This window comes from Amycolatopsis sp. NPDC098790 (genome assembly GCF_044759945.1).
In the GTDB taxonomy this organism is placed as follows: domain Bacteria; phylum Actinomycetota; class Actinomycetes; order Mycobacteriales; family Pseudonocardiaceae; genus Amycolatopsis.
This window is the reverse complement of record NZ_JBIWAI010000002.1, coordinates 230,687-346,029: the sequence shown is the minus strand read 5'-3', so window position 1 is coordinate 346,029 and position 115,343 is coordinate 230,687. Positions and strand designations below refer to the sequence as shown.

Here is a 115,343-nt window from a genome sequence, read left to right as displayed (position 1 = left end):
ACAGGGTTTCCTTGTCCTGGTAGGCGTTGTAGAGCGAGCCGCGCAGGACGCCGGAGGCGGTCGCGATGTCCTGGATGGACGTCGCGCCGTACCCCTTCGCCCAGAAGATGTCCCTCGCCAGCTCGAGGGTGCGCCGCTCGTCGAACTGCCGCTTGCCCGCCACGGCATCAGCGTACCCCATCTTTGACAGGTCGATCAAAGATGAGTTACGTTCGAATCATGACAGTTGTGTCAAAGATGAGTTCTCCCCCGCTCGACCTGCGGGAACGCCGCACCCTGATCACCGGAGCCGGCAGCGGCATCGGCCGCGCGCTGGCCCTGGAACTGGCGTCCCGGCGGGGTGTGCTGGCGCTCGCCGGCCGCCGCGCCGGGCCGCTGGCCGAAACGGCGGCGCTGGTCGCCGAGCGCGGCGGCACCGCGTACCCGGTCACCGCCGACCTCACCGCCGACGGAGAGCCGGACCGCGTGGTCGCGGCCGCGGTCGAAGCGCTCGGCGGCCTCGACGTCCTGATCAACAACGCGGGGAACGTCCGCGCGGCGGCCCTCGAGGACATCGACGTGGCGGACATCCGTGCCATGGTCGGCCTCAACCTGCTGGCCCCCGTCCTCACGGCCCGGGCGGCGCTGCCGCACCTCCGCGCCGCGGGCGCGGCGCACGGAAACGCCGCCCTGGTCGGGATTTCCTCGGCCGCGGGATTGGTCGGCACGCCGTTCTACGCGACGTACGCGGCGACCAAGGCCGGTGTCATGCGCTTCGGCGAAGCTTTGCGGCGCGAGCTGTACGGCAGCGGCATCCACGTCGCCTCGGTCTACCCCGGCCCGGTCGACACGCCGATGATGACGACGACCCGGGCGGGCGCGGACCTCGGGTACGGGCTGCGGCCGGTCGGCGAAGTGGTCGCGGAGATCGTGGCCGGGCTCGAGGAACGCCGGATCGACATCAACACCCAGCACCCCGACCGCCGCGCGATGCAGGAGCTGAACGCGCGCGACCCGCTCGCGGTCGACGCCGCACTCGCCCCGAAGCTGGCCGAGCTCCGCGCGGCGGTCAGCACCCATCGGAGCATCTGAGCGACGCCACTCGCGCGAACGGGTCCGACCCCCGTCCCTTCCTTTACGCCGCCGGAGTTCCCGAGCATCATGGGACGACGGGGACGGGGGTGGCCGATGGGGGAAGATCCGCCGGGACACGAGGACGTCGTCCACGGCTTGGAACTGGTGCGGCAGGATCGTGCGCAGGAGGCCGCCGCGCTGTTCGAACGGGCGGCCCGGCTCGGGAACTCCGATGGCGCGCACAACCTCGGCGTCCTGTTGCTGGACGCCGACCGGGTCGCCGAAGCGCGGCACTGGTTCCGCCAGGCGGCCGAGTCCGGGAACGGCGACTCCGCGATGATCCTCGCTTCGCTGCTCCAGCAGGCCGGCCATCCGGAGCACGAGTACTGGCTGGACAAGGCTTTGGCGGCCGGCCGAGGCCCGAAGTTCGAGAAGGCCGTTCCGCCCGAGACCGCACAGGCCCGGGCCTTGAGTGCCTGGGAACGCGCGGTCCGGCTGGTCCAGGCCGGACAGCCGGGCCAGGCCGAGGCGCCGCTGCGGGAAGCGGCCGAGCTCGGTCACCTCGCCGCCATGGCCAACCTCGGCGTCATCCTGCACCGCTCGGGACGCGACGCCGAAGCCGTGACGTGGTGGCGGCGAGCGGCCGAGGACGGGAACACCGACGCCGCGTACAACCTGGGTCTCTTCCACCTCAAGGGCGACCGCACCGCCGAGGCGCAGCGCTGGCTGCGGAAGGCCGTCGACGGCGGGCACACCGAAGCGATGAACGACCTCGGCGTCGCGTTCGGCAACACCGGCGACTGGGAAGAGGCCGAGTCGTGGTGGCGACGGGCGGCGCACGCGGGCAGCGGCGGCGGCGCGACGAACCTCGGCACCCACCTCACCGCCCACGGCCGCGCAGCCGAGGGCGAACGGTGGCTGCGGGTCGCGGTCGACCGCGGCCAGCCGATCGCGGCGAACGCACTGGCGCTGCGGTGCCGGAACACCGGCCGCCCCATCCAGGCCGAGTCGCTGTGGCGGCGCGCCGCCGAGGCCGGCCACGTCGAGTCCGCCTACCACCTGGGCTTGCTGCTGGCGCTCGCCACCCGGGTCGGCGAAGCTCAGCGGTGGCTGGCCCAGGCAGCCGAGGGCGGTCTGCCCGCGGCGATGGTCGATCTCGCCGAGTTGCTGGCCGGGTCAGGCCGTGGCAGCGAAGCGGCTGCGTGGCGGACGCGGGCGAAGCAGCTCGACCCGCACGTGACCGGTCAGCTGACCGTCACCCGCGACGAACCGAGGTGAGGACCGGCTACCGCAGCTTCGTCGGCGGGGTCGTGCCGGTCCGTTCGTCGCCGTAGCCGAGCCACGTCCCGATCGGAGCGCGCTGCCCGACTCCCGGGCGGGTGTAGTCGCACACGCCGCCGGGGAACGCCGCCGTCAGCCGCTTCCGGTCCGCCGCGGTGAAAGTGACCGGGTAGTCCCGGAAGTTCAACGGCTTCAGCCGGCACTTCAGGACGTCGAGCGACAGACCCTCCCCCGCGACCATCCGCGTGTTGGCCGCCACCGGGTACTGCGCGCCGCACTGGCCGCTCGCCGGGTACGTCAGCTTCTCCGTGATCCGCGACGTCGCGGACAGGTAGCAGCCATCGCCCAGGTCGGCCGGCCGGTTCGCCAGCACCTTCTGCTGACGGCTGCGGTGCGAACCGTCGGCGTCGATCGCGGTGAGCCAGCGGTCCATCGCGTCGAGCTCGTAGGCACTGGCGGCCGCGGCTTCGGCCGGGGTGGGGTGGTTTTCGATGATGACCTGGTTGGCCGCCGTGCCGTTGGCGCGCAGAAGCCGTTGCCGCATCACGTAGGACCACTCGGTGGTGTGGATGTCGTTGCCGAACCCGGCGAAGTCGAGGTCGGTCCGCTGGTCGATGATCGGCGTTTCGCGCAGACCCTGCGACCCGGAGTTCAGGATGTCCTCGGCGTAGACCGTCTCGAGCGCCTTCGGATCGGCCGCGATCCGTTGCGGCGCGGGGGCTCCCGTGTAATCGAGGCCGCCGATTTCGGCGTTGAGGTCGACGAACTGCGCCGCGGTGATCGTCCCCGCCTTCAGCGCGGCCAAGCCGTACTGCACGCCCGTGGTGTCCAGCGGGCTGCGCACGAACCCGGTCCTCGGGTCCCGGCCGAGCTGGTTGACCAGCTGCTCGTTCGAGTTGCACTTCACCCCGCGCGGGTTGGTGACCGGATCCCACCGCGCCGGGACCGGGATGGCCGCGTTGCAGCTGCCGGTCGCGGTCGCGCGGCTGGCGAAGGTCTGGTTCCAGGAGACGCAGCTGTCGTAGCTGGCGAAGCCCGCGACGGCCTGCTTCTGCGCCGCGGTGAACGCCGCACCCGGCCCGGCGAAGTACTGCTCGAGCAGGCGGCAGTCCGACACCGGGCCGCCCACGCTCAGCGGGTCCGGGAACGAGACGCCGGGGATGATGCCGTCGACGATGCCGGGGTAGTTCTCGGCGATGTCGTACTGCTGGATCGCGCCGCCCGAGCCACCCCAGCCGATGGTGTGGGCGACCGGGCCGTAGGTTTCGACGAAGTGCTCCTTGACCATCATCGCCGCCTCGGCCGAGATGATCGGGCTGCAGTTGGTGTCGAGCACGTTCAGGGTCGACGACGCGACCGCGTAGCCCCGGGCGAGGAACAGGTCGTTGACGACCCCGCCGGTCGAGGTGCCCTGGTGGTAGCCCGCGTTGCAGCCGCCGCCGAAGGTGTAGACCAGCTTCCCGTTCCAGCCGCGGTCCGGCGCGACGGGCGACGGCGTGCCGTCGTAGAGCGCCGCCAGCTCGTAGACGGCGCGGTCGATCGTGCCGCGCTCGACGCGCACGACGTAGGGCACCGCGTGCCCGTTCACCGTGGCCGTCGCGAGGTCCGCGGGCCGGGTGGCTGGGTCCGCCAGCGGCGCGAACGCCCCGGCGGTGGTCCGGTACTGGTAGCTCACCTGCGTCGGCGCGCTGCAGAGCGGCTGTGACGCGGCGGGCAGGCCGAACGCCTGGGTCTCGCAGTAGAACGGGAGCTGCCGCGAGCCGGAGAAGACGGGCCCGGTGCTCGGGTGGTTGGTGACGCGCAGGGACGTCCGCTGGTCCGGGCCGGGCCCGCTCGCCCGGGCGGTCAGGTCGTTGGCACCGTCGCGCAGGCCGGTCACCAGGCCCAGCAGGCTGCCGTCCGGCTGGGCGCGGAAGCTCGAGGTGACGTCGCGGCCGTTCGCGCGGACCTCGACCCGCGTCCTCGGCGGGGCGGCGACCTCGACCAGGACCTGTCCCCCGCTGACGAGCGACGGCCGCGGGTTGGACACCGTCTCGATCGCCAGGCGCCGCCCGGCCGACGTGTCGGGCGCGGCCACCGCGGTCGCGGTCCCCAGCAGGAGAACCGGCGCGGTCAGCGCGGCCACGACGAAAGCACGGTTTGCCACCGGACACTCCGCTCGCTCGTGGCATCGCGTCGTCGCGACACCGGGCAGCTGCCGGTATAGCACCCGCGGCCAGGCTTGAACAACGTTCGGTTCGAGGTGGCGGGTGGCCCGCGCCCACCTGCCACGGGTTTTCGCCCGGCCGCCGTTGGGCGGTACGCCCCGGCGCACGCGTGCCGCACGATGGGGCGATGGCGGTCCGGCCTCTCCCGTACCCCTTCGGGGACACCGTCGCGCGGCAGCCCCACCCGCGGTTCGCCGAGCTGCGGAGGTCCGGCGCGCCGGTGCGCGTCACGATGCCCTACGGCGGGGACGCCTGGCTGGTGACGCGCTACGAGCAGGCGCGGTTCGTCCTCTCCGACCCCCGGTTCTCCCGCGCCGCCGCGGCCGGGGCGGACGTGCCGCGCGGACGTCCCGGCTTCGAGCCGGCCGGGAACCTGCTGGCCATGGACCCGCCCGCGCACCACCGGATCCGGTCGCTGGTGGCCACGGCGTTCACCGCCCGCCGGGTCGAGCTGCTCCGGCCCCGGATCCGGGAAATCGTCGACGCGCTCCTCGACGGCCTCACCCCGCCCGCCGACTTCGCCTCGGCGGTGGCGTGGGAGCTGCCCGTGCTGGTGATCTGCGAGCTGCTCGGCGTGCCGCCGGACGAGCGCCGGATGGTGCGCGAGTGCACCGAAACGCTCGTCGCCTCGGGCGGCTCGGTCACGCCCGCCGACGTCACCGCGGCACGGGGGAAGCTGGCAGGTGCGCTGACCACGCTGATCGCGCGACGCCGGGCCGAGCCCGCCGACGACCTGCTGACCGCCCTCGTCGCCGCCCGCGACGAGGAAGACCGCCTGACGGACGGCGAACTGCTCATGCTCGGCGTGGCGCTGCTGGCGGGTGGCCACGAAACCACGGCGAGCCTCACCGGCAGCTTCCTGGTGGAGCTGCTGTCCGACCGCGAACGCTGGACGACGCTCGTGGCCCGGCCCGAGCTGATCCCGTCGGCGATCGAGGAGCTGCTGCGGTTCGTGCCGCTGGCGACGGTCGCGGACTTCGCGCGGATCGCCGTGCAGGACCTCGAAATCGGCGGCCAGGCCATCCGGGCCGGCGACGCGGTCCTGGTCCAGCTGGACTCGGCCAACCGCGACGAATCGGTGTTCGCCTCGGCCGGCGTCCTCGACTTCGAGCGCGAGGTCAACCACCACCTCGCGTTCGGCTTCGGCGTGCACCACTGCGTCGGCGCACCGCTGGCCAGGCTGGAGCTGCGCGTCCTGTTCTCGACGCTGGTCCACCGCCTGCCGGACCTGCGCCTCGCGATCCCCGCGGACGACGTCGAGTGGCGCCGCGGCGGACTGCTGCGCGGGGTCGCGAGCCTGCCCGTCACCTGGTAGCTCACACGCGGCAGGCCACCATCGGCGCCCCGGCGGGCACCGGCTCGACCCGCACCTTCCACTCGACGAACACCACCGCCGCGCCCACCCGGGACGCGACCCCGAGCTTGCGGATGATCCGGCTGACGTGCGCCCGCACCGTGCGCTCGCTGATGGCCAGCTTGCTCGCGATCTCCCGGTCGGTCTTGTCCGCCGCGACGATCGCGAGCACCTCCAGTTCCCGGTCGCTCAGCACCCCGGACGGTCCACCCAGCACTCCGATTTCCACGTTCCCTCCCCCTCGACCCGAACCCCCGCCGCGCCCGGCGCACCGGCGGACGCACCCACGGTCCCAGGTCCCGTCGACAATCCGTCGACAGCCGTCAGCCCGGCCAGCGGCGAGCGGCGAGGTCGGCCAGCGAGGTGGTGACCAGCAGGCAGCGGCGTTGCGGGGAGAGCGCTTCGTACTTCGGGAGCATGTCGGTCTCGATCCACTTCCACCGGTCCTCGAACACCGTGATGTCGCCGCCCGGCACCACGGCCCGGAACGGTTTCCCGCCGGGCAGCGGCGAGAGCGCCTCGCGGGACATCTGATCGGGGATCAGGTCGAGGTCCTTCATGTCGCGGATCCGCGCGTAGTACGGCGCCACGACGGTTTTTTGTTCCCGCAGCAGCAGTTCGCGATTCCCCCGCCGGACGCGCACGGCGTCACCGGAGGCGATGTCCCGCCAAGCGTCCACCGGCACACCGCCGATGGCCACCAGTTCCGGCAGGCCCGCCTCCGCGAAGGCCTGGTGCTGCCAGGCGAGGTCCTCGAAGATCGCCCGCTGGGTCGCGAGCAGCACCACCTGCAGGCCGTGCGCGTAGTTCACGATGACACCGGCACTGGGATTGACCCCGATGCCCCACTTGGCGGTGTCGAACTGCTGCTGCGCCACGATCAGCCCGTGGTAGACGGCGCCGCCCGCGAGCTTCGCCATCCCGGCCCAGAGCAGGTTTTCGTTGCGGGTGAACAACCCCGTGTAGTAGGCGTAGACGCGCTCGACGATCGCCCGCTGGCGCTCGAACCCGTCGTCCGGCTTCCACAGGGCCGGATCGATGCCGGCCGCGGCCAAAGCCAGCCGCCGCCATTCGGCCACCGACCGCCGCGGTGCCGCTGTCGGTGCCGGGGGTGCCGGGCGCACCGGGGCCAGCAGCACCGGGCGCACGACCTCCGTCCGGATGGCGGTCCATTCCCGGCTCAGCAAGCGTTCGCCGGACCGGATCGCGCGCCCGCGCAGCTCCGGGTGGCGAGCGTGGAACACGACGTCGGTCAGCCAGGTCTCGTCCCGTTTTCCGCCGGAGACGAGCAGCTGGACGGCCAGGGACGCGTGGCCCGCCTTGAGCGCCGTGCGCACCAGGAGCGGCAGCCGCGCCACGGTTTCCGCCCAGTCCTCCAGCTCCCGCTCCAGGGAAAAGGGACGCTCCACATCGGACAGTTCGGCGACGGCGAACGGGCTGACCAGCCCACCCGGGCCGGCTAGGAAAGATCGGTCAGCCACAGCCAGCCCGTCCTTCCCGCGTGCTTCCCGCCGGTCACGGTCACCTTCGTCCAGAACCACGCCTGCGACGGCACGAGCGACCTCGGGCGGACGTCGATCCGCTGCAGCGGCGTGCCTTTCGGCAGGGTGGCGATCGTGGCGCGGGTGACCGGGTTGTCCCACAGCCGCGCGCTCTTCGCCGTCACCTTGCGGCTCTCGGCGATCGGCACGGCTTCCGGCCGCGTGTCGACGGATGTCTTGCTGTCGTTCCACAGCCGGGCCGCGGCCAGGAAGGTCGGCGACGGCACCCCCGCCGACGCGACCTCGAACTTCAGCAGCTCCGGCGGCCGGCCGTCCGGCCAGCTCCAGCCCCAGCGCACCGAACCGTAGTAGGTGCCCTTCTGGTTCCCGCGGTCGCGACGGCCGCCGTCTCGAACTGCTGGCTCCACACCCCCGTGTGCTCCGCGTCCGCCGACGTGAAGGCGTCGCCGGAAGTCAGGTTCGGCTGGTCGTCCATCGACGCACCGGTCGTCTGCCACCCGCCCTTCGCGTCCTTGCGACGGGACCCGGGGGTCGCCGGGGCGTACCACGGCACCGGGCTCCGCGGGAGCTGGTCGATGTGCGCGCCGTCGCCGGGAACCAGCCGGCTTTCGGCGGTCCGCCGCTCCTTTTCGGTGTCGGTGTACTTGTTGTACGGCACGCCGTTCTTGATCGAGCGCGCGACCTGGACGAACTCGATCCGCTCGGCGTCGACGAACGCGTTGGGCCGGAACGAGAGGGTGATGCCCGCCCCGTGCCCGACGAGCAGTTCGCTGCCGGCCGGGAACACCTCCTGGAGGACGAACCGGTCCGCCGTGAACGAGCCGGCCCACGTCCGCACGGTGGCGACCCGGGCCGGTGCCCGCCCGGACGGGCCTTCCCGGTCCACCGCCGGCTCGGGCATCGGAGCGTGCGTCCACTCCCACTCCCACCGGGGTTCGGGGAGCGTCCAGCCGCGCACCTCCCTCACTCCTTCCGGCCGTTGAGCGACGGGGCGAGCGTCGAGCCGTTCGGCGACGGCGCCGTCCCGACCGCCGGCGGCGAGGCGGGCCGGGGCACCCGCAACGGCTGGGTGCCGGTGACGACGGGCCGCGGGTGGGCGGGCGATTCCTTGACCCGCTCGCCGGTGGCCGACTGCCAGTTGTTGATCACCGAGCGGGCGTCGCTGACGAGGTTGTTCTTGCCGGTGAACAGGCTCGCCGCGGTCTCCTCGGTGTCGAACAGGCCGAGCTCGATGCCGCGCAGCAGGGTCGACATCGGCTCGGCGAGGTCGAACAGCTCCCGCGAGCGCAGGGCCGGGGTGATCCCCACCTTCTGGCCGAGCGCGCCCAGCCGGTCGGCCGCGTTGCTCGCCTGCGCCTGCAGATCGATGATGACCGACGTGTCGGTGTCGATGGTCAGGTGGAACCAGTTCAGCATCGTCACGTAGGCGAACTCTTCGCGGGCGAGCGCGCCGCCGCGGCGGCGGTTGCCGAGGAGGTCCTTGATCGCGGTGGAGAGCAGGGCGATGTAGCCCGGGTCGGTCGGGTTGGGGCCGCTGTTGTTCGCCGTGTTCTCCAGGCCGATCCAGACCTGGCGCAGGAACTCGCTCCACTTCTGCCGGAAGTCGAGGTTCACCGGGCCGGTCATGGCCTTCCAGTCGGTCAGAGGGCCCGAACCGGCCCACACCGGCGGCACCGGGTGGGCGAGGTCCAGGCCGAACATGCGCCAGTACGCGTTGCGCCGGTTGGTCCGGTCGAACGGGCGGACGTCGCTGAGCACGCTGGCCACCGAGAACGTCGGGCTGTCCCGGAAGAACAGCTGCTCGGTCGCGCGCAGCCAGGCGATGCTGTCCGGCGACAGCACGCCCATCGTCTCGCCGACCAGGAGCCGCCGCACGACCTCGGCGAAGATCTCGACGATGCCCGTGCTCTCCAGGACGTACGCGTAGGCCAGGTGGTGCCACAGCAGCGGCGGGCAGAACAGCTGGTTCGGCCGCCCGCTCCACTCGAACGGCCCGCCGGAGTTGATCCCGGACGGGGCCAGGAACGCGTTGAGCCCGTCGGTCGAGGTGAACGGGTCGTCGTCGCCCGGCTGGGTCGGCAGGTCGAGCGCGTCGAGCACCTTGTCGTCGAAGAACGTGGTGAAGAAGACGAGGTCCGCCTGCCCGGTCGGGTCCGGGATCTGCGGTGTCCGGCGGGCGCCGCCCCACACCTCGTCCAGGAAGTACGCGATCTGCCAGGGATGCAGGCGGAACACCCGCTGCGTACCGAGGGTCTTGGCCAGTGGAAAGAACATGACGCTGTCTCCGTTGTCTATTCGAGGATTCCGCCGGGCACCGGTTCGCGGCACGGGCCGATCGCGACCGGCACCCCGCCGAGCGAGGTGAACAGGACGATCGAGTCGATCCGCTGGTCGTCCTGGATCGCCTTCGGGCCCTGGTCGATGGGCACGGCCTGGCCTTCCACCAGCCCCTCCAGCACCTGCACGACGTTGTTCGCCGCACGGACCTTCGCCACCGTCGCGGCGCCGAGGCGCTTGAAGGTGAGCTTGCCGGGTTCCCGGTCGACGTCGACGGTCGTCAGCTGGAAGACGCTCGGCGCGCGCCTGCCGAGCGCGAAGCCGAGGAAGTTGTAGGCGAAGCGGACCCGGTCCTGCTCCGCGGTGTCGGTGTCGTCGGTCGCCGTGACCGCCACCCGGTCGCCGGCGGTGCCGTTGCGCTGCTGGGCCAGTTCGCCGATCGACTTGGTGAGGGAGACCAGCTGCGTCAGCATGGCGTCGCGGTCACCCGCGGGTTCGACCTCCGCGGCGGCCTGTTTCCCGCGCCCGGCGACGGCGCGGGACTCGGTGGTCTTCGGGTTGGTCATGGCGTTCCTCGTTCCGGTCAGGCTGCACGATGGGGGGCGAGCGGTGCGGCGTCCGCACCGACGGAGGTGACCCAGGCCAGCAGGGCCGCCTGGTGGTCCGCCGCGGCTTCGGGAGCGAGCACCGCGCGCGTGGACAAGAGGGCGAGGATCCGCAACGGCTCGCGCCGCCGCAGGTAGGCCGAGGTGAGCAGCGACGGGCCGGCCTGCCGGGCCAGTGCGTCCAGCGCCGCCGGCGAGACCCGGCCGGGGTCGAGCAGCGCCGAAAGGGGCTTCCCGCCGAACGCCGCCATCGGCTGCCGGGTGCACACGTCGACGACGTCCCCCAGCACCGGGAGGCTCGCCCGGGCCAGCTCGCCCGTGTCCCCGGGGGCGCGGTCGACCGGGTGCCGGTGCTGCCACGCCGCCGCGAGGTCGTCCCACGGTCCGGCGCCGAACCAGCGGCGGCACAGCTCGACGTTGAACATCACCCGCAGGAACGGGAACGGGTGCGGATCGCCGAACCGGTCCCGGTACACCGCCGACGTGGGACCGTCGACGACGTTGGCCAGCGCGGCGACCGGTGCCCAGCCCGCCTGCGCGAAGGCGTGGACGTCGCCGGCGATCTCCCCGGCCCAGTCCCGCCAGGTCTGCGCCAGCTCGGCGGACCGCGGCGCGAGCCGGGCGAAGAGCGCGTCCGCGAGCTCGGTGTTCCAGCCGGTCAGGTGCGCGACCTGGTGGCCGGTCTCGTGCAGCAGCGCGGTCGGGTAGGCCAGGTTGTGCCGGGTGAGCTTGATCGCCGCGGCCGGCGAGGGGTGGCTGTGGTCCCACAGCCGGATGCCGGCCCGCAGGATCGACGCGCCCAGCCCGTGGTCCAGGTACACCAGGGCGGGCGGCGGCTCGAGGCCGACGCGGGTCAGGATCGCGGCCATGCTGTCGCCCGCGAGCGTGTCGTAGCCGCGCAGCACCGCCCGCAGCGCCGGGTTGGTCCGGCTGTTCACCGCGTGGCCGTAGAAGTCGAGGATGGTCTCCACCTGCAGGTACCTCGTGCGCAGCTTGAGCACCGCCCGCCGCACCGCACCGGGGTCGCCGCCGTGGCCGAGCATCCGGCGGGCCGCCTTGCCCTCGGCCACCAGCACGGCGACCAGGTCGGACAGCCGGGCGCGGACCCGGCGCTGCAGGTAGTCCTCCAGCGCCTGCCACGCCTCGGGTGCGGCGACCGCGTCGAGATCGGCGAGCGCCTCCACCGCGAGCTGCCAATGGGCCAGCTCCGCTTCCGTCTGCCGGTCCGCCGCCTCAGTCACGGTGGCGCCCCGGTCTGATCGCGACGGCCGGGTCGCTCGCGGGGGTGCCCGCGGCGAGCGCCGCCCGGTCGGCGAACCCGAACGTGAACGTCAGGGTGGCTCCCGGTGCCGGGTCCTGGGCGGCCTTCGCGAGGGTGGCCGCGGCGGCGGGGAGCTGGTCCGACACCGTGCGCAGGACGCCGTCGACGAGCTTCTGGGCGAGCCGGGCCGCGGCACCCGCCTCCGCGGTGATGCCGTGCTTGGTCATCAGCTTGGTCAGCCTGCCTTCGACCGCCCGCACGGCGGCCGGGCCGAGCAGCCGGCGGACGATCGCGACCACCTGGACGAAGTGCCGCCGCTGGAGGTGCGCGGCGAGCTCGTGGGTGTCCCGCTCGCCGAACACGAGGTTCAGCCGGAGCACCGGTTGCGGGGCGGTGAGGTCGAACAGCACCCCGAGGAAGTGCTTGCGGTGCACCGGACGCCCGTGGTGGCGGAAGCGGAAGTAGCGGCTGCCCGGGCGGCGGTGCCGCCCCGGCCGGCCGTGGTGCCCGACGTGCGCCAGACGCGGGTTGCCGGCCAGCACGGTCGCCGCGGACTCGGTGAGCTCCTCGAACTCCTCGGCCGCGGCGACCGGTCCGTCGGTGGATTCGAACGCGGAGACGTGCCCGAGCCCGCCCCCGGGGAGGAGCTCGTACAGCTCCACTTCGCCGTCGACGGGCCAGGCCTCGGCGCCGTCGTCGAGCAGCCGCTGTTCGAGTGAGTCGCCGCCGGAGAGGATCACCGCGCGGGCCATGGGCCGGGTGATCCGCACCGGGATGACCCGGCTGTACTTCTTGTAGCGGAAGCACGGCCTGGTGACGCGCGGCATCATCAGCCACACCCCGTGCTCGCCGTCGGCGCCCGGCTCGGCCAGTTCGGGCCGCAGCACGGTCGCGGGCAGGTGGCGGGCGGCCGCCTCGGCGAACGCGTCCTGGATCTCGGTTTCCAGCAGCAGCTCGTTCTCCAGCGACTCGGGCGGCAGGGTCAGCACCTTGCGCACGGTGTCCTCGGCCGCCGCGGCGAGCGCTTCGCCGCCCAGCGTCGCGTCGCCGCCACCGGCCTCCAGGCCGAGCAGGCCCAGCCCGGCGCTCGCGATGTGCCGGGACAGCAGGTTCGCCGCGTCCTGGCCGACCATGCTCGCGATCAGCTGCGAGAGCGGCTTGGCGATCCCGCCGACGATCCGGTCGCGGCCGATCATCCGGACGCCCATGCGGATCAACGGCATCGCCGCCATCACCACGGGGATGAACTGCTCGAGCTGCGCGACGGGCGGGACGCCGGGGTCGGCCTCGGTCAGCTCGCGGGCCAGCCGGACGCGGGCCGAGTCCAGTTCGTGCGCGGCCGAGGGCGCATACGGGTCCTCGCCCGACGGCTGCAGCTCGGCCAGCAAGTGCGCGGCGGTGGCGTCGTCGGGTGCGGTCACCAGCTCGGCGAGGCTGCGGTCGAACGTGTCCGCGAGCTCCTCCTCGTGGCTGCCGGTCTCGCCGCGCAGCTTGGCGGCGAGCTGCGTGGCCAGCGGGCGCAGCGATTCGGGGAGCTTGCCGATGGCGGTGTCGAGCACCTTGGCCAGCAACGGTTTGACGAGCTGGCGCAGCTTCCCGAACAGCGGCCCGAGTGCGAGGTTCCCGACGACGGAGATGCCCTTCTTCGCGAGCTTGACCGCGCCCTTCGCGAGTTTCTTCGCCTTGTCCAGCAGCTTGCCGAAGAACAGCTGCTGCACGTCCGCCGGGTCGGTGAAGCCGTCGATCCCGGTGGCCGCCTCGATCTCGCCCTCCTGCAGCGAGTCCGCCGGGCGGTCGCCGAAGTACGCCTCCAGCGCGCCCAAGATCCGGTCGGCCTCGCCGGCCAGGTGCTCCAGCCACTGCGTGGTGTCGGCGGTGGCGAGCGTCGGCGCCTCCGAGTCGTTCGACCAGGTGCCGACCGACTTGAGGTGCCGGGCGGCGGCCTCGTCCGCGAGCGCCTCCAGTGCCTCGGTGAAACCGGGGTCTTCGAGCTCGGCGAGCAGGGCGTCGGCCGACTCGGCGGCGCGGTCGCCGTCCCCGGCGGCGACCGCGGCTTCCGCGAACGGGGACCGCAGCACCTGACCCGGCGGCGGCGCCGCCACGGGTTCGGCCATGCCGGCCAGGCTCACCGGCGCGAACGGCGACGTCGCGCCCATCTCGGTGGTCACTTCTTCGCCGTACGGGTTGAGCACGGGCATGCTCATCGGGAACCTCCACAGCTGACGTCCATTCCGGACGGACGATGTGAATTCAGCCTGACACGCCCGCGAAGGTGGTCACCAGTGGCGTTTCCGCCACACGCGAAGAGGGCCCGACCCCGGGGTGGGGTGGGCCCTCTTCGTGGTGCCGGGTCAGGAAAGTTTCAAACCCGGCTTGGTGATGTCCAGCCAGACGGCGACGTCGAGGATCCGCTCGAAGGTGTAGCGGGCCGCGGGATCCACGTCGGCCGGCTTCCGGCCCGCCGCCTCCGCGACCTTCCCCGCGTCGCACATGAACAACGCGTCGGTGTTCGGCTCGGCGAGGACGTCCCGGACCTGCTGCTGGAGCGCCGCCACGTACTGGAGGTCCTGCGTCGAGGGGTAGCCGCTCTTGCGGCGGCCGGCCACCGAGTCCGGGAGCAGGTCCCGCGCCGCCGCGCGGAGCAGGCTCTTCTCGTGGCCGTCGAACGTGTGCATCGACCACGGGACGTTGTACAGGTACTGCACCAGGCGGTGGTCGCAGAACGGGACGCGGGTCTCGACGCCCGCGCGCATCGCCATCCGGTCCAGGCGGTCCTCCAGCGTGCGCATGAAGCGCGTCAGGCCGAGGTAGGCGATCTCGCGTTGCTTGCGCCGTCGGGTGTCCTCGCCGTCCAGGTGGGGGACTTCGGTGAGCGCGTCGTGGTAGCTGTCCTTGGTGAACCCGGGGAGGTCGACCAGGTCGATGAACTCCTGCGTCATGTACGACGACGTGTTCAGCTGCGGCCACGCGACGAACCAGGGGAAGTTGCCGCCCGAGTAGACCGCTTCGGCGTGGTGCCAGAGGTGGCCCATGAAGACCTCGTCGGCGGCCTCCCCGCTCAACGCCACCGTGACGTGTTCCTTGAGTGCCTTGAACAGCAGGAAGATCGAGCTGTTCATGTCCCCCATGCCGTAGGGCGCGTCCCACGCGGCCACGACCTCGCGGCGCACCTCCGGGTCGGACAGGGCGCGGTGGTCCAGGACGAGCTGGTGGTGCTCGGTCCCCACGTGCTCGACGACGTCGGCGATGTAGGGGCCGTCGGCGCTCCCCCGGATGCTGTCGGCCTTGAAGTTCTCGGTCTGGTCGGGGAAGTCGACCGAGAACGTCCGCACGACCTCGCCACGCGGGCGCAGGCTGCGGTCGGCCAGGCCGGTGAGCACGCTGGAGTCGAGGCCGCCGGACAGCAGCACGCCCCGGGGCACGTCGGCCACCAGTTCGTGCGCGACGTTGTCCTCGATCATCTCCTGGACCGTGCGGATCGTGCTTTCGCGGTCTTCGGTGTGCGGCTCGGCGGTCAGCCGCCAGTAGGTGTGCTCGCGCAGGCCGGACCGGTCCACGGTGATGACCGTGCCCGGGCGGGCGATCTTGATGCCGGACCAGACGCCTTCGTCGGTGGTCGGGAACCCCAGCAGCAGCCGGCGGATGCCGTCGGTGTCGACCACCGCCTCCGCCAGCGGGTGCGCCAGGATCGCCTTCGGCTCGGAGCCGAACAGGACGCCGTCCGGGGTCGGGAAGTAGTGCAGCGGCTTGGTGCCCAGGCGGTCGCGGATGAGGACCAGGCGCTCGGTCCGGCCGTCCCACAGCCCGATCGCGCACATGCCGACCATCCGCTCGGCGACCGCCTCGCCCCACTCCAGGTACCCGCGCAGCACCACTTCGGTGTCGCTCGCGGTGCGGAAGCGGTGCCCGCGCCGGCGCAGTTCGTCGCGCAGTTCGACGAAGTTGTACGTCTCGCCGCTGTAGGTGAGCACGACCTCGCCGTCCGGGGTGTCGACCGACATCGGCTGGGTGCCGCCGGGCAGGTCGATGATCGACAGCCGGCGGTGGCCGAAGGCGGCGTGCGTGCCGGTCCAGATCCCCCATTCGTCCGGGCCGCGCTGGCGCATGCTGTGCGTCATGGCCTCGACGGCAGGCCGTTCCCTGGTCAGATCACGGTCGAACGACACCCAGCCGGCAACCCCGCACATGTCTGCTCCCTCCGTTGCGGCGCAGCGTATCCGGGCGCACCGGGCGGCGACAACGAACATAGGGGTTGGGGTCACCGGGCGTGCGTGGTGTCCTTGGGCTGGAGGTGGATCCGTTGACAGCACACGAGTACCGGTCCAGGTTCACCGAGTGGGACCGGCGGTCCTGGGTGCGCTCCAAGCCCCACCGGGACGCCCCGTTCACCGCGCGCGGGCAGTACTTCTCGGCGGATCTGTGCCCGCTGTCGGCGTGCCCGCGGGTCCAGGCGGCACCCGCCGGCGTGCGCGCGGCCATCCTCGTCCACAGCCTCTACCTGCACCTGGAGTTCACGGTGCAGCTGGAGATGGGACCGGTCAACGAGATCTGCGCACTGCTGCACTCGCCGGGCTTCCTGCCGTGGCTGCCCGCCGCCATGAAGGACGACGTGCTGCGGATCTACACCGACGAAGCCGGCCACGCGGAGATGTCCAACACGCTCAAGTCGGCGGTCATGGCCGAGACCGGGGTGGTCCCGATCGAGCACCGGCCGCGGTTCCTCACCGAGCTGGCCGCGTTGTACTCGGCCGAGCTGCCCGCGTACCGGCCACTGGTCAAGCTGTTCTTCGCGATCGTCTCGGAAACCCTGATCACCGGCACGCTCACCAAGCTGCCGAAGGATCCGTCCGTGCAACCGGCCGTGCGCGAGCTCGCGCAGGACCACGCCGCGGACGAGGGCAAGCACCACGCGTTCTTCCGCCAGCTGTTCGAACTGCTGTGGCCGAGGATGCCGCTGCCGTTGCGCCGCAAGATCGGCGGGCTGCTGCCCCGGGTGATCCACGCGTTCCTCTGGCCGGACGAGCCGGCGCTGACCAGCGTGCTGCGGAGCATGCCGGGCGAGTTCGACGACCCGGCGCGGATCGTGGCCGAGATGTCGGCGTCGGCGCGGACGCGCGATGCGGTGCTGCACAACGCGACCCCGACGCTGCGCATGCTCCGGAGCAACGGGGTGTTCGCGGATCCGGTCGTGTCACGGGCATTCGTCGACGCGGGACTGATCGCATGATCCGCGACTACGTGCTGGCGCTGCTGTCGGTACCGCTGGCGGCCGAGTCCGAGCCGGCCCGGTTCGCGTCCGGCTCGCCCACGCAGTGGGGTGAGGCGCTGGCCGGCTGGCTGGCCCGTGCGCGCCAGCTGGACGGCGGGCTGGACTTCGACGTGTCCCCGCACCCGGCGGGCCTGACCCTGCGGACTCGGCTTCCGTTGGCGGCCAACGTGACCTTGGCCTTGGTGACCGAGCCCGACGCCGTGCCGGAAGCCGACGGCGATCTGCTCGTCGTGCTGGCGTGTTGTCCAGAGTGGACTTTCGAGTGCTCCGGTGACGTTCTGGTGGTGGAGCCGCGCTGGGCGGCGGGACTGCTGCTCGACGACGCCACGCCCCTGTTCTGGGGCGTGTCCGCCGCCGAGCAGCAACCGTCAGTCTTGGACGCCCGCTAGCGTCGCGCGTCGCAACTCAGTGAACGACTCGTTGACCTCGTCCGACGACATGGCTCCGGCGAAGTCCGCGGTGGCAGGGCCGGCGGTCCCGCCAAACGTCTTGAATGAGTCATTCAGGACCTCGGAGGTCCTGAATGACTCATTCAAGACACTCGGGCTTCGCTTCGGCGCCCCGGAACGCCGACTTTGCCGGGCCCTGCCGTCGTCAGGGCAAGCGTCGCCCGGCGTCAGTACTGGACGCCCGCTAACCGTTCCAGCTCCGGCACGATCCCCGCGGGCGCCGGGACTTCCGTCACCTGCGCCCGCACCTTCTCCGCCGACACGGCGAACGACGGCTCGTCGAGCAGCCTCACCAGCTGCGCACGCAACTCCTCGGCGGTGACCTGCTCGTGCTCCAGCACCAAACCGGCCCCCTGCTCGGCCAGCAGGTCGGCCAGCCCCGCCTTGTCCCACATGTTGCCCGGGATCACCAGCTGGGGCACCCCGTGCGCCACGGCGTTGCCGGTCGTGCCCGCGCCGCCGTGGTGGAGCACCGCCGCGCACGTCGGGAGCAGCGCGTCCAGCGGGACGAAGTCGAACAGCCGCGCGTTGTCCGGCACCACCGAGGCCGCCGAAGCCTGCTGGGCGGTCAGCGTCGCGACCACCTCGACGTCCAGCCCGGCCACCGCGTCGAACAGGTCCTCGGCCGAGAACCGGTCCGCGCCCCACAAGTCCCGGCGCGACATGCCGAGCGTGACGCACACCCGGCGCCGGGCCGGCGGCTCGGACAGCCACGGCGGCACCACCGACGGCCCGTTGTAGGGCACGTGCCGCACCGGCAGGTAGTCGACGCCGGTCGGGAAGCGGGTCCACGGCGGTAGCGGGTCGAGCGTGCGCTGCCCGAGGACCAGCTCCTCGTCGAACGTGCAGCCGTACCGCGCCAGCTTGCCCGACAGCCACTCCGCCATCGGGTCCGCTCCCCCGGCGCCGCCCAGCTCGGTGAACAGGCCGCGCATCCGGGCCCAGTGGTCGAGCCCGAACAGCATCCGGACGTGCGCCGCCCCGCTGGCTCGCGCGGCGATCGGGCCCATGTACGTCAACGCGTCCCAGACGACCAGGTCCGGCCGCCAGGACCGGGCGAACCCGACGACATCGTCGAGCACGGCATCCTGGGCGAGCCGCTCCAGCCCGTACGAGCACCACGTCGTGAACACGCCCCGGACGTAGTCCAGGGTGAGCCGCTCCGGCCGCGTCTCGGTGACGTCGAACTCCGAGCCGAAGACCGTCTTGCTCGCGGGCCGTTCCTGGGCCTTCCGGCTCAGCCCGGCCAGGTCCAGCGCCGGCCCCACCGGGACCGCCGGCAGTCCGGTGTGGACGATGGCGTCGGTGAGGTCCGGCTGGGCGGCGATCCGGACGTCATGGCCGGCCGCGCGCAGCGCGTGCGCCACCGGCACCAGGTTGTACAGGTGCGCGTTCGCCGCCAACGTCGTGAACAGGACCTTCATCGAACTCTCCCAACCATTCTTCGATCGCGTGTGCGGTGTCGCCGGCGTGCTCCTGCACCATCGTGAAGTGGTCGCCGGGCACGTCCAGCACCGTCGGCCAGCCCGGCCGCAGCCCGGCCGAGCCCTCGGGCCGGACGAAGAGCACGGGTGCGGTGGTTTCCGGTGCCGGGTGCCCGCCGAGCAGCCGGAGGTACTGGCCCATCGCCGACAGCCGGGTGCCGGTGAACGGGCCGAACAACGATTCTCTTTCCGACAGCCCCCGCAGCACGCGCTCGAAGAGCCCGTCGACCTCGCCGACGTGCGTGTCGAGCAGGACGACCCCAGCAGGCCGGACGCCCCGCTGTTCCAACGCGTTCGCGGTGGCCAGCGCGAGCACGCCGCCCCAGGAATAGCCCAGCAGCACCTGTCCGCGGGGATCGCCTGTCAGTGCGGATTCGGCGAGCGCACCGGCCAGAGCGTCCACTGTGGCCGGTAGTGGCTCACCTTCGGCGAAGCCAGGCACCGACATCGCCCGCACCTCGCGGACGTCACGCCAGTGCGCGGCCAAACGGGCGTACTGCTGGACGCCGCCCATCACCATCGGCGACGGGAAGCAGAGCAGGCCGGTCGGATTCGGCCCGGTGACCAGGGGCACCTGCCGCGGGAGCCGCGCCGGCGAGGTGAACGTGGGCCGCAAGCCGCCGGCCGCCTTGATCAGCGCGAGGCCTTCGGGGACGCGGCCGTCCGCGACGGCCCGGCGGAACAGGTCGCCGAGCAGGTCCGTCGCCGCGGGTGCTTCGGTGCCGAGTTCGGCCAGCAGGTGCCGGGCGAGCCCGGCGGGCGTGTGGTGGTCGAACACCGCGCTGGCGGGCAGCCGCAGGCCGGTCGCCGCGTTGAGGCTGTTGCGCAGTTCCATCGCGGTCAGCGAGTCGAACCCGACCTCCAGGAACGCCTGCTCCGGCGCCACCGCCTCGGGCCCGGCGTGGCCGAGCACGGCGGCTGCGTGACCACGCACCAAGTCCACCAGGGTCTTCTCCCGCTCGGCCACGGGCATGGCGGCCAGCCTGCGGTTGAGACCGTCCACATCGGACCGGACGACCGGGCGCGAGACCCGGGCCCGCCGCTCCAGCTTCGCGGGCACCACCATCGGCAGCCCGGTCGCCAGTGCGGCGTCGAACAGCGCCAGCCCTTCCGCGGTGGACAAGCCCTTGAGCCCGGACCGGGACAGCCGCGCGGTGTCCGCGGTGGCGGTCATCCCGCTTTCGTCCGCCCAGAGCCCCCAGGCCAGCGAGACCGCGGGGAGTCCCCGCGCCTGCCGGTGCGCCGCGAGCGCGTCCAGGGCGGTGTTCGCCGCCGCGTAGTTGCCCTGGCCGGCCGAGCCGAGGACGCCCGCGCTGGAGGAGAACAACACGAACGCGGCCAGGTCCAGCTCGCGGGTCAGCTCGTGCAGGTGCCAGGCGGCTTCGGCCTTCGGCCGGGAAACCCGGTCCAGCCGGCTCGGGGTGAGCGACTCGATGACGCCGTCGTCGAGCACCCCGGCCGCGTGCACGACCGCGGTCAGCGGGCGCTCGGCGGGGATCCGCGCGAGCAGTGCCTCGACGTCGGCGCGGTCGCCGACGTCGCAGACGACCACCTCGGCGTCCAGGTCGACCGGCGGGTGGTCCTCGCGGCGCGCGGTCAGCAGCAGGTGCCGCACGCCGTGTTCGGCCACCAGGTGCGCGGCGATCCGGCGGCCGAGCGTGCCGGTGCCGCCGGTGATCAGCACCGTGCCCTTCGGGTCGAGCGGCGGAGGCACGGTCAGCACGACCTTGCCCACGTGCCGGGCCTGCGCCATGAACCGGAACGCCTCCCGCGCCTGGCGGACGTCCCACAGCTTGGTGGGCGACGGATGCAGCTGCCCGGCCTCGAACATCGCGAGCACGTCGGCCAGCATCCGGCCGATCCGCTCGGGGCCGGCTTCGGCCAGGTCGAACGCCTGGTAGCCGACGTCGGCGGGTTCCCGGATGTCGGTCTTGCCCATCTCCAGGAACCGGCCACCCGGGCGCAGCAGCCGCAGCGACGCGTCGACGAACTCACCCGCCAGCGAGTTGAGCACGAGGTCGACCGCGGGGAACTTCCTTTCGAACTCGAGGTCCCGGGACGAGGCGATGTGGTCGTCCGGCAGGCCCAGCGCCCGCAGGGCGTCCCACTTGCCCGGGCTCGCCGTCGCGTACACCTCCGCACCCCGCTGCCGGGCGAGCTGCGCGGCGGCCATGCCGACTCCGCCCGCCGCGGCGTGCACCAGCACCGACTGTCCGGTTTGGACCTCGGCCAGGTCGGTGAGCGCGTACCAGGCCGTCAGGAACGCGACCGGGATCGCGGCGGCGTCGGTCCAGGACCAGCCTTGCGGGATCCGCGCCAGCATCCGGTGGTCGGTGACCGCCACCGGGCCGAACGCGCCGGAGAACAAGCCGAGGACGGCGTCACCCGGAGCCAGGCCAGCCACGTCCGGGCCGATCTCGACGACCACGCCCGCGGCTTCGGCGCCGATCGCCCGGTCGCCCTCGGGTACCAGGCCCAGCGCGACCATGACGTCCCGGAAGTTCACCCCGGCCGCCCGGACCGCGACCCGCACCTCGCCGGCGGCCAGCGGCCGGTCGGCCTCGGGCGCTTCCCCGAGCGAGAGGTCCCGCAGGGCACCCCCGCCGCTGTGCAGCCGCCACGAGCCGGCCGGTGGCCGCAGCTCGTCGGTGAGCCGTTCCAGCCGGGGCGCCAGCAGTTCGCCGTCGCGGACCGCCAGCTGCGTCTCGCCGGCGCCGAAGGCCGCGGCGACGGCGCTTTCCGGCAGCTCCCCGTCCAGGTCCAGCAGGCCGAACCGGTCCGGGTGCTCCGACTGCGCGGACCGGACCAGCCCCCAGACCCCGGCGTTGACCAGGTCGGTGACGTCGTCGCCGGGCCGGGCCGCCACCGCCGCCCGGGTCACGAACACCAGCCGCGCGGCGGTGTCCCGGGTCAGCCAGTCCTGCATCAGGCCGAGTGCATCGGCGGTGCCGGTGAAGTCCTCGGCGAACACGACCTCGGCCGCCGGCCCGGCCGCCCGCACCGGGACCCAGTCGAGCCGGTACAGCGAGTCCGGCCGCACACCGGTCGCGGGCCGGAACGACAGCGACTCCACCGACGCCACCGGCGAACCCGTGGCGTCGGCCAGTTCCAGCGAGAACCCATCGGTGCCGGCCGGTGTCAGCCGCACCCGAAGCTTCGACGCCCCGGTGGCGTGCAACGACACCCCGGCCCACTCGAACGGCAGCAGCATGCCCCGGCTCGCGATGCCCAAGACGTGCAGGGCGGCGTCCAAGGCCGCCGGGTGCAGGCCGTAGCGGGCGGCGTCGCGGATCTCCGCGGGCAGGGACACCTCGGCGAACAGCTCGTCGCCGCGCTGCCAGGCCGCGTCCAAGCCCCGGAACGCTTCGCCGTACGCCAGTCCCGCCCCGGCCAGCCGCTCGTAGAGCCCGTCCAGGTCCAGCGCGACGGCGTCGGCAGGCGGCCACTGGCTCAGCTCGAAGTACCTCGACGGCTCGGCCGTCACCAGGCCGGTCGCGTGCCGGGTCCAGGTGTCGGTGTCCGACCGTCGAGAGTGGACGGTCACCGGCCGGGCGCCGGACGGATCCGGCGCGCTCACCGTGACCTGCACCTGCACGCTTTCCCCGGCTGGCAGGGCGAGGGGCGTGGTCAGGGTCAGCCGGTCGAGCGTGCCGCAGCCGACCTGGTCGCCCGCGTGCCGGACCAGCTCGACGAACCCCGTGCCCGGGAACAGGACCGTGCCGGCCACCACGTGGTCGGCCAGCCAGGGCTGGGTGCCCGGGGACAGCAACCCGGTGCACACCACGCTGTCGGACTCCGCCAGCGTCACGGTCGCGCCGAGCAGCGGGTGGTCCGCGGTGTCCAGGCCGGCCGAGCGCACGTCGGCGGACCGGGCGCCGTCCGGCCAGTACCGCTCACGCTGGAAGGGGTACGTCGGAAGGTCGACAAGGTGCGCGCTCGCAGGGAATTCCCAGCCGACGTCGACGCCGTGGACGTGCGCCTCGGCCAGCGAGGTCAGGAACCGCCGCAGGTGTCCCTCGCCGCGGCGGAGCGAGCCGACCGCGACGGCGCCGATGTCGGCGAGGCTCATCGTGAGCACCGGGTGCGCGCTGGCCTCGACGAACACGGCGTGCCCGTCGGCCATGGCCGCCCGGACCGCGCCCTCGAAGTCGACCGGCTCGCGGACGTTGCGGAACCAGTAGCCGGCGTCCAAGGCCGTCGGGTCGACCAGGGACGCGGTGACCGTGGAGTAGAACGGCACCTCGGCTGCCCGGGGCGTCACCTCGGCCAGTCCGGCCAGCAGCCGGTCGCGGATGCCGTCCACCTGGTGCGAATGGGACGCGATCGTGCCCGGCACCAGCCGGGTACGCACCCCGGCCGCCGTGCATTCCGCGGCGAACTCGGCCAACGCGTCCAGGTCGCCGGCCACGGTCGAGGACGCGGGCCCGTTCCGCCCGGCCACCGACAGCCGGCCGTCCCACCGGCCCAGCGCGACCCGCTCGGCCGGGAGGGCGACGGCGAGCACGGCTCCCTTGCCCGCCATGGTTTCCGCGAACAGCCGGCTGCGCGTCACGACGACCCGGGCGGCGTCGGCCAGCGACAACGCACCGGCGACGCAGGCGGCCGCGACCTCGCCCTGGGAGTGGCCGATCACCGCGGCCGGCGTCACGCCGTAGGACTGCCAAAGCGCGGCCAGCGACACCATGACCGCGAACAGGACGGGCTGCACGACCTCGACCCGCTCCAGCGCCGACTCGTCGCGCAGGGCGGCGAGGACGTCGATGTCCGAAAGGGACGCGATGGCCGCCGCGCACTCCCGCATCCGCTCGGCGAAGACGGGCGCGGACTCCAGCAGTTCGGTCGCCATCCCGGTCCACTGCGAGCCCTGTCCCGGGAACACGAAGACCACCCCGGATGACGTCGGTGCGTCGCCGGTCACCGCGCCGAGGTGCGCGAGCAGCTCCTCGCGGGTTTCGCCGATCGCCACGGACCGGTACCGCATCGCCGACCGGCCGCTCGCCAGGCTGAAGCCGACGTCGGCGGGACTCAGCTCGGGGTGCGCCAGCACGTGTGACCGCAGCTGATCCAGCCGGGCCGTCAGCGCCTGCGGGCCGCGCGCGGAGACCACCCACGGCACCAGCGCGTCCGATGTGGACGGTTCCGGCGGGTCGGCCGGCGCCTGCTCCACCACGAGGTGCGCGTTGGTGCCGCTGATCCCGAAGGACGACACCGCGGCCCGGCGCGGCCGCCCGGTCTCCGGCCAGTCCTCGGCCTCGCTCAGCAGCCGCAGCTCCGCCAGCTCCGGCAGCGGCGTTTCGACGTGCAAGGTCTTCGGCAGCACGCCCGCCCGCAGCGCCTGCACCACCTTGATCAGCCCGGCGACACCCGCGGCCGCCTGGGCGTGCCCGATGTTGGACTTGACCGAGCCCACCCGGACCGGCCCGTACGCGGCCGACAGAGCCTGTGCCTCGATCAGGTCACCGAGGCGGGTACCCGTTCCGTGCGCCTCGACGACGTCCACTTCGGACGGTTGCAGGCCCGCGTTCGCCAGTGCCTGTGCGATCACCCGCTGCTGAGCCGGTCCGCTCGGCGCGGTCAGCCCGTTGGACGCGCCGTCCTGGTTGACGGCGCTTCCCCGCACCAGCGCGAGCACCCGGTGGCCGTGCCGCCGGGCGTCGGAAAGGCGTTCGAGGAGTACCAGGCCGAGGCCGTCGGCCACGCCGAACCCGTCGGCGGCCGCCGAGAACGCCTTGCACCGGCCGTCCGCGGACAGCGCCTGCTGCTTGCCGAACTCGACGAAGATGTCCGGCGTCGCCGAGATGGTCACGCCACCGGCCACAGCCAGCGAACACTCGCCCTGGCGCAGGGCCTGGGCCGCCAGGTGGATCGCGACCAGGGACGACGAGCACGCGGTGTCGACGGTGATCGCCGGGCCTTCGAACCCGTAGGTGTAGGCGAGCCGGCCCGAGGCGACGCTGTTCATCGTGCCGGTCACCAGGTAGCCCTCGACGCTGTCGCGGGCCGCGCCCAGGTTTTCGGCGTAGCTGTTGCTGATCGCGCCGACGTAGACCCCGACCGGCGCCCCGCGCAGCGACGCGGGATCCAGCCCGGCCCGTTCGAAGAGCGTCCACGACCCTTCCAGGAGCAGCCGCTGCTGCGGGTCCATCGCGAGCGCCTCGCGCGGGGAGATTCCGAAGAAGGCGGCGTCGAACTCGGCGGCGTCGTACCGGAACCCACCTCCGCTCGGGCCGAGCGAGCCGATGTCCCAGCCGCGGTCGGCGGGGAACGCCCCGATGGCGTCCCGGCCGGCGGCGACCAGTTCCCACAGGTCCTCGGGAGAGTTCACCTCGCCGGGCAGCCGGCAGCTCATCGCCACGATGGCGATCGGCTCATCGGCGGCCGCGGCCCGGACGACGGGCGCCGCCTCGGCCGGCCCGCCACTCAATTCCATGTGCAGCAGGGCGGCCAGCGCCACCGGGGTCGGCTGGTCGAACACCAGCGTGGACGGCAGCCGCAGGCCGGTGGCCGCGGCGAGCCGGTTGCGCAGCTCGACCGAGGTCAGCGAGTCGAAGCCGAGGTCCCGGAAGGCGCGGCCGCGGTCGATTTCCGCCGCCGAGCCGAACCCGAGCACCACGGCCGCGTGCTCGCAGACGAGGTCCAGCAGCGCGGGCTCCGAGCGATCCACCGATGGTTCGGGCGCGGCTTCGGCCACCCGGCGGATCCGGCCGCGCACCAGGCGCCGCAGCAACGGTGATTCCGAGCGCAGCGCGGCCGGATCGAACCGGACCGGGACCAGTACCGCTTCTTCCGCGCCGAGCGCGGCGTCGAACAGGGCCAGCCCTTCCTCGTCGGACAGAGCCGCGATGCCCGATCCGGTGATGCGGGCGCGATCGCGGTCGTCCAGCTGACCGGCCATGCCGTGTTCCCAGGCACCCCAGGCCAGGGAGACAGCCGGCAGACCTCGGGCGCGGCGGTGCTGGGCGAGGGCGTCGAGGAAAGCGTTGCCCGCCGCGTAGTTGGCCTGGCCCGGCCCGCCGAGGACCCCGGCCGCCGAAGAGAACAGCACGAACGCCGAGAGGTCCGTGGTCAGCTCGTGCAGGTGCCAGGCGGCGTCCAGCTTGGGCCGCAGCACCTCGTCGAGCCGATCCGGCGTCAGTGCGGAAACAGTGGCGTCGGCGACCACCCCGGCGGCGTGCACCGCCGCCGTCAGCCGGCGCGGGATCGCGGCCAGCATGCGGGCGACGGCCGCGCGGTCGGCCAGATCGCAGGCGACCGCGGTGACGTCGGCGCCGAGGGCGGCCAGGTCCGCGCACAGCTCGGGGGCTTCGCCCCGGCGGCTCGCCAGCACCAGGTGCTTGATGCCGTGCTCGGTCACCAGGTGCCGGGCGAGCAGGCCGCCGAGCGCGCCGGTGCCGCCGGTGATCAGGACCGTCCCGTCGGGGTCGAGGGGTTTCGGCACGGTCAGCACGACCTTGCCGACGTGCTTGGCCTGGGCGAGGTGCCGGAACGCCTGTTCGGCCTGGTCGAGCGGCCAGGTGGTCACGGGCAGGTGGCTGAGCACGCCCCGGTCGAACAGAGCGACGATCTCGCCGAGCATCTCGCCGAGCCGGTCGGTGCCCGCTTCGAACAGGTCGAAGGCCTGATAGCCGACGTCGGCGGGTTCGCGGACGTCGGTCTTGCCCATTTCGAGGAACCGGCCGCCGGGTCGCAACATCCGTAGCGACGCGTCCACGAACTCGCGAGCCAGCGAGTTGAGCACGACGTCGACGCTGCCGAACTTCTCCTCGAAGCCCAGTTCCCGCGATGAGGCGAAGTGGTCGTCGTCCAAAGTGGACGCTTCCTGCTTGCCCGGGCTCGCGGTGCCGAACACCTCGGCGCCGAAGTGCCGGGCCAGCTGCACGGCCGCCATCCCGACGCCGCCGGCCGTCGCGTGCACGAGGACGCGTTCCCCCGCCCGGACTCCGCCGAGGTCGTGCAACCCGTAGTAGGCGGTCAGGAAAACCAACGGCACCGCGGCGGCCTGGTCGTCGGTCCAGCCGGCCGGGGTCGGTGCGAGCAGCCGCTGATCGGTCACGGTGAGCGTGCCGAACGCACCCGCGAACAGGCCGAACACGCGGTCGCCGGGCCTGAACCGGGTCACGCCCGGTCCGGCTTCCGTGACCACTCCGGCCCCTTCGCAGCCGACCGCGGCTTTTCCGGGGTACAGGCCGAGGGTGACCATGACATCGCGGAAGTTCACGCCGGCCGCGCGCATCTCGACGCGCACCTCGCCGGGGGCGAGTGGCCGTTCCGCCTCCGGTGCGGGGACCCAGGTGAGGCCGTCGAGGGTGCCGGGGGTGGCCACGTCCAGGCGCTTGCTGCCCGTGGTGAACCGGGTGAGCCTGGGTGCATAGCCGATCCCCGCGCGGACGGCCAATTGGGGTTCACCGGCGCCGAGCAGGTTCGGCAGGACCTTTGTGGACTCCGGGTCGTCGTCGATGTCGATCAGCAGGAACCGGTCCGGGTGCTCGTTCTGCGCGGACCGCAGCAGACCCCACACGGGGGCGGTCGCCAGGTCCGTGACGTCTTCGGTGCCGATGGCCACGGCTCCCCGGGTGACGAACGCGAGCCGTTCCGGTCGCTCTTCGGCGAGCCACCGCTGCACCTCGTCCAAGGCGCGGTGGGCTGTCTGCCCGCCGCCCTCCGGCAGGTCGGCACCGGCGTCGAACCTGGTCAGGACCACGTCGTCGGCGGGCGAGCCGGCCGGCACCGGGACCCACTCGATGCGGTACATGCTGTCGTGCTTCGAGTTCACTGCGGCGGGCCGGAGTGCCAAAGAGCCGATCGAGGCCACCGGCAGCCCGGTGCCGTCGGCGAGTTGCAGTGCGACCGCGCCGGAGCCCGCCGGGGTGATGCGGACCCGGAGCGTCGAGGCACCGGTGGCGTACAACTCGACGTCGTGCCAGGCGAACGGCAGTTGCGCGAGGCCCGAGTCGCCGAGCGGCCCCAACCCGATCGCGTGCAGGGCCGCGTCGAGCACCGCCGGGAGGTGCTCGTCCTGAGGCGGCAACGCTACCTCGGCGAACACTTCGTCATCGCGCCGCCAGGCCGCCCGCAACCCCCGGAACGCCGGCCCGTAGCGGAGTCCGGCGTCGGCGAGCCGGTCGTAGTGGTCGCTCACATCGATAGCCCCAGCCTCAGGCGGCGGCCAGTCGGTGAGCCGCAAGGTCTCGGGCGCGCCCTCGGACAGCACGCCACTCGCGTTGTGCACCCACTCGGCGCCGTCGCGGGAGTGGATGCTGAAGCCATGCTGCTCGTCCACCCGCAGCTGCACCTCGACCTCGCCGGTGGCGGGCAGGACGATCGGGGCGTGCAGGGTGAGTTCGGCGACCCGCCCGCAGCCCACCCGGTCTCCGGCCTGGACCGCCAGCTCCAGCAACGCCGTGCCCGGCAGGATCACCGCTCCCAGCACGGCGTGGTCGGCGAGCCAAGGGTGCGACCGCATCGAGAGCTTCTTGGTCAGCAGCAGGCCGTCGACGCCGGCCAGCTCGACCGAGGTGACGTCGTCCTCGCGGGGCGCGTCGAGCCAGAAACGCTTGCGCTGGAACGCGTAGGTGGGCAGTTCCACCGTACGGGCGCCGGTGTTCGCGAAGTACTTCGTCCAGTCGACCGGGACCCCCCGCCCGTGCAGCCGGGCCACCGCCGTGACGATCGAGTGCGGCTCGGGCCGGTCCCGGCGCAGGGCGGGCACCAGCACCGCGCCGGTCTCCCCCACGCTGTCCTGGCCCATCGCCGACAGCACCCCGTCCGGCCCCAGCTCCACAAAGGACCGGACACCGAGATCGAGCAGGGTCCGCATCCCGTCGGCGAACCGGACCGGCTCGCGCACCTGCCGCACCCAGTGCTCCGGGTCCGTGACGTCCCCGGCGACGACCTGCAGCCCTGGCGAAGAAAAGGAAAGGCCCTCGACGACCCGGCGGAAGTCCGCGAGCATCGGGTCCATCCGCGCCGAGTGGAACGCGTGGCTCACCCGCAGCCGCTTCGACTCCTCGAACCGGGCGGCCGCCGCCAGCACGGCGTCCTCGTCCCCGGAGAGCACCACCGAAGACGGGCCGTTGACCGCCGCGAGGTCGACTCCCTCTCCCAGCAACGGCCGGATCTCGTCTTCGGTGGCGCGGACGGCCACCATCGCCCCGCCCACGGGGAGTGCCTGCATCAGGCGTCCCCGCGCGGACACCAGCGCACAAGCGTCCACAAGGGACAGCACGCCCGCGACGTGCGCCGCCGCGATCTCGCCGACCGAGTGGCCCAGCACCGCGTCCGGGCGCACTCCCCACGACTCCAGCAACCGGAACAGGGCGACCTGCAGCGCGAACAGCGCGGGCTGGGCGAACTCGGTCCGCTCCAGCGCTTCGGCGTCCGTCCGGAGGTCGAGGTGAGCGCCGATCGCGTCCCACGCGCGGGCGAACACCGGGAAGGTCGCGGCCAGCTCGCGTCCCATGCCCGAACGCTGGGAACCCTGGCCGGAGAACAGGAACGCGACTCCGGCCTCGGCCGGTCCGACACCGTCGATCCGGTCGAGGGCGGCTACCAAGGACTCCCGGTCGTCGGCGACCACGAAGGCCCGTTCGCCGAGCATCGCCCGGCCGGCCAGGGTGTGCCCGACGTCGAGCACGTCGACGTCGGTCCTGGCAACGTGGACCGAGAGACGCTCGGCCTGGGCACGCAACGCCGCCGCACTGTGGGCGGACAGCAAGCACGGCACCGGCCCGGCGAACCGTTCACCGGCTGCTTCCGACGGCGGGGCCTGCTCCAGGATCGCGTGCGCGTTGGTCCCGCTGGCGCCGAACGACGAGACCGCGGCCCGGCGGACCGGATCCCCCCACGGACGCTGGGAAGTCAGCAGCTCGACCGCCCCCGCCGACCAGTCGATCTGCGCCGACGGAGAGTCGACGTGCAGCGTCTTCGGCAGCGTCCCGTGCCGCATGGCCAGGACCATCTTGATCACGCCCGCCACCCCGGCGGCGGCCTGGGTGTGCCCGATGTTGGACTTGACCGACCCCAGCCACAGCGGCTCGGCCCGGTCCTGCCCGTAGGTCGCCAGCAGGGCGTGCGCCTCGATGGGGTCGCCGAGGGTGGTGCCGGTCCCGTGCGCTTCGACGGCGTGGACGTCGGCGGGCGTGAGCCGCGCGTCGGCCAGTGCCTGGCGGATCACGCGTTGCTGGGCCGGCCCGCTCGGCGCGGTCAGCCGGCTGCTCGCGCCGTCCTGGTTGACGGCGCTCCCCCGCACCAGTGCGAGCACCGGGTGACCGTGGCGCTGGGCGTCGGAAAGCCGTTCGAGCACCAGGACACCGGCGCCTTCGGCGAACCCGGCGCCGTCGGCCGCGGCGGCGAACGCCTTGCACCGGCCGTCCGGGGCCAGGCCGCCCTGCCGGCTGAAGTCGATGAACGTGCCCGGTGCGGCCATCACCGCGACGCCGCCGGTCAGGGCCAGCGAGCATTCCCGGCGCCGCAGCGACTGGCTCGCCAGGTGCAGCGCGACCAGGGACGACGAGCACGCGGTGTCCACGGTGACCGCCGGCCCTTCGAGGCCGAACGTGTAGGACACCCGGCCGGACACGACGCTGGGCGAGCTGCCGATGCTGAGCTGTCCCTCGAAGCCGTCCGGGATGCGGTGCAGGCGGCTGGCGTAGTCCTGGTACATCACCCCGGTGAAGACGCCGGTGTCGCTGCCCCGCAGGGAAAGCGGGTCGATCCCGGCGGTTTCCAATGCCTCCCAGGTGGTCTCCAGCATCAGCCGCTGCTGCGGGTCCATCGCCAGTGCCTCGCGCGGGGACACGCCGAACAGGCCGGGGTCGAACATCGCGGCGTCGTGCAGGAAACCGCCGTGGCGCGTGTAGCTCGTGCCGGTCCGGCCGGGATCGGCGTCGTAGAGGGCATCGAGGTCCCAGCCGCGGTCGGCGGGGAACTCCGAAACGGCGTCCACGCCGTCGGACACCAGCTGCCACAGGTCCGCCGGGTTCGCCACCCCGCCGGGCAGCCGGCAGCCCATGCCGACGATCGCGATCGGCTCGGCCGCCGCCGACCGGGCCTCGCGCAGCTGACTCCGGGTCTGCTGCAGGTCGGCGATGGTCCGCTTGAGGTAGTCGCGCAGTTTCTGTTCGTTGTCCACTAGAGGATCCCCAGATCGTCGTCGACCAGCTCGAACAGTTCGTCGTCGGTGGCGGAGTCGAGGCTCGCGGTGTCCGCGCCGGCGCCGAGGCCCGCCAGCAGGGAGCGCAGGCGGCCGGCCACCGCCTGCCGCGTGTCGTCGTCGGCCGACTCACGCAACCGGGCTTCCAGCCGGTCGAGTTCGTCGAGCGGCGACCACGGTCCGCCCACCAGTTCGCCGTGCAGGCACCGGGCCAGCGCGACCGGGGTCGGGTAGTCGAACAGCACCGTCGTCGGCAGCCGTACGCCGGTCGCCGCGGCCAGCCGGTTGCGCAGTTCCAGTGCGGTCAGTGAGTCGAAGCCCGCGTCCAGGAACCCCCGGGTGGGCTCGACCAGGTCCGGCGCGGGGTGGCCGAGCACCGCCGCCGCGTGTCCGCGCACCAGGTCCAGCAACGCGCGGTGCTGAGCGGCTTCCGGCAGGGTCGCCAGCCGCTGGGCGAGCCCGGCCTCGACCTGGATCGGTGCCTTGGCGGCGACCAGTCCCCGCAGCAGGCCGGGCACTTCGCCGACCGCGGTGACGTCCAGCCGGACCGGGACCAGCACCGGCTCGTCCCGGGCGCAGGCGGCGTCGAACACCGCGAGCCCTTCGGCCGTGGACAGCGGGCGCACGCCCCACTGGGACATCCGGGCGACGTCGGTTTCGCCCAGCCCGCCGGTCAGCCCGGTGCGCGTTTCCCACATGCCCCACGCCAGGGACACCGCGGGCAGCCCGGCGGCCCGGCGGTGCCGGGCGAGCGCGTCCAGGAACCCGTTCGCCGCAGCGTAGTTGCCCTGTCCCGGGGTTCCGAACACGCCGGCCGCCGAGGAGAACAGCACGAACTGCGTGAGGTCCTTCGTCAGCTCGTGCAGGTGCCACGCCGCGTCGGCCTTCGGCGCCAAGACGGCGTCGAGCCCGTCGGGGGTCAGGGAACCGAGGACCCCGTCGGCGACGACGCCGGCGGCGTGCACCACACCCCGCAGCGGGAACTCGGCCGGTACCCCGGTGAGAACGCGGGCGAGCGCGTCCCGGTCGGAGACGTCACAGGCGGCCACCGTCACCAGCGCACCGGCGGCTTCGAGGTCCGCGACCAGTTCGGGTGCGTGTCCCTGCCGGCTGACCAGGAGCAGGCTGCGGATGCCGTGCTCGGCGACGAGGTGCCGGGCCACCAGTCCGCCCAGCACGCCGGTGCCGCCGGTGATCAGCACCGTGCCCGTGGGGTCCCAGGCCGCGGTCCCGGGTTCGCCGGTCACCCGGGCCAGCCGGGGCACCCGGACGGTCCCGTCGCGGACCTCGCACTCGGTCTCCCCGGCGGCCAGCGCCGCCAGGACCGCGTGCACCGGGAGGTCGCCGTCCGGCAGGTCGACGAGGGCGAACCGGTCCGGGTTCTCCGAGCAGGCCGACCGGACCAGGCCCTGGACCGCCGCGCGAACCAGGTCCGCACCCCGGGTCACGATCGCCAGCCGCGACGCGGCGAACCGGCCGTCGTCGAGCCAATCCTGCAGCACCGCCAGCATCCCGGCCGTGGCTTCCCGCACGGTTTCGCCGGTGTACCGGGCTTCCAGGAAGACGGTCGCGGGGACGTCCCGCAGTGCGGCCAGGTCCGTGACGACCGTGTGCGATCCCTCCGGCGCTCCTTCGGGCGCCGGGCTCCAGTCCACCCGGAACAGCCGGTCGTGCGGGGTGGGCGAACGCAGCGCCAGCGCGTCGACCCGCGCGACCTCGGTGCCGTGGTCGTCGGACAGCTGCATCGACACGACGTCGTTGCCCCGCACCGAAATCTTGACCCGGAGCGCGGACGCGCCGGGCGCGGTGAGCGAGACTCCGCTCCACGAGAACGGCAGGGCCGGCTTGGTCCGGTCGGCGCCGATGACGTGCAAAGCGGCGTCGAGCAGCGCGGGGTGCAGCCGGAACCGGCGTGCTTCCGGACGAAGCCGCTCGGGCAGCGCCACTTCGGCGTAGAGGTCCGTGCCCGCGCGGAACGCCGACTGCAGGCCGCCGAACGCGGGGCCGTAGTGGTAGCCGAGTCCGTTGAGCTTGTCGTAGAGGTCCGCCACTGCAATGGGTTCCGCGTCCGCGGGCGGCCACGGCACCGCTTCGCCGGAGGCGTAGGTCTCGGCGGTGAGGACGCCGGTCGCGTGCCTGGTCCAGGACGTGTCCTCCGCTTGGGAGTACATCCGCACGGGCCGGTGCCCGGACTGGTCCGGGGCGTCGACGGTGAGCTGGATCGTCACGGCATCCGGCAACGCCAGCGGGGACTCGATCGTCAGATCAGCCACCCTCGGGGCGCCGACCTGGTCGCCGGCCCACAACGCGAGGTCGAGGAAGGCCGTGCCGGGCAGCAAGACCGTGTCCCCGACGGCGTGCTCCGCGAGCCACGGCAGCCGGTCCGGGTCGAGCCGGCCGGTGAACACCGTCGTCGCGGAGTCCGCCAGCGCGGTCACCGTGGTGACGAACGGGTGGTCGTGCAGGGTCGCGCCCGTGTCGTCGGCGTTCAGCCAGTACCGCTGCCGCTGGAACGGATAAGTCGGCAGGTCCACCGACCGGCCACCCTCGAGCAGCGGCGTCCAGTCGACGTCGACGCCCTGCACGTGCGCCTCGGCCAGCGACGTCAGGAACCGCTCGAGCCCGCCTTCGCCGCGGCGCAGCGAGCCGATCGCGGTTCCCTCGATGTGCATGGTCAGCACGGGGTGTGGGCTCATCTCCAGGAATACAGCATCGCCCAGCGACTGGACAGCCCGTTCGAACTGCACGGTCCGACGGAGGTTCTCGTACCAGTACTCCGCGTCGAAAGTCGCCGTGTCGAACACGGTGGAGCAGAACGGGATCACCGGCTGGCTCGGCGTGATTTCGCCCAGCGCCGCGAGAAGTTCCTCTCGCACCGATTCCACGTGCACCGAGTGCGACGCGTAGTCCACCGCGATCCGCTTACCGGGAACGGTGAGCAGCAGCTCGTCGATCGCGTCGGGATCTCCGGACACCACCACGGAAGCCGGGCCGTTCACGACCGCGATCGACAGTCGCTCGTCCAGAACGTGGCCGTCGGGCAGCGTCACCGACGCCATCGCACCCCGGCCCGACAGCCGTTCCGCGATGATTCGGCTGCGTTCCACCACGACCTTCGCACCGTCCTCAAGCGACAACGCACCCGCGACGCAGGCCGCGGCGATTTCGCCCTGCGAATGGCCCACCACCGCGTCCGGTTCGACGCCGAGGGACCGCCACAACCCGGCCAGCGACACCATCACCGCCCACAAAGCAGGCTGAACCACGTCAACCCGGTCACTGTCCAGCGCACCCCGCAAATCGAGAGGCGCCAACGCGGCCGCACAGCGATTCATCCAGTCCGCGAACACCGGCGACGATTCCCACAGCTCCGCCGCCATCCCCACCCACTGCGAACCCTGACCGGGGAAGACGAACACCGTCTTCCCCGCAGGCCGGACAACTCCCTCGACGGTCCGATTCCCCAGCACCACCGCACGGTGGTCGAAGGCGGCACGACCAGCCACCAATGAATAGCCGACGTCGAGAGCCGTCCCCGAACTTTCGGACAGCCGTCGGACCTGCTCCTGCAATGCGGTCGCAGAGTGAGCGGACACCACCCACGGCACGAGACGACCGTCCGGCCGGTCGACGACCTCCGTCGCCGGCCCCTGCTCGATGATCACGTGTGCGTTGGTACCGCCGACGCCGAAGGACGACACGCCCGCCCGTCGCGGCCGGTCCGCCTCGGGCCACCCCACCGATTCGGTCGCCAACGACACCGAGCCGGCCGACCAGTCCACAAAGGACGACGGCTGGTCGATGTGCAGGCTCGCCGGTACCACGCCGTGCCGCATCGCCAGCACCATCTTCATCACCCCGGCCACGCCCGCGGCCGCCTGCGTGTGCCCGATGTTGGACTTCACCGACCCCAGCCACACGGGCTCGGTCCGGTCCTGGCCGTAGGTCGCCAGCACCGCCTGAGCCTCGATCGGGTCACCCAGCCTGGTCCCGGTCCCATGCGCTTCCACGACGTCCACATCGGACGGCGTCAGGCCCGCGTTGGCCAGGGTCTGCCGGATCACGCGCTGCTGCGCGGACCCGCTCGGCGCGGTCAGCCCGTTCGACGCGCCGTCCTGGTTGACCGCGCTGCCGCGGATCACCGCCAGCACGGGGTGTCCGTGGCGTTCGGCCTCGGACAGCGGCTCGACGAGCAGCATTCCCGCGCCTTCGCTCCAGCCGGTGCCGTCGGCGGCGTCCGCGAACGGTTTGCAGCGGCCGTCGGCGGCGATCCCGCCGAGCCGTTCGAACTCCGTGAACGCGCCGGGACTGGACATCACCGTGACGCCGCCGACGAGCGCCATCGAGCACTCGCCCTGCCGCAGCGCCTGGCAGGCGTTGTGCAACGCCACCAGAGCGGACGAGCAGCCGGTGTCGATGGTGATCGCCTGGCCTTCCAGCCCGAAGGTGTAGGCGATCCGGCCCGAGAGCACGCTTCCGGTGCTGCCGGTGGCCAGGTACCCCGCGAAGTCCGCCGGCGCCTGGTGCATCCGCGGGCCGTAGTCCGGGGCCAGCGCGCCGACGAACACGCCGGTCCGGCTGCCGCGCATCGACGTCGGGTCGATGCCCGCCCGCTCGAAGGCCTCCCACGAGCACTCCAGCATCAGCCGCTGCTGGGGGTCCATCGCGGTCGCCTCACGCGGGGAGATCCCGAAGAAGCCCGCGTCGAACTCGGCGGCGTCGTAGAGGAACCCGCCGCTGCCGGAGACGGTCCAGCCGCGGTCGGCCGGGAACCCGGAAATTGCGTCGGCTCCCTCGGCGACGAGCCGCCAGAGGTCCTCGGGCGAGGTGACTCCGCCGGGGAACCGGCAGCTCATCGCGACGATCGCGATCGGCTCGGCGACGGGCGTGGCGGCCGTCTCCGGTTCCGGCGCGGAGCCGGTCAGGTAGGCGGCCAGCGCGGCGCAGTTCGGGTGGTCGAACACGATCGTCGCCGGCAGGGCCAGGCCGGTCGCGTGGTTCAGCCGGTTGCGCAGTTCGACGGCCGTGACGGAGTCGAAGCCCAGCTCCTTGAACGCGCGCCGGACGTCGACCGCGTCTCCGGAGGCCATCCCCAGCACGGCGGCGACCTGGGCGCGGACCAGTGGGAGGGCGTCGCCGACGACCGGGCGCGGAGCCTCCGGCTCCTCGAAGACCTCGGCCAGCAACGGACGTTTGCGTGCGACGGAGTAGGCGGCCCCGAAAACCGGCCAGTCGATGTCGGCGACGACCAGGCCGGGTTCGTCCAGCTCCCGGAGCGCGCGCACCGCCAGCTGTGGGTCCATTTCGGACAGTCCGAGCCGGCGGAACTGTGCGCCGACACCGTCTCTGGCCATGCCGTCGCCCGCCCAGGTGCCCCAGGCGATCGAAGTGGCGTTGCCGCCCGCGGCCCGGCGCTGCTGGGCGAGTGCGTCCAGGTAGGCGTTGGCCGCCGCGTAGGCGCCTTGCCCGCCGCCGCCCCACACGCCCGCGCCGGACGAGAACAGCACGAAGGCGTCCAGGGTGTCGTGGTCGAGCAGGGCGTCGAGGTTCGCCGCACCGGCGACCTTCGCTCGCATCACGTCGGCCGCGTCGTCGATCTCGGTCACGGGGGTGCTGTGCTGGCCGGCTCCGGCCGCGTGCACCACAGCCGTCAGGTCCGGCAGCGATAGTAGGAGGTCGCGGACCGCGTCGCGGTCGGCGACGTCACAGGCGGCGAACGTGACCTTGTCCCCCAGCTCAGCCGCGAGTTCGGCCGCGCCGGGGGTGTCGTGGCCCCGGCGTCCGGCCAGGACCACGCGCTCGGCGTCGTTCCGGATCAGCCACCGGGCGACGTGGGCGCCGAGCCCGCCGGTGCCGCCGGTGACCAGCACGGTTCCGCGCGGTCGCCAGGCGCGCCCCGGCCGGGTGCGGGGTGCGCGCACGAGACGTCGGGCGTAGGTTCCGTCGGCCCGCACCGCGACTTGGTCCTCGTCGCCGGCGAGCACCGCGGCCAGTCTGCCGAGCACCCGGTCGTCGACGTTCCCGGGCAGGTCGACCAGGCCGCCCCAGCGGCGGGGGTGCTCGAGCCCGATGGTCAGCCCCAGGCCCCAGATCAGGGCCTGGTCCGGTTGGCGCACGACGTCGTCCGGTGCCGCCGCGACGGCGCCGGACGTCACCAGCCACAGCGGCACGTCGCTCGCGGCGTCCTCCAGCAGCCGGACCAACGTCAAGGTGTCGTCGACCGCGAGCAACGAGAGCACGCCGACGGCCTCGCCCAGGCGCTCGGACAGCCGGCTCAGCGCGACGACTTCCACGTTCGGGCCCAGGTCCGCGGTACCGCCATCGGGCACCACGGCGAGCCAGCGTCCGGTCAGGGCGTACTGCGTCTCGGGCAGCTGCCGCCACGCGATCCGGTACCGCCAGTCGTCCACTGTGGATGCTTCGGTCCGGTGCCAGTACCGCTGGTGCTGGAAGGCGTAGGTGGGCAGGTCCACCAGCCGGCCGTCGCCGAGCAGTGGCATCCAGTCGACCTCGACACCCTGCACGTACACCTCGGCCAAAGAGGTCAGGAACCGCTCGATCCCACCGTCGCCGCGGCGCAATGACCCGACGGCGATGCCGGGCAGGTGCATGGTGAGCACCGGGTGTGGGCTCATCTCGACGAACACACCGTCACCCAGCGATTCGACGGCCCGCTCGAACTGCACGGTCTGCCGGAGGTTCTGGTACCAGTACTCCGCGTCGAAGGTCGCCGTGTCGAACACTGTGGAGCGGAACGGAATCTCGGGCGCATTCGGTGTAATCTCGTCCAACGCCGCCAGGAGTTCGTCCCGGATGGACTCCACGTGCACCGAATGCGACGCGTAGTCCACCGCGATCCGCTTGCCCGGAACAGTAAGCAGCAGCTCGTCGATCGCGTCGGGGTCTCCGGACACCACCACGGAGGTCGGGCTGTTCACCACGGCTACCGACAACCGGTCGTCCAGCACGTGGCCTTCCGGAAGCGTCACCGACGCCATCGCACCCCGGCCCGAAAGCCTCTCTGCGATCAGCCGGCTCCGCGCCACTACGACTCGGGCACCGTCCTCAAGCGACAACGCACCCGCAACGCAAGCCGCCGCGATCTCCCCCTGCGAATGCCCCACCACCGCGTCCGGTTCGACACCGAACGACCGCCACAAGCCCGCCAGCGACACCATCACCGCCCACAAAGCAGGCTGAACCACCTCGACCCGGTCACTGTCCAGCGCGCCCCGCAAGTCGAGAGGCGCCAGTGCGGCCGCACACCGATCCATCCAGTCCGCGAACACCGGCGACGAGTCCCACAGCTCAGCCGCCATCCCGACCCACTGCGAACCTTGGCCAGGGAAGACGAACACCGTCTTGGCCACCGGCTCGGCGACACCTTCCACGACCCGGTCACCCAGTAGCACCGCGCGATGCTCCAGCGCCGCACGACCACACACCAGGGAATAACCGACATCGACAGCCGACTCGGAGTGCACCCGGTCTCGCAACCGGGAGATCTGTTCCTGCAAGGCGACTTCCGACCGGGCGGACACCACCCACGGCACCAGCTCGCCGGAAGGCCGATCGCTCACGTCGGGAGCCGGGCCTTGCTCGATGATGACGTGCGCGTTCGTCCCGCTGATCCCGAAGGACGACACAGCGGCCCGTCTCGGCCGCTCCACCGAAGGCCACGCCACCGGCTCCCGCACCAGCGTCACCGAGCCCGACTCCCAATCCACGTGCGGCGACGGCTCGTCGACGTGCAATGTGGACGGTACGACGCCGTGCCGCATCGCCAGGACCATCTTCATCAGGCCGGCCATCCCGGACGCAGCCTGGGTGTGGCCGATGTTGGACTTCACCGAGCCGAGCCACAGCGGTTCGGCCCGGTCCTGGCCGTAGGTCGCCAGCACGGCCTGCGCCTCGATCGGGTCGCCGAGCCGGGTGCCGGTGCCGTGTCCCTCGACGACGTCCACTTCGGACGGTCGCAGTCCGGCGTTGACCAGCGCCTGCCGGATCACCGCCTGCTGGCTCGGTCCGTGCGGCGCGGTCAGCCCGTTGGACGCGCCGTCCTGGTTGACCGCGCTGCCCCGGAGGACCGCCAGCACGCGGTGGCCGTTCCGGGTGGCGTCCGACAGCCGCTCGACCACCACCAGGCCCACGCCCTCGGCCCACCCGGTGCCGTCGGCGGCGCCGGAGAACGACTTGCAACGGCCGTCGGCGGCCAGCCCGCCCTGCCGGGCGAACTCCTCGAACAGCACCGGTGACGCCATCGCGGTAACCCCGCCGGCCAGCGCCATCGTGCTCTCGCCGCGCCGGACCGACTCGGCCGCCAGGTGCAGCGCCACCAGCGACGACGAGCACGCCGTGTCGACGGAGATCGCCGGGCCCTCGGTCCCCAGCACGTACGCCACCCGGCCGGACACGACGCTTCCGGCGCCCCCCGTCAGGCCGTAGTCGCCGTCGGTCCGGTAGTCGCCGCGCATCGCGCCGATGAAGACGCCGAGACCGCTGCCGCGCACGGACGACGGGTCGACACCCGCGCGTTCCAGCGCCTCCCACGAACACTCCAGGACCAGCCGCTGCTGGGGATCCATGCCCAGTGCTTCCCGGGGCGAGATCCCGAAGAACTCCGCGTCGAACCCGGCCACGTCGTCGACGAACCCGCCGAAGCCGGTCCCCCAGCCCCGATCCGCCGGGAACGACGACACGACGTCCCGGCCGTCGGCGACCACGTTCCACAGGTCCTCCGGGGACGTCACCCCGCCCGGGAACCGGCACGCCATCCCGACCAGCACGACCGGGTCCTCTTCGGACACCCGGCGCTCCGCGGGCTTCTCGGCCGGCGCTCGTTCCAGGAGCCGGTCGGCGATCGCCTCCGGCGTCGGGCAGTCGAAGATCAGCGTGCTGGGCAGCGCGACGCCGCTGGCCGCCGCGATCCGGTTCCGCAGCTCGACCCCGGTCAGCGAGTCGAAGCCCAGCTCCCGGAACGGCCGTCCGTGCGCCAGCGCCGCCGGTGACGGGTGCCCCAGCACCGCGGCCGCGTGGGTGCGCACCAGGTCGAGCGCGGCCTGGTACCGCTCGGCCTCGGGGAGGTCCGCGAGCGCTCGGCCACGGTCCGCGGCCGCCGGTCCGGCCAGCTCGCGCAGCAGCGTGGAGTCCGGGCGCACGGCGCGCGGATCGATCCTCGTCGCGACCACCGCAGCACGGCCGGCGCCGAGCGCGGCGTCGAACAGGTCGAGGGCCTGCGTGGTGGACAGCGGAGCCATTCCGTCGCGCGCCAGCCGCCGGCGTTCGACCTCGCCGACACCGCTGGTCATGCCGCTCTGCTCGGCCCACAGGCCCCAGGCCATCGACACCGCGGGCAGGCCGCGGCTTCGCCGGTGGGCCGCCAGTGCGTCCAGGAACGCGTTCGCCGCGGCGTAGTTGCCCTGGCCCGCCGTGCCGACCACGCCCGCCATCGACGAGAACAGCACGAACCCGGTCAGGTCCTTCGCCAGGTCGTGCAGGTGCCAGGCGGCGTCGACCTTCGGTGCCAGCACCGCGTCCAGCCGCTCCGCCGTCATCGCCTCGACCAGGCCGTCGTCGAGGACGCCCGCCGCGTGGACGACGACGTCGACCGGGTGGTCCGCGAGCAGCCGGGCCACCTGGTCCCGGTCGGCGAGGTCGCAGGCGACCACCTCGACCGTCGCCCCCAGCTCGGCCAGTTCGGTGCCCAACTCGGCGGTGGCGGTCCGGCTGACCAGCAGCAGCCGCCGGACGCCGTGCGCGGTCACGAGGTGCCGGGCCAGCAGGCCACCCAGCGTCCCGGTCGCGCCCGTCACCAGCACTGTCCCTTGGAGAACCGGGCCGGGTTCGGCGGTCAGCTTGCGGAGCCGCGGTACCAGGACCGCGCCGTCGCGGACGGCCAGCTGCGGTTCGTCCAGCCCCACCACGTCCGGCAGGGAGCCGTCCTCGTCCAGGTCGAGGAGGACGAACCGGCCGGGGTGCTCGGCCTGCGCCGAGCGGACCAGTCCCCACACCGGGGCATGGACGAGATTCGGGTCGGTGCCCGTCGCGTTCCGGGTCACCACGACCAGCCGCTGGTCCGGGGCGTGTTCCCGCGCCAGCCAGTCCTGGGTCACGTCGAGGACCTGCTTCAGCACCTCGCGCACCGCCGACTCCACGGCCACGTCCCGTTGCGGACACTCGAAAACGGTGGTGTTCGCCGGTTTCCCGGTCGGAGGCGCGGTTGTCCAGTCCACTTCGTACAACGTGCGGCGGACCTGGTCGACCGGGCGGAGCGTCAAGGAGTCGATCGTGGCCACGGGAGTGCCGTCGGCGTCCGTCAACGTCACGGCGAAGGCGCTTTCACCGGCCGGTGCCAACCGGACGCGCAGTGTCGTGGCATCCGTGGCCGCGCACCGCACTCCGGCCCAGGCGAACGGCACTCGCAGGCCGTCGCCGTCGAGCAGCAGCGGGTGGAGTGCGGCGTCGAGCAACGCCGGGTGCAGGACGAACCCGTCCGGCTCCGGGAGCAGGTCGACCTCGGCGAACAGCTCGTCACCGCGGCGCCAGGCCGAACGCAGGCCCCGGAACGCGGGCCCGTACTCGAAGCCGGTCTCGGCCAGCACGTCGTACCGGACGTCCAGCGGCACCGCGCCTTCCGGCGGCCACACGGCCTGGCTGAACCCCGTCGGCGGTTCGGTCTCCGCCAGCGAGCCACTCGCGTGCCTGCGCCACTCGGAGTCGCCGGCCGGCCGCGCGTACACGCTCACCGGCCGGAAACCGGAGTCGACGGCACCCACCAGCACCTGCACGTCCACGACGTCCTGGGTGGACAGTTCGAGCGGCGTTTCGATCGTCAGCTCCCGAACGAGCCCGGCGCCCGCGTGACCCGCCAGTTCGAGGAATCCGGTACCGGGGAACAAGACCTTGCCCGCCACGACGTGGTCGGCGAGCCAGGGTTGCGCGCGCAGCGAGATCCGGCCGGCGGACAGCGATCCGGCGCCGTCGGCGGATTCCACCGTGGTCGCCAGGATCGGGTGTGCCGACCCGGTTGCCGGCCTGGCTTCGAGCCAGTACTGGGTGTGTTGGAAGGGGTAGGTCGGCAGATCCACCAGCCGGCCGCCGGCCATCAGGGGCAGCCAGTCGACGTCGAGGCCTCGCACGTAAGCCTCGGCCAGCGACGTGAGGAACCGCTCGAGTCCGCCGTCGTCGCGGCGCAGTGAGCCGATCGCGGTGCCGGGGAGGTGCGGGGTGAGCACCGGGTGCGGGCTCATCTCCAGGAACACGCCCTCGCCCAGCGACTCGACCGCTCGCTCGAACTGCACCGTCTGCCGGAGGTTCCGGTACCAGTACTCGGCGTCGAAGGCCGCGGCATCGGACACTGTGGAGCGGAACGGAATCGTCGGCCGGCGCGGCGTGATCCCGTTCAGAGCCGCGAGAAGTTCGTCGCGCACCGACTCGACCTGAGCCGAATGCGAGGCGTAGTCCACGGCGATCCGCTTACCTTGAACAGTCAGGAGAAGCTCGTCGATCGCCTCCGGATCACCCGACACCACCACGGAGTTCGGGCTGTTCACCACCGCCACCGACAGGCGCTCGTCCAGCACGTGGCCTTCCGGAAGCGTCACCGACGCCATCGCGCCCCGGCCCGAAAGCTTTTCGGCGATCAGCCGGCTGCGCTCCACCACGACCTTCGCGCCGTCCTCGAGCGACAACGCACCCGCGACACACGCGGCGGCGATTTCGCCTTGGGAGTGCCCCACGACGGCATCGGGTTCGACCCCGAACGACCGCCACAGCCCGGCTAGCGACACCATCACCGCCCACAACGCCGGCTGAACCACCTCCACCCGGTCACTGTTCAGCGCACCCCGCAAATCGAGAGGCGCCAACGCGGCCGCACACCGATCCATCCACCCGGCGAACACCGGCGACGAATCCCACAGCTCAGTCGCCATCCCGACCCACTGCGAACCTTGACCCGGAAAGACGAACACCGTCTTGGCCACCGGCCCGACGACACCCTCGACCACCCGATCGCCCAGCAGCACCGCGCGGTGGTCCAGCGCCGCACGCCCGCTCACCAGCGAATAGCCGACGTCGACCGCCGCCCCCGGCCACCCGGACAACCGCCGGATCTGGTCCCGCAAAGCAGCTTCCGACCGAGCGGACACGACCCACGGCACCGGACCGCCGTCCGGCCGATCGGCGACCTCGGCATCGGGCCCCTGCTCGATGATCACGTGCGCGTTCGTCCCGCTGATCCCGAAGGACGACACGGCCGCCCGGCGCGGCCGTCCCACCTCAGGCCACTCCACCGGCTCTGTGGCCAGCGACACCGAGCCCGCATCCCAGTCCACAAAGGACGAAGGCCGCTCGAGGTGCAGGCTCGCCGGCACCACGCCGTGCCGCATCGCCAGCACCATCTTCACCACACCCGCGATGCCTGCGGCCGCCTGGGTGTGCCCGATGTTCGACTTCACCGACCCCAGCAGCACCGGCTGTTCCCGGTCCTGGCCGTACGTCGCCAGCACCGCTTCGGCTTCGATCGGGTCGCCGAGGCGGGTCCCCGTGCCGTGGGCCTCCACGACGTCCACATCGGACGGTGCCAGACCCGCGTTGGCCAGTGCCTGCCGGATCACCCGCCGCTGCGCCCGGCCACTGGGTGCGGTCAGCCCGTTCGACGCGCCGTCCTGGTTGACCGCGCTCCCCCGGATCATCGCGAGCACACGGTGGCCACGGCGGCGGGCTTCGGAAAGCCTCTCCACCACTACCAAACCCACGCCTTCGGCCCAGCCGGTGCCGTCAGCGGCGTCGGCGAACGGCTTGCACCGGCCGTCGGCCGCCAAGCCGCCGTTGCGCGAGAACTCCTCGAACAGCTCCGGCGACGACAACACCGTCACCCCGCCGGCCAAGGCCATCGAACACTCGCCGTCGCGCACGGCCCGGGCCGCGAGGTGCAGCGCCACCAACGAAGACGAGCAAGCCGTGTCGACCGACAGCGCCGGGCCTTCGGCCCCGAGGACGTACGCGACCCGCCCGGACACGACGCTCGCCGCCCGGCCGGTGACCCCGGCACCGTCCCCGCCCATCACCCCGACGAAGACGCCGAGGTCGCTGCCCCGCACCGTCGACGGGTCGACCCCGGCCCGCTCCAGCGCCTCCCAGGAGCACTCCAGGACCAGCCGCTGCTGCGGGTCCATGCCCAGCGCCTCACGCGGCGAGATGCCGAAGAAGTCGGCGTCGAACCCGGCGACGTCGTCGAGGAACCCGCCGATTCCGGTGCCCCAGCCCCGGTCCGCCGGGAACGGGGACACCACGTCCCGGCCGCCGGCCACGACGTCCCAGAGGTCGTCCGGCGAGGCGATTCCGCCCGGGAACCGGCACGCCATTCCCACCACGACCACGGGGTCGTCGTCCGACGCCGACCGGATCGCGGGCGCGGTGTCGCCGCGGCCGCCGGTCAGGTGGGCCGCCAGGTCGGCGCAGGTCGGGTGGTCGAACAGGATCGTGGCGGACAGGTCCTCACCGGTGTCCGCGGCGAGCCGGTTGCGCAGCTCGACCGCGAGGTGGGAGTCGATCCCCAGCTCCCGCAAGGCCGCGTCGGCCGCGACGGCGTCCGGAGCCGGGTGGCCCAGCACGGCGGCGGTGTGCGCCCGCACGAGACCCAGCACGTCTCGCGGCGCCTCGCGCACCTCGGGTTCGGGCGCGGTCTCGTCGAGCCAGTACCGCGCGCGCTGGAACGGGTACGTGGGCAGCCGGACCCGGCCGCCGTCGAACGTCCGCTCCCAGTCGGGTGCGCGCCCGCGCACGTGGAGCTGGGCGGCCGAGGCCAGGACCTCGTCCAGCCCGCCCGCGTTCCGGCGCAGCGAGCCGACCACCAGCGCGCCATCGGCGACCTGTTGCACCGGGGCGGTGAGGACGGGGTGCGGGCTGGACTCGACGAAGGTGTCGCAGCCCAGCTCGGTCAGCGAGCGCGTGGCCCGCTCGAACTCGACCCGCTGCGAGAGGTTCCGGTACCAGTACGACGCGTCCAGTTCCGGGCCGGCCAGCACGCCGCCGGTCACCGTCGAGACGAACGCGACGTCCGCGGCCACCGGCCGGATGTCGTGCAGGGCGGCGAGGAGCGGTTCGCGCAGGGGCGCCATCATCGGCGAATGCGACGCGTGCCGGACCTTCACCCGGCGAACCCGGATGCCGTCGCGGTCACAGGCGGCGACGAACTCTTCGACCCCCGCCACGGCACCGCCGACCACGGTCGAGTCCGGGCCGTTCACCGCGGAGATCCACACCCCCTCGGTCAGCCTGCGGGCCGCGTCCCGCTCCGGCAGGGTCACCGCGGCCATCGCGCCCTCGCCGACCAGGTCGCGGAAAGCCTGGCTGCGCAAGGCCACGACCTTCGCCGCGTCCTCGAGCGTCAACGCCCCCGCCACGCAAGCGGCCGCGATCTCGCCTTGCGAATGGCCCACCACGGCGTCCGGCTCGATGCCGAAGGACCGCCACACGGCGGCCAGCGAGACCATCATCGCGAACAGCGCCGGCTGGATGACCTCGATGTCGTGCACTTCCCCGCGAACCACGTCGAGGAGCGAGAAGTCGACGTGCGGCGCCAGCGCGTCGGCGCATTCGCGCATCCGGCCGGCGAAGACCGGCGACGATTCCAGCAACGCCGTGGCCATCCCCGGCCATTGGGTGCCTTGCCCGGGGAAGACGAAGGCGACCTTGCCCGCGCGCCGCGCGACTCCGGTGGTCAGGCCGGGGAACGGCATGCCCTCGGCGAGGGCGGTCAGGCCGGGGAGGACGCGGTCGCGGTCCGGGGCGATGAGCACCGCGCGGTGGTCGAAGGCCGACCGGGTCGTGGCCGACGAGTGCGCCGCGGCCGCCAGGTCCAGGTCCGGGTGCGCCTCGATGTGCTCCCGCAGGCGCAACGCCTGTTGCTGCAACGCTTTCCCGGTCTTGGCCGAGAGCACCCACGGCGCCACGCGCGAGCCGCGTGGCTCCGCGGTGCCGGTCCACTTCGCCAGCACGACGTGGCAGTTGGTGCCGCCCATGCCGAACGAGCTGACCCCGGCCAGCCCGGCGCCGGGCCAGGCGCCCGGCTGGTCCTGGACGCGGATCTTCAGCGCGTCGAACGGGATCTCCGGGTTCGGGGTGCGGAAGTGCAGGCTGGCCGGCAGCTCGCCGTGTTCGAGGCTGAGCACGGTCTTCAGCAGACCCGCCACGCCGGCGGCGCCCTCCAGGTGGCCGATGTTGGTCTTCACCGAGCCCACCAGCAGCGGCCGGTCGGCGTCGCGGCCGTCGCCGAGGACCGCGCCGAGGGCGGCGGCCTCGATCGGGTCGCCGAGTTTGGTGCCGGTGCCGTGCAGTTCCACGTACCGCACGTCGGCGGGGGCGACGCCGGCCCGCGCGTAAGCCAGCCGGAGGCATTCCTCCTGCGCGGCCCGCTCCGGCGCGGTCAGGGTCCGGCCACCGCCGTCGTTGGTCACGGCGCTGCCCCGGATGACGCAGTGGATCGGGTCGCCGTCGGCCACGGCGTCGGCCAGCCGCTTGAGCACGACCAGCCCGCCGCCCTCACCGCGGACGTAACCGTTGGCGCGCGCGTCGAACACCTGGCACCGGCCATCCGGCGAGAGTCCCCCGAACCGCACCGCGGTCAGGGCGCTGTCCGCGCTCAGGTTGAGGGTGACGCCGCCGGCGAGAGCCGCGGTGCACTCGCCCGCCAGCAGGCTCGCGCAGGCCGTGTGCACGGCGACCAGCGAGGAGGCTTGTGCCGCGTCGATCACGAAGCTGGGACCGCGCAGGCCCAGGGCGTAGGAGACGCGGTTGGCGATCATGCCGCGTTGCAGGCCGGTCATGGAGTGCGCACTGATGTCCGGCCGCAGATCCGCGTAGTCGTCCCGGATCGCGCCGACGAACACGCCGACGTTCCCGCCCGGCAGGAGGCCCGCGTCCTCGAGGGCTTCCCAGCCGAGCTCCAGCGTCAGCCGCTGCTGCGGGTCCATCGCCGCCGCCTCGCGCGGCGAAATCCCGAAGAAGGAAGGATCGAAGTCCCCGACGCGGTCGAGGAACCCACCCCGGCCCAGTCCCGGATCGACCCGGCCGGCGGGCACCGGGGTGACCGCGTCGGTGCCGGTCCGCAGCAGCCGCCAGAAGGCGGCCGGATCGGGCGCCCCCGGAAGCCGGCAGGACATCCCCACCACCGCGACACCATCGGAAATCCCCATGTCCCATACCCCCGGAGGTGTGGTCCGCATCACGCCGAAAACATACCGATCGGTACGATCCGAACTGCACCCCTAGCGGTTCCGTTAGGGGCGAAGGCGCACCGACCTGTGGAAGGCTGAACGCGTGCCGGACGATGCGGAATGGTTGCCACCAGCGGGGGACGAGAGCGCGGACTCGGCCGCTGAAACTCGCAGGCTGCGAGTACTGGCCCGGCGGGCGCTGGTGATCGCCGCGCTGTGGCTCCTGGCCGCCGGGGGCGCGTTCACCGGGCTCGTCCTGTACGCATCGCCGGCCGGCACCCTCCTGCGGGAGGGCGTCCAGGTGCCCGGAACGGTGCTCGAGTTCGATCAGCGCCCGCGACGGATCCACGTCGAGTACTCCGTGCGAGGTGAAGCGCACTTCGCGTCCATTCCGGTCAGCTCGAAACAGCGCTACGTCGAAGGCTCGCCGGTCACGGTGGTCTACGACCCGGCCGACCCGTCCCACGCGCGCACGACGCTGGAGGACGGCTTGGACCCCCGCGGGATCGTCCTCTTCTGGATGTTCGGCGTGGGTCTGCTGATCGCGGTGGTCCTCAGCCTGATCGGCTGGGGCCGCTGGTCGCTGCGGTACCGGGCGGTGCAGCGCACCGGCTGGCGCCCGGCGGCGGTCACCGTCCGGCCCGACCTGGCCAGCCGCTACCGCCACCGGCCGGACCTGCACGTCGAGTACCGCGACGGGAGCCGGGCCGAGCTGCGGGCGACGCTGTCGAGCCACGGCAGTACCTGGTTGCGGCACCAGGAGAGCCGCCCGGCGTGGGTGGGCGGCTCGGGCGAGGAAATGGTCGTCCTCTTCGACACCGACCCGCGGCCGTACGCGGTGCCGGCGTACGGCAAGAAACCCCGGACGTGGCCGGGAAAGTAACGAGACGCGCGCCGAGCGCGACTGGGAAGACGGATCGTCGTCGACGAGGGGTGGCCGCGCATGGTGCTGGCCGGCGTGGGCGGCTGGCTGGTCCAAGCCCTGCCCGACATCACCAGCAACCTGATCGCGGCGGCCATCGGCGGCGTCCTGGTCTGGTCGGCGACGAACGCTCGACGGCGCTTCAGCCTGGCCGGCGCGCGCAGGTTCTGGCGGGCGGTGGGCGGCCGCCACCCGCTGATCGTCCTGGGGGCACACGACTTCGGACCGCGGCGGCGCTGGGCGAGAGCCGGCGTCGTGGGCATGGGAGACATCGGGGCCCTGGTGGAAATCGAAGCCCAGCTCCGCAAGCTGGGCCGCACCGGGAAGATCCTCGAGTCCCGGCAACTGCCGCCGGCCGACCTGAGCGCGGACCTCGTCCTGATCGGCGGCCCGCTGGCGAACACGGTGACGGCGACGATGCTGGCGAAGCTGGGCGAAGTGATCTCGTACGGTTTCGCCGAAGACCCGGACCACGCGGCAGCGGTGGTGCGGGACCTGAAGTCGGGTCGCGCACTGGCGCCGCAGTACGACGAGCCGGGCTATCCGGTCAGTGACTACGCGTTGATCATCCGGGCACCGAACCCGCTGGCCCCGGAGACGTCCGAACTGGTCATCGTGGCGGGGTGCTTCGAACACGGCACCGCGGCCGCGGCGGAGACGCTCGGCGAGCGGAAGTTCCTCCGCATGGTGCGGAAGTTGAAGCACTTCGAGGCACTCGTCGAGACGACCGTCGTGAACGGTACCCACTACCACACCGAGGTCGTCGAGATCCGGCGCATCCCGGCGGGATGACGCCGGCCGGGTCACCGGTCGTCTTTGGCCACCGCCGCGAACCCAGCGCGGACAGCGTGCCGCCCTCCGCTTGAAGAGGGTGTTCGCCGGTGACCGGGCCGGGCCGGCGCCGTCCGGCACTCGTTGACCACCGCGCCCGGCATTCCGTAGGTTCGACACCGAACGAGGAGGTCCGGCTTGAGCCACCTGGTGCGATTCACCGACGGAACCGGCGACACCCGAATCGGACTGCTCGACGGCGAACAGCTGAAGCCGCTCGGCGTGCAGTCGATGGGTGACCTTCTGCGCCGCCCCTTGGCCGAGATCCGCGAGCTGACCGAAGCCGCCGGTGAACCCGTGTCCGGGGCTCGCCTGCTGCCTCCGCTGGACGGGCGCATGGAGGTGTGGGCCGCCGGGGTGACCTACCTCCGGTCCGAGGAAGCGCGCCGCGAAGAAAGCGCCGATCAGGACGTCTACGCCCGGGTGTACCGCGCGGAACGGCCCGAGCTGTTCTTCAAGTCCGCCGCCTGGCGCGTGGTCACCGACGGCGAACCGATCGCCATCCGCGCCGATTCCGCCAACGACGTGCCCGAACCGGAACTCGGCCTGCTGCTGACCGCCGCCGGGGAGGTCGCCGGGTACCTGGTGGTGGACGACGTCAGCTCCCGCAGCATCGAAGGCGAGAACCCGCTGTACCTCCCGCAGGCCAAGATCTACACCGGTTCGTGCGCGGTGTCGGCGCGGGTGCGGCCGGCGTGGGAGGTGCCGGACCCGCTGGCGCTCGGCCTCCGCATGCGCATCCTGCGCGACGGTCACGAGGTGTTCGCCGGCGAAGCCAGCACCGCGCAGCTGAACCGCGAACCGGCCGGGCTGGTCGAGTACCTGTGGCGCGACAACGACTTCCCCGACGGCGCCGTGCTCTCGACCGGCACGTCCGTCGTGCCGGGCCTCGACCAAGGGCTACGGGCGGGAGACGTCGTCGAGATCGAGATCGACGAGGTCGGCTCCCTGCGCTCGCCCGTGGTGCTGGGCGCGGACGAGGTGCGCCGGGCGCTCGCCGCACGCTGAAGCCCCGGTCAAGCACGCCGAAAAGCCGAGGTCAGCGGCGTGCCGCGGGAAAGTCGGGCCCGACGTTGTTAACCTGGGATTCACCTCCGGGCCACCGGATGTGGGAGCCAGGCGAGGGTGGTGGGCGTGCACGACGAACAGCCGGTGGAGCTCGTTCCGCGGTCGGTGGCCGAGCTCGGCGCCGATCCGGCGTGGACGGTCACCCGCACCGGCACGACCGGGCAGTGGCTCACCGCCGAACGCGTTCTCGAACGCGACGGGCACCGGCGGCTCATCGGGCTGACCCCGATCCGGCCCGGCGCCGTCGCGCTCATGCTGTGGGCCGACGGCGAGGTCGTCGAACACCTCCGGGCCACCGAAGCCGAAGCCTGCGCGATCGCGCACCGGTGGGCCGCGGAGTTCCTCGCCGGCAACAGGTGACCAGGCGACCCGGTGACGCGGGGCAGCGCCGTGACGCCACCCCGCGCCGGAACGCCACCCCGCGCCGAGCCCGGCGTCAGCGGACGAAGACCACCCGGCTCACCGCCGCGTGGAACTGATCCGGCACGCCGGCGTAGACCGCCCGCCACACACCCGGACCGCGCACCTGCGCGGCCGCCGAGAACCCGAAAGCGCTTCCGGTCCACTGTGCCTCGACGGTCGCCGCCGTCGTCCAGCACGGCGAACCCGCCGTCAGGTACTCGATCCGGACCGGGATCGCCGGCGGCGTGAAGCGCGGGAAGCCGAGGGTTCCGCTCGCGGTGATCGTGCCGTCCGCGGCCCGGGTGGCCGTGAACGAGGTGAACTCCGCGGGCTGGACCACGACGACGTCCGCGGTGCTCGCGTTCGCCGGCGCGAGCACCTCGTCCGCGGGCAGGAAGTCGGCCCGGTAGTGCCCCGACCGGACCGGGGTCACCGTGGCCCGGTACCGCCCGTTGGCGTCGGTCACCGGCTGGGCGTCGAACTCGCCGCAGAAGTCGTCGGTGCAGTAGGCGATGCCGACGGTCACGCCGGCGACCGGCTTGGCCGCGCTGGTGAGCCGCCCGCTGATGGTCACCGGCGTGCCGGCGTCGACGCGGGTGCTGCTCGTTTGAGCGGTGAGTTTGGTGACGGCCGGGTCGGCGGCCGCGGGGAGGGCACTGAGGGTCAGGACGGTCGCCGCCGCGGCGAGACCGGCCGCGAACCGGGCGATGGAACGGCTCATGGTTTTTCCCCAAGGGTTCTCGAGCGCCGGGAGCCGGCGCTGGCGCCTGTGCTGTCGGAGCGGCCGCGGCCCGCGTTTCCGGACGGCGCCGGTTTTCCCGCGGCGTTCAGGACCCGGCCGTCGGTGCTTCAGCGTCGGCCCGCTTTTTGTCCGGCCGGCACAAAAAGCCCGCAGCCGTTCGGCGCATCCGCGCGGAGGACCGAGTTGTTCACCGACCGGCCGTCGCGCCTTAACGCAATCCCGTTACCACCCGCGCCCGCGTCGGCGATGAGTCCTTTGTGACACGGGGGAAAACGGCGAGCCGGCCGCGCACCGGCCCGAGGTTCCAGCTCGTCCAGACCGAACAGCGGACGGTGCGGTGGCGATTGCTGGGCGGCAACAACGCATCGCTCGGCGCGGGCGCCGCCGAATGCGCGGGCCCGCCGGAGTGCCTGTCCGCGATCGCGCTGCTCAAGGCCCGATTGGACGTGCTGAGCGTGGATTTCCGGCACGTCAGCGGCGGCCGGTGGCGCTGGACCCTGCACTGGGACGGCGAATCGGTCGCGGAAGCCACGCACGCGTACGGGCGGCGGATCGAAGCCCACCGTGGACTGGACCGGTTCCGCCTCGCCGCCGGCACCGCCGGTGTCGAAGACATCGAAACGGTCGTGGACTGGCGCCAGAAGTACCGGCGCAACGCGCCCGGCGAATCCGCCGCGAACCACCGCGAATAGTCCGGATGCGCGGTGAGTTTCCCGGACTTTAACCACCACGACGTCGGGCGGGAACGCGGAAAAGCCTTACCGGACAGCCTGTCGCGAGGAGATGAAGAAGCCGCGGGATCCCGCGGCGAAAATGGGGACTAGAGAAAGAGTGCCAACACGATGCGTGCTCGTACCACTCGTCTTCTCGGGGTGACCGCCGTGGCCGCCGGGGCCGGCCTCGTCATGTCCGGCACCGCCGCGGCCGTGCCGCCGGCGAACGGGAACCCGGAGGTCGTCGCGGCCGTCGGGTCCGACACGATCTTCGGGATCACGGGGGCGGTCTTCACCGACGCCAACAAGCTCCCGCGGACCTGGAACACCGACCCGGACAACTTCGTGAACGTCCCGCCGGTGCTGGCTTCCGGTGCCTCGTTCACCGTCCCGGCCGACATCTTCAACCCGGCCATCACCTACACCAACCCCGGCAACCTGCCGCCCGACGGCTCCGGCGCGGGCAAGGCGGCGCTGAAGGCTTCGGCGGACGCCGGCAACGGCTCCATCGACATCGCGCGGTCGTCCTCGGGCCGGGCCACTTCGGACCCGTCCACCTTCGAGTACTACGCGTTCGCCCGGGACGGCGTGACGTGGTCGTCCTCGTCGACCGGTGCCGGCGCGGGCCTCACGCTGACGCTGACCCAGCTGCGCGACATCTACAACGGCACCATCACCAACTGGAACCAGGTCGGCGGCACCAACGCGGCGATCCAGCTCTACCTGCCGCAGCTCGGTTCCGGCACGCTGAGCTTCTTCACCGGCACGGTCCTCGGCTTCGACCCGGCGACCATCCCCGGCCTGACGGTGAAGCGCTTCCAGGAGCACGACGCCACGACCATCGCGGCCGCCGACCAGGCCACCGCGATCGCGCCGTTCTCGATCGCGGCGTGGGTGGCCCAGGGCAACGCCGTGGTGCCGAACAAGCGCAACGGCTACACGGTCAACAAGCTGACCGGCGCGGGCTCCGACGGCGCCCCGGTGTCCGGCTCGGCGGGCAGCTACGCCCCGGCGTTCGCGGACGCGTTCCTCGGGTCGCGCCTGGTCTACCACGTGCTCGACACGCGCAGCCGCTCCTACAGCGCGGCCAAGCGGGGCGTGGGCTTCGACCCGACCGACACGGCGACGACGGCCAGCCCGCTGTGCGGCGGCAAGCTCGCGGCGACGATCGTCAAGTACGGCTTCAAGACGATCACCGGCACGGGCACGCTGACCTGCACCAAGTCCTGACGCGGTAACGAAAGGGGGCCCGGCGCCGAGTGCGCCGGGCCCCGCTCGCGTTTCCGGATCTTTGCTGCTGCGCGGCCAGGCTTGCCGCGCCGAGATTCACCCACGCTGGGCCAGGCAAAGGCCGAGCGGGTACGGGCCCGCCTGCCAGGGCCGGGTTCGAGAAGGTCGCGAATGACTCATTCGGGACCTCCCACGTCCCGAATGAGTCATTCGCGGCACCACAGGTGACTCCCAGGCCCGCGGCGACGGAAAGGGCCCGGCGCGCGCAGCGCCGGGCCCCTTCTCGCGTTTTCAGGCCCAAGCCGGGAACAACCGCCACAACGACAACGCCGCCAAGGCCGCCAGCGCCACCAGCACCGGAGCCGTGATGACGTACGTCGACACCGGGCGCCAGCGCCGGTACAGCAGCGTCGCCCCCGCCGCCGCCACCACGAAGCCGCCGAACGACAGCACCACACCCGCCCACGCGCCCGCGTCGCCAGTGCGGCCGTCCTGGGCGTCCGCGCGGCCGTTCTGCGGGGTCGGGCGGAACGGGCGGCCCTCCAGCTTCGCCGTCACGACCGTGGCCTGCGACCCCGCCAGCGGCCACCACGACGTCGACGTCACCAGCGTCAACCGGTCGTCGTCGGTCTTCCCGTAGTCGCCGTCCTCGTCCAGCGCGCGCGAGACCACATCGGACACCCGGTACACCGACACGCCCTGCGGGGTCGCGACGACGACCTCGGCTCCCGGCGCCAGCCGCGCCAGGGACGCGAACGGCCCGCCGTAGCCCGAGTACCGCCCGACCACCGCCGAGTTGCCCGGCTGGCCCGGCCCGGACGTTCCCGGCACGTGCCCCGGCCCCGACGCCGTCTCCGAACTCGACACGCCTTCGACCACCACCTGCCGCAGCTTCAGCGACGGCACCTCCAGCACCGCGACCGGCGCGCCGAACTCGACCGGGGTCGTCGCCGGCGCCGCCCCCAGCAGGCTCTGGCTCGCCCCCAGCGCCCGGTCCATCTCGCCGCGGATCCCGGCCAGCGCCGCGCGCTGGTCGCCGCTCTGGACCATCGGGCCCAGTGCGTACACGACCAGCGCCAGCGCCACGACCGCCGTCACCAGCCAGGCCACCACCGTCGTGGCCAGCCAGCCCGGGCCGAACCGCAGCGCGCGCTCCTCCTCCACCGTCGTGGTCATGCCACGCGTCCGAAGCGCAGACGCACCGCGAGGACCCGGCGGTGCAGCCACGGCGGCACCGGACGGCCCGCCGTCGCGTACGCGGTCAGGGACGGCAACGTGGCCAGCACCAGCAACGCCAGCAGCGGGATCAGCGCGCCGAGCACGCCGGCCCCGGAGAACGGCGGGATCGCGACGGCGTCGGCTAGGTTCTTGGCCGCCAGCACGCTCGCCTGCGTCGGCACGGCGGCCGGCGCCGGTCCGGTCGCGGCCGCCGGCGACCCCGCCGGAGCGGACGCGGCGACCGGCGTCGCGGTCCCGCCCGAACTTCCGGGCGCGGGCGGGTTCTGCGCGTTTTCCCGCTCCTCGCAGGCGCCGGCGGCCGTCCCGGTCCCGACCTTCGCCGCACGCGCGTCGGCGACGCCGGCCAGCGCCGGCGTCAGCGGGGCCAAGCCGGGCGCCAGCGCGCCCTGCCCGCCGTGGCGTGCCATCGCCAGCACCGTCGCGAGTTCGTCCTGCTTGGGCTTCAGCGGCGCGCAGTTCGCGTCGACGAGCGGGTTGACCGGCGCGGCGAGGTACTCCGCGAAGGTCAGCGGATAGGCCGCCGGGTCGGTCGCGGTGCCCGGCCGCAGTGTCCCGTCCGGGCCCTCAGTCATGCTGCCGGCCGCGGCCTGCAGGCTCGCTTCCGTCGGCTCGACGAACCGCCCGCTCGCGTTCGGCAGGGCGACCGGCCGCCAGCCGTACGCGCGAGCCGTCGCGAGATCGGTGACGACCCAGTTGAGGCAGCCGCCGAAGCAGGCCGCGCTCGTCCCGGTCATCACGCTGTCGACGGCCTTGCGGACGGCGAGCTGGCCGACCTTGGCGTCGACGTTGTGCTGGGACTTGTCGGTCGGGTCGAGCGCACCGAGGTCGGTGATCACGCCGGGCGACTTCCCGGCGGCCTTCCCGTAGACCTCCGTGAGGTTCGGGAACTTCCACTCGGCCGTCTTCGCGAGCACCGTGCTCAGCACGACCGGGACCGTGCCGGCGCCCGCTTCCGCGGTCGTGCCCCAGAACAACGCCGTCGGGTCGGCGCCCGCGCGGACGACCGGGTTCAGGAACTCGCTGGGCACCGGCGACGCCTGGACCTTCTCGAGCGACGGGTTCCGCGCGACGAACGCGGAGCCGTCCCGGAAGATGCCGCCGCGGCCGGTCGTGTCGGGGTTCTGGCCGCCCTGGCTCAGCATCAGGGCCAGCTCGCCGGCGGTCATCGAGAACGTGTCGGCGACCTGCGAAGTCAGCGGCGACCCGTTGTCGTCGGTGTCGGTGGGCGACCAGCCGGTCGTGGCGAGGACGGCGGCGTTCAACCCGACCGGGACGTACTCCCGCGACCGCACGGTCTGCGAAGCGAGCGCGCCGCCGGAGCCGGTGACCGCGACGTCGGAGGCCCCGGTGTCGAAGGCCTTCAGACCCGAGTCCTCGGTCTCGCCGACGATCGTGGTCGGCTGGACGCCGCCGGTCGGCGCGCACAGCAGCTGGTTCCACGCCACCGCGGTCCGCCCGAAGCGCTCCGGCATGCTGGCGTTGAGCGTTTGCGGGCCGATCCCTCCGCAGCCCCGCACCGCGAGGCCGGGCGCGGCGGGGCTGAAGACGCGGGAAGTGTCGAAAACGTCGAAGAAGTTACCCGCGGCGTCGGCTCCGACGATCTCCAAAGTCAAGGCGCACGGCGAATTCTCGTCGCACGAGTACGACCACGACCGCGTCCGGATCTGGCCGTCGGGCGACACCGCCGGGTTGTCGGCCCAGGGGAAGTTCTCACTCTTGTCGAAGTTGGTGTACTTCGGGTCGAAGCCGACGAAGCCCGGCTTGGACTGTCCACGCGGGACGGTCACGTCGAACACGACGTCGCCGCTGGTCCGGCTGCGGACCCGGGTGACGTTGTGGGCACCGGATCGCTGACCGGTCAGCTCGTCGCTGAACTCCTCCGAGCAGTAGCCGCGCACGCGCGAGCCGAAGTCGTGGTCCGGCACCCACTGCAGGGCCCCGGTGGAGAAGTCGGGCTTGAGCAGGTTGTCGGGCAGCTGGGTCGGGCACACCTTGAGCACCGCGACGCTGCCGGTGGGCAATCCGGAGACGACGACCCGCAGCGGGTCGCCGTCCTGGACCCGGGACAGGTCGGCGGGCTCGGTCTTCAGGGTGTACGCGGGGGGCGCGGGCGGGTTTTCCTGGGCGAGGGCCGGCGGGACAGCGCTTCCCAGCACCGCCAGGACACCGCAGGCGACGACCAGGCCCACCCGCCGCAGCAGGACGAAAGACACGGAGAACTCCCGGTTCCAGGGCAGGCGAAACGGCACGGCGCACGCCGTGCCACCCCCAACCTCCCGGAGGCGCGCGCCGCGGTGCGAGGGGTCCGCGAGGTCATTCACGCACGCCCCGTCGGGCGTTCCCCGCGCGTACACCTTTTCCCGGCGGCCGCTGTGAATACTGGCCGGCGCAGGGGCGCTGCCTGCTGCCCACGATCCGCCGCTCCCAGGAAAGGCCCCTCGTGACCGTCGTGCTTCCCCGGGCCGTCGCCGACCTGCCGTCGCGGGCCGACCGCGCGTTCCGGCGGGTGACCACCGGCGCCGGCCTCGCCATGCTTGCCATCCTCGTCGTGATCGGGTTCTTCCTGGTCTACCGCTCGGGTCCGGCGTTCGAGGCCAGCGGCTTCGGCTTCTTCACCACGATCAAGTTCGACGCCGCCAACAGCGCGCTCGGCGTGCTCGGCCTGCTCTACGGCACGGTCGTGGTGGCGCTGATCGCGGTCTGCGTCGCCGTCCCGCTGTCGATCCTCGCCGCGCTCTACATCACCGAGTACGCGAGCGGGCGGCTGCGCGGTTTCCTGACCGGGCTGGTCGACCTCCTGGCCGCGATCCCCAGCCTGCTCTACGGCCTGTGGGGGTTCAGCTTCCTGGGTCCGCAGGTCGTCCCGGTTTCGGCGTGGCTGACGGACAACTTCGGCTGGTTCCCGCCGTTCGCGCACAAGGAAAACACGTTGTTCCTCAACTCGATGTTCATCGCCGGGCTGATCGTGTCGCTGATGGTCCTGCCGATCACGACGTCGGTGATCCGCGAGGTCTTCACCCAGACCCCGCCCGGCGAAAAGGAAGCCGCGCTCGCCCTCGGCAGCACCCGGTGGGGCATGGTGAAGACGGTCGTGCTGCCCTTCGGCCGCGGCGGCATCATCGGCGGCTCGATGCTCGGGCTCGGGCGCGCGCTCGGCGAGACCATCGCGGTTTCCCTGCTGCTGCCCCAGGTTCCGCAGATCACCACGCACGTCCTGCAGTTCGGCGGCGCGACGATCTCCGGGTTCATCGCGAACAACTCCGGCGCGTCCGGGCTGGCGCTGAGCGGGCTGATGGCCGCCGGGCTGGTGCTGTTCGTGTTCACCCTGGCCACGAACTTCACCGCGTCGGTCATCATTTCGCGCAGCCGCTCCGGTGCGGGGGTGGACGCCTGATGACCGCGACGCTCCCCCGCCCGGCCGGTACGCGGCCGCGCCCGCTCGTGAAACGCCGGACCGCGCAGGTGACCCGGGCCGACCAGCTGGCCGCGCTCGGCTGTGCGGTCTCGGCGGTGCTGCTGACCTGGTTCGTCCTGCACCTGCTGCTGACCTCGCCCGGCTGGCTCGCCGACCTCGTCGTCGCCTACGGGCTGTACCTGGCGATGCTTTACGTCGTGACGCGCGACCGGCTGGGCCGGCTCGCCGCCGCCGACCGACTGGTCTCGACCATCGTCGTCACCGGCGCGATGGGCCTGCTGGTGCCGCTGCTGTTCCTGCTCGGCTACATCGTCGTGCACGGCCTTCCCTTCCTGCGCTGGGGTTTCTTCGGCCACGACATGTCGACGGTCGGGCCGACCGACCCGGTCACCGCCACCGGCGGCCTGCACGCGATCGTCGGCACGCTCGAACAGACCGCGCTGACGCTGGTCCTGGTCGTCCCGCTCGGCCTGCTCACGGCGATCTTCCTCAACGAGACGCGGTCGCGGTTCCGCCGCCCGGTGCGGATCATGGTCGACGCGATGAGCGGCCTGCCCTCGATCGTCGCCGGCCTGTTCGTCTACGCGGCCCTGATCATCCCGGGCATCCAGGCCGGCGTCGGGTTCTTCAGCTACAGCGGGTTGATGGCGACGCTGGCGCTGACCATGGTCATGCTGCCGACGGTCACGCGCACGATCGACGTCGTGCTGCGGCTGGTCCCGGACGGGCTGCGGGAGGCGTCGCTGGCGCTGGGCGCGAGCCGCGCCCGGACGGTCTGGTCGGTCGTGCTGCCGACCGCGCGCACCGGCGTCACGACCGCGGTGATCCTCGGCGTCGCCCGGGTCGCCGGCGAGACGGCGCCGCTGCTGTTCACCTCGTTCGGCGCGGTGTTCCTCAACGCCGACCCGTTCACCGGGCCGCAGGAGAGCCTGCCGCTGTTCGTCTACCGCTACATCAAGGAACCGCTGGAGAACGTCCAGCAGCGCGGCTACGTCGGCGCGCTCGTCCTGATCCTGCTCATCTTCGGCCTCTTCGCCCTCGCCCGGCTCGCCGGGCGGGACCGGTCGAAGCGCCGCGCCCGGCGGAGCACCGCGAAACGATCCCAGGAGAACCGGTGACCGACACCACCACCGAACTGTCCCCTGTAGACAGTGCGCCCGCGGTCCGGCTGACCGGCGGCCCGCCGCCGGGCGCCGCCGAGCTCGAATCCCGTGGCGTCGCCGCGTGGTTCGGCGACCGCCTGGTGCTCGAGGACGTCTCGCTGCACATGCCCGCGCGCGAAGTGACCGCGCTGATCGGGCCGTCCGGCTGCGGCAAGTCGACGTTCCTGCGGATCCTCAACCGGATGCACGAGCTGGTGCCGTCGGCGAGCCTGGCGGGCGAAGTGCTGCTGGACGGCACGGACATCTACGCCGACGGCACCCGCGCCCAGCACGTCCGGCTGCGGATCGGGATGGTGTTCCAGAAGCCGAACCCGTTTCCCGCGATGTCCATTCGGGACAACGTGCTCGCCGGGCTCAAGCTGGCCGGCGTGAAGTGCGACGACCGGGACGCGCTCGTCGAGCAGAGCCTGCAGCGCGCCGGGCTGTGGCGCGAAGTCCGCGACCGGCTGAGCTCGCCCGGCGGTGCCCTGTCGGGCGGGCAGCAGCAGCGGCTGTGCATCGCGCGGTCGCTGGCCGTGCAACCGAACGTGCTGCTGATGGACGAGCCGTGCTCGGCGCTCGACCCGACGTCGACACGCCGGATCGAGCAGACGATCGCCGAGATCGGGCACGAGGTCACGGTCGTGATCGTCACGCACAACATGCAGCAGGCCCAACGGGTTTCGGACCACTGCGCGTTCTTCCTGGCGGCGGAGAACGAGCCGGGCCGGGTGATCGAGCACGGCCCGACCGAGAAGATCTTCGGCTCGCCCGAGGACGAACGCACCCACGACTACGTCAACGGGCGGTTCGGATGACGCGCAAGATCGCGGCGCTGGCCGTGACCGTGCTGAGCCTCCTGGTGTTCGCCGCGCCGGAAGCGTTCGCGCTGGACAAGATCACCGGCTCCGGCTCGACCTACGTCGGCCCGGCCATGGCCGACTGGCAGAACGGCGCGAACTCCCGCGGTGTCCCGGTGAACTACGCGACCCGCGGCTCCCCCACCGGCGTCAACCAGTACGGCGACCGGACGGTCGACTTCGCCGGCACCGAAGCCGAGATCACGTCGCTGATCGCGGCGGGCGGCGGTGGCCAGTCCGCGGAGCAGCGCGGCTACCAGTACGTCCCGGACGTCGCCGGCGCGGTCGCGGTGATGTACAACGTGATCGACGCGGCCGGCAACAAGGTCGACTACCTGCACCTGACCCGCGAGGTGGTCGGCCGGATCTTCACCCGTGACATCACGCGCTGGAGCGACCCGGCGATCAGCGCCACGAACGGCGGGAAGGCGTTGCCGGACCAGCCGATCACGCTGCTCGGCCGCACCGGGCAGTCGGGTACCACGGCGTTGTTCTACGACTTCGTCGCGCACACCGCGCCCGGGCCGTACCAAGCCTTCGTGAAACGCAACGAAGGCACCGGGATCGGCCCGCTGCCCGACGGCGTCCGGCCGATCCAGCTGCCCTACAGCGGCCCCGACGCCGACTTCTACAAGCTGTTCGCCGACTCCGAGCAGATCGCGCAGGCGGTCGGCAAGGGCAGCGTGCCGTTCTCGATCGGCTACGACGAGTTCAGCTACGCGCTGCGCTACCAGGCCCCGACAGCGTGGGTGGAAAACCAGGCGCACCAGTACACCCAGCCGTTCGCGGAGAACATCGCCGCCGCGCTGACGAAGGCCGAGCTGCGGCCGGACCTGAGCCAGAAGCTCGACGGCGTCTACGCGAACCCGGACCCGAAGACGTACCCGATCTCGGCGTACTCCTACCTCATGATGCCGTGCACGACCGGCCGCGACACCTGCCGCGGTGGCTACGACGCAGCGGGCAAGACCGGCACCATCACGGCGTTCCTGGAGCACATCGCCTGCGACGGCCAGGTCAACATGGCCCGCATCGGCTACTCGCCGCTGCCGCCCAACCTGTCGCAGGAGATGATGAACTCCAACGCGCGCCTGACCGGCAAGCCGGCGAAGCAGCTGAACGCGGGCAACTGCGCGAACCCGACGTTCCACGGCGGCCTGGGAGCGGGCGCGACGAGCCCGCCCGACCCGTTCGAACGCATGGGCGGCGTCCAGCAGCTGACCAACCCCGACAGCCACGGCCCGGACAAGTCGGCCGGCCCGTCCTCGTCGGCCGGCACGGCGACCGCGACGGCGACCCCGGACGACGACCTGGCCAACGGCGGCTCGAAGAACTGGCGCGACGCGGCCCCGGCCGCCTACGACCACGGCGGCGACCCCGGCTTCGGCGGCTGGGCGGTACTGGTGCTGGCGGCGGCCATCGTGGCGCCGCTGGTGGTCCGCGGGGTGGTGCGCCGGCTCCGGCGCTCGTAGCCGCGCGGCCTCGCCCGGCGGGCCAGTAGCGCCAGCAAGGCCAGGTCGAGCAGCAGGAACGCGCGTTCGACCAGCCCGCTGATGCCGTGCAAGCCGTCGACGAGGAAGGTCGCCACGAACAGCCCGAGCAGGCCCAGCGCCGCGGCGGCCACCAGCCGGCCTGCTTTGCCCAGCGTGAAACCCGCGGCGGGCAGGGCCGCGAAGATCAGCAGGGCGACGTGCCGGTGGATCAGGCCGTGCCAGGTCAGCGGCTCGCCCACCGGTTCCTGCGGGAACACCGCCAGCAGCCCGAGCCCGACGCCGGTGAGCGCGACGAGCCGGCCGGCCAGGACGGCGCCGGTGAGCCGCAGGGCCGCGGCCGCGGCGAGCGCGCCGGAGCCGACGGCCAGCATCGCGACGCCGACCAGCCGGGCGCCTTCGGCCGTGTGGACGTATTCGCTGAACGTCGTGGTGAGCGGGTCGACGGCGCCCGCGTTGGCGGCTTCGACGTAGACCGCCACGCCGAGACCGCACAGCAGCCAGATGTACGCCGCGGTGGTGAGCAGGCGGAGGGTTCTGTCCATGTCCCGAGGCTGGCGGTTCGGGGTCGTCGCGGTCATCCCGCCGGAGCGGGCGTTTCCGCGTCACCCCGCGGGGTCGTGCCGGGTAACCCCACGGACTACGGGACTTTCCCGGAAGCGCGACGCGGGCGGCTCGGGCTAGCTTCGGACGCATGGTCCGTTCCCTGGTGTGGGCGCTGGTCACCGGCAAGGACGGCGACCTCCTGCCGCCCGCGCGGTGGTGGCGTGGCCCGGAGTGGCTGAAGGCGCTCGGGACCACCGGCCTGCTCGCCCTTCTCGCGGCCACCAGCTACAGCGCCTGGTCGCGCTACCTCGACGGCGACCTGCCGCTGGTGTTCGCGCTGCTGGCGCTGCAGGCGCTGCCGCTGCCCCTGGCCGGCCGTCACCCGCTGACCGCGCTGCGGCTCGCGGGACTGGGCATGCTGGTGGCGTGCTACGCGGTCCGGCGGGGGCTGCCCGGACCCGGTGCCGGCCTCGCGGACTGGCCGCTGCAAACGCAGTTCCTCCCCTACCTGCCCCTGCTCGCCCTGGTGCTGGCCCGCACCCGCGGCCGGGAAGGCGCGGGCATCGCGGCCGTCGCGGTCCTCCTGGCGGCCGCGACCGGGATCGTGCAGGAACCGCGGGCCGGGGCGAAGACGCTGGTGTGGGCGTTGATCGTGGCGGTGACGACGATCGCGGTCGGCTACGCGCTCCAGCAGCGGCGGCGCGCGTTGACGACGGCCGACGAGGAGCGCGGGAAGCGCACTGTCCTCGAAGAACGGACCCGCATCGCCCGCGAGCTGCACGACATCGTCGGGCACCACCTGACGCTGATCACCCTGCGCGCGGACAGCGCGCCCCACCGGGTACCGGACGTGTCGGAAGCCGCGGCAGCCGAGCTGCGTGCCCTCGGCCAGGCGGCACGCGAGGCACTGGAGGAAACGCGACGGCTCGTCGGCGTGCTTCGGGAGGAGGGCGCCCGGCCCGAGCGCGCACCGCAGCCGGGCGCGGCCGAGCTGCCCCGGCTGGTCGAGCGGTGCCGGGAGTCCGGCCTCGACGTCCGCGCCCGCCTCGAGGTCGGCGAACCGCCCGGGACGGTCGGGCTGGCGGTGTACCGGATAGTGCAGGAAGCGCTGAGCAACGCCCGCCGGCACAGCCCCGGGTCGGCGGTGTCGGTCGACGTCACCCGGGCGGCCGGCACGGTTTCGATCGTGGTGGAGAACGGCCCGGCCGAGCGGACACCCCCGCCAGGACGAGGGGACGGCACCGGGCTGGCCGGGATCGCCGAGCGCGCCGGTTCACTCGGCGGCACGTACGAAGCCGGACCCCGGCCCGACGGCGGCTTCCGGCTGGCTGTCACCCTGGCGACCCGCGAGGAGGTGGCGCCGTGACGACGGTGTTCGTGGTCGACGACCAAGCCATGGTGCGCGAGAGCCTCGCCGCGCTGCTCGACGCCCAACCGGACCTGGCCGTCGTCGGCCAAGCCGCCGACGGTGCGGCCGCCCTGGCGGCCATCGCCGCCCTCACCCCGCCCCCGGACGTCGTGCTGATGGACATCCGGATGCCCGGGATGGACGGCCTCGAAGCCACCCGGCGGCTGCTGGCGGGCCCGGGACCGCGGGTTCTCGTGCTCACGACCTTCCACCTCGACGAATACGTCTACGAGGCACTGCGGGCCGGGGCCGGCGGCTTCCTGCTGAAGGACGCCCCGGCCGCCGATCTCGTCGCCGCGATCCGGGTCGTCGCGGCCGGCGACGCGCTGCTCTCCCCCGCCGTCACCAAGCGGCTCATCGCCGACTTCGTCCGCGCCGCCCCGGCTCCGGTGGTCACCCCGGCGGTGCTGGAGTCCCTCACCGAGCGCGAATCGGAGGTCCTGCGGCTGATCGCGAAGGGACTGTCCAACCGGGAAATCGCCGCCGGCCTGGTGCTTTCTGAGCAGACCGTGAAGACCTACGTCGGCCGCATCTTCGCCAAGCTGCACCTGCGCGACCGCCCGCAGGCGATCGTGCTGGCCTACGAAACCGGGATCGTCACACCGACGGGCGCCGACCGAACCGGATGACGGCGCAGGGTGTCCTCGTCGCCGGGCAGTCCGTGAATCCTTTTTGTTCACCTCACGTTCATTTCCCGGTCGTCTCATAAGGAGGCTCCCCACCCGGAAGGTGCGCGATGACCACGTTGGACACCATGGCCTCCGAGCAGCTCGACACCCACTTCGCCCAGCTCGAGGACCGCTTGGGCCACGACTACGCGGACGTCACACGGACCCGGCTGCACGCCATGGTCGACCACGAACGCGCGCGCTTCGCCGGCGCGCGCATCCACGCCTTCGTGCCGATCCTGGTCGAGCGGGCGGTCCGGGCGGCGCTGGCCACTACTTGAAGATCGCGATGGGGTGCACGACCAGCTCCCCGTGGTGCGGGTCCCAGTCTTCGACGCGCCCGAGGCACTGGGCGTGGAACGTGCCCTCCGGGACCTCGTCGCGGAAGCCGCGGGTGCCGCAGCGGAAGCGCACCCGGCGCGCGGCCAGCGGGTCGGCCGGGTCGCCGTACGCGGCGATGAACGTCGTGCCCGGCTCGTCGGACGGGACCCGGCGGAACAGGCCGCGCATCGACACGAACGCGTCGATCCCGCGCAGCCGCGCCGTGCGCAGCCGCGTGCTGTCCGGGCCGTCGGCCCAGCCGAGCGCCGTCACCAGCGCCTTGTTCTGCACCAGCTCCTGCTTGACGAGGTTGACGTAGACGATGTCGTCGCGCTTCTCCAGCACTTCCATGACCATGCCGATCACGGTGATCGGCTCGGCCCGCTCGATGTACCGGCTGAACACCTCTTCGGTCTTCTTCTGCTCCCCCGCGCCTTCGCCCGCCGGGAACTTGATCTTCCCGCTGACCGACCGGCCGCGGCTGGTGCGCTTCTCGATCTCCTTCTCCAGCGCCTCGCTGTAGCGGTCCTGCTGGTAGAGGCCCATCACCGAGTTGTGGTGCAGGTAGAACGCGATCCCGCTGATCGGCCCGGTCCCCTGCCTGCTCCGCGCGCGGCGCCAGTGCCGGACGAGGATCGCCGCGGCGGCCAGCACGAGCAGCAGCGTCGCGATCCAGACGCCCCACCAGATTCCCCACTTGCTCCAGTAGAGGGAGCTGTCACCGGCAGCCACGGGTCTCCTTGAAGGCGTCGAGCAGGGACGTCGAGGTCGCGTCGGTCAGCCGGCCGCCGGTCGCCTGCGCGACCCGGCCGAGCTCGGCGCCGTCCGCCTCCCCGAACCGCACGGCGTAGGTGTGCACTCCGGACGGCGTCGGGCGGCGCAGGAACTCGTCGGCGCTCAGGCCGGCGTTGTTCTCGCCGTCGGTCATCAGCACGATCGACACGGGCTCGGTCTTCGCGAACTCCGCCGCCCGGTCGTAGGCGTGCGCCAGCGCCGACCAGACCGCCGTGGCGCTGTCGAAGTCCGCGGCGTCCAGGAAGCCGCGCACCGCGGCGAGGCCGGCTGGGCCGTCGGCGACGAAGTCGCGCTCGCCGAGGATCCGGCCGCCGAACCGGATCACCGTGATCCGCTCGCCGCGGTAGAACCGCTCGAACTCCGCCGCGCCGGCCCCGGTCAGCGCGTCGAACGCCGCGCGCACCGCGGCGATCCGGCCGCCGCGCATCGAGCCGGAGAAGTCGAGGACGAACAGGACGTGACCGGGCACGCGGCCGCGCGGGTCCGCGTAGTACGCGAGCAGCTTGTCGACGACCTCCTGGTCGTCGGGGAAGTACAGCGCGGTGCCGACGCTCTTCGGCAGGCGCGGCTCGAGCGGCACGCCTTCGGTGGCCGGGCGGCGGAGCGTGCGGTCCATGATCTTCCGCTGCGTCTCCGGGCGCTTCAGCCATTCCGTGACGCGCTCGTACGCGGCGCGCTTGCCGGGATCGAGCAGCAGCAACGGGTACTCCGACTGCATGATCCCGTCCCGCGGGTAGATCAGCTCCAGCGGCGCGGCGAGCTTCCCGCTCGCGTTGAGCGAGAGCAAGGTGGACTCGTAGCCGATCACGGCGTCGGCGTCGCCCTGGTGCGCGGTGAAGAGGGCGGCCAGTTCCCGGGAGCTGTCCGCGGTGAGCGACTGCCCGGCGCGGAAGCCCCGCAGCCGGTCGCAGGCGACGTCGCGCGGCCGCAGCGCGGCGCCGGTGCCCGCGGCCGCCGTGGCGACGCCGACCAGCGCGGACAGCCCGCTGGCCGACCGGCCGGGGTCGGCCAGCGCGAACCGCAGCGTGCCCGCCGCGGCGGCGTCGGCGAAGTCGGCCCAGGTCACGTCCGGGTGCCGGCTCCGCAGCGCGGCCGCAGCCGCCGGCTTCACGCCGATGACGATGGGCGAGAGCATGATCCGCGTGCTCGCCGGGCGTTCGCCGGCGAAGCCGGACTGGCGCAGCTTCAGCTGGAAGTACCGGTCGGTGGACAGCCACGCGAGGTCGTGGCGGTACTGCCCCGGCGTGAGCGCGGTGCCGGCATCGACGGTCCCCTGGAGGTCGAGGTCGAGCCGGATCCCGGTGTCCGCGCGGAGTTCGTCGAGGATCGGCCCGAGATCGGCGAGCTCGGAGCTGGCCAGCACGCTCAGCCGTTGCTCGGCCGTCCCGCCGGTGCACGCGGTCGCCGCCAGGACCACGCCCAGCACCACCGCGAGAAGCCGCTTCACCGGCAGTCGCCGACGGTCTTGATCATCTCTTCCAGCACCGGGTTCGCCGGCAGCGGCGTCGTGCTGTCGTTGTCCGCCTGCTGCGGGGTCGGCAGGCCCTGGTCGGCGAGGAACTCGTACAGCCGGCCGCTCTTGTTGCTCCCGGCCGGGGTGGCGACGCCGAAGCCGAGCTCCATCGCCCGGCGCTGCAGATCCGGGTCGGAGGTGATCAGCTCGCCGAGCCGGTCGGCCTCCGGCCGCAGGGGCACGAACTGCGGTTTGGTCAGGATGTTGTCCTTCGGGTACAGCAGCACGTGGTCGGAGTCGGGGCGGCCGGTCGCGGCCTTGATCCGCAGCTGCTGTTCGAGGTACTGGTGTTCGTAGATCACCACGATCGGCTTGTCGCCCTCGGCGAGGTTCCAGTACGACTCGGAGAGGTCGGCGGAGGAGAAGCCCTGCCGGTTCAGCAGCGGCTTGATCCGGTTGGCCAGGTCGTGGGCGCCGGTCAGCGTGGCCGGTCCGGCGGCGGTGCCCGGCGGCGCCGGGTCGGCCAGCGGCACCTGCCTGCCGTTCTCCAGGTACGCGATCAGCGTCAGGTAGGTCGCGCCGGAGTTGGAGTCGCAGACGTGCGAGGTCTGGGCGAGCACCAGGTTGCTGTTGTTCACCCCTTGGATGCCCAGGGAGTTCCAGGTGGCGCCGTCCTTCATCGCCTGCACGAACTTCCCGGTGTCCAGGGTGTAGTAGAGCGGTTCGCCGGGGCCCTGCGGCACGGACGCGATGCCGTTGCGCCGCAGCGCTTCGGCGTACGGGCGGTAGGTCGCGAGCACGATCGGGCTGGTGAACGGCTGGCGGATCGTGCCGCCCAGCACGTCGGCGCGGGCCGTGCGGACCAGCCCCGCGGCCGGCTCGCCGGAGAGGAAGACGAAGTCGTACTGGTCCAGGTCGTGGATGGCGACGTCCCGCGAGCCGGTGCGGGTCACGTGCACCCGGATGTGGTGGTCCATCAGGAGTTCCCGGACCTGCGGATCGGCGAAGAAGTCCGCCTTCGAGCCCATCTTCCCGGACAGGTCCAGGGTCCGTTCGAAGGGGACGAGGATCGTGCCGGACACGAGCAGGCTCACCAGGCCGGCGACCGCCAGCGCCAATACCGGGCCGAAGGAGCGCAGGAAGCCGCGCCGGAGGAAGAAGGCCGACGGGCGGGGCTGGACCGTGAGGTGCGGCTCTTCCAGGGTGGGGCTCTCGGTCGTCACCGAATCAGACCTCCGGGCGGCTGCGCCGCGGGAAACGGACGTTTCTCCCGGGAAGTCTACCGAGCGGGTTTGTTCGTTACCGCGTATTTCCCGGAACCACCGGAACGGCCGCGCCCGGAATGCTCTCCGGTCGCGGCCGCAGGGTCTGGCGCACCCTTAGTTGTAGCCCATTTCGTCGGGTGACACGCCGTTGTACCCCATCTCGTCGGGGTTGTCGGCGAGGACGGCCGTCGAGGCCGCGCTCTCGGCGGCGACGGCGAAGGCCGCGGAACTACCCAGGACACCAGCCGCGAAAAGGGTGAACGCGACCGTGGCGACCGCTCGGCGAACCCGCATCATTCCTCCGGTGGTCAATCGGGGCGAAACTGGCTTTCGGGCGAGGCGGACGTTCCCAGAGCCGGCGCAACCGGCGGACAACGGACGGTTAAGGACCCGCCAACGGAAGGCGGCCAAATCCGACCCACGCGGAATTCCGAACAAGGGCCGAACACAATGTTTCCGAAACCGGAATGAGAGATTGCCGGACGACGTTGCGGCTACGTCGAGTACACCTCTTGTTCAACATCCGTTCGTCTTCTATTATCGTCCGTGTGCAACCGCTCACGGACGGTGCTGACCTCCTGATCGGCCGGGACGGTGAGCTGTCCCGGCTGGCGGGCTGGGTGCACGACGTGGCGGCCGGCCGCGGGCACGCGGTCCTGGTGGACGGGGAGCCGGGCATCGGGAAGACCGCGCTCGTCCAGTCCGCCTGTGCGGTCGCCGCCCGGGCGGGGTGCCAGGTCTACCGGGGCGCCGGTGACGAACTGGGGCAGGCACTGCCCCTGCTCCCCCTGCTGGACGCGTTGCGGATCACCGCCGCGGCAACAGATCCCCGGCGCGGTGCCATCGCCGCGCTCCTGCACGGCGAATCCGGCACGGGCACCGACCTCGCCGCGGCGGCCGCCGAGCAGCTGATCACCCTGGTGGACGAGCTCTGCCAGGCCGGCCCGGTGGTCCTGGTGGCCGACGAGCTGCAGTGGGCCGACCGCGCGACGGTGGCGGTCTGGAGCCGGCTCGCGCGGTCGGTCCGGCAGCTGCCGCTGCTGCTGATCGGCGTGCTGCGGCCGGTCCCGCGCCGCGACGACCTGCGGGCGCTGCGGCGGGTCGTCGGCCCCGCCGAACGGCTGCGCGTCGGCCGCCTCACCGAACCGGCGGCGCTGGAGCTGGTGGCGAAGCTGGCCGGCGGCAAGCCGGGCGACCGGCTCGGGCAGCTGGCCGACGGCGCGGCCGGAAACCCCTTGTACCTCACCGAACTGCTCGACGCGCTGACCCGCGGCACCTGCCTGGACGTCGACGAAGCCGGGATCGCCGAGCTGACCGGCGGGCCCATCCCCGACTCGCTGCCCGAGGCGATCGCCGACCGGCTCGGCTTCCTGTCGGAGCCGACCCGGACCGTGCTGCGGACGGCCGCGCTGCTGGGCGTCGGCTTCTCGGTCGCGGACCTCACGGTCGTCGCGGACGCCGAACTGGCCCCGCTGCTGTCCGCGCTCGACGAAGCCCGGGCGGCCGGCGTCCTGATGACCGCAGGCGACGACCTCGCGTTCCGGCACCCGCTGATCCGCCGGGCGTTGTACGACGAGCTGCCGCCGGGCGTCCGGGTCGTCTGGCACCGGGCCGCCGCGCGGGCGCTGGCCGGAGCGGGCGCCCCGGTCGAGCGGGTCGCCCGGCAGCTGCTCCCGGCCGTGACCGGCGGGGCGCCCGGCGAACCGGTGCCCGGGTGGGTCGTCGGCTGGCTGGGCGAGGCGGCCACCGCGCTGATCGGCCAGGCCCCGGAGGTCGCGGTCACGCTCCTGCGCCGCGCGGTGCGGGGCGGCGACCCGGCGGCGGGCGTGCTGAGCTGCCGGCTGGCCGACGCGCTCTACCGCGTGGGCGACTTCGCCGAAGCCGAGCGGGTCGCCTCCCGCGCACTGGCCCGGACCGCCGACCCCGGCCTGCTCGTCGACCTGCACACGACGGTGACGCAGTGCCGCGCGATGACCGGCCGGTCCGCCGAGTCCCTCGCCGCGCTGGAACCGGCCGTCGGCACCCCGGGCCTGGCCGCCCGGCACCGCGCCCGGCTGCTGGTGCTCACCGCGCGGACGCACCGCGACCTCGGCGCGGTCGACACCGCCGGGAAGGTGGCCGCCGCCGCGCTGGCCGAGGCGGGCGAAGACCACTGGGCGACCGGGTGGGCGCTGCACGTGCTGAGCCTGGTGGCGATGATGCGCGGCGAGTGGACCGAGGCGCTGCCGCTGTTCGACCGCGCGATGGCCACCGCCGCGGACGACCCCGCGCTCACCGACCTCGGGCTGCTGCTGCGCATCAACCAGGCCGTCACCTTCGGCGCGCTCGACCGCTACCCGGAGGCGCTCGCCGCCGCCGAGCGGGCTCGCGAACGCGCGGACCGCGCCGGCAGCGTCGTGCGGCTGACCCAGGCGCAGAGCGCGCTCGGCCAGCTGCTGCTGGGCAGCGGCCGGTGGGACGACGCCGTCGCCGAAGTGGACGTCGTCCCGGACGACCTCAAGGACCCGAGTGTGGCGTGCTGCGACCACGGCGTGGCGGCGATCATCCACTTCCACCGCGGCGAACCGGCCGCCGCGCACCGGCACCTGGACGCGGCGGCACCGTGCGCGGACCGGATCGGCGGCCGGGTGGTCGAATCCCTGACGCTGGCGCGCGGCCACGCGTTCGAGGAGGACGGCGAACCGGAGCGGGCGCTCGCCGCGCTGACCGCCGCGCTCACGGGCGAGGACGAAGGCGAAGGCCTGCTCGGGGACGCCGTCCGGCTGGCCGTCGAGGTCGGGGACACCGCGACCGCGGCCGCGATCGGCGCGCGGGTCCGCGCGATCACGGCCGGGGCGGATGTGCCGCACCGGCGGGCGTTGCGCTGGTACTGCCAGGGGATGACCGAACGGGCCGCCGAGGCGTTGCTGCGCGCGGCCGACGGCTACCGCGACGCGGGCCGGCCCCTCCCCCGGGCCCAGGCGCTGGAAGCCGCGGCGGTGTTCGCCGACGCCGGCGACCGCGGTTCGGCGCGCGCCGCGTTCACCCGCGCGCTGGGGCTGTTCGAGAGCCTGGGCGCGCAGCGGGACGTGGCGCGGCTGCGCGCTCGCTTCCGGGCGCTCGGCATCCGGCGCGGCCCGACGGTGAAGCACCGCCAGGCCACGCACGGCTGGGACAGCCTCACGCCTACCGAGACCAAGATCGCCGGCCTGGTGGTGGAAGGCCTGTCGAACCCCCAGATCGCGGCGCGGATGTTCCTGTCCCCGCGCACGGTCGCCACGCACGTCTCGCACATCCTGGCCAAGCTCGGCGTGCACTCGCGCATCGACATCGCGCGGGAAGCGACCCGCAAGGCGGCTTCGGGCTGACGGTCACCGCCGGGAATGGCGGATCCGGCTCCACATCGGCACGACGAACCACCACAACGCGAACCAGCCCAGCGCGCCGGCGGTGAACCAGGCGGCGAGCGCGGGGCCGAGGGTGACGCTGAGGATCAGCAGCAGCGCGGAGCCGATGGAGAGCATCAGCAGGGTCAGCCCGAAGAGGGCGAAGCGGCTGGAGGCGAGCACGAGCTGCTGCTTGAGCCGCCGCTGGAAGACCAGCCGGTGGAAGGCGGCCGGCGCGATCAGCAACGCGGTCGCGGCGGCCCCGAGCACGAGCGCGGCCACGTATACCCGCCGTTCGAACTCGGTCAGCGTCGCGAAGCGCGGGGTGAAGGCGACGGTGAGCAGGAACGCGAGCAGCAGCTGCACGCCGGTCTGCGCCACCCGCACTTCCTGCAGTATCTCGGCGTAGTTGCGGTCCAGCCGCTGGGCCGGCGTCTCGCGGCGCACCGCGAAGTTCCACCGGTCGTGGGCATCCGGCGGCTCGCCGAGCGGCGGCAGGTCCGGGTGGGTCTGGTCGAATCCGTTCACCTTCATGAGGCAACGGTCCCGCCGACGCGGGTCCGAGACATCAGCCGATCAAAGGATGTCGGAAGGATCCGCCCGCGCGGTGCCGGACCCGCGTGGGTCCGGCACCGGCGGTCCCCCTCGTGGCGCGGCCGTCAGGCGTGCACCTGGATGCGCCCGACGTTGTCGTTGAAGCGCTCGAGCCAGTGCCCGCGGCCGCCGACGTGGATGCCGAAGTCGTCGGCGTCGTTCTCCGCGTTGTTGTAGACGCGGGCGGTGTAGCAGCTGTTGTTGCCCGCGAGGGAGGTCATGTTCCGCGACCACCAGCTGCTGGGCTCGACCCGGTAGCCCGCGGCGTCGCACGGTCCGTCGTCGCCGATGATGGTGGCCATCGCGCCCCCGCCGCTGGGCGCGTAGTTGTTGTAGTCGACGTTCTCGTACCAGTACATGATCTTGACGGGGGCGCGCAGCGACCGGGTGGCCCGCAGCCCGGACTCCGCGTCGGCGAGGGACACCTCCGAGCACACCTTGCCCAGCAACGGCGAAGACGCGTCCCCCGTGGCCTTGCCGACCAGCAGCGCGCAGTAGGTGCCGTCCCGCGGCGCCGCCTGGGCGGCACCGGTTCCCAGCACCGCCGCGAAACACGCGGCCCCGGCCAGCGCGACGGCCGTCCTGCTCCACACCTTCATGATTCCCTCCCGTGGTCATGCCGGCGAAACTCCGGACCCGCCCTGTCTAGCCCGCCCGCGTTGTCCGGTGTCGGCCGTACTCGGCCGCACAACAAGAACCGGGCAACGTCACCGGCACGGCGGCCGGTAGGCGATGTCCGGGAGGTACTCGGCCCACTGCGCCGCGGTGATCGCCGGTTCGACCGCCGCGCAGACGCGGGCGGCGGCGCGTTCCGGATCGGTCTCCCAGAGCCGGACCGTGCCGTCGGCGCCGGCGGTGGCCAGCGTGTGCCCGTCGGCGCCGAACGCGGCCAGGTACACGCGGTCGAGGTGGCCGGTGAGCGTGGCCGATTCGGCCGGGCGCGCCGGATCGGCGAGCGACCAGAGCAGCACGGTCCGGTCCGCGCCCGCGGTGACCAACGTGCTGCCGTCGGCGCCGAACGCCGTCGTGAACACCGTGTTGCTGTGCCCGGTCAAGGTGGCCAGCGTGACCGGGTGCCGCCGGTCGGCGACGTCCCACAGCCGGGCGGTGCGGTCCCAGCTGCCGGAGGCCAGCCGGCGGCCGTCCGGGCTGAACGCCACCGAGCTCACGCCGTCGTCGTGGCCCGGCAGGGTCGCCAGCTCGCCGGGATCACGCGGGTTCGTCAGGTCCCACAACCGGATCGTGTGGTCCCAGCTCGCCGTCGCCAGCGTCCGCCCGTCCGGGCCGAACGCGACGGCGTTGACGCCGTCGCTGTGCCCCCGCAGCGTCGGCAGCGGCGCGGGGCGCCCGGGGTCGGTGACGTCCCACAGCCGGGCCGTGCGGTCGAGGCAGGCGACGGCGAGGGTGCGGCCGTCGGGGCTGAACGCGGCGCCGTTGGCGTTGTCCGCGCAGCCGGCGAGCACCGCCGCGGGAGCCGGGCGGCGGGGATCGGTCACGTCCCAGAGCCGGGCCGTGTGGTCGTAGCTCGTGGTGGCGAGCGTCCGGCCGTCGGGCGCGAAGGCGAGCCCGCACACCGAGTCCGTGTGGGCGGTCACGGTCGCCAGCTCGACGGGGTGCCGGGGATCCGTGACGTCCCACAGCCGGGCGGTGCGGTCCCAGCTCCCGGTGGCGAGCGTGCGCCGGTCCGGGCTGAACGCCAGGCCGCACACGGACCCGCGGTGCCCGGTGAGGACCGGGCCGGGCAGGTCCCAGACCCACACGGTCCGGTCGTCGCTGCCGGTCGCGATGCTGTGCCCGTCGGGGGCGAAGACCAGCGACGCGATCCCGCCCGTGTGGCCGGTCAGCACCCGGGGTTCCCCGGTCCGGCGCGGGTCGGTGACGTCCCAGAGCCGGACGCGCCGGTCGAGTCCCGCGGTCGCCAGCGTCTTCCCGTCCGGGCTGAACGCCGCCGCGCGCACGACGTCGGTGTGCCCGGTCAGGGTCGCCGCCTCCGCGGGGCGCGCGGGGTCGGCGACGTCCCAGAGCCGCACGGTGTGGTCCTGCCCGGCGGTGGCCAGCAAGCGGCCCCCGGGGCTGAAGGCGACCCAGACGACCGGGCCGCGGTGCCCGGCCAGCAGCCGGGGCGGCGCCGGGCCGCCCGAGAGGTCCCACAACCCCGCCGTGCCGTCCCACCCCGCGGTGGCGAGCGTCCGGCCGTCCGGGCTGAACGCCACCGCCACGACCCCGCCGTCCTGGCCGGTGAGGACGCGCGCGGACGCGGCCGCCCGCCCGGGATCGGCCAGGTTCCACAACCGGACCGTGTGGTCGGTGCTGCCGGTGGCCAGCGTGCGCCCGTCCGGGCTGAAGGCCACCGCGTTGACGTCGTCGGAGTGCCCGGCCAGCGTGGCGAGCTTCCGCGGGGCGCGTGGATCGCGGACGTCCCACAGCGCGGCGGTGTGGTCCCAGCTGCCGGTGGCCAGGAGGCCGCCGTCGGGGCTGAAGGCGACCGCGTTGACGTTGCGGGGGTGCCCGGTGATCGTGGCGAGCGGCACGGGGTGGTCCTGGTCGGTGAGGTCCCACAGCCGCACGGTGGCGTCCCGGCTCCCGCTGGCCAGCAGGCGCCGGTCCCGGCTGACGGCCACCGCGTTCACGTTGCCGGTGTGCCCGGTGAGCCGGACCGCGTACGGCGTCGCGAACCCGCTGAGCAGGGCGCTGCGGGCTTCGGCCGTGGGCACGAGCCGGTAGGCGGCCAGGCCGAGCTGCGCGGCGAGCGGCGGATCGGCGGTCCGCAGCGCCGCGGCTTGCCCGGCCACCTTTTCCGAGAGGGCGACGTTGCGCTGGCGGGTGGCCGTGAGCCGGGCGTCGAAGGCGAAGGCGGTGGCCGCCGTCGCCAGCACCAGCAGGACGCTCAGCAGCGCGACGAGCTGCCGGAGCCGCCGCGCCCGCCGCCGGGCCGCGAGCCGCTCCGCGGTTTCGGCCGCCACCCCGGCGGCGAGGAACGCGCGTTCCCTCGCAGTCAGCACGGATTCGTCGCCCGCCGCCCAGTCCCGGGCCACCGCCAGGCGCGTGCCGCGGTAGAGGGCGCCGGGATCGCGGTCGACGGACTCCCAGATCCCGGTCGCGTCGGTGAGCTGGCGGTGCACCCGGCGGCCGTCCCGGTCTTCGGACAGCCAGTCGCGCAGCCGCGGCCAGCAGCGGATCAGGGCCTCGTGGGCGATTTCGACGCTGTCGCGGTCGAGGACGAGCAACCGCGCGGCGGCCAGCGCGTCCAGGACGACCGCGAGGTCGGCGTCGGCGGGGTCGAGCTCGTCCCGGGAGACGCGCCGCTTGGTGTCCTGGGTGCCGTCCCCGAACGCGGTCAGGCGCAGGAACAGCCGGCGGGCGACGTCCTGCTGGGCCGGCGCCAGCTCGGCGAACACCGCTTCGGCCGTCTGGGCCAGCGCGCCGTCGATGCCTCCCGCGGCCTCGAACCCGGCCAGGCCGAGGACGAACCCCCGGCGTCTTCGCCAGGTTTCGAACAACGCGTGCGACAGCAGCGGCAGCATCCCGGCCCGGTTCCCGGCCTGGGCGACGAGGGTGGCCAGCAACGCGCTCTCCACCTGGTAGCCGGCCAGGGCGGCAGGCCGCGTGACGGCCTCGGTCAGCTCTTCCGCGGACATCGGCCCGACGACCACCTGCGCGTCGCGCATCGCTTCGACCAGCCCGGGATGCGCGGTGCAGTGCGCGTAGAAGTCCGACCGCACCCCGGCCACGACCCGGCAGCGGCTGTTCCGCGTGCCCGCGGCCGCGACGAGCGCGTCGAGGAACCCGGCGTGCTCGGTGTCGTCCTTGCCGGGGGTGAAGACCTCCTCGAACTGGTCCACCACCAGCACCAGCTCGGCGTCGGCCCCGCGTCCGGCCAGCGCCCGGTCCACCAGCCGGTGCAGGGTGCTCGGGTCTTCGGTCAGGTCCTGGTGGACTCGCGCGGCGGTATCACCGGTCAGGGCCGCGAGCCGGGCCGCGCACTTTTCGAGCGGACGCGCTCCCGGTGTCTGCACCAGGACGAGGCGGGAGTCCGCGCCGGCCCGCAGCCGCGGCACCAGCCCGGCCCGCAGCACGGACGACTTCCCCGCACCCGAAGCTCCGAAAACCGCGACGAACCGCTTGTGCGACAACCGATCCAGCAGTTCCTCGACCAGACGCCGCCGCCCGAAGAACCGGTCCGCGTCCTTCGCTTGGAACGCCGCCAAGCCGAGGTAGGGCGCTTCGCCGTCGGCTGGTCCGGCCGACGCCGTCTCGGCGGCGAGTCCGGCGGCGATCTCCTGCCAGCGCTGTTCCCACTCGGCGGCATCCCCTGCGCAGGCGAGGACGTAGGCTCGGGTCACCGGCCAGCTCGGCAGCTTCCGGCCACCCGCGGCCTCCGAAAGCACCGTCGCCGAATAGTGCGCTTTCACGGCCAGCGAACGATAACTCGGCCCACCCGCCTTCTCCCGCAGCCGGCGCAAGTCGGCCGCGAACCGCAGCAAAGCCGTGTCGCCCGCGTCCAGCGGACGCTCACTCCGTGGCATCGCGTCGCCCCTCCGGTGGGGCACCGGCCCCGTCCCACAACCGTTGTACGGAGTTCGATGTCAGCCATCATGCCACCGAGCCCGGACAACGCCCACCGCGTCAACCTGGTCCGACGAACCAACCGTCAGGGGAGGTACAGGTGAGAACGTCGGGATCGAAACGGCGGGCCGCAACGGGAATCCTGGCCGCGGTCGCCGCTTTGCTGTTCACGGCGACCGCGGGGTACGCGGATCCGGGAGCCGTATCGGGCGGCCGCCCCGAAAACCGCAACACGGTGCACGGCGAACCCAGCCACGGCGACCTCTGGCCGAGCTGCCACGGGGACGACGGCGCCCTCTACACCGCGAACGGCGACGGCATCGGGTTCGCCCCGCCGCACGCGCAGGACCCGGTCACCGAGGACATCGTCTTCAACCGGGTCAGCGGTTCGCCCTACTGGACGAGCACGAGGTCGCCGATCGTGGGCAGCGCCGTGTCGGTGGGCGGGAACCCCGCCGACGCCGGACCGGGGAAGACGATCGGCCAGATCTGGACCGGCGGCGGGGAGTACAACCGCAAGCCGACCGGGTTGCTCTGCGTGGACCACACGTTCTACCTGGCGGTGCAGGATCTCCGCAAGGACTTCTCCGTCGCGCCCGCGGCCACGATCCTGAAGTCCACCGACCACGGGAAGACGTGGACGTGGAACCAGGACAAGCCGATGTTCGGCGGGTTCCCGTTCCAGCACCGGTTCACGACGGTGTTCTTCCTCGACTACGGCCGCGACAGCGTCAACTCCCCCGACCCGGAGCACGTCTACGCCTACGGGCTCGACGAAAGCTGGGCGATGCGCCAGGACCTCTACCTGGCGAGGGTGCCGAAGAGCAGCATCCAGGACGTCACGACGTGGCAGTGGTCGACCGGGCCGGGCACGTGGTCGGCCTCCGGGGTGATGGACCGCGCCGCCGTCATCCACGACGACGCCGGGCACCTCAGCCAGGGCAGCGTGGTCTACGACAAGCCGCTCGGCCGGTACATCTACACGTCGTGGAGCGAGACGGCGACGGACAAGAACGCGGGGGTGCTCGGGGGTTCCACCTGGGAGTTCTACGAATCGCCTGCGCCGTGGGGTCCGTGGACCCGGTTCGCCACCACGGATTTCGGACCGAAGTGCGGCCTCGACGAGAAGGCGATCTGGACACCGGACAAGCACGCCGGCTACGCGACGACGACCCCGTCGAAGTTCCTCAGCCCCGACGGCCGCACGATGTGGGTGCAGTCGAACGTCCTGTTCGTCCACGACCCCGGCAACCCGAGGCCGGGCTGCCCGAGCCCGCAGGGCGCACCGGACCACTTCGGCGGCTATTCCTTCTCCCTGCGGCCGTTGTGGCTCACCACACCGGACAACCTGCTGCGCGACCCGGGTTTCGAAGGCCAGCAGCAGCTGCTGGTGGCCGGGCAGCTGCTCCCGGTGGGACCGCTCGGCGCGCCCTGGGCGACCGAGGGGCCGGACCTCAAGGGCACGGACATCGGCGCCGGCTTGGCGAGCAGCGGCGCCGGCAACGCCTGGATCCACCCGTTCAACCGGTCGACGCGAGCGTGGAACGCGATCACGCAGGACGTCGGCTCGGCCGACACCCCGATCCACCCGCACACCCGCTACACCCTCCGGGCGCAGGTGCAGACGTCGTCGAGCTTGACGGCCGGCTTCTTCGGCGTCCGGGGCGCCGACGGCCGGACGGTGCTCGCCGAGACGAGCTTCGCCCGGCAGGGGACGTACACCGAGCTCACGGTGGGTTTCGACTCGGGTGACAACACGGCGCTGAAGGTCTTCGCCGGCTATTGGGCACCGGGCACGGACTCCTGGCTCCGGCTCGACGGAGTCGGTCTCGCGCCCGGCTGATCACGGTCACCGGCTGTTTCTCGGCCGACACCGGCGGGTGGCGGTTCCGTGCCGCCACCCGCCGCCGTCTCCGGCGCTAGCGTACGGCCCAGGCCGCCGACGGCACGTTGCACGGACCGACGTCCACATTGGTCCCCGCCCTGGTCAGGCACACGTTGGGGTCGGCGAACGACCTGATGACCAGGCTGCCCGTCCGGCCCTGCACCAGCCAGTACACGTTGCTGTCGGCGGAGTTGCAGTAGTCCAGCGTCACCGCCGAGCCGACCTTCTTGATGCAGAAGACCGCCCCGTAGCTGTAGAGGTAGGTCTTCGTGTTGAACCCCAGGTACTTCCACCTCTGGAAGTCACCGCCGTTGCACCCGGTGGTGTAGACCTCGCTGACCGGTCGCTTGTCGTAACCGTCCAGGCAGCTGGTGCCCGAGGGCGTAACGAAGTTGTAGCCGGCCGCCGCGGTGGCGGGTGCGGCCGCGGCGGCCATCCCGGCCACCGACGCGACCGCGGCCACGACCGCGCTGACCATCCTCCTGCGACTCTTCGGCATGATCCCGTCCTCCGATCGTCGCGGCCCGATCCGGAACCGCGACCGGAACACGCCCGGGACGGCCAACCGGTTTAGCCGACGTCACCCTTCGGGCGCCGGCAGCTCGCGGCGGTTCAGCTTCCCGTTGGGCAGCAACGGCATCCGGTCGAGGACGAGGACCCGGTGCGGAACCAGGTGCGCGGGCAACCGGCCGGCGAGCGCGGACCGCACGTGCCTGGCGTCGGCGTCGCCCACGACGTAGCCGACCACCCGCCCGTCGCGCAGCGCGGCGGCCGCGCGGACGACCCCCGGTTCCCGCAGCAGCGCGTCCTCGATCGCGCCGAGCTCCACTCGCCGGCCCCGCTGCTCGATCTGGTCGGTGCTGCGGCCGAGGTAGTCGAGGTTGCCGTCGGCGCGGGACCGCACGACGTCGCCGGTGCGGTACATCCGTGCCCCCGCGGCGAACGGGTCCGCGACGAACAGCGATGCGGTCTGAGCGAACCGGTCGCGGTACCCCCGGGCCACGCCCGCGCCGCCGATGTAGAGCTCGCCGATCCCGCCCGGCTCGACCGGCCGGAGCCTGCCGTCGAGGACGTAGGCGTGGACGCGGGGTATCGGCGTGCCGAGCGGCACGATCGCGCTGTCCCCGAGCACGTCGACGTCCGGGCGCAGCAGGAGCGAGTCCACAGTGGTCTCGGTGAGGCCGTAGGCGTTGAGCACCACCGAGTCCGCGTGCAGCCGCCCGGCGAGCTCGCGGAAGTCCGCCGCGGGCCACCCTTCCGAGCCGACCGACATCAGCCGCATGACGGGCAGTTCCCCCGCGCGGCCGAGGGCTTTCGCCTGTGCAGGAACCAATTCCGTCGCGTCGCCGCCGTGGCGGCGCAACTCGGCGAGCAGCTCGGCCGGATCGGCGACGGCCTCGCGTGTCGCGATGACCATCGTCCCGCCGGCGAACACCGAGCGCAGCAGGTCGGCGAAGAACAGGTCGACGCCGATCCCGATGACGGACACGAAGGTCAGCGGCTCCTCGCGCAGCCGGAACAGCTCGTCCCACGCCGCGAACACGTGCTCGAGGTGGCGGTGCTCCACACCCACCGGTTTGGGCTTGCCCGACGAGCCCGAGGTGTACATGACGTAGGCGAGGTTCTCGGGTCGCAGCTCGACGTCCGGGGCGTGATCGGGCTGCCCGGCCACGGCGTCGCCGATCGGTACGTCGTCCGCGACTTCGGTGGTGTTGGTGAGCACGAGCGAGACACCCGCGTCCTCGCCCATCCAGGCCACGAGGTCGCTGGGGTACACGGGATCGAGCGGCAGGCAGGCCGCACCGGACTTGAGGACGCCGAGCGCGCCGACGGCCATCTCGAACCCGCGGTCCATCCGCAGCCCCACCAGGTCTTCGGCGCCCAGCCCCCGCCCGGCGACGTACCGGGCGACCCGGTTGGCCTCGCGGTCGAGCTGCGCGAAGGACATGCGCTCGCCGGCGAAGACGAGAGCGGTGGCGTCGGGCGTCTCGGCGACGTGCGCGGCGAAGAGGTCGAGCAAGCGTTCCATGAGTCCCCCCAGACGGTCCTGAACCCATCGTGCGGGACCGGCCGCGCTCCCGCAGCGTGACGGTTGCGCCGTTCAGTCCCCCTATCTAGGGTCGGTCCGGCAAACCGTTGGGGCAGGGGGAAAGCATGCACATCGCCGTGGCCGGAGCGGACGAGCTGATCGGCCCGCACATCGTCGAGGCGGCTCGCGAGCGCGGCCACACGGTCATAGCGCTGGCCAGCGCCGACCTTCCGGACGGTGGAGACGGGCTGAGCGCCGCGCTGGACGGCGTCGACGTGGTGGTCGACGTCAGCAACTCGACGTCCCTGGACGAAGAGCCGGCCAGGCGGTTCTTCACCAGCGCGGCAGCGAACCTGCAGCGCGCCGGCGCCGAGCGGGGTGTGCGGCACATCGTGACGCTGTCGGTCGTGGGCATCGACGACACGGGTTTCGGCTATTTCCGCGCGAAGGTGGACCACGAGCGCACGGCGAGTTCGGGACCGATTCCCGCGACTATCGTGCGGGCAACGCACTTCCACGAGTTCCCCGCGCAGCTGGTGGGCCGCACCCGCGACGGCGACCACGCAACGGTGTTCGACCTGCGCGTGCAGACGGTGGCGGCGACGGCGGTGGCCGCGGCGCTCGTCGAGGTCGCCGAAGGTCCGGCGCGGGGCCGCACCCCGGACATCGCAGGCCCCGGGCCGGCCGAGGTGCTCGACCTCGCCCGCGCGTTCGTCGACCACTTCGGCCTGCGGCTGGAGCTGCGGACGGACCAGCAGACGGTGACGGGCATCGCCGCGGACGGCCTCCTCCCCCGCCCGGGCACGACGATCCTCGGGCCGAGCTACGAGGAGTGGCTCGACAGCCCCGAAGCGGCCGCACTGACCACCGACGCCTGACCCGCCCCACGGCGACCCACTCGGCAGTCGGCCGTCGAGATACCGCCGTTCGGCGGTAGTTGAGAGTCCGACTTGCCTGATTAGATCCCCCGGAGACGTTTTACAACGTTGTAAAAGTGAAGGGGACCTCGCCGATGAGAAGAGCCGCTTCCGTCCTCGTCGCCGCGCTGGTGGCGCTGGGCGTGGCGTCCGGCACGCCGCCCGCAGGCGCCGCCGAGCCCGTGCACGGCCTGAAGGCCGAGTACTTCACGCCGTCGGCGCCCGACGCGCACGACTTCGCGAACCTGGCAGGCACCGCGCTCGACTCGGAGGTCGACCACGCGGACCTGACCTCGGTCTTCGGGCTGGTCACCGGGCGCACGGAGCACACCACCGCCCGGTGGAGCGGGCAGATCGCCGTGCCGCGGACCGGCGACTACACGTTCTACGCCATCGGCGACAACGGCTTCCGACTGTTCATCGACGGCGCGCCCGTGATCGACCACTGGGTCGGCGACTGGGACAAGGAACAGACCAGCGCCCCGGTCACGCTGACCGCCGGCAAGCAGTACGACTTCAAGCTGGAGATGTTCCAGGACACCGGCGGCGCCAACATGTTCCTGCGCTGGTCGGGCGCGGGGATCGCGAAGCAGATCGTGCCGCTCTCGGCGTTCACGCCGCCGGCCGGCTTCGCCGTCGTGCCGCGCACGGCCGAGGTGTCGAAAGACGGCCGCACGCTCACCACGAGCTTCGACGGCCGCGTCACGGGTACCGGCGACCTGGCCGACCACCTGCGGATCGAGGTCGACGCGACGCCGATGCCGGTCTCGTCCATCTCGGCGGGCCGCGACCGGGCCACGATCCGGCTGGCCGAGCGGGTGCTGAAGGGCCAGCGCGTCACCCTCTACTACGACGGCGCGGGCGCGCTCGCGGTGAACGGCACGAAGATCGGGAAGTCCGGCCGCACCGTCACGAACACTTCGACCGAACGGCTCAAGACGCCGTGGGGCGAGAAGGCCGACCCGCGCAACCCGTTGCCGGAGTACCCGCGGCCGCAGCTCGAGCGCGACCAGTGGCTCAACCTCAACGGCCCGTGGGAGTTCTCGGCCGCCAAGGAGGGCCAGCAGCCGGCGTTCGGCAAGCGGCTGCCCGAAAAGGTGGTCGTCCCCTACCCGATCGAGTCGCAGCTCTCCGGGCTCGAACGGCACGAGGACCACATGTTCTACCGCCGCACGGTCAGCGTCCCGCGCGACTGGAAGATCGGCAGCGGGCAGCGCCTCAAGCTCAACTTCGGCGCCGTCGACTACCAGGCCAAGGTCTGGGTGAACGGCAAGCTCGTCGCCGAGCACACCGGCGGCTACACGGCGTTCAGCGCCGACATCACCGACGCGCTCAAGCGCGGCGGCGAGCAGGAGATCGTCGTCGCCGTCACCGACACGACCGGCCCGTACCAGCCCAAGGGCAAGCAGTCCGCCAACCCCGGCGGCATCTTCTACACGCCGTCGTCGGGCATCTGGCAGACGGTGTGGCTGGAACCGGTGGCGGACAAGGGCATCGACGAGATCAAGACGACGCCCGACCTGAACACCAATTCGCTGGCGGTCACCGTCAAGTCCGCGGGCAACGCCACCGTCACGGCGGTCGCCAAGGACGCGCGCGGCCGTCAGGTCGGCACGGTCAGCGGACCGGCGAACGCGAACCTGAAGCTGCCGGTGCCGAACCCGCACCTGTGGACGCCGGACGACCCGTACCTGTACCAGCTGGAGATCAGGCTGGGCGGTGACAAGGTCAAGAGTTACTTCGGCATGCGGTCGACCGGCATCACGAACGTCAACGGCACACCCAAGCTGACGCTCAACGGCAAGCCGTTCTTCTCCCTGATGCAGCTGGACCAGGGCTTCTACCCGGACGGCCTGAACACCGCGCCGAGCGACGACGCCCTCGTCTTCGACCTGAAGGCGCAGAAGGACCTCGGTTTCAACTCCGTCCGCAAGCACATCAAGGTCGAGCCGGCCCGCTGGTACTACCACGCGGACCAGCTGGGACTGCTGGTGTGGCAGGACTTCGTGTCCGTCGAGGACGGCAACAACCCGGCGGCGCAGCAGGCGTGGCTCAGCCAGGGCCTGGAAGAGATGCACCAGCTGCAGAACAACCCGTCGGTCTACGCCTGGGTCGTGTTCAACGAGGGCTGGGGCGAGTGGGACAAGGCCGCCACCGGCCGGATCGCCGACCAGGTCAAGGCCACCGACCCGAGCCGGATCGTCAACGCCCACAGCGGGGTGAACTGCTGTGCGTCGAAGGGCGACTCGGGCGCGGGCGACGTCATCGACCACCACGACTACAACAACACCGACCCCGCCCACTCGGACGGCAAGCGCGTCGCGATGGACGGCGAGCACGGCGGCTTCACGCTGCGCACACCGGGTCACCAGTGGCCGGGCGCGCCGATCGCGATCTACAGCGGCGTGGCGGACAAGGCGGCGCTGACGGCGAAGTACGTCGACAACACCCGCACGTTCTACCTCGGCCAGGCCCGCGCCGAGCTGTCGGCGTCGGTCTACACGCAGGTCACCGACCTGGAAGGCGAGCTGAACGGGCTCTGGACGTACGACCGCAAGCGCCTGAAGGTGGACCCGGGCCCCGTCCGCGAAATCAACCGGCGCGTGATCGAGGCCGGCGCCAACGCGGGCAAGCCGTACCCGTACGCGGGCAAGGGTTCGTGGAACCTCGACGAGCGCGGCGGAACGACCGCGAAGGACTCGAGCGGCGGCAAGAACCCGCTGACGCTCACCCCGTCCGGAGCGGCGTTCAAGGACGGCGCGCTGCAGTTCACGGGCGGCTCGGCCGACACCTACGGCCCGGTGGTCGACACGACGGCGGACTACACGGTGTCGGCGAAGGTGCGTCTCGACGAGCTGCCGGGCAACTACGCGACGGCGGTGAGCCAGGACGGCCGGGAGCGGGAGAGCCCGTTCTACTTGCAGTACGGCCAGGGAGCATTCGCCTTCAGCACCCCCGGCGGCAACCGGGCCCGCTACGAGACCGTGCCGGAGATCGGCCGCTGGTACGAGCTGACGGGTGTCCGGGCCGGCAACGAAATCCGGCTGTACGTGGACGGCGTGAAGGTGGCAACGGCCCCGGCAGGCCCGGCGCTGCCGAGCACCGGCGCGTTCACGGTGGGACGGGCCAAGTACGACGGCCGCAACGTCGACTTCTGGAGCGGCGCGGTCGATGACGTCCGGGTGGCCGGCAAGGCGTTGACGGACGAGGAGGTCGCCCAGCTCTCCTGACGCTGCGGTGGTGTGGGGCTGCTGCGCACAGCAGCCCCACACCGCTGTCGGCGCGAGTTAGCTACTCCGGCAGGCTCTGGTGCGCGTAGAACCACGTGGAAGCGGTCTGCGACCAGTAGATGAAGTACTCGCCGTACGTCTCGTGCTGCAACTGCAAGTCCGCGTACTGCTCCTTGATTTCGTTCCACCGATCGAGGTCGTGCACCGTCTCGGTGACGTCCGTCGGCTTCTCCTTCTTGTTGTCGCGCTTGTGGTACGGCTCGTAGTGGGCGGGCTTCTTGTCGCCGACCCTGGCCGAAGTCAGGAACGTCGCCAGGCGCTCGAACGTGGCCTCCAGGTCCTTGAGCTTCGACCCGTACGCGGTCTGGTCCTGGCTCGCGCCCAGCTTCTGCCGACCCTCGCTCATGGTCGACTGGACCGACCTGACGAACTGAAGCGCAGCGACCCGCGCGTTGAACGGGATCTTCGTGTGCTTGAGCTTGAGCTTCTTCTTCCACCTCTCGTCGCTCAACCTGTCCACCACGGCCTGCAGGTCGAGCAGCTTGGCCTGGAGCTTCTGCTCGAGCACGACCAGGTCCTGCGACCGGGTCGCCGCGCCGCGCTCCCCCTCCGCCGTCCCGTCGCCGCCGGGGTACAGGCCGAGCATGTGCAGCTCGAACTTCGTGCCGGGGTGGTCGTCGGCCAGCTTGGCCAGCAGCGCCGTGCAGCCCGGGCACGGCGATTTGTTGATCTCCAACAGGATGTGCTTGGGTTGCCGGGCCGCGAGCAGCGGCATCACCACCGTGGTGAACCGCTCCTCGGCGTGCGGGCCGCGACCGCTTTGGATCGGCCACAGGGACTCCATGGTCGCCGGGGTGGCCATGAGGTCCTTCACCCGCACGCCGTCGACGGTGACCCACAGGTTGGTCGCGGCCGCCTTCGGGTTGAGGTCCGACAGCGCCGCCGCCAGGTCGTCGGGTTTCATCACCGCGACCTCGTCGACGATCGACCGCTGCACGGGTACCGCCCGGAGCGCTCTGGTCGTGGCCGCGTTGCCCGCCGCGCGTTGCAGGGCCAGGACCTGCCCTCGGAGGGAGCAGCCGGAGTCCACGCGGGGGCGAGCCGAACGCCCGTGCGCGGTTCGGTCGGGGATGTCCAGTCGCAGGAACGTCACTCGATCCGGCCTACCGGAGGTGCGGTGCGCGGGGAAGTGCCGGACGGGCGGCGCCGAGGGCGGTCCCCGCTGCCCGAGCCTCATCGTAGTCGACGCTACGAACATTGCCAATTCAGAAACGTACGCTACAGTGAAGCCGACCGGATGACCTGACCACCGCGGATCCCCTGGGAGGAAACGCCATGAGCGCCACGACCGACGAGATCGACCGCGTCGAGGCCGGGACCGCCCGCACCTACCACCCGCTGCCCGTCGTGCTGGCCGAAGGGCACGGCGCCTGGGTCACCGACGTCGAAGGCCGGCGCTACCTCGACCTGCTCGCCGGGTACAGCGCGCTGAACTTCGGGCACGGCGACAAGGAACTCCTGGCCGTGGCCCACGAGCAGCTCGACCGGCTGACGCTGACCAGCCGCGCGTTCCACCACGACCGGCTCGGCACCTTCAGCACCGAGCTGGCGGCGCTGGCCGGCATGGACATGGTGCTGCCGATGAACACCGGCGCCGAGGCCGTCGAGACCGCGATCAAGGTCGCCCGCAAGTGGGGGTACACGGTCAAGGGCGTGCCGGCCGGGCGGGCGCGGATCGTCGTGGCGGACGGCAACTTCCACGGCCGCACCACGACCATCGTCGGCTTCTCCGGGGATCCGGTCGCCACCGCGGACTTCGGCCCCTTCACGCCGGGCTTCGACACCGTGCCGTTCGGCGACGCCGAAGCGCTGCGGGCGGCCATCACCGCGGACACCGTCGCGGTGCTGATCGAGCCGGTGCAAGGGGAAGCCGGCGTCGTGCTGCCGCCGGCGGGCTACCTCGCCGCCGTCCGCGAAGCCTGCACCACCCACGACGTCCTGCTGATCGCCGACGAGATCCAGTCCGGGCTCGGGCGCACCGGGCGCACGTTCGCCTGCGAACACTCCGGCGTGGTACCGGACGTGTACCTGCTCGGCAAGGCACTCGGCGGTGGCCTCGTCCCGCTGTCGGCCGTGGTGTCCCGCCGGGACGTCCTCGGTGTCCTGCGGCCCGGCCAGCACGGGAGCACCTTCGGCGGCAACCCCTTGGCCTGTGCCGTCGGCACCGCCGTCGTCCGCAAGCTCGCGACCGGGGAACCCCAGCGCCGGGCCGCGGAGCTCGGCCGCGTCTTCGCTGGGCTGCTCGCCGACCTGCCGCGGGACGCCGTTCGCGAAGTGCGGACGCTCGGGCTCTGGGCCGGGATCGACGTCGTCGGCCGCAGCGGCCGGGACGTCTGCGAAGGGCTGCTCCGGCGTGGCGTGCTGGCGAAGGACGCCCACGGCTCCACCATCCGGCTCGCGCCGCCACTGGTCATCGGCGAAGCCGACCTGCGGCACGCCGTCGCGCAGCTGGCCGAGGAGCTCGGCTCGTGAGGGAGCTCATGCGCGGTCACGCCGAACTCGTCGAAGCGGGCGGCCGGCTCGTTCCCCGGCGGCTGCCTCCGGGACCGCTGCACCCGCGGCTCGACGACGTCGCGCGGATGCCCGCCGGCGTGCGGCTGGAGTTCGACACCGACGCCCGCGGCTTCGGCTGGGACGTCGAGACCGCCGGGGACGTCGACGTGGTGGTCGACGGGAAGCTGGTGAGCCGGTCCCGCCGGGTGCACGTCGAAGGGCTGGCCGCCGGCCGCAAGCGCGTGCGGATCTGGCTGCCGCAGTCGCACCACGTCAGCCTCGGGGACTTCACCGTGCGCGGAACGGCTTCGGCGGTCCCGGAAGGGCCGCGCTGGCTCGCCTACGGAAGCTCGATCACCCAGTGCCGGCTGGCCGCCGGGCCGTCCGAGACGTGGCCGGCCCTGGTGGCCACCGCGCTCGGCTGGTCGTTGCGCTGCCTGGGGTTCGCCGGCGAATGCCACCTCGATCCCGCGGTGGCGCGGTACATCCGGGACACCGACGCGGACGTGATCAGCCTGTGCGTCGGCGTCAACATCCACGGCGCCGCGTCGTTCTCCGCCCGCTCGCTCGGGCCCGCGCTGGAGGGCTTCGTCCGGACGATCCGCGACGGCCACCCGGACACGCCGATCCTGCTCACCACTCCCCTGCACGCCCCGGACCGCGAAACCCGGCCCAACGCGCTCGGGCTCACCCTCGCCGACGTGCGGGCGGAGGTCGCGAACGCCGCGCACGGCCTGCCCGTCGTCGACGGCCCGGCGATCCTCGGCCCGGACGACGCCGGGCTCCTCGCCGACGGCCTGCACCCCGGCGCCGAGGGCTACCGGCTGATCGCCGACCGGATGCGGCCGCACCTCGCCGCGCTGCTCCCCGAAACCGGAACCGGAACCGAAGGACGGCACCCGTGAAGATCCTTGTCCTGCCGGGCGACGGCATCGGTCCCGAAATCACCGCCGCCACCCTCGACGTCCTCGCCGCCGCCGACCGCCTGCTCGGCCTCGGCCTCGAGTTCGAGACCCACGCGATCGGGCTCGCGTCCCTCGAAGAGTCCGGCACCACGTTGCCCGGCGCCGTCATGACCCGTGTCCCGCAGGTCGGCGGCGTGCTGCTCGGCCCGGTGTCGCACTACCAGTACCCGCCACGCGCCGAGGGCGGTATCAACCCCTCGGCCGAGCTGCGGACGGTGTTCGAGCTGTTCGCCAACGTCCGGCCGTGCCGCTCGCGCCCGCAGCTGAGCCTGCTGCGGGCGCCGATGGACCTCGTCATCGTGCGGGAGAACACCGAAGGCTTCTACGCCGACCGCAACATGCACGCGGGGACCGGCGAGTTCATGCCCGACCCCGACCTCGCGCTGTCGGTCCGCAAGGTGAGCGCGAAGGCGGCCGAGCGGGTCGCCGTCGCCGCGTTCGAGCTGGCGCGCGGCCGCCGCCGCAAGGTGACCGCCGTGCACAAGGCCAACGTGCTCAAGCTGTCGGACGGGCTGTTCCTCCGCGAGGTCCGCAAGGTCGCCGGGCGCTACCCGGACGTGGAGCTGGAAGAACTCATCGTCGACGCGACGGCCGCGCTGCTCGTCCGCACCCCGGACCGCTTCGACGTCCTCGTCACGACCAACATGTTCGGCGACATCCTGTCCGACGAAGCTTCCGAACTCTCCGGCGGTCTCGGCCTCGGCGGGTCGATCAACGCCGGGCACGACCTCTGCGTGGCCCAGGCCCAGCACGGGTCCGCGCCGGACATCGCCGGGCTCGGCGTCGCGAACCCGGCGTCGCTCATCCTCTCCGCGGCCATGCTGCTCGACTGGCGCGGCCGCCGCGACGACGACCCCGGCCTGCTGAAGGCGGCCGGGCTGATCACCGCGGCCGTCGACACCGCCCTCGACGACCCCGCCACCCGGACCCGCGACCTCGGCGGCTCGCTCGGCACGGCCGAGTTCGCCGAAGCCGTCGTCCACTCCCTCACCACGACTGGAGCCCGATGATCCACTCCGTCGACCCGGCCACCGGCACCGAGCTGGCGCGGTTCGCGCCGCACTCCGAGGCGGACGTCGAGGCGGCGCTCGACGCGGCCGTTCGCGCCCAGGCTCGCTGGCGCACCCTCGACGTCGTCGACCGGACGAAGCTCCTGCGGCAGCTGGCCCGCGTTCTCCGCGCGGGCAAGGACGAGTACGCCCGGCTGATCAACGCGGAGATGGGCAAGCCGGCGGCCGAAGCCGAAGCCGAGATCGAGAAGTGCGCGGTGACGTGCGAGCACTACGCGGAGCAGGCGCCGGCCTACCTCGCCGAGCGACCGGTTCCGCCCGACAGCGTCGTCGTGCACGACCCGCTCGGTGTCGTGCTCGCCGTGATGCCGTGGAACTACCCGTTCTGGCAGTTCTTCCGCTTCGCCGCGCCCGCGCTCGCCGCGGGCAACGGCATCGTGCTCAAGCACGCCGGGAACGTGCCGCGGTGCGCGCTCGCCATCGCCGACGTCATGGCCGCCGCGGGCACCCCGGACGGGCTGGTCGGTGTCCTCTTGGTGGAGGCGGACGCCGTCGCGGGGCTCATCGCCGACGACCGGATCGCCGCCGTCACCTTCACCGGTTCCACGCAGGTGGGTACGCTCATCGCCGCGCAGGCCGGTGCCGCGCTCAAGAAGCAGGTTCTGGAGCTTGGCGGGTCCGACCCGTTCGTGGTGCTGGCCGACGCCGACGTACCCGCGGCCGCGGCCACCGCGGTCGAGGCGCGGTTCGTGAACGCCGGGCAGAGCTGCGTCAACGCCAAGCGGTTCATCGTCGAGGAAGCCGTCGCGGACGAGTTCGTCCGCCGGTTCACCGCCGCGGCCGCGGCGCTGCGCCCGGGCGCGGACCTCGGCCCGCTGGCCCGGGAGAACCTGCGCGAGGCACTGCACGACCAGGTCCGCCGCAGCGTCGCCGCGGGCGCTTCCCTTGTGCTGGGCGGAAAACCCGCCGACGGTCCCGGCTTCTTCTACCCACCGACGGTGCTCGACCACGTGACACCGGGGATGGCGGCGTTCGACGAAGAGACGTTCGGGCCGGTCGCCGCGATCACCCGGGTGGCCGGCGCGGCCGAAGCGATCGCCATGGCGAACCGCACCGAATTCGGCCTGGGCGCGGCGTTGTGGACGCGTAACGAAGCCCGCGCCCGGCGGCTCGCCCGCGAGCTCGAGGCGGGTGCGGTGTTCGTCAACGGGATGGTCGCCTCCGACGCGCGGCTGCCGTTCGGCGGGATCAAGAAGTCCGGGTACGGCCGCGAACTGGGCGCCGAGGGGATCCGCGAGTTCACCAACGTCAAGACGGTGTGGCGCGGCCCGGGCGCCACGGGCTTCCCGCCGGCGGTCCTGCGACCGGCGGCGTTGCCCTCGCACGACCGCGGCGGCGGGGCGAGCACGGTGCAGCTGGTGACGCGAGCCGTCGGCGCCCGGACGTTCCTCAACGGCACCACGCACTTCGACGGCGGCGCGGGCATCCCGCTGCACACGCACAACTGCCCGGAGAGCGTGGTCATCCTGGAAGGCTCGGCGATCGTGGAGATCGACGGCGTCGAGCACCGGCTGGAGCGGTTCGACACGACGTACGTCGACGCGGGCACCCCGCACCGGTTCCGCAACGCGTCGGCGACCGAGCCGATGCGCATCCTGTGGACCTACGCCTCGGTGGACGCGACCCGCACGCTCGTCGAAACCGGCGTGACCACCCGGGTCGACGCCGAACACCGCTGAGCACCGGCCGGGGCCGCGCACGTCCCGCGGATCCCGGCCGGCGCTGGGTAGGCTGCCCGCGTGAGCGGTCTCGAAGAAGGGTTGTCCGAGCGGATCAGGCAGCACATCGGCGCGTTGTCGGCCGCCGAACGGCGGGTCGCCGAATACCTGTGGACGCACCCCGGGATGATCGTGCTTTCGACCGCCGGGGAACTGGGCGAGCTGAGCGGTACCAGCGACGCGACCGTCGTCCGCGCGGTGAAGTCGCTCGGCTACTCGGGGCTGCCCGAGCTCAAGCGCGCCATCGGGCAGCACGTCGTGTCCGACACGCCGGCCACCCGCCTGCGGCACCGGGTCGAGGAGGCCGGCGACGACACCGCGGCCCAGCTCGACCAGCTGCTCGCCGAGTCCGTCGACCGCCTGACCGAAACCCGGCGGCTGCTCGCCGAACCCGCCTTCACCGCCGCGGTGGACCTGCTCGCGGGCGCGGGCGAAGTGCTCGGCTACGGCCTCGGCGTCGCGGAACTGCCGATGCGGTACCTGGCCACGCGGTTGCAGCGCCTGGGCCGCCGGGCGCGCAGCACGTCGGCGACGGGGTTCCGCCTCGCCGACGAGTTGCTCCCCCTGACGGACGGCGACGTCTTCGTGCTGAACGCGCCGGAGCGCCTGCTGCCGGACATGACCACCGCCGCCCGCCACGCCCGGGCAGCGGGCGCGCGCGTCCTGCTGCTGACCGACGCGCTGGGCGCCACCCTGGACAGCCAGGTCGACGTGACGCTCCCGGCGGTCCGCTCCCCGAGCGGACTCACCCACGAAGGGCTGACCACGACGCTGGTACTGGACTGCCTCCTGCTGGCGGTGGCCAAGCGCGACCCCGGGGCGGTGTCGGCGAACACCGAACTGCTGGCCGACCTGCGGGACCGCCTGTCACCGAGGGACATGCGGTCCCGCCGCACCTGAGCCGCGCTCAGGCACGGCCGGCTCACCTCACCGGCCCATTTCCACCGAGCGGTCGCGGGCCGCGACCACGGCCGCCATCACCGCCGCTCGCAAGGCACGGCCCTCCAGCTGCTGGATCGCCGTGATCGTCGTGCCGCCCGGGCTGCACACCGCGGCCCGCAACGCCGCCGGGTCCGCGTGCGGCTCACCCAGCATCCGGCCGGTTCCCGCCGCCGTCGTCAGCACCAGCTCCTCGGCCAGCGGCCGGGGCAGGCCCGCCAGCACGCCCGCGTCGATCATCGCCTCGGCCAGCAGCGCGAAGTACGCCGGGCCGCCGCCGGAGAGGGCCGTCACCGCGTCCAATTGGGACTCCGCGACCTCGACGACCCGGCCGAGCGGGGCCAGCATCGTCCGCACCCGGTCGAGGTCCTCCGGGGTGGCGTGCCGGCCGCCGCTGATCGCGACCGTGCCCGCACCGACCGACACCGGGAGGTTCGGCATGGTCCGCACCACCGCCGGTGTTCCCGGCAGACGCGCTTCGATGCTGTCCGTCGGGGTGCCGCCCACCGCCGACACGATCAGCTGTCCCGGGCGCGCGTGCTCGGCGAGCGCGTCGAGCAGCGCCGCGAAGTGGTAGGGCTTCACGACGGCGAACACGGTGTCCGCCTTCGCCACGGCCGGACCCAGCTCCGCGATTTCCACGTCGTAGCGCGAGCGCAGATAAGAAGCGCGGTCGGCGGACTGCTCGACGACGGTGACTTCCGTGGAGGCGAGCCCCGCCAGCAACGCCTCACCCATGTTGCCGCCGCCCACGATGGTGGTGCTCATCGCAGCACGAACCCCTTTCCGAGCCGGTCTTCCGGGTCGAGGCCGAACGTGCACTCGCCCGTCTGGTAAGCGGTGCCCGAGACCTCGGTGGCCACGGTGTCGCCCGCGGAGAGGACCCGGCCGGTGAAGCGGGTCCCGATGATCGAGTCGTGCGTCAGCACGGCGCCGGCGGGCAGCCGCCCGTCAGCCGACAGCAGCGCCAGCCGCGCCGACGTCCCCGACCCGCACGGCGACCGGTCGACCTGGCCGTCCGCGAACACCGTGACACTGCGCTGGTGCGGACCCGCCGGGGTGTCGCCGAGGTCGTCGTAGAAGATCGTGCCGTAGATCCCGCTCAAGCGGCTGTCCGCGTGCGCGGCCCACGGGGTCGCGGTCAACGCGGCCTTGATCTCGCGGCCGGCGGCGATCAGCCCGGTGTAGTCCTCGGGCCGCACGGCCAGCCCGACGGCGGAAGCCGGGACGGACGCGTAGATCGCCCCGCCGTAGCTGACGTCGGCCCGTACCGGGCCGGCTTCGACGTCCCGGCCGATCACGTACGCGCCGACGTTGCGGAACGCCACTTCCCGGACCTTGCCCCCGGCGCAGGTGACCGCCGCGGTCACGCGGCCGGAGGGGACGTCCATCACCACGTCGGTGACGCCGTCCGGTGCCGCCGGCACCCGGCCGGTGCGCACCGCCCACGCGCCCAACGCGATTGTGCCGTGGCCGCACGCCGTCGAGTAGCCGTCCTTGTGCCAGAAGAGGACGCCGAACTCCGCGCCGTCGTCGTCGGGAGGGACGAGGAAGCAGCCGTACATGTCGGCGTGCCCGCGCGGCTCCTGCACCAGCAGCTGCCGGACGGCGTCGATCTCGGGCGAGGACTGCGCGGCGGCCCGGCGTTCGAGCACGGTGGCGCCGGGGATGTCCGGGACGCCCGCCGTGACGATCCGGAACGGCTCGCCCGCGGTGTGGTAGTCGGTCGTCGTGATCATCGCTCTCCCAGGATCTCGGTCAGCAGGTCCAGGCCGATGTTCCGGCCGGAGACGACCAGTACCACCGGCCGGTCGACCGGCACGAGCCCGTCGCGCAACGCGGCCAGCGCCGTCGCCGACGCTCCCTCGGCCACCACGCCGGCGGTGGTCACGAGCTCGCGGACCGACCGGCGGATCGACGGCTCGGGCACCGCGACCATCCGGACACCGTGGTCGCGGACGACGCCGGGGGTGATCGAGCCGGCTTCGAGGTTGCCGGTGAGCCCGTCCGCGATGGTTTCGCCCATCGGCACGCTGACGATGCGCCCCTTGTCCACCGCGGTGGACAAGGCGCGGCAGGCGGCGGCTTCGACCCCGACGACGCGGATGTCCCGGGCGGCCCGGCGAGCGCCCAGCGCGACGCCGGCGAGCAGGCCGCCGCCCCCGGCCGGGACCACCACGGTGCAGTCTTCGGGCAACGCGGCCGCGACCTCGGTCGCGAGGGTGGCCTGCCCGGCGATGACGTGCGGGTCGTTGTACGCGGAGACGTACCGCCGGCCCTCGGCGGCCAGCTCGAGCGCGTGCCGTTCGGCGGCGTCGAAGTCTTCGCCCGCGAGCACCAGGTCGACCGGGTATTCGCGCAGGGCGGCCAGCTTCACCTCGGCGACGGTCTCCGGCACCACGATGGTCGCCTCGACCGACAGGAGCCCGGCGGCGTAAGCCATCCCGAGCGCGTGGTTGCCCACCGACGCGGTGACGACCGGCTCGCGGTACGCGGTCAGGGCCGCCAGCGCTCCCCGGACCTTGAACGCGCCGATCGGCTGGGCGCCTTCGTACTTGAGGAACACCGGGACGTCGAGACCGGCCCGCGCGTACGGCATGAGCGGGGTCGGCGGCAGGTGCCGGGACACCACGTCCCAAGCCTGGTCCAGGATGGCATCGCTGACGTCAGGCACGGGCGGCTCCTCGCGCGGTCGGCAGGGCCGTCGGGCCCGAGTTGCAGTTCGTGTGGTGGTCGAAGACCACGTCGTCGCCGTCGAACCGGAGGGTCAGCCGGTCGATGAACGGTCCTTCCAGGAAGTGCCACGTCAGCTCCAGCACGTCGGGCGCCGCCCACCGCGCGCCGGCCAGGATCGGTGCCGCGGCGTCCTGGTAGGAGTGGTGCAGCCGCCACACGCTCACGCCGGTGCGCTGCGGCACCCACTCCCCCAGGCTGTGCTCGATCGTGTGGGTTCCCCGGTCGTCCTCGACGTCGAGCCGGACCCGGTGTTCGTCCGCGGCGACCGCGATCGAGCGCGGACCAGGCCCCCCGGGCGCGAAGTCGTACGTCCGCCGCACCGCCGGTCCGTCCACACGCGACTCGAGACGCTCGGGTTCCCGCGCCCGCGAGACCCGGTCGCCGAGTGCCTCGACCTCGTCCGCGGCGAACGCCCGGCGGAACGCTTCCCGCAGCATGCGCGGCAGGTCGTGGTAGGACGGGTCCGGCATCGCGCCCGTGACCACGACGACGCCACCGTGCTCCGGGAACACCATGCACTCCTGCCCGAACAGGCCCGACGCCGTGTAGACGCCGTCCTCGCTCACCCAGAACTGGTAACCGTATCCGGATTCCGCGACGGCGTCCGGCGCCGGCGCGACGAGTTCCTTGCCGTTCCACTCGCCGTTCACCGCGCGCCGCACGTGCGGGGCCGACGCCTTGCGCACCCAGCCGGCCGGCAGGACGCGCCGGCCGTTCCACATACCGTCCTGCAGGTGGAGGACGCCGAAGGACAGGAGGTCCCGTGGTCGCAGCGACAACCCGTTGCCGCCGCTGGACACGCCGGCCGGATCGCGTTCCCACGTGTAGCCGGTGATCCCGAGCGGCTCGAACAGCCGGGGCCGCAGGTACTCGTCGACCGGCTCGCCCGCGACCTCCTGCACGATCGCCGAGAGGACGTGGCTGGTCGTGCTGCTGTACCGGAACGACCGGCCGGGCCGGTCGACGACGGGTTCCTCGAAGAACTCCCCCGCCCAGCCGGTCTCGCGCAGCCGGGTCGTCGCGCCGGACAGCCCGCGCGCGTGCCCGGTCCGCATGGTCAGCAGGTCCCGCACGCGCATCCGGCTCAGGTTCTCCCCCGGCGCCTCCGGCAGGCGGAAGAAGCCGGTGACCGGGTCTTCGAGGTCGAGCAGTCCTTCCGCTTCGGCGAACCCGACGGCGGCCGCGGTGAAGCTCTTCGTCGCCGAGTGCAGCTTGTGCCTCAGGTGCGGCTCGTGCGGCCACTGCCAGAGGTCGAGCTCCACCGCGCCGTGCCGGTGCACGAGCAGCGAGTGGATCCGCATGCCGCGGTCGGCGAGATCGTCCAAAAGGGACTCGATCGGCCCGGTCACCGCACGCTCTCCGTTCCGGCCAGCAGGCCGCCGAAGAAGTCCTGCACCACGGGGGCGACGTCGGCGCCGCGGTGCGCGACGCCCGGGACGACGTCGAACCGCACCGGGATCCCGTGCGCGGTGAAGTTGTCGCGCAACGTCTCCAGCCGCTCGATCCGGGTCTTCCCGGTCGCTTCGACGCCGTCGAGCCAGTTGGGACCGCCGGGGTTGGTGATCTCCCACGTCTCGACGTCGTCCGCGCCGACCACCATCTGCACCGGCACCCGGCGCAGGGCGCCGAGGTCGATCCGGATGCCGAAGCGCTCCTCGAAGCCGCCGGTACCCAGCCACCACGGCAGGTCGTCGTCGAGCTGGGTGATCCGGCCCGGCGCGCCGATCGACACGCCGGCGAGCCGGTCGGGGTGGGCGTAGAAGAACCGGTGCGCGAACTGCCCGCCGCCGGAGAACCCGTGCAGGAAGAACCGGTCGCCGCGGGCGTTGAACCCGGCCGCGGCCTCGTCGACGATGTGCAGCAGTTCTTCGTCGAAGCGGATGCCCTGGTACTCCAGGAACTTGAAGCTGTGCAGCTCACCCGGTTCCACCAGGCCCGCCGGGAACAGCGGGGTGAGGATCACGCACCGGTGCTCGATCGCGAAGCCCTTCCAGCGGTCGCGGTAGAGCTCGGCCGACCGCCCGGTGCCGTGCTGGACGACCACGAGCGGCAGCGGTTCGGCGTCCGGGGTGTGGTCCTTGGGCACGTACAGCGCGTAGAACAGGCGCTGGTCGTGCTGCGAGGCGAAGAACGGCGTGCCACCGACGAAGTGGGCGCGCTCGGAGGCCAGGTCGGGCGGGCGGGTCATGGAGCGGGTCCTCCTGGGACGTCGGGACGGGGTTCAGAACTCGGGCACCGGCTCGGCGGCCGGGGCCACGGCGGGCCGGGACAGCCGCTCGCTCACCTTCGCCGTGGTGACGAAGGAGATCGCGAGCAGCACGGCCAGCAGCACGCCGATGCCGACGATGCCGCCGCTCAGCGTCGGGTCGGGGTCACCGGCCTCGACGCGGGCGGAACCGGTCAGGAACGAGAGCACGAAGAGCACGCCGACCGCGAGCGCGGCCTCGACGGCGACGAGGCCGGGGAACACCCGCAGCGCGAGCCGGAACACCGACCCCTCTTCGCCGGCGGCGCGGGCCCGGGCGATGCGGGGCATGAGGACGAACTCGTTGAGCCCGCCGACCGCGATCATGGTCGCCACCAGGCTGACCTTCACCAGCAGGAACCGGCCGAAGCTGGTGGACAGCAGCTCGCCGGGGCTGCCGACGAGGCTCCAGGCGAGGTACAGGCCGCTGATCAGGACGCAGCCGACGGCGCACAGGGCGACGGTGCTGAACCGGGTCCAGATCCGGGCCCAGGTCTCGCCGGCCCGCGGGGTCAGCCGCCGCCGCGCCGTCGCCAGCACCACGAGCGAGGCGATGCCGCCCACCCAGGTCGAGACGGCGGACACGTGCAGGTGGTCCAGCAGCCCGTCGACGAGCGCGTCGGCCGTCTCCTTGCCGAAGTCGGTCGGCAGCAGGGTGACCTGGTAGGCGACGAAGGACAGCACGAGCCCGCTCGCGGCGATCGCGGTCAGGTGCCCGCGCAGCCGCGGCGACCAGAGCAGCATCAGCACGGCCGCCGAGGCCGCCCAGAGCGCGTACTGGGTCAGCGTCAGCGCACCGCTGGAAACCCACTCGCCCTTCTTGGCCGGCACGGTGACGTACTTCCAGATCGACGCGGGCTCCAGCGCCCGGCCGTAGGGGATGTCCGCGCCCTTGACGCGCGCGGCCTTCCCGGCGATCTGGAAGTACAGGGCGACCAGGTACCAGGTGCCGGCGGCGGCGAGCAGCAGGCTGGTCCGGCGGCGCAGGACCGCCCGGTCTTCGCCGTCGACCGTGCGTCCATTGAGGACGGGACGCAGCACGAGCAGGTGCAGCATCGTGGCGCCGATCGTGCCGATCAGTCCCGCGAAGTAGGCCATCTTCGTGATGACCCGCCACGGTGCGGGAGTGGGGTTGGCGACGGCGGCCGGGACTTGCGCGAGCAGGAACGACATCACGGCGATCTCCTCGGCGAGTGGGGGATGACCCGAGTGTAGTGCAAACTTCCGGATTGGAAAGAAGGAAATTTTTACTACAACGCATTCGCGCGGGTGTCCACTGTGGATCGGGCAGGTCGGACTCGCCGCCCGGAAAACCGGGCGGCACAAGGAACCGGCGTCAGCTCCGGCGCTTGCGGGGCCTGCGGGAGACCGAGGAGCGCTCGTCCCGCTGGACGAGCTCCGAGCGCAGCGAGGTCAGCGTTTCCGACGCCGCGGTCGAACGCGCTTCGTCGCGGGAGGCCAGCTGCAGCAGCAGCGCATCGCTCAGCACCTCGGCACTGAGCATTTCGCTGGTGAAGTTGGTCATCGACTGGGGTGCGGCGAGCGTCGCGTCCACGCGCTCGGCGAACTGCGCCTGGAGCGAGCTGGAGATCAGCAACACCCGCGCGCCCACCTTCTCGGCGTGGTCGAGCACCACTTCGATCTCGGCCAGCAGCCGGCTGGGCACGTACAGCACCACGAGGTCGTCGGCCCGCAGGCCGAGCAGGTCGTCGGCGAGCTGGAACCCGGTCGCCCAGCTGGCCCGGGCGCGCCGGCCCATGCGCGTCAGCCGCAGGGCCAGGTAGCGGGCCAGCAGACCGGACCCGCCGAGCCCGAAGGCGAGCACCTCGCGCGCCTCGTCGAGCAGGTCGACGGCGGCCGCGAACTCGGTTTCGTCGACCAGCCGCCAGGTCGCGGCGAGGCGTTCGGCCGCTTCGGTGAACACGCGCGCGACCACGGACTCGCCGTCGCGCCCCTCGGTGTCGTGCACCTGGCGGACGGGGTTCGTTTCCCGCACGACCTCGGCGGCCAAGGCGCGCCGCATTTCCTGCAGGCCGCCGAAACCGAGGGACTTCGCCGTGCGGACCACGGTCGCGTCGCTCGTCTTCGTCGCACCGGCGATCTGCTCCGCGGTGGCGAAGATGGCGTGCCGCCCGTGATCGCGCAGGTACTCGGCGACGATCCGCTCCGCGCGGGACATCCCCGCGAGGTTGCGGTTGATCCGCGCCCCCAGCGCCGGCTCGTCGCCGCCCGGCTCGGTCATCTGCTCTCCCCTTGGCACCGCCGCATCGTAGCCGTCCACCGCGGTCACGACCGGGACCGCGCCCGCGCGAGGAACTCCTGGACCGTCGGCTGCAGCTGCAGGCCCCGGTGCGCGAGCCCGGGCACGACGTCGAGCCGGACGTCGACGCCGTGCCGTTCCCAGTTGTCCCGCAGGGACGTCAGCCGGGCCACGCGCGTGTCGCCACCGGCGTCCACGCCGGGCTCGGCGATCTCCCACGTTTCGACGTCGTCGGCGCCGACGACCATCTGCACGGGGACCGCCCGCAGCGCCTCGAGGTCGAGGTCCACGCCGAACCGCTCGCGTAGGTCCGCCGTGCCCGGCCACCACGGCACCGAAGGATCGATCCGGGTCACGCGACCGGGCGCCCCGATCGACAGCGCGGACAGCCGGCGCGCGTGCAGGTAGGCGAAGCGGTGGACGAACTGGCCACCGCCGGAGAAGCCGTGCAGCGCGAACCGCGTGGGATCGACCCGGTACCGCTGCGCGACTTCGTCGACGATGTCGAGCAGCACCCGGTCGAACCGGACGCCGCGGAAACTGAGCCGCTTGAAGCCGTGCAGGTCGCCCGGTTCGCCGATGCCGGCCGGGAACAGCGGGGCGAGCACCACCGTTTCGTTTTCTTCGGCGAAGCCCCGGTAGGCGTCGCGGTAGCGCTCGGCCATCCGCTGCGTCCCGTGCACCACGACGGTCAGCGGCAGCGGTGCCGTCGCCGTCCGGTGCACGCCCGGGACGTAGAGGCAGTACGAGAAGCGCTGGTCGCGCTGCGACGCGAAGAAGGCGGTCGGACCCGAGTGGTAGTACTCGACCGGGTCCAGGACACGCGCTTCCGCACTCGGACGCGGACTCGTCATGACGGCTCCTTGGGTGTAGCGACGACGACAGGTGTTGACATCTCGGTAGCGCGGTCTATCTTATCGGTAGCCAACACTACAACACCACATCGAATGTAGTGGAAGCTTCCAAGTTCTGGAGGAAGCCGATGACCCCGCTGGTGAGCATCCGCGGCCTGTGCAAGAGCTTCGGCGACATCGAAGTCCTGCACGACGTCGATCTCGACATCCACCACGGTGAAGTGGTCGTCGTCGTCGGGCCGTCCGGCTCGGGGAAATCGACCCTCTGCCGCTGTATCAACCGCCTCGAACGCGTCAGTTCGGGCACCATCACCCTCGACGGTGAACCCCTGCCCGCCGAGGGCCGCCGGCTCGCCGAACTGCGTGCCGACGTCGGGATGGTCTTCCAGTCGTTCAACCTGTTCGGCCACCGCACGATCCTCGACAACGTCACCCTCGGCCCGATCAAGGTCCGGGGGAAGCCACCGCGTGAAGCCGAAGCCGAAGCGCGGCGCCTGCTCGACCGCGTCGGCGTCGGCGACCAGGCGGGGAAACGTCCCGCCGAGCTGTCCGGTGGGCAGCAGCAGCGCGTGGCGATCGCCCGCGCGCTGGCGATGAGCCCCAAGCTCCTGCTCTTCGACGAGCCGACCAGCGCGCTCGACCCCGAAATGGTGCACGAGGTCCTCGACGTGATGACCGCGCTCGCCGCCGACGGCACCACGATGGTCGTCGTCACCCACGAGATGGGCTTCGCCCGCCGGGCCGCCGACCGCGTCGTGTTCATGAGCGACGGCCGGATCGCCGAGCAGGGCACGCCCGAAGAGTTCTTCGACCGCACCGGCACCGCCCGGGCGCGGGACTTCCTGTCCAAGGTCCTTCAGCACTGATCCGGGAGCCCTCATGAGAATGCGCACCACAGCCGGCGCCGCGGTGACCGCCACCGCCCTGCTGGCCGCTTTGACCGCGTGCGGCAGCGCCCCCAACCAGACCCCCGGTGCCGCCCCCAAACCGGCCGGCGCGGAGATCGCCGGCCAGATCGACCAGACGTCGGTGGTGGACGCGGGCCCGGTCGGGCAGAACCTGCCCAGCACGCCGATGCTGGACAAGATCCGCCAGAAGGGCGAGCTGTCCTTCGCGGGCAGCCGCAACACGATCGGCTTCTCCCAGCTCGACCCGGCGTCCGGCAAGCTGTCCGGGTTCGACGCCGGGATCGCCCAGCTGCTCGCGAAGTACCTCCTGGGCAAGCCGAACGCCAAGCTGCAGAGCGGCGGCTCCGACACGCGGGAAGCGTTGCTGGGCAACCACACCATCGACATCGCCGTCCAGACGTACACGATCACCGAAGACCGCGCGAAGCTCGTCAACTTCGCCGGCCCCTACTACCTGGCGGCCAGCGGCATCGTCGTGAAGACGTCGGACACGACCACCAAGCAGGCGAGCGACCTCGCCGGCAAGAAGGTGGCGACCGAGTCGGGCGCGGCGAAGGACGCGCTCCTGAAGGCGGTGCCCACCGCGCAGCCGGTCCTGTTCGACACCGCCGCGCAGTGCGTCGCCGCCGTCGAGCAGGGCCGCGCCGAAGCGATGACGCTGAACAACGCGTCGCTCTTCGGCGTCGTCGCGACCAAGAGCGACGTCAAGCTGCTGGACGCCACGTTCGGCTCGAACCCGTTCGGCATCGGCCTGCCCAAGGACGACCCGGCGTTCAAGGACGTCGTCAACCAGTTCCTGAAGGCGATCGAGGCGGACGGGACCTGGACGAAGCTCTGGCAGGCCACGGTCGGCAAGCTCGTCAAGACGCCCGCGCCGCAGCCGCCGCAGATCGGTTCCGTGCCCGGTTCCTGAGAGAGGCCACCATGTCCGTCTTGTTCGACCACCTCGGTGAGCTGCTCACCGGTCTGCTGGTGACCCTGGAACTGGCCGTGCTCGCGTTCCCGCTCGCCGTGGTCGTCGGCACCCTGCTCGGCGTCTTCCGGGTCGGCCCGGTCGGCCCGCTGCGCGCGGTCGCCGGGTTCTACGTCCAGTGCCTGCGCAACTCGCCGCTGCTGCTCGTCCTGGTCATGGTGGTGTTCGGGCTGCCCTACGTCGGGGCGACCGTGCCGTTGTTCGGCTCGGTCGTCCTCGGCCTGGGGCTGTACTTCGGGGCCTACGTGTGCGAAACGGTCCGCTCCGGCATCTCGGCCGTCCCGACCGGCCAGATCGAAGCGGCCCGCGCACTGGGCCTGACCTTCGCCGGCGTCCTGCGGCAGGTCGTGCTGCCGCAGGCGTTCCGGTCCATGGCGCAGCCACTGGGCTCCATCTTCATCAACGTCTGCCTCGCCTCCGCGCTCGGCGCGGCGGTCGGCGTGCAGGAGCTCACCGGCTCCGCGCGCCAGTTCAACCTCGACCACGCCCAGCCCATCCCCAGCTTCGTCGCCGCGGCGATCGGCTACCTGCTGATCACGCTCACCGCGGGCCAGCTGACCGGGGTCATCGAACGGAAGGTCCGGATCCGCCGATGAAGACCACCGTGTTGTTCGACGAGCTCGGCCCCCGCGGGCGCAAGCGGCTCCGCATCGCGACGATCGTCGCGGCCGTGGTCGTGGCCGGCGCGCTCGTCGGGATCTTCTTCCAGCTCCAGCACGTCGGCCAGCTCTCGTCCCGGCTGTGGTCGCCGCTGGCGTCCTGGCCCAACATCCGTTACCTGCTCGACGGCTTGGGCATGACACTGCGGATCGGGCTGTCGTGCGCGGCGATGTCGCTGGTGTTCGGCACGGTGTTCGGTCTCGGCAGGCTGTCGCCGCGCCGCTGGCTGTCGCTGCCCTGCGCCGCGGCGATCGAGCTGTTCCGGGCGATCCCGCTGATCCTGCTGGTGTACTTCTTCCTGATCGGCCTGCCGGCGTTCGGCTGGAACCTGCCGCCGTTCTGGGTGCTGTCGATCCCGATCGTGCTGCACGCGGGTTCGGTGTTCGCCGAGATCGTCCGCGCGGGCGTGAACTCCCTCGACCGCGGCCAGTTCGACGCGGCCGCGGCGATCGGCCTCCGGCGCGGCCAGGCCCTGCGGCTGGTGGTGCTCCCCCAGGTGTTCCGCGCCCTGCGGCCGGCGCTGGTCACGCAGGTGATCCGGACGCTCAAGGAATCGAGCCTCGGCTACGTCGTGAGCTACCCCGAGCTGCTGCGCAACGGGCAGGTGCTCGGCGAGTACAACGCGAACTTCCTGCAGGCGTACGCGCTGACAGCGGTGTTCTACATCGTCATCAACTTCGGGCTCTCGCGGCTCGCCGACCTGCTGGACCGGCCACCGCGACGGCGTCACCGCGCGCGAGTAGCCGCGGCGGACTCCCCGGCCCCCGCCCTCGAAAGCGTCTCCTGACCGTGGACAGCTTCTCCAGTGCGTCCACCATGGACCTGGCGGGCGAGCGGTTCCGCGTGCACCGCCTCGACGCCGTGCCCGGTGCGGACGTCCTGCCGCTGAGCCACAAGATCCTGCTGGAGAACCTGCTGCGCCACGAAGACGGCCACACGGTGACCGCCCAGCAGATCAAGTCGCTCGTGGCGGGCGAACCCGACGTCGTCGCGTTCTCCCCGTCCCGGGTCTTCCTCCACGACACCAACGGCGTCCCGGTGCTGACCGACCTCGCCGCACTGCGCGACGCCGTGGCCGAGGCGGGCGGCGACCCGGCGGCGGTGCGCCCGCGCATCCCCAGCCACCTGACCGTCGACCACTCCGTCGCGACCGAGGTGTCCGGCCGTCCGGACGCGTTGCGCCGCAACGTCGAGATCGAGTACGCGCGCAACGCCGAACGGTTCCGCTTCCTCAAGTGGGGCGAGCGGCTCGACGGCCTGCGCGTGGTCCCGCCCGGCACCGGGATCATGCACCAGATCAACCTCGAGTACCTGGCGAGCGTCGTCGAACGCCGCGACGGCTGGGCGTTCCCGGACACCTGCGCGGGCACCGACTCGCACACCACCATGGTCAACGCGCTGGGCGTGCTGGCCTGGGGTGTCGGCGGCGTCGAGGCCGAAGCCGCGCTGCTCGGGCAGCCGCTGAGCCTGCTCGTCCCGCCCGTGGTCGGGGTCGAGCTGACCGGCGAACTCGGCCCGGGCGTGACGGCGACCGACCTGGTGCTCACCATCGCCGAAACCCTGCGCGCGCACGGCGTCGTCGGCAAGTTCGTCGAGTTCACCGGCTCCGCGGTGGCGCGGATCCCGCTCGCCCACCGCGCGACGATCTCCAACATGTGCCCGGAGTTCGGCGCCACCGCGGCGATGTTCCCGATCGACGACGCGACGCTCGGCTACCTGCGGCTCACCGGACGCGCGCCCGAGCACGTCGCCGCCGTCGAGGGGTATGCGAAGGAACAGGGCCTCTGGCACGACCCCGGTGCTTCTCTCCGGTACGCCGAGCACGTGCGGATCGACCTCGCCGGCGTCGTTCCTTCCCTGGCCGGGCCGCGGCGGCCGCAGGACCGCGTCGCGCTCGCCGGCGTCCCGGCGAACGCGCGGGTGGCCATCGAGTCCACAAAGGACGGTCCGGTTCCGGACGGCGCGGTCGCCATCGCGGCGATCACGTCGTGCACCAACACGTCCAACCCGCACGTCATGGTCGCGGCCGGCCTGCTCGCCCGCAACGCCCGGGCCCGCGGCCTGACGGCCAAGCCGTGGGTGAAGACGAGTCTCGCGCCGGGCTCGAAGACCGTCACCGAGTACCTGCGCCGGGCCGGGCTGAACGAGCCGCTCGACGAGCTGGGCTTCCAGCTCGTCGGCTACGGCTGCATGACGTGCATCGGCAACTCCGGGCCGCTGCTGCCCGAAGCCGCCGCGGCGGTCGCGGGCGGCACGGTCGTCGCCTCGGTGCTGTCGGGCAACCGCAACTTCGACGGCCGGATCAACAACGACGTCTCGCTCAACTACCTCGCCTCGCCACCGCTGGTCGTCGCGTACGCACTGGCCGGGTCGGTCACGCACGACCTGACCGCCGAGCCGCTCGGCACCGATGCCGGCGGCAAGCCGGTGCTCCTCGCCGACCTCTGGCCCGGCGACGCCGAGGTCGACGCCGTCGTCACCGCCCACCTGACCCCGGAACTCTTCCGCGACGCCTACGCCGGCGTGTTCGACGGCGACGACCTCTGGGCCGGGGTGCCCGCCGCGGGCGGGGCGCGGTTCGGCTGGGATGACGGCTCGACCTACCTGCGCCGTCCGCCGTTCCTCGACTCCCCCGCGCCGCCACCCGCGGACCTGCACGGCGCCCGGGTGCTGCTGCTCCTCGGCGACTCGGTGACCACCGACCACATCAGCCCGGCCGGCCGCATCCCGCCGTCGAGCTGCGCCGGGCGCTACCTGACTGGTCTGGGCGAGGTGGAACTCAACACGTACGCCTCCCGCCGCGGCAACTTCGAGGTGATGATGCGCGGCGGGTTCGCCAACCCGCGTCTGCAGAATCGGCTCGGCTCCGGCGGCCGGACCCGGGATGCCGAGGGCACCGCCGTACCGGTCTACGACGCCGCGAAGTCCTTCGACGGCACTCCCCTGCTGGTGATCGCGGGCAAGGAGTACGGCACGGGCTCGTCACGCGACTGGGCGGCGAAAGCCACCGCGCTGCTGAAGGTGCGGGTCGTACTGGCCGAGTCGTTCGAGCGGATCCACCGGTCCAACCTGGTCCAGCTCGGCGTGCTGCCGCTGCAGTTCGCCGGCGGGCAGAGCTCCGGTTCGCTCGGGCTGGACGGCACTGAGGAGTACGACCTGCTCGGGATTCCCGAGGCCGTCGCCGATCCGGCCCGGCCGGTGACCGTACGGGTCCGGCCGGCCACTCGCCCCTCCTTCGAGTTCGAGGTCCGGGCCCGGCTGGAAACCCCGCAGGAGGCGCTTTACTACACCCACGGCGGTGTCCTCCCGTACACCCTCGAGCGGTTCCGGCGAATCCGGAAAGGACCTCCGTCATGACCACCTTCACCGAGCCCGCGCCGGCCTTCTCCGCCGAACGCCTGCGTGCCGCGCTGCGTGAGCACTGGCAGCTCACGGACACCGTGCTGAAGCCGCTCGACAGTGAACGCGACCTGAACGTGCTCGTCGACGACCGGTTCGTGCTCAAGATCTCCAACCCCGCCGAGCGCGCCGACGTCGTCGACATGGAGGTCCGCGCTCTTTCCCACGTGCGCACCGCCGACCCCGGCCTGGCGGTCCCGGAGCCGGTCGGCGAGATCGCGACGCTGCCGGACGACACCGGCCGCACGTGCCTGGCCCGCCTGAGCACGCTGCTGCCCGGACGTCCCCTGGAAGGCAGCCCGATCGACGTCGGCATGGCCGCGCGGGTCGGGTCGGTCGCGGCGCGGGTCTCCACGGCGCTGCAAGGGTTCTTCCACCCCGCCGCGGGCCGGGAACTGCTGTGGGACGTGCGACGGATGCCGGAGGTCGTGGCCGCGGCCGGGATCGGGCGGGCCGCTCTCGTCGAGCGGGTGACGCCGGCGCTGGCCACGACGGCCACGCTCCCGTCGGGGCTGCAGCACGCCGACGTGACGCTCACCAACGTCCTGGCCGAGGGGGACGCGGTCACCGGCGTCATCGACTTCGGCGACATGCACCACACGGCCGCCGTCACCGACTTGGCCGTCACGCTGACCTCGGTCCTGCGGCGCGCCGAAGACGTCTGGCGCACGACCGAAGCCGTGCTGCGCGGCTACCAGCGGTACCGCCCGCTGAGCGCGGCCGAGGTCGCCGTCCTCGGGGAACTGGTGATCGCGCGGCTGCTCACGACGCTGGCGGTGTCCGCGACGCGGCGCCCCGCGCACCAGGACAACGAGCGGTACATCACGCAGTACGACGCCACCAGCGAGCGGGTGCTGGGGCTGCTCGGCGCGTTGGCCCCGGACGAGCTGGGCGACCGGCTGGCGCGGCTGGCCGGGACGCGCGACCTCGCCGCGGCCGTCCCGGCGCACGAGCTGCCGTCCCGGCGGGCCGCGGCGATGGGCGGCAAGCTGTCCCCGCTCTTCTACCGGCGTCCGCTCGAACTGGTCCGCGGCGAGGGCCCGTGGCTGTACGCCCGCGACGGCGTCCGGTACCTGGACGCGTACAACAACGTGGCCGTGATCGGGCACGCGCACCCGGCCGTCACGCGGGCCGTCGAGCGGCAGCTCGCCGAACTGAACACGCACTCGCGCTACCTGCACGGCGGGATCGCCGGGCTGGCCGAGCGGATCCTCGCCACGATGCCGCCCGGGCTGGACACTTGCCTCTTCACGACGTCCGGCACCGAAGCGAACGAGCTGGCCTGGCGGCTGGCGACCGAGTACACCGGAGGCGACGCGGCGATCGTCGCCGAGCACGCCTACCACGGGTCGTCGAAGTGGATGGCCGACCTCAGCTCGAACGAGTGGCCGCCGGGCCACCGGCCCGCGGGCGTCGGCACCTTCCCCGCACCTCGCGAGCCCGGTGCGACGCCGCGGATCGACGCGGCGGGGCTGCGCCCGGCGCTGCTGCTCGCCGACTCGCAATTCACGTCGGAAGGCATCCTCGACGCGCCCGCCGGCTTCCTGGCCGGTCTGGTCGAAGCAGCCCACGCGGCGGGCGCGCTGTACCTGGCCGACGAGGTCCAGTCCGGCTACGGGCGCAGCGGCCCGCGGCTGTGGCGCTTCGCGCTCGCCGGGATCACACCCGACCTGGTCACGCTGGGCAAGCCGATGGGCGCGGGCTACCCGATCGGCGCGCTGGTCACCCGCCGCGAGATAGCCGACGTGCTCGCGCGCCGGTACGAGTACTTCTCGACGTTCGCGGCCACCCCGGCCGCCGCGGCCGCGGGCCACGCGGTCTTCGACATCCTGGAACTGACGGATCTCCCGGCCCAGGCGGTCCGGGTCGGCGAGCACCTGCGCCGCGGTCTGCGCTCGCTGGAGTCACCGCTGCTCGGTCCGGTGCGGGGCACGGGTTTGCTGGCGGGTGTGGACGTCCGGCCGGTCGACGGAGTGCCGTCCCACGAGGTGGCGCGCGCCCTGCTCGAAGGACTGGTCGCCCGGGGTGTGCTCGCCGGCCTCACCGGTCCCGGCTCGGACGTGCTGAAGGTGCGCCCACCGCTGGTCTGGGAAGAAACGCACGCCGACGAGTTCGTAGCCCGCCTCGCAGAGGCGGCGCGGGCCTACCACCCCTAGGGGCGGCCGACGGTACCCACCACCGGGCGATCGCCTAACGGGCGAAGTACGGTTCCGCCGCTTCCAACCGCGGTACCGAAACACCCAGCCGTCGCGCTTCGGCCAGTGTGTCCCGGCAGACCTCGCGCGGCTCCTCGGCCTCGGGGTCCGAGTGCGCCGCGATGCTCACGCGCGCCAGTGGGACGTGCGCGGTCAGCCAGGCCAGTGCGGGCGCCGTCAGCCACGTGGGCGCCCGGAACAACAGCAAACCGGCCCGGTGCCGTCGCAGATCGACGCCGCGTGCCTCGAGGAGCGGCAGCAGCTCGCGGCCGGCCAGCAGCCCTTCGCGCAGGTCGCCGACGGCCCCGGCCAACCGGGACAGGGATCCCACCCGCACGCCCTGCGAGAACAAGCCGGCGTCCGACACGAAATGGACCCACAGCCAGCCGCGGAAGTCGGACCGTTCCTTCAGCCTGAGCCCGGTCTCGCGAAACGCCTCGCGCACGGCCAGCTCACGCTCGGTCGGCGGCCCGCCGAGAGTGCCGAAGACGACCGACGGCAGCAGTGCCCCGTGGAGCACGCCGTCGGCGCCGAAACCGCCACCTCCCATCGGAAAGCCCCATGCGATCCGGTCGGCGGGGAGTGCGCCGACCGCCTTCAGGGGCTCGCTCCAGACGTTGCCGAAGACCAGCACCGTGGCCCGGCCGACCCGCGGTGCCAGGAAGGCCGTCGCCTCCGCGAGGCGGTGGTGCGGCACGCTGAGCACGATCAGGTCGAAGTCGTGGTCCGGTTCCAGTGCTTCGCGGTAGCGCACGGGCCACTTCTCGACGACCCGCCGCCCCCACGGCCGGCGCCGCGCGTCGATCAGGTCGAGGTCCACCTCGCTCCCGTACTCCGCCGCGCGGCCCGGCCGGACGTAGAACTCGACGTCGTGTCCGGCCTGGTGCAGGACCCAGCCGTAGACGGTGGCGATCACGCCTCGGCCGAACATCAGGATCTTCACGGGGCACCTCGTGGGTTACGATCGATTTGGAGGTCATCTCCACTTTCGAAAATATGGAGGTCATCTCCAGTTGTCAACGGGGAGGGAGCACATGGTCGCCGACAAGCCGTTGCGGGCCGACGCCCGGCGCAAGCGCGAGGCCCTGCTCACCAAGGCCAGGGAGGTCTTCGACGCCGGGGAGTTCTTCACTCTGCGGTTCGACGACTTCGCCCGCCTGGCCGGCGTCGGCACCGGCACGCTGTACCGCCACTTCCCCACCAGGGACGCGCTGGCCGAGGCCGTCTACCGCGGGGAAGTCGCGGCGCTGTGCGACCGCGCCCGTCAGCTCCAGTCGACCCTGCCCGCGGCGGAAGCCCTGGCGGCCTTCCTGCACGCCATGGTCGATCACATGGACGCCCACCAGGGCCTGGCCCGGACCCTGGCGACGCTCATGGCCGATCGTTCGGGTGTGCTCGCCGAAGGCAGCCGGGCGCTGGAGGAGGCCGTCACGGACTTGGTGGCCGCCGCCGTGCGGGAGGGCACCGTGCGCGACGACGTCGGCAGCGGCACCGTGATGATGGCCCTGCACGGCATCGGCGCGGCGCACGACCGCCCCGGCTGGCGGGCCGAGGCCGACGGGGTCATCACCCTGGTCCTGGACGGACTACGCCGGTAAGCCCTACGACAGCGATCCGTCCGCGTCGCGGATCGTCAACGCGATCTGCACCCGGTTGGCCGCCCCGAGTTTCACCAGGACACGGGACACGTACGACTTCACCGTGGCGACGCTCATGAACTGCGCCGCCGCGATCTCCGCGTTGGACAGTCCCTCGCCGACGGCGTCCGCGACGCGCCTTTCGGTCTCGGTCAACGTGGCCAGCGCCGCCGCGGCCTTGGCGCGCCGGGTCTCGTCCGCCCCCGTCATCCGCGCCATGAGCTTGCGCAGGATCGCCGGCGACAGCGTGGGTTCGCCGCGCGCGGCCCGGTGGATCGCGGCGACGATGTCCGCCGGCGGGGTGTCCTTCAGCAGGTAGCCGTCGGCGCCCGCGCGCAGGGCCCGGCGGACGAGCTCGTCGTTGTCGAACGTGGTCAGCACCAGCACGGCCACCGGCAGGTCCCGCAGCCGGCCGGTGGCGACGATGCCGTCGGTGCCGGGCATCCGGATGTCCATCAGCACCACGTCGGCCCGGGCCGACCGGACCAGGTCCGCGACGTTCGCGCCGTCGCCGGCCTCGCCGGCCACCTCGATGCCCGCCGCGCCCGACAACATGGTCGCCAGCCCCGCGCGGACCAGCCACTCGTCGTCCACGAGCACGACCCGCACGGTCTCCGTCACGCCTCCCACGGCAGCCATCCTCGCAGCACGTAGTCGCCCCCGTCCGGCCCGTGGTCCAGCCCGCCGCCCGCGAGGGTGGCGCGTTCGGCGAGGCCGGTGAGCCCGACGCCCGCGCCGGGGATCGTGGTCCGGCGCCCGGCCGGCAGCGGCTGGCGGACCTCGACCGTCAACCCGTCCCCGGCGGCACCGGTGATGGTGACGGTCACCGGCAGCCCGGGCGCGTGCTTCCGCGCGTTGGTCAGTCCTTCTTGGACGATCCGGTACACCGCGCGGCCGACCAAAGTGGACACCGGCAGCTGCGCCGGCGCGGTCAGCGTGACGGCCGCGCCCGACTGCCGGGCCTCGGCCACCAGCGTGTCCAACGCGGGCGGGGCGAGGTCCTCGTCGGGCGACTCGCGCAGCAGGCCGATGACCTCGCGCAGGTCGACGAGCATCTGGTGCACCCCGCTGCGGATCACCCCGGCCGCACGGGAGATCTCCGCTTCCGAGGCGCCCGGACTGAACTCCAGCGCGCCCGCGTGCACGCTCAGCAGCGACATCCGGTGCGCCAGGACGTCGTGCATCTCCCGGGCCAGCCTGGTGCGTTCCAGCCGTCGCGCGTCGGCCACCCGGGCGGCCTGCTCGCCGGCGACGAGCCGCGCCCGTTCGGCCAGCGAAACCACGAGCTGGCGACGCGCTCGCACCAGCATGCCGAGGCCGGTGACCACGGCGGTGAGCAGCACGCTGATGGTCACGCCGATCCCGAACGGCAGGTCCGTGGGGTGCAGGGCGACGACGACGAACGACGCCAGTGCTCCCACGCCGGCCACCCAGGCGGTCGCGCGGGGCCGGCAGTGCACGGCCGTGGTGAACGTGCCCACGGCGGCGGCACCGGCCGGCGCCAGGAACACCGCCGTCAGCGCGGCCAGCACGAGGGGCAGCCCGAACGGCCACCGCCGGCGGGCCGGCAGAGCCAGGCACGCCAAGACGCCGACGACCAGGTCGGTCGTGGTCAGCAGGTCGAGCGTCCGCAGCTGCGACCACGCGCCGAGCCGGCCGACGGCGGCCGCGACCAGCACCGCGGCGACGTCGACCACTGTGTCCCGGACCGACCGGACCGGTCTCGGGTCCGCATCGACATCGGCCCGGAGCGACCCGGGCAGCCACTGCCACGAAAACGTCACCGGGCCATTCGACCACCCCGGCGCGGCCGGCGGCCATCGACCAAAGTCGACGCGGCCGTCGCCCTCCGGCCGCTGCGGCCGGCCCCGGTCGTGCACGAGGGTCTCCGGCGTGGAGTCGAAGACGGGTGTCTACATCGGAGCGAGTGGCGCGGAGCTGTACGCCAACAAGACCGCCGACAAGGCGGCCGGCGCGATCAGCCAGAAGGCACTGTTCCGCCGGCGCGGGACGATCGAGCTGACGAGTGGCTCACTGGTGCTGTCCGGCTGGGGTGACGACGCGCTGGCGCTGCGGCCCGGCGACGTGACGAGCCTGCGGCGCGAGTACACCGACCTCTACGGGCGGTTCCTCGGCGGTCTGCTGGACGCGGGCAAGCCCCTGATCCTGGGCACGAACACGCCGGCGGGCGAGGTGTACCTGCTGATCGACCGCAAGGAGCTCATGGAGACCACCGGCAACAAGGAGTGGGCCGAGGCGATCGAGCGCTGGCGGGCCGGCAGGTAGGGGTTTCGCCGGCAGAACCACGGGCAGACCGGTGCTCGCCGGCAACGCGTCAGCACCGGTTCCGCCACTGGTCGGCGCTCGGGTCGTCTCACCCGGGCCGATGCGCTTCCAGCAGCCGGCGGATCTCCCCGGCGACGAGCTCCGGTTCGGTGATCGGCACGTAGTGGCCGGATCGTCCGGCGAGTACGTGCCGGCCGTTCGCCGCGGCCGCGCGGCGGGCGTGCGACGCGTTCGCCGCCGCTCGCATCGCCGCGTTCATCCCATTCCCCGGCAGGGCACCGGAAATCACCGTCACCGGGATGCCGTCGTGGCCGGGTGGGGTGGTTCGCCAGGTGGCCAGCTCGTCGAGGAACGTCCGGGCCTGCTCGCGCTGGGTGCGGATCACCCCGGGACCGAACGCTTCCCGGCGGAGGTCGTCGCGCACGTCGTCCGGGACACCGCGCAGCGTGCCGCGGAAGACGAACCCGAGCAGTCCCAGTCGGGCGAGTACGCCGCCCACTGCGATCGCGGAGCGCTCCATCCGGCGGAACGACCGTCCGAAGAGGACGTCCGCTGCCTCGTCGGTCGGATCGACCAGGACCAGGCCGGCGATCCTGTCCGGCTTCGCCGCGGCCGCCAGGCGCACGATCGGGCCGCCCGCGCTGTGCCCGGCCAGGACGAACGGGCCCGGTCCGAAGTGGTCGAGAACGCTGCCCAGGTCGCCGGCCATCCGGGACAGGGTGCGCCCGCCGGGGTCCGGTGCGCTGCGGCCGAGCCCGGACCGGTCGTAGACGATCGCCCGGGCGTGCTCGGCGACCAGGGGCTGCACCGCCGCCCACGACGACCGGCTCGCGGCGGCGCCCGCTTCGAACACCACTGCGGGGCCGTCGACCGGGCCGAGCACCATCGCGTGCAGCCGCCGCCCGTCCGGGGTCGGGACCCATTCCGTCGTGCCCTGTGTGTGCGTCACGAGAGCCGTCCACGCCTGCTTCGCGCCGCCCGGGCCAGCCGCTCCAGCAACGGAACGGTCCGCTCCCAGCCGAGGCAGGCGTCCGTGCGGCTGAGGTCGCGGCGCGGCGGCCACAGCGCCGGGTCCTGGCGGCCGTCGGCCAGGTAGGACTCGATCATCACGCCCGCGATCGCGCGGTTCCCGCCCGCGACCTGGGCCGCCAGGTCTTCCAGGACCACCGGCTGGCGGTCGTGGTCCTTGCCGCTGTTGCCGTGGGACGCGTCCACGACGACGCGGCGCGGCAGGCCCGACGCCGTCACCACGTCGAGTGCCGCGGCGACGGACCGGGCGTCGTAGTTGGGCTCGAGGCCGCCGCGCAGGACCAGGTGCGCGTCCGGGTTGCCGAGGCTGCGGACCGTCCGCATCCGGCCGTCCGCGGCGAGCGCGGCGAACGGGTGCGGCAGCGCGGCCGCCCGGATGGCGTCCACGGCCGGCTCGAGCCGGCCGGACACGCAGTTCTTCATGCCCACCGGCATCGGCAGCCACGACGCCAGGTGCCGGTGCGGCTGGCTGGCCACCGTCCGGGCGCCGATCGCGGCCCAGCTGACGGCGTCGGCGACGTAGGGCGCGAGCACCGGGTCGACGAACTCGTACCCGAGCGGAAGGCCGGTGGCCGCGGCTTCCAGGAGGAACGCGCGGCCCTGCCGGAGCCCGGTCGCGAGATCGCCCTTGCCGTCCAGCGTGGGGTCGGGCAGGAAGCCGGTCCAGCCCGCGACCGTCCGCGGCTTCTCGAGGTAGGCGCGCAGGACGACGACGAGGTCGTCGGCGAACCGGGCGGCCGCCGCGGCCAGCAGGTGCGCGTATTCGAGCGCGGCGGCCGGGTCGTGCACCGAGCACGGGCCGGCGACCACCAGCAGCCGCGGGTCGCGGCGGTCGAGCACCGCCGCGATCGTCTCGCGGTGCCGCGCCACGCCGTCCGGCGCCGGTCCGGCGGCCAGCAGCTCGGCGGGTGTGGGCAGGGTGTCAAGCATCGGCGGATTCCCTTTCCGGGCGGGCGCGCGGCAGCTTCGTGGCCCCGGCGGCCGCGACGACGACGAAGCCGAGCACCCACCAGAAGGTGTCGGCGAAGGCCGCGGCGACGTCCGCGCCGCGTGCGGCGAGGCGGCTCTGGAGCACGAGCGCGAGCACCGCCGTGCCCACCGAGCCGCCGAGTGTGTTGAGCAGGCTGAGGGCCCCGGCCGCGCGGGGCAGGTGGGCCGGCTCGAGGTTGCGGTAGACCAAAGTCATGACCGGCGCGCCGATCAACGCCGCGCCGAACCCGCGCAGCAGCAGCGAAACCGCGATGACGGCGTCGGGCAGCCCGGGCCCGAGCTGGGTGAAAGCGGCGGTGCCGAGTGCGACGAAACCGATGCCGGACACCACGAGCGTGCGCGGCGCGACGCGGTCCACCAGCCGGTTGACCAGCAGCGAGCCGGCAGCGGCGCCGACGCCCTGGGGCACCAGCAGCAGGCCGGTGCCGAGCGCGTCGAGGCCGGCGGCGCGCTGGAGGTAGAGCGGGAGCAGGAACATCGTGCCGAACACCGACGCGCCCAGGACGACCAGTGCCAGCGCCGCGACGCCGAACGGCGGCCGCGTGAACAGCCTGGGGTCGAGGACCGGCGTTCGAGCCCGGAGGGCGTGCGCGACGAACGCGGCGAGCATGAGCGCACCGAGCACGACGGCGACCGCGCTGTCGGTCAGGCCGTAGACGAAGACGGCGAGGCCCGGGGAAAGCAGGGCCGCGCCGACGAAGTCGAAGGGCTCGCGCGGGTTGGTCACGTCGTCGGCGGGGACGCACCTGAGTCCCAAGAGGACAGCGGCGATCCCGATGGGCAGGTTGACGTAGAAGAGCCACGGCCAGTCGGCGACGCCGAGGATCGCGCCGCCGGCCAGCGGCCCGAAGACCGGCGACAGCAGGGGAACGACCCCGACGACGCTGATCACGCGCCCGATCCGGTCGGGTCCGGCCGCGCGGGCGAGCAGCGCTTGCCCGGTGGGTGGCAGCAGTCCCCCGGCCAGGCCTTGGAGCACCCGGCACGCGACGAGGACGGGCAGCGAACCGGCCAGCGCGCAGAGCAGGGAGGCGCCGACGAACACGCCGACGGCGGTGAGCCACGTCCGCCGCCCACCGAACCGGGCGGCGAGCCACCCGGAGGCGGGCACGGCCGCGACGACGGCGAGCAGGTAAGCGGTGGTGACCCACTGGATGTCGGTGACCGACGCCCCGAACCGGTCGGCGAGGGTGTCCACCCCGACGGCGACGATGGTGCCGTCGAGGGTGGCCATGAAGGTGCCGAGGACGAGGACGCCGGCGGTGCGCCACAGGGTCGCGTCGACGGGCCGCGTGGTCATGACCGCCTACCGACGTGGCCGCGGGAGGTGCCAAGGTCGCCCAAGACGTGGCAGCCGGCCCGTGGTGTGCGGGAATCGCCGGTCATTCCGCACACCCCGTGAACCCGGCCGCGTCGTCGCCCAGCCGGCCCGGCAGCTCGGCCAGTCGCTCCCGCAGTTCCGCCACCAACGCCGCCGCCTCGCCCTCGGCGAACCAGCCCGCCTGGTGGCTCAGCACTCCCGACCAGCCGCCGGACGCCTCCGGAACCACCGTGAGCGTCACCGGGTGGTGGTTGCGCTCGCGGAACCTCGCGTTCGTCACCCGCACTCCCGGTGCCGGTTCGCGCAGGCGAGCCGGGTCGATCGGGTAGTTCTCGAACACCACCAGGCTGTCGAAGAGCCGCGCGCGGCCCGTCAACGACCGCAGCTCGCCCAGAC

Annotated in this window: 78 protein-coding genes (2 of these 78 running past the window's edge); 35 read left to right on the top strand and 43 right to left on the bottom strand. The window is 72.7% G+C overall.

Translation table 11 applies throughout. The features are described from left to right. Positions 1-163, bottom strand: partial view of a TetR/AcrR family transcriptional regulator gene (locus ACIQWX_RS15380; protein ID WP_400870303.1) — the 5' end (the start) only. The gene continues 440 nt to the left of window position 1, outside the view; only the first 163 of its 603 coding nucleotides appear in the window; its start codon is at positions 161-163; its stop codon lies off the left edge, out of view. 56 nt (positions 164-219) lie between these two features. Here ACIQWX_RS15380 and ACIQWX_RS15375 point away from each other — a divergent pair, with 56 nt between their 5' ends. Next, positions 220-1,071 carry an SDR family NAD(P)-dependent oxidoreductase gene (locus tag ACIQWX_RS15375; protein ID WP_400870300.1) on the top strand — a complete coding sequence of 284 codons (852 nt, stop codon included), beginning with the start codon at positions 220-222 and terminating at the stop codon, positions 1,069-1,071. A 96-nt stretch (positions 1,072-1,167) separates the two neighbouring features. Further along, positions 1,168-2,331: a tetratricopeptide repeat protein gene (locus tag ACIQWX_RS15370; protein ID WP_400870298.1), complete on the top strand. Its 1,164-nt coding sequence runs from the start codon at positions 1,168-1,170 to the stop codon at positions 2,329-2,331. 7 nt (positions 2,332-2,338) lie between these two features. On the opposite strand, the gene ACIQWX_RS15365 is transcribed toward ACIQWX_RS15370, so the two are convergent. Beyond that, the gene (locus ACIQWX_RS15365) at positions 2,339-4,480 is read right to left on the bottom strand and encodes a DUF6351 family protein (protein WP_400870295.1); all 2,142 of its coding nucleotides are present in this window, start codon (positions 4,478-4,480) and stop codon (positions 2,339-2,341) included. Between the two features lie 188 nt (positions 4,481-4,668). Between ACIQWX_RS15365 and ACIQWX_RS15360 the strand changes: the two genes are divergently transcribed. Continuing rightward, on the top strand, positions 4,669-5,856 hold the full coding sequence (locus ACIQWX_RS15360; RefSeq protein WP_400870292.1) for a cytochrome P450: 1,188 nt from the start codon (positions 4,669-4,671) through the stop codon (positions 5,854-5,856). Position 5,857: 1 nt separating this feature from the next. Here ACIQWX_RS15360 and ACIQWX_RS15355 read toward each other — a convergent pair whose 3' ends face one another. The 9 genes from ACIQWX_RS15355 to asnB form a co-directional block, all read right to left on the bottom strand. Next, positions 5,858-6,124, bottom strand: coding sequence for a LuxR C-terminal-related transcriptional regulator (locus tag ACIQWX_RS15355; RefSeq protein ID WP_400870289.1), 267 nt, complete (start codon positions 6,122-6,124; stop codon positions 5,858-5,860). A gap of 94 nt (positions 6,125-6,218) precedes the next feature. Beyond that, entirely contained in the window at positions 6,219-7,376 is a 1,158-nt protein-coding gene (locus ACIQWX_RS15350; protein WP_400870286.1) for a hypothetical protein, read from the bottom strand. Next, entirely contained in the window at positions 7,355-7,735 is a 381-nt protein-coding gene (locus tag ACIQWX_RS15345; protein ID WP_400870283.1) for a hypothetical protein, read from the bottom strand. Before ACIQWX_RS15345 ends, ACIQWX_RS15350 begins: the two co-directional genes overlap by 22 nt. Beyond that, the gene (locus ACIQWX_RS15340) at positions 7,687-8,355 is read right to left on the bottom strand and encodes a hypothetical protein (protein ID WP_400870281.1); all 669 of its coding nucleotides are present in this window, start codon (positions 8,353-8,355) and stop codon (positions 7,687-7,689) included. Before ACIQWX_RS15340 ends, ACIQWX_RS15345 begins: the two co-directional genes overlap by 49 nt. Positions 8,356-8,360: 5 nt before the next feature. Next, on the bottom strand, positions 8,361-9,671 hold the full coding sequence (locus ACIQWX_RS15335) for a hypothetical protein (protein ID WP_400870278.1): 1,311 nt from the start codon (positions 9,669-9,671) through the stop codon (positions 8,361-8,363). 17 nt (positions 9,672-9,688) lie between these two features. Continuing rightward, positions 9,689-10,240: a hypothetical protein gene (locus tag ACIQWX_RS15330; protein WP_400870276.1), complete on the bottom strand. Its 552-nt coding sequence runs from the start codon at positions 10,238-10,240 to the stop codon at positions 9,689-9,691. Between the two features lie 17 nt (positions 10,241-10,257). Beyond that, entirely contained in the window at positions 10,258-11,520 is a 1,263-nt protein-coding gene (locus ACIQWX_RS15325) for a hypothetical protein (RefSeq protein ID WP_400870273.1), read from the bottom strand. After that, positions 11,513-13,744, bottom strand: a complete 2,232-nt coding sequence (locus ACIQWX_RS15320) for a hypothetical protein (RefSeq protein ID WP_400870270.1) — start codon at positions 13,742-13,744, stop codon at positions 11,513-11,515. The genes ACIQWX_RS15325 and ACIQWX_RS15320 overlap by 8 nt, the downstream gene beginning before the upstream one ends. A 147-nt stretch (positions 13,745-13,891) precedes the next feature. After that, positions 13,892-15,727 carry an asparagine synthase (glutamine-hydrolyzing) gene (gene asnB / locus ACIQWX_RS15315; protein WP_400870267.1) on the bottom strand — a complete coding sequence of 612 codons (1,836 nt, stop codon included), beginning with the start codon at positions 15,725-15,727 and terminating at the stop codon, positions 13,892-13,894. A gap of 113 nt (positions 15,728-15,840) precedes the next feature. On the opposite strand from asnB, the gene ACIQWX_RS15310 reads away from it, so the two are divergent. After that, positions 15,841-16,767, top strand: a complete 927-nt coding sequence (locus ACIQWX_RS15310) for a diiron oxygenase (protein ID WP_400870264.1) — start codon at positions 15,841-15,843, stop codon at positions 16,765-16,767. Continuing rightward, entirely contained in the window at positions 16,764-17,198 is a 435-nt protein-coding gene (locus ACIQWX_RS15305; protein ID WP_400870261.1) for a hypothetical protein, read from the top strand. The genes ACIQWX_RS15310 and ACIQWX_RS15305 overlap by 4 nt, the downstream gene beginning before the upstream one ends. A gap of 227 nt (positions 17,199-17,425) precedes the next feature. On the opposite strand, the gene ACIQWX_RS15300 is transcribed toward ACIQWX_RS15305, so the two are convergent. Genes ACIQWX_RS15300 through ACIQWX_RS15290 form a run of 3 tightly spaced genes read right to left on the bottom strand, consistent with a single transcriptional unit; the run spans position 17,426 to position 47,092 of the window. After that, entirely contained in the window at positions 17,426-18,682 is a 1,257-nt protein-coding gene (locus ACIQWX_RS15300) for an activator-dependent family glycosyltransferase (RefSeq protein WP_400870258.1), read from the bottom strand. Beyond that, a complete protein-coding gene (locus ACIQWX_RS15295; RefSeq protein WP_400870255.1) occupies positions 18,594-30,872 on the bottom strand; it encodes an SDR family NAD(P)-dependent oxidoreductase in 12,279 nt (4,092 codons plus the stop codon). Before ACIQWX_RS15295 ends, ACIQWX_RS15300 begins: the two co-directional genes overlap by 89 nt. After that, positions 30,872-47,092, bottom strand: coding sequence for an SDR family NAD(P)-dependent oxidoreductase (locus ACIQWX_RS15290; protein WP_400870252.1), 16,221 nt, complete (start codon positions 47,090-47,092; stop codon positions 30,872-30,874). Before ACIQWX_RS15290 ends, ACIQWX_RS15295 begins: the two co-directional genes overlap by 1 nt. Before the next feature lie 124 nt (positions 47,093-47,216). Here ACIQWX_RS15290 and ACIQWX_RS15285 point away from each other — a divergent pair, with 124 nt between their 5' ends. The 4 genes from ACIQWX_RS15285 (at position 47,217) to ACIQWX_RS15270 (ending at position 50,294) form a co-directional block, all read left to right on the top strand. Continuing rightward, positions 47,217-47,996 (top strand): DUF3592 domain-containing protein, encoded by a 780-nt coding sequence (locus ACIQWX_RS15285; RefSeq protein ID WP_400870249.1) that lies wholly within the window; start codon positions 47,217-47,219, stop codon positions 47,994-47,996. Between the two features lie 60 nt (positions 47,997-48,056). Further along, positions 48,057-48,827: a hypothetical protein gene (locus ACIQWX_RS15280; RefSeq protein WP_400870246.1), complete on the top strand. Its 771-nt coding sequence runs from the start codon at positions 48,057-48,059 to the stop codon at positions 48,825-48,827. Between the two features lie 177 nt (positions 48,828-49,004). Continuing rightward, positions 49,005-49,874, top strand: coding sequence for a fumarylacetoacetate hydrolase family protein (locus ACIQWX_RS15275; RefSeq protein WP_400870244.1), 870 nt, complete (start codon positions 49,005-49,007; stop codon positions 49,872-49,874). Positions 49,875-50,000: 126 nt separating this feature from the next. Further along, positions 50,001-50,294 carry a hypothetical protein gene (locus ACIQWX_RS15270; RefSeq protein WP_400870241.1) on the top strand — a complete coding sequence of 98 codons (294 nt, stop codon included), beginning with the start codon at positions 50,001-50,003 and terminating at the stop codon, positions 50,292-50,294. A gap of 76 nt (positions 50,295-50,370) precedes the next feature. Here ACIQWX_RS15270 and ACIQWX_RS15265 read toward each other — a convergent pair whose 3' ends face one another. Beyond that, positions 50,371-51,057, bottom strand: a complete 687-nt coding sequence (locus tag ACIQWX_RS15265) for a hypothetical protein (RefSeq protein WP_400870238.1) — start codon at positions 51,055-51,057, stop codon at positions 50,371-50,373. Positions 51,058-51,335: 278 nt separating this feature from the next. Between ACIQWX_RS15265 and ACIQWX_RS15260 the strand changes: the two genes are divergently transcribed. Together ACIQWX_RS15260 and ACIQWX_RS15255 are read left to right on the top strand one after the other, a co-directional pair. Then, positions 51,336-51,770, top strand: coding sequence for a DUF1508 domain-containing protein (locus ACIQWX_RS15260; protein WP_400870236.1), 435 nt, complete (start codon positions 51,336-51,338; stop codon positions 51,768-51,770). A gap of 180 nt (positions 51,771-51,950) precedes the next feature. Next, positions 51,951-53,021: a PstS family phosphate ABC transporter substrate-binding protein gene (locus ACIQWX_RS15255; protein ID WP_400870233.1), complete on the top strand. Its 1,071-nt coding sequence runs from the start codon at positions 51,951-51,953 to the stop codon at positions 53,019-53,021. 291 nt (positions 53,022-53,312) lie between these two features. Here ACIQWX_RS15255 and ACIQWX_RS15250 read toward each other — a convergent pair whose 3' ends face one another. Further along, positions 53,313-54,197 carry a sortase gene (locus ACIQWX_RS15250; protein ID WP_400870230.1) on the bottom strand — a complete coding sequence of 295 codons (885 nt, stop codon included), beginning with the start codon at positions 54,195-54,197 and terminating at the stop codon, positions 53,313-53,315. Next, a complete protein-coding gene (locus tag ACIQWX_RS15245) occupies positions 54,194-56,473 on the bottom strand; it encodes a hypothetical protein (protein ID WP_400870227.1) in 2,280 nt (759 codons plus the stop codon). Before ACIQWX_RS15245 ends, ACIQWX_RS15250 begins: the two co-directional genes overlap by 4 nt. A gap of 227 nt (positions 56,474-56,700) precedes the next feature. On the opposite strand from ACIQWX_RS15245, the gene pstC reads away from it, so the two are divergent. The 4 genes from pstC to ACIQWX_RS15225 are packed head-to-tail and all read left to right on the top strand — an operon-like array spanning position 56,701 to position 61,149. After that, positions 56,701-57,654, top strand: a complete 954-nt coding sequence (gene pstC / locus ACIQWX_RS15240; protein WP_400870224.1) for a phosphate ABC transporter permease subunit PstC — start codon at positions 56,701-56,703, stop codon at positions 57,652-57,654. Next, positions 57,654-58,793: a phosphate ABC transporter permease PstA gene (gene pstA / locus ACIQWX_RS15235; RefSeq protein ID WP_400870222.1), complete on the top strand. Its 1,140-nt coding sequence runs from the start codon at positions 57,654-57,656 to the stop codon at positions 58,791-58,793. Before pstC ends, pstA begins: the two co-directional genes overlap by 1 nt. Positions 58,794-58,843: 50 nt before the next feature. Further along, positions 58,844-59,635, top strand: coding sequence for a phosphate ABC transporter ATP-binding protein (locus ACIQWX_RS15230; RefSeq protein WP_400875770.1), 792 nt, complete (start codon positions 58,844-58,846; stop codon positions 59,633-59,635). Then, positions 59,632-61,149: a PstS family phosphate ABC transporter substrate-binding protein gene (locus tag ACIQWX_RS15225; RefSeq protein ID WP_400870219.1), complete on the top strand. Its 1,518-nt coding sequence runs from the start codon at positions 59,632-59,634 to the stop codon at positions 61,147-61,149. The genes ACIQWX_RS15230 and ACIQWX_RS15225 overlap by 4 nt, the downstream gene beginning before the upstream one ends. On the opposite strand, the gene ACIQWX_RS15220 is transcribed toward ACIQWX_RS15225, so the two are convergent. Next, positions 61,035-61,712: a DUF998 domain-containing protein gene (locus ACIQWX_RS15220; RefSeq protein WP_400870216.1), complete on the bottom strand. Its 678-nt coding sequence runs from the start codon at positions 61,710-61,712 to the stop codon at positions 61,035-61,037. The genes ACIQWX_RS15225 and ACIQWX_RS15220 overlap by 115 nt on opposite strands. Before the next feature lie 149 nt (positions 61,713-61,861). Between ACIQWX_RS15220 and ACIQWX_RS15215 the strand changes: the two genes are divergently transcribed. The 3 genes from ACIQWX_RS15215 (at position 61,862) to ACIQWX_RS15205 (ending at position 64,070) form a co-directional block, all read left to right on the top strand. After that, positions 61,862-63,079: a sensor histidine kinase gene (locus tag ACIQWX_RS15215; RefSeq protein ID WP_400870213.1), complete on the top strand. Its 1,218-nt coding sequence runs from the start codon at positions 61,862-61,864 to the stop codon at positions 63,077-63,079. Further along, entirely contained in the window at positions 63,076-63,750 is a 675-nt protein-coding gene (locus ACIQWX_RS15210; protein ID WP_400870210.1) for a response regulator, read from the top strand. The genes ACIQWX_RS15215 and ACIQWX_RS15210 overlap by 4 nt, the downstream gene beginning before the upstream one ends. A 107-nt stretch (positions 63,751-63,857) precedes the next feature. Next, positions 63,858-64,070, top strand: coding sequence for a three-helix bundle dimerization domain-containing protein (locus tag ACIQWX_RS15205; RefSeq protein ID WP_400870207.1), 213 nt, complete (start codon positions 63,858-63,860; stop codon positions 64,068-64,070). On the opposite strand, the gene ACIQWX_RS15200 is transcribed toward ACIQWX_RS15205, so the two are convergent. From ACIQWX_RS15200 to ACIQWX_RS15185, 4 genes are all read right to left on the bottom strand, one after another. Beyond that, complete coding sequence (locus ACIQWX_RS15200) at positions 64,063-64,842, bottom strand: hypothetical protein (protein ID WP_400870204.1); 780 nt, start codon at positions 64,840-64,842, stop codon at positions 64,063-64,065. The two genes, ACIQWX_RS15205 and ACIQWX_RS15200, sit on opposite strands and share 8 nt — an antisense overlap. Then, positions 64,829-66,352, bottom strand: a complete 1,524-nt coding sequence (locus ACIQWX_RS15195) for a substrate-binding domain-containing protein (protein WP_400870201.1) — start codon at positions 66,350-66,352, stop codon at positions 64,829-64,831. Before ACIQWX_RS15195 ends, ACIQWX_RS15200 begins: the two co-directional genes overlap by 14 nt. Continuing rightward, positions 66,349-67,581, bottom strand: a complete 1,233-nt coding sequence (locus tag ACIQWX_RS15190; protein WP_400870198.1) for a hypothetical protein — start codon at positions 67,579-67,581, stop codon at positions 66,349-66,351. The genes ACIQWX_RS15195 and ACIQWX_RS15190 overlap by 4 nt, the downstream gene beginning before the upstream one ends. A 156-nt stretch (positions 67,582-67,737) precedes the next feature. Continuing rightward, entirely contained in the window at positions 67,738-67,917 is a 180-nt protein-coding gene (locus tag ACIQWX_RS15185; protein WP_225440202.1) for a hypothetical protein, read from the bottom strand. A 254-nt stretch (positions 67,918-68,171) separates the two neighbouring features. Between ACIQWX_RS15185 and ACIQWX_RS15180 the strand changes: the two genes are divergently transcribed. Next, positions 68,172-70,970: an AAA family ATPase gene (locus ACIQWX_RS15180; protein ID WP_400870195.1), complete on the top strand. Its 2,799-nt coding sequence runs from the start codon at positions 68,172-68,174 to the stop codon at positions 70,968-70,970. A gap of 3 nt (positions 70,971-70,973) precedes the next feature. On the opposite strand, the gene ACIQWX_RS15175 is transcribed toward ACIQWX_RS15180, so the two are convergent. The 3 genes from ACIQWX_RS15175 to ACIQWX_RS15165 all read right to left on the bottom strand — a co-directional run bounded on the left by ACIQWX_RS15175 (position 70,974) and on the right by ACIQWX_RS15165 (position 76,108). Continuing rightward, complete coding sequence (locus ACIQWX_RS15175) at positions 70,974-71,522, bottom strand: DUF6328 family protein (protein WP_400870192.1); 549 nt, start codon at positions 71,520-71,522, stop codon at positions 70,974-70,976. Between the two features lie 125 nt (positions 71,523-71,647). After that, positions 71,648-72,181: a hypothetical protein gene (locus ACIQWX_RS15170; protein WP_400870189.1), complete on the bottom strand. Its 534-nt coding sequence runs from the start codon at positions 72,179-72,181 to the stop codon at positions 71,648-71,650. A gap of 108 nt (positions 72,182-72,289) precedes the next feature. Further along, a complete protein-coding gene (locus tag ACIQWX_RS15165) occupies positions 72,290-76,108 on the bottom strand; it encodes an NACHT and WD repeat domain-containing protein (protein WP_400870186.1) in 3,819 nt (1,272 codons plus the stop codon). A gap of 140 nt (positions 76,109-76,248) precedes the next feature. Between ACIQWX_RS15165 and ACIQWX_RS15160 the strand changes: the two genes are divergently transcribed. Next, the gene (locus ACIQWX_RS15160; protein WP_400870183.1) at positions 76,249-77,991 is read left to right on the top strand and encodes a DUF4185 domain-containing protein; all 1,743 of its coding nucleotides are present in this window, start codon (positions 76,249-76,251) and stop codon (positions 77,989-77,991) included. A 76-nt stretch (positions 77,992-78,067) separates the two neighbouring features. Here the strand turns inward: ACIQWX_RS15160 and ACIQWX_RS15155 are convergent, their stop codons facing one another. Both ACIQWX_RS15155 and ACIQWX_RS15150 read right to left on the bottom strand, forming a co-directional pair. Beyond that, a complete protein-coding gene (locus ACIQWX_RS15155; RefSeq protein WP_400870180.1) occupies positions 78,068-78,532 on the bottom strand; it encodes a hypothetical protein in 465 nt (154 codons plus the stop codon). An 81-nt stretch (positions 78,533-78,613) separates the two neighbouring features. Continuing rightward, positions 78,614-80,062 (bottom strand): amino acid adenylation domain-containing protein, encoded by a 1,449-nt coding sequence (locus ACIQWX_RS15150; RefSeq protein WP_400870177.1) that lies wholly within the window; start codon positions 80,060-80,062, stop codon positions 78,614-78,616. Between the two features lie 125 nt (positions 80,063-80,187). Between ACIQWX_RS15150 and ACIQWX_RS15145 the strand changes: the two genes are divergently transcribed. Both ACIQWX_RS15145 and ACIQWX_RS15140 read left to right on the top strand, forming a co-directional pair. Further along, positions 80,188-80,940, top strand: coding sequence for an SDR family oxidoreductase (locus tag ACIQWX_RS15145; RefSeq protein ID WP_400870174.1), 753 nt, complete (start codon positions 80,188-80,190; stop codon positions 80,938-80,940). Between the two features lie 134 nt (positions 80,941-81,074). After that, entirely contained in the window at positions 81,075-84,209 is a 3,135-nt protein-coding gene (locus tag ACIQWX_RS15140) for a LamG-like jellyroll fold domain-containing protein (RefSeq protein WP_400870172.1), read from the top strand. A 61-nt stretch (positions 84,210-84,270) separates the two neighbouring features. Here the strand turns inward: ACIQWX_RS15140 and ACIQWX_RS15135 are convergent, their stop codons facing one another. Further along, positions 84,271-85,362, bottom strand: a complete 1,092-nt coding sequence (locus ACIQWX_RS15135; RefSeq protein WP_400870169.1) for a hypothetical protein — start codon at positions 85,360-85,362, stop codon at positions 84,271-84,273. A gap of 182 nt (positions 85,363-85,544) precedes the next feature. Here ACIQWX_RS15135 and rocD point away from each other — a divergent pair, with 182 nt between their 5' ends. Genes rocD through ACIQWX_RS15110 form a run of 5 tightly spaced genes read left to right on the top strand, consistent with a single transcriptional unit; the run spans position 85,545 to position 91,415 of the window. Continuing rightward, a complete protein-coding gene (rocD, locus tag ACIQWX_RS15130) occupies positions 85,545-86,741 on the top strand; it encodes an ornithine--oxo-acid transaminase (RefSeq protein ID WP_400870166.1) in 1,197 nt (398 codons plus the stop codon). Beyond that, positions 86,738-87,667, top strand: coding sequence for a GDSL-type esterase/lipase family protein (locus ACIQWX_RS15125; RefSeq protein ID WP_400870163.1), 930 nt, complete (start codon positions 86,738-86,740; stop codon positions 87,665-87,667). The genes rocD and ACIQWX_RS15125 overlap by 4 nt, the downstream gene beginning before the upstream one ends. Next, positions 87,664-88,737 (top strand): isocitrate/isopropylmalate dehydrogenase family protein, encoded by a 1,074-nt coding sequence (locus ACIQWX_RS15120; protein ID WP_400870160.1) that lies wholly within the window; start codon positions 87,664-87,666, stop codon positions 88,735-88,737. The genes ACIQWX_RS15125 and ACIQWX_RS15120 overlap by 4 nt, the downstream gene beginning before the upstream one ends. After that, positions 88,734-90,476, top strand: a complete 1,743-nt coding sequence (locus ACIQWX_RS15115; protein ID WP_400870157.1) for an aldehyde dehydrogenase family protein — start codon at positions 88,734-88,736, stop codon at positions 90,474-90,476. The genes ACIQWX_RS15120 and ACIQWX_RS15115 overlap by 4 nt, the downstream gene beginning before the upstream one ends. Before the next feature lie 60 nt (positions 90,477-90,536). Next, complete coding sequence (locus ACIQWX_RS15110; protein WP_400870154.1) at positions 90,537-91,415, top strand: MurR/RpiR family transcriptional regulator; 879 nt, start codon at positions 90,537-90,539, stop codon at positions 91,413-91,415. Positions 91,416-91,442: 27 nt separating this feature from the next. Here ACIQWX_RS15110 and proC read toward each other — a convergent pair whose 3' ends face one another. From proC to ACIQWX_RS15070, 8 genes are all read right to left on the bottom strand, one after another. Further along, positions 91,443-92,222 carry a pyrroline-5-carboxylate reductase gene (proC, locus tag ACIQWX_RS15105; protein ID WP_400870151.1) on the bottom strand — a complete coding sequence of 260 codons (780 nt, stop codon included), beginning with the start codon at positions 92,220-92,222 and terminating at the stop codon, positions 91,443-91,445. Next, the gene (locus ACIQWX_RS15100; protein WP_400870148.1) at positions 92,219-93,193 is read right to left on the bottom strand and encodes a proline racemase family protein; all 975 of its coding nucleotides are present in this window, start codon (positions 93,191-93,193) and stop codon (positions 92,219-92,221) included. The genes proC and ACIQWX_RS15100 overlap by 4 nt, the downstream gene beginning before the upstream one ends. After that, the gene (locus ACIQWX_RS15095) at positions 93,190-94,128 is read right to left on the bottom strand and encodes a threonine/serine dehydratase (protein WP_400870145.1); all 939 of its coding nucleotides are present in this window, start codon (positions 94,126-94,128) and stop codon (positions 93,190-93,192) included. The genes ACIQWX_RS15100 and ACIQWX_RS15095 overlap by 4 nt, the downstream gene beginning before the upstream one ends. Beyond that, positions 94,121-95,539, bottom strand: coding sequence for a serine hydrolase domain-containing protein (locus tag ACIQWX_RS15090; protein WP_400870142.1), 1,419 nt, complete (start codon positions 95,537-95,539; stop codon positions 94,121-94,123). Before ACIQWX_RS15090 ends, ACIQWX_RS15095 begins: the two co-directional genes overlap by 8 nt. Further along, positions 95,536-96,378, bottom strand: coding sequence for an alpha/beta hydrolase (locus tag ACIQWX_RS15085; RefSeq protein ID WP_400870140.1), 843 nt, complete (start codon positions 96,376-96,378; stop codon positions 95,536-95,538). The genes ACIQWX_RS15090 and ACIQWX_RS15085 overlap by 4 nt, the downstream gene beginning before the upstream one ends. Positions 96,379-96,411: 33 nt before the next feature. Beyond that, complete coding sequence (locus tag ACIQWX_RS15080; RefSeq protein WP_400875767.1) at positions 96,412-97,608, bottom strand: copper resistance D family protein; 1,197 nt, start codon at positions 97,606-97,608, stop codon at positions 96,412-96,414. 163 nt (positions 97,609-97,771) lie between these two features. Next, positions 97,772-98,677: a MurR/RpiR family transcriptional regulator gene (locus ACIQWX_RS15075; RefSeq protein ID WP_400870137.1), complete on the bottom strand. Its 906-nt coding sequence runs from the start codon at positions 98,675-98,677 to the stop codon at positions 97,772-97,774. Positions 98,678-98,721: 44 nt separating this feature from the next. Beyond that, positions 98,722-99,549 carry an alpha/beta hydrolase gene (locus ACIQWX_RS15070; protein ID WP_400870134.1) on the bottom strand — a complete coding sequence of 276 codons (828 nt, stop codon included), beginning with the start codon at positions 99,547-99,549 and terminating at the stop codon, positions 98,722-98,724. A gap of 128 nt (positions 99,550-99,677) precedes the next feature. On the opposite strand from ACIQWX_RS15070, the gene ACIQWX_RS15065 reads away from it, so the two are divergent. From ACIQWX_RS15065 to ACIQWX_RS15040, 6 genes are read left to right on the top strand one after another with little or no spacing between them, the layout of a single operon-like run. Next, positions 99,678-100,415, top strand: a complete 738-nt coding sequence (locus tag ACIQWX_RS15065; RefSeq protein ID WP_400870131.1) for an amino acid ABC transporter ATP-binding protein — start codon at positions 99,678-99,680, stop codon at positions 100,413-100,415. Between the two features lie 19 nt (positions 100,416-100,434). Further along, positions 100,435-101,370 (top strand): transporter substrate-binding domain-containing protein, encoded by a 936-nt coding sequence (locus ACIQWX_RS15060; protein ID WP_400870128.1) that lies wholly within the window; start codon positions 100,435-100,437, stop codon positions 101,368-101,370. Positions 101,371-101,381: 11 nt separating this feature from the next. Next, positions 101,382-102,026, top strand: a complete 645-nt coding sequence (locus ACIQWX_RS15055; protein ID WP_400870125.1) for an amino acid ABC transporter permease — start codon at positions 101,382-101,384, stop codon at positions 102,024-102,026. Further along, the gene (locus tag ACIQWX_RS15050; RefSeq protein WP_400870123.1) at positions 102,023-102,877 is read left to right on the top strand and encodes an amino acid ABC transporter permease; all 855 of its coding nucleotides are present in this window, start codon (positions 102,023-102,025) and stop codon (positions 102,875-102,877) included. The genes ACIQWX_RS15055 and ACIQWX_RS15050 overlap by 4 nt, the downstream gene beginning before the upstream one ends. 2 nt (positions 102,878-102,879) lie before the next feature. Beyond that, a complete protein-coding gene (acnA, locus tag ACIQWX_RS15045) occupies positions 102,880-105,447 on the top strand; it encodes an aconitate hydratase AcnA (RefSeq protein ID WP_400870121.1) in 2,568 nt (855 codons plus the stop codon). Further along, positions 105,444-107,645 (top strand): aminotransferase class III-fold pyridoxal phosphate-dependent enzyme, encoded by a 2,202-nt coding sequence (locus ACIQWX_RS15040; RefSeq protein ID WP_400870118.1) that lies wholly within the window; start codon positions 105,444-105,446, stop codon positions 107,643-107,645. Before acnA ends, ACIQWX_RS15040 begins: the two co-directional genes overlap by 4 nt. 34 nt (positions 107,646-107,679) lie before the next feature. Here ACIQWX_RS15040 and ACIQWX_RS15035 read toward each other — a convergent pair whose 3' ends face one another. Next, complete coding sequence (locus ACIQWX_RS15035; protein WP_400870116.1) at positions 107,680-108,627, bottom strand: ketopantoate reductase family protein; 948 nt, start codon at positions 108,625-108,627, stop codon at positions 107,680-107,682. Between the two features lie 91 nt (positions 108,628-108,718). On the opposite strand from ACIQWX_RS15035, the gene ACIQWX_RS15030 reads away from it, so the two are divergent. Continuing rightward, complete coding sequence (locus ACIQWX_RS15030; RefSeq protein WP_400870114.1) at positions 108,719-109,282, top strand: TetR/AcrR family transcriptional regulator; 564 nt, start codon at positions 108,719-108,721, stop codon at positions 109,280-109,282. A gap of 3 nt (positions 109,283-109,285) precedes the next feature. On the opposite strand, the gene ACIQWX_RS15025 is transcribed toward ACIQWX_RS15030, so the two are convergent. Further along, positions 109,286-109,942, bottom strand: a complete 657-nt coding sequence (locus tag ACIQWX_RS15025; RefSeq protein ID WP_400870111.1) for a response regulator — start codon at positions 109,940-109,942, stop codon at positions 109,286-109,288. Beyond that, positions 109,939-111,105, bottom strand: coding sequence for a sensor histidine kinase (locus ACIQWX_RS15020; protein ID WP_400870108.1), 1,167 nt, complete (start codon positions 111,103-111,105; stop codon positions 109,939-109,941). The genes ACIQWX_RS15025 and ACIQWX_RS15020 overlap by 4 nt, the downstream gene beginning before the upstream one ends. Positions 111,106-111,214: 109 nt before the next feature. Between ACIQWX_RS15020 and ACIQWX_RS15015 the strand changes: the two genes are divergently transcribed. Next, on the top strand, positions 111,215-111,607 hold the full coding sequence (locus tag ACIQWX_RS15015; protein WP_400870105.1) for a hypothetical protein: 393 nt from the start codon (positions 111,215-111,217) through the stop codon (positions 111,605-111,607). Between the two features lie 88 nt (positions 111,608-111,695). Here ACIQWX_RS15015 and ACIQWX_RS15010 read toward each other — a convergent pair whose 3' ends face one another. From ACIQWX_RS15010 to ACIQWX_RS14995, 4 genes are all read right to left on the bottom strand, one after another. Then, positions 111,696-112,556 (bottom strand): alpha/beta fold hydrolase, encoded by an 861-nt coding sequence (locus ACIQWX_RS15010; protein WP_400870102.1) that lies wholly within the window; start codon positions 112,554-112,556, stop codon positions 111,696-111,698. Further along, positions 112,553-113,566: a 3-deoxy-7-phosphoheptulonate synthase gene (locus ACIQWX_RS15005; protein WP_400870099.1), complete on the bottom strand. Its 1,014-nt coding sequence runs from the start codon at positions 113,564-113,566 to the stop codon at positions 112,553-112,555. The genes ACIQWX_RS15010 and ACIQWX_RS15005 overlap by 4 nt, the downstream gene beginning before the upstream one ends. Then, on the bottom strand, positions 113,559-114,926 hold the full coding sequence (locus ACIQWX_RS15000) for a DHA2 family efflux MFS transporter permease subunit (RefSeq protein ID WP_400870096.1): 1,368 nt from the start codon (positions 114,924-114,926) through the stop codon (positions 113,559-113,561). The genes ACIQWX_RS15005 and ACIQWX_RS15000 overlap by 8 nt, the downstream gene beginning before the upstream one ends. An 82-nt stretch (positions 114,927-115,008) precedes the next feature. Beyond that, positions 115,009-115,343, bottom strand: the final stretch of a protein-coding gene (locus ACIQWX_RS14995) for an amino acid adenylation domain-containing protein (protein WP_400870093.1). Its footprint extends 9,355 nt past the window's final position; 335 of the gene's 9,690 nt are visible here — the last part of the coding sequence; its start codon lies beyond the right edge, outside the window; the stop codon is at positions 115,009-115,011.

Coding starts and splice junctions, on each gene's coding strand:
- ACIQWX_RS15085 (WP_400870140.1), bottom strand. CDS start 96,378: ATGACCCGCCCGCCCGACCTGGCCTCCGAGCGCGCCCACTTCGTCGGT.
- ACIQWX_RS15165 (WP_400870186.1), bottom strand. CDS start 76,108: ATGCCACGGAGTGAGCGTCCGCTGGACGCGGGCGACACGGCTTTGCTG.
- proC (WP_400870151.1), bottom strand. CDS start 92,222: ATGAGCACCACCATCGTGGGCGGCGGCAACATGGGTGAGGCGTTGCTG.
- ACIQWX_RS15030 (WP_400870114.1), top strand. CDS start 108,719: ATGGTCGCCGACAAGCCGTTGCGGGCCGACGCCCGGCGCAAGCGCGAG.
- ACIQWX_RS15360 (WP_400870292.1), top strand. CDS start 4,669: ATGGCGGTCCGGCCTCTCCCGTACCCCTTCGGGGACACCGTCGCGCGG.
- ACIQWX_RS15005 (WP_400870099.1), bottom strand. CDS start 113,566: ATGCTTGACACCCTGCCCACACCCGCCGAGCTGCTGGCCGCCGGACCG.
- ACIQWX_RS15300 (WP_400870258.1), bottom strand. CDS start 18,682: ATGAAGGTCCTGTTCACGACGTTGGCGGCGAACGCGCACCTGTACAAC.
- ACIQWX_RS15000 (WP_400870096.1), bottom strand. CDS start 114,926: ATGACCACGCGGCCCGTCGACGCGACCCTGTGGCGCACCGCCGGCGTC.
- ACIQWX_RS15225 (WP_400870219.1), top strand. CDS start 59,632: ATGACGCGCAAGATCGCGGCGCTGGCCGTGACCGTGCTGAGCCTCCTG.
- pstA (WP_400870222.1), top strand. CDS start 57,654: ATGACCGCGACGCTCCCCCGCCCGGCCGGTACGCGGCCGCGCCCGCTC.
- rocD (WP_400870166.1), top strand. CDS start 85,545: ATGAGCGCCACGACCGACGAGATCGACCGCGTCGAGGCCGGGACCGCC.
- ACIQWX_RS15065 (WP_400870131.1), top strand. CDS start 99,678: ATGACCCCGCTGGTGAGCATCCGCGGCCTGTGCAAGAGCTTCGGCGAC.
- ACIQWX_RS15075 (WP_400870137.1), bottom strand. CDS start 98,677: ATGACCGAGCCGGGCGGCGACGAGCCGGCGCTGGGGGCGCGGATCAAC.
- ACIQWX_RS15290 (WP_400870252.1), bottom strand. CDS start 47,092: ATGGGGATTTCCGATGGTGTCGCGGTGGTGGGGATGTCCTGCCGGCTT.
- ACIQWX_RS15250 (WP_400870230.1), bottom strand. CDS start 54,197: ATGACCACGACGGTGGAGGAGGAGCGCGCGCTGCGGTTCGGCCCGGGC.
- ACIQWX_RS15205 (WP_400870207.1), top strand. CDS start 63,858: ATGACCACGTTGGACACCATGGCCTCCGAGCAGCTCGACACCCACTTC.
- ACIQWX_RS15185 (WP_225440202.1), bottom strand. CDS start 67,917: ATGCGGGTTCGCCGAGCGGTCGCCACGGTCGCGTTCACCCTTTTCGCG.
- ACIQWX_RS15320 (WP_400870270.1), bottom strand. CDS start 13,744: ATGAGCATGCCCGTGCTCAACCCGTACGGCGAAGAAGTGACCACCGAG.
- asnB (WP_400870267.1), bottom strand. CDS start 15,727: ATGTGCGGGGTTGCCGGCTGGGTGTCGTTCGACCGTGATCTGACCAGG.
- ACIQWX_RS15370 (WP_400870298.1), top strand. CDS start 1,168: ATGGGGGAAGATCCGCCGGGACACGAGGACGTCGTCCACGGCTTGGAA.
- ACIQWX_RS15305 (WP_400870261.1), top strand. CDS start 16,764: ATGATCCGCGACTACGTGCTGGCGCTGCTGTCGGTACCGCTGGCGGCC.
- ACIQWX_RS15175 (WP_400870192.1), bottom strand. CDS start 71,522: ATGAAGGTGAACGGATTCGACCAGACCCACCCGGACCTGCCGCCGCTC.
- ACIQWX_RS15145 (WP_400870174.1), top strand. CDS start 80,188: ATGCACATCGCCGTGGCCGGAGCGGACGAGCTGATCGGCCCGCACATC.
- ACIQWX_RS15155 (WP_400870180.1), bottom strand. CDS start 78,532: ATGCCGAAGAGTCGCAGGAGGATGGTCAGCGCGGTCGTGGCCGCGGTC.
- ACIQWX_RS15060 (WP_400870128.1), top strand. CDS start 100,435: ATGCGCACCACAGCCGGCGCCGCGGTGACCGCCACCGCCCTGCTGGCC.
- ACIQWX_RS15070 (WP_400870134.1), bottom strand. CDS start 99,549: ATGACGAGTCCGCGTCCGAGTGCGGAAGCGCGTGTCCTGGACCCGGTC.
- ACIQWX_RS15265 (WP_400870238.1), bottom strand. CDS start 51,057: ATGAGCCGTTCCATCGCCCGGTTCGCGGCCGGTCTCGCCGCGGCGGCG.
- ACIQWX_RS15335 (WP_400870278.1), bottom strand. CDS start 9,671: ATGTTCTTTCCACTGGCCAAGACCCTCGGTACGCAGCGGGTGTTCCGC.
- ACIQWX_RS15040 (WP_400870118.1), top strand. CDS start 105,444: ATGACCACCTTCACCGAGCCCGCGCCGGCCTTCTCCGCCGAACGCCTG.
- ACIQWX_RS15170 (WP_400870189.1), bottom strand. CDS start 72,181: ATGAAGGTGTGGAGCAGGACGGCCGTCGCGCTGGCCGGGGCCGCGTGT.
- ACIQWX_RS15080 (WP_400875767.1), bottom strand. CDS start 97,608: ATGTCGTTCCTGCTCGCGCAAGTCCCGGCCGCCGTCGCCAACCCCACT.
- ACIQWX_RS15150 (WP_400870177.1), bottom strand. CDS start 80,062: ATGGAACGCTTGCTCGACCTCTTCGCCGCGCACGTCGCCGAGACGCCC.
- ACIQWX_RS15055 (WP_400870125.1), top strand. CDS start 101,382: ATGTCCGTCTTGTTCGACCACCTCGGTGAGCTGCTCACCGGTCTGCTG.
- ACIQWX_RS15050 (WP_400870123.1), top strand. CDS start 102,023: ATGAAGACCACCGTGTTGTTCGACGAGCTCGGCCCCCGCGGGCGCAAG.
- ACIQWX_RS15375 (WP_400870300.1), top strand. CDS start 220: ATGACAGTTGTGTCAAAGATGAGTTCTCCCCCGCTCGACCTGCGGGAA.
- ACIQWX_RS15100 (WP_400870148.1), bottom strand. CDS start 93,193: ATGATCACGACGACCGACTACCACACCGCGGGCGAGCCGTTCCGGATC.
- ACIQWX_RS15115 (WP_400870157.1), top strand. CDS start 88,734: ATGATCCACTCCGTCGACCCGGCCACCGGCACCGAGCTGGCGCGGTTC.
- ACIQWX_RS15280 (WP_400870246.1), top strand. CDS start 48,057: ATGGTGCTGGCCGGCGTGGGCGGCTGGCTGGTCCAAGCCCTGCCCGAC.
- ACIQWX_RS15330 (WP_400870276.1), bottom strand. CDS start 10,240: ATGACCAACCCGAAGACCACCGAGTCCCGCGCCGTCGCCGGGCGCGGG.
- ACIQWX_RS15140 (WP_400870172.1), top strand. CDS start 81,075: ATGAGAAGAGCCGCTTCCGTCCTCGTCGCCGCGCTGGTGGCGCTGGGC.
- ACIQWX_RS15215 (WP_400870213.1), top strand. CDS start 61,862: ATGGTCCGTTCCCTGGTGTGGGCGCTGGTCACCGGCAAGGACGGCGAC.
- ACIQWX_RS15220 (WP_400870216.1), bottom strand. CDS start 61,712: ATGGACAGAACCCTCCGCCTGCTCACCACCGCGGCGTACATCTGGCTG.